The sequence below is a fragment of the Shewanella sp. ENK2 genome (assembly GCF_043568515.1).
GTDB classification, from domain to species: domain Bacteria; phylum Pseudomonadota; class Gammaproteobacteria; order Enterobacterales; family Shewanellaceae; genus Shewanella; species Shewanella japonica.
Window position 1 is genome coordinate 2587473 of record NZ_CP171406.1, and the last position, 115343, is coordinate 2702815.

At 42.0% G+C, this 115343-nt stretch carries 79 protein-coding genes and 8 pseudogenes (1 of these 87 only partly in view); 49 read left to right on the forward strand and 38 right to left on the reverse strand.

The window, feature by feature from the left end:
• From ACGEDC_RS11460 to ACGEDC_RS11505, 10 genes and pseudogenes are all read left to right on the forward strand, one after another.
• Positions 1-33, forward strand: partial view of an STAS/SEC14 domain-containing protein gene (locus ACGEDC_RS11460; RefSeq protein ID WP_055022801.1) — the 3' end only. It extends 321 nt beyond the left edge of the window; only the last 33 of its 354 coding nucleotides appear in the window; its start codon lies beyond the left edge, outside the window; it ends in the stop codon at positions 31-33.
• A gap of 72 nt (positions 34-105) precedes the next feature.
• The gene (locus tag ACGEDC_RS11465; RefSeq protein WP_055022800.1) at positions 106-300 is read left to right on the forward strand and encodes a DUF3012 domain-containing protein; all 195 of its coding nucleotides are present in this window, start codon (positions 106-108) and stop codon (positions 298-300) included.
• Positions 301-462: 162 nt separating this feature from the next.
• Positions 463-891 (forward strand): hypothetical protein, encoded by a 429-nt coding sequence (locus ACGEDC_RS11470; protein WP_394493329.1) that lies wholly within the window; start codon positions 463-465, stop codon positions 889-891.
• 226 nt (positions 892-1117) lie between these two features.
• A complete protein-coding gene (locus ACGEDC_RS11475; protein WP_394493331.1) occupies positions 1118-2467 on the forward strand; it encodes a TolC family protein in 1350 nt (449 codons plus the stop codon).
• A gap of 66 nt (positions 2468-2533) precedes the next feature.
• A pseudogene (locus ACGEDC_RS11480) lies at positions 2534-3708 on the forward strand (efflux RND transporter periplasmic adaptor subunit).
• A 9-nt stretch (positions 3709-3717) separates the two neighbouring features.
• Entirely contained in the window at positions 3718-6930 is a 3213-nt protein-coding gene (locus ACGEDC_RS11485) for an efflux RND transporter permease subunit (protein ID WP_394493333.1), read from the forward strand.
• Between the two features lie 197 nt (positions 6931-7127).
• Positions 7128-8066, forward strand: a complete 939-nt coding sequence (locus ACGEDC_RS11490) for a TAXI family TRAP transporter solute-binding subunit (RefSeq protein ID WP_259651253.1) — start codon at positions 7128-7130, stop codon at positions 8064-8066.
• Positions 8067-8196: 130 nt separating this feature from the next.
• Positions 8197-10155 (forward strand): TRAP transporter permease, encoded by a 1959-nt coding sequence (locus ACGEDC_RS11495; protein ID WP_394493335.1) that lies wholly within the window; start codon positions 8197-8199, stop codon positions 10153-10155.
• Positions 10156-10397: 242 nt separating this feature from the next.
• Positions 10398-10772, forward strand: coding sequence for a BlaI/MecI/CopY family transcriptional regulator (locus ACGEDC_RS11500; protein ID WP_394493337.1), 375 nt, complete (start codon positions 10398-10400; stop codon positions 10770-10772).
• Entirely contained in the window at positions 10772-11962 is a 1191-nt protein-coding gene (locus ACGEDC_RS11505) for a M56 family metallopeptidase (protein WP_394493339.1), read from the forward strand. The genes ACGEDC_RS11500 and ACGEDC_RS11505 overlap by 1 nt, the downstream gene beginning before the upstream one ends.
• Positions 11963-12067: 105 nt before the next feature.
• Here ACGEDC_RS11505 and ACGEDC_RS11510 read toward each other — a convergent pair whose 3' ends face one another.
• On the reverse strand, positions 12068-12604 hold the full coding sequence (locus ACGEDC_RS11510) for a prepilin-type N-terminal cleavage/methylation domain-containing protein (RefSeq protein ID WP_394493341.1): 537 nt from the start codon (positions 12602-12604) through the stop codon (positions 12068-12070).
• Positions 12605-13081: 477 nt separating this feature from the next.
• On the opposite strand from ACGEDC_RS11510, the gene ACGEDC_RS11515 reads away from it, so the two are divergent.
• Both ACGEDC_RS11515 and ACGEDC_RS11520 read left to right on the forward strand, forming a co-directional pair.
• Complete coding sequence (locus ACGEDC_RS11515) at positions 13082-15913, forward strand: hypothetical protein (RefSeq protein ID WP_394493343.1); 2832 nt, start codon at positions 13082-13084, stop codon at positions 15911-15913.
• A gap of 208 nt (positions 15914-16121) precedes the next feature.
• Positions 16122-18797 (forward strand): TonB-dependent receptor domain-containing protein, encoded by a 2676-nt coding sequence (locus ACGEDC_RS11520; RefSeq protein ID WP_394493345.1) that lies wholly within the window; start codon positions 16122-16124, stop codon positions 18795-18797.
• A 285-nt stretch (positions 18798-19082) separates the two neighbouring features.
• Here ACGEDC_RS11520 and ACGEDC_RS11525 read toward each other — a convergent pair whose 3' ends face one another.
• The 6 genes from ACGEDC_RS11525 to ACGEDC_RS11550 form a co-directional block, all read right to left on the reverse strand.
• Positions 19083-21017, reverse strand: a complete 1935-nt coding sequence (locus ACGEDC_RS11525; protein WP_055022958.1) for a B12-binding domain-containing radical SAM protein — start codon at positions 21015-21017, stop codon at positions 19083-19085.
• 483 nt (positions 21018-21500) lie between these two features.
• The gene (locus ACGEDC_RS11530; protein WP_065109738.1) at positions 21501-22241 is read right to left on the reverse strand and encodes a cupin domain-containing protein; all 741 of its coding nucleotides are present in this window, start codon (positions 22239-22241) and stop codon (positions 21501-21503) included.
• 266 nt (positions 22242-22507) lie between these two features.
• A complete protein-coding gene (locus ACGEDC_RS11535) occupies positions 22508-23587 on the reverse strand; it encodes a hypothetical protein (RefSeq protein WP_394493347.1) in 1080 nt (359 codons plus the stop codon).
• 170 nt (positions 23588-23757) lie between these two features.
• Complete coding sequence (locus ACGEDC_RS11540; RefSeq protein ID WP_119967721.1) at positions 23758-24888, reverse strand: hypothetical protein; 1131 nt, start codon at positions 24886-24888, stop codon at positions 23758-23760.
• A gap of 42 nt (positions 24889-24930) precedes the next feature.
• Entirely contained in the window at positions 24931-25299 is a 369-nt protein-coding gene (locus ACGEDC_RS11545) for a cytochrome c3 family protein (protein WP_394493349.1), read from the reverse strand.
• 11 nt (positions 25300-25310) lie between these two features.
• Positions 25311-26822, reverse strand: a complete 1512-nt coding sequence (locus ACGEDC_RS11550) for a flavocytochrome c (RefSeq protein WP_055022772.1) — start codon at positions 26820-26822, stop codon at positions 25311-25313.
• Positions 26823-27144: 322 nt separating this feature from the next.
• Between ACGEDC_RS11550 and ACGEDC_RS11555 the strand changes: the two genes are divergently transcribed.
• Positions 27145-27921, forward strand: a complete 777-nt coding sequence (locus ACGEDC_RS11555; protein ID WP_055022771.1) for a TetR/AcrR family transcriptional regulator — start codon at positions 27145-27147, stop codon at positions 27919-27921.
• Between the two features lie 34 nt (positions 27922-27955).
• On the opposite strand, the gene ACGEDC_RS11560 is transcribed toward ACGEDC_RS11555, so the two are convergent.
• Together ACGEDC_RS11560 and ACGEDC_RS11565 are read right to left on the reverse strand one after the other, a co-directional pair.
• The gene (locus tag ACGEDC_RS11560; RefSeq protein WP_394493352.1) at positions 27956-28555 is read right to left on the reverse strand and encodes a protein tyrosine phosphatase family protein; all 600 of its coding nucleotides are present in this window, start codon (positions 28553-28555) and stop codon (positions 27956-27958) included.
• Between the two features lie 8 nt (positions 28556-28563).
• Complete coding sequence (locus ACGEDC_RS11565; RefSeq protein WP_394493354.1) at positions 28564-29580, reverse strand: aldo/keto reductase; 1017 nt, start codon at positions 29578-29580, stop codon at positions 28564-28566.
• Positions 29581-29815: 235 nt separating this feature from the next.
• On the opposite strand from ACGEDC_RS11565, the gene ACGEDC_RS11570 reads away from it, so the two are divergent.
• Positions 29816-31105 carry a glycerophosphodiester phosphodiesterase family protein gene (locus tag ACGEDC_RS11570; RefSeq protein WP_394493356.1) on the forward strand — a complete coding sequence of 430 codons (1290 nt, stop codon included), beginning with the start codon at positions 29816-29818 and terminating at the stop codon, positions 31103-31105.
• 63 nt (positions 31106-31168) lie between these two features.
• Here the strand turns inward: ACGEDC_RS11570 and ACGEDC_RS11575 are convergent, their stop codons facing one another.
• The gene (locus ACGEDC_RS11575; RefSeq protein ID WP_080914845.1) at positions 31169-31516 is read right to left on the reverse strand and encodes a DUF4156 domain-containing protein; all 348 of its coding nucleotides are present in this window, start codon (positions 31514-31516) and stop codon (positions 31169-31171) included.
• Positions 31517-31634: 118 nt separating this feature from the next.
• Here ACGEDC_RS11575 and ACGEDC_RS11580 point away from each other — a divergent pair, with 118 nt between their 5' ends.
• Positions 31635-31955, forward strand: a complete 321-nt coding sequence (locus ACGEDC_RS11580; protein ID WP_065109743.1) for a GRAM domain-containing protein — start codon at positions 31635-31637, stop codon at positions 31953-31955.
• 109 nt (positions 31956-32064) lie between these two features.
• Here the strand turns inward: ACGEDC_RS11580 and ACGEDC_RS11585 are convergent, their stop codons facing one another.
• Complete coding sequence (locus tag ACGEDC_RS11585; RefSeq protein ID WP_055022767.1) at positions 32065-32985, reverse strand: manganese-dependent inorganic pyrophosphatase; 921 nt, start codon at positions 32983-32985, stop codon at positions 32065-32067.
• 352 nt (positions 32986-33337) lie between these two features.
• Positions 33338-35704 carry an aminotransferase class V-fold PLP-dependent enzyme gene (locus tag ACGEDC_RS11590; RefSeq protein ID WP_394493359.1) on the reverse strand — a complete coding sequence of 789 codons (2367 nt, stop codon included), beginning with the start codon at positions 35702-35704 and terminating at the stop codon, positions 33338-33340.
• 245 nt (positions 35705-35949) lie between these two features.
• Here ACGEDC_RS11590 and ACGEDC_RS11595 point away from each other — a divergent pair, with 245 nt between their 5' ends.
• Positions 35950-37356: a sugar porter family MFS transporter gene (locus ACGEDC_RS11595; RefSeq protein ID WP_282166542.1), complete on the forward strand. Its 1407-nt coding sequence runs from the start codon at positions 35950-35952 to the stop codon at positions 37354-37356.
• Positions 37357-37461: 105 nt separating this feature from the next.
• On the opposite strand, the gene ACGEDC_RS11600 is transcribed toward ACGEDC_RS11595, so the two are convergent.
• Positions 37462-37923, reverse strand: a complete 462-nt coding sequence (locus ACGEDC_RS11600) for a YhcH/YjgK/YiaL family protein (RefSeq protein WP_080914849.1) — start codon at positions 37921-37923, stop codon at positions 37462-37464.
• 216 nt (positions 37924-38139) lie between these two features.
• On the opposite strand from ACGEDC_RS11600, the gene ACGEDC_RS11605 reads away from it, so the two are divergent.
• The 5 genes from ACGEDC_RS11605 to ACGEDC_RS11625 all read left to right on the forward strand — a co-directional run bounded on the left by ACGEDC_RS11605 (position 38140) and on the right by ACGEDC_RS11625 (position 44061).
• Positions 38140-39195, forward strand: a complete 1056-nt coding sequence (locus ACGEDC_RS11605) for an alpha/beta hydrolase (protein WP_394493361.1) — start codon at positions 38140-38142, stop codon at positions 39193-39195.
• Positions 39196-39577: 382 nt separating this feature from the next.
• Positions 39578-40156 (forward strand): LON peptidase substrate-binding domain-containing protein, encoded by a 579-nt coding sequence (locus tag ACGEDC_RS11610; RefSeq protein WP_055022760.1) that lies wholly within the window; start codon positions 39578-39580, stop codon positions 40154-40156.
• An 87-nt stretch (positions 40157-40243) separates the two neighbouring features.
• Positions 40244-41188 (forward strand): pseudouridine synthase, encoded by a 945-nt coding sequence (locus ACGEDC_RS11615; RefSeq protein ID WP_119967713.1) that lies wholly within the window; start codon positions 40244-40246, stop codon positions 41186-41188.
• 90 nt (positions 41189-41278) lie between these two features.
• Complete coding sequence (locus tag ACGEDC_RS11620; RefSeq protein ID WP_394493364.1) at positions 41279-42733, forward strand: EAL domain-containing protein; 1455 nt, start codon at positions 41279-41281, stop codon at positions 42731-42733.
• Positions 42734-43056: 323 nt separating this feature from the next.
• Complete coding sequence (locus tag ACGEDC_RS11625; RefSeq protein ID WP_394493366.1) at positions 43057-44061, forward strand: lipid A deacylase LpxR family protein; 1005 nt, start codon at positions 43057-43059, stop codon at positions 44059-44061.
• Positions 44062-44173: 112 nt separating this feature from the next.
• On the opposite strand, the gene ACGEDC_RS11630 is transcribed toward ACGEDC_RS11625, so the two are convergent.
• The 6 genes from ACGEDC_RS11630 to ACGEDC_RS11655 all read right to left on the reverse strand — a co-directional run bounded on the left by ACGEDC_RS11630 (position 44174) and on the right by ACGEDC_RS11655 (position 63797).
• Positions 44174-55858 carry a VCBS domain-containing protein gene (locus tag ACGEDC_RS11630; RefSeq protein WP_394493368.1) on the reverse strand — a complete coding sequence of 3895 codons (11685 nt, stop codon included), beginning with the start codon at positions 55856-55858 and terminating at the stop codon, positions 44174-44176.
• Positions 55859-55902: 44 nt separating this feature from the next.
• The gene (locus ACGEDC_RS11635; protein WP_394493370.1) at positions 55903-57714 is read right to left on the reverse strand and encodes a VCBS domain-containing protein; all 1812 of its coding nucleotides are present in this window, start codon (positions 57712-57714) and stop codon (positions 55903-55905) included.
• Between the two features lie 8 nt (positions 57715-57722).
• Positions 57723-59048 (reverse strand): HlyD family type I secretion periplasmic adaptor subunit, encoded by a 1326-nt coding sequence (locus ACGEDC_RS11640; RefSeq protein ID WP_080914854.1) that lies wholly within the window; start codon positions 59046-59048, stop codon positions 57723-57725.
• Entirely contained in the window at positions 59041-61122 is a 2082-nt protein-coding gene (locus tag ACGEDC_RS11645; protein WP_394493372.1) for an ATP-binding cassette domain-containing protein, read from the reverse strand. Before ACGEDC_RS11645 ends, ACGEDC_RS11640 begins: the two co-directional genes overlap by 8 nt.
• Complete coding sequence (locus tag ACGEDC_RS11650; RefSeq protein ID WP_065109753.1) at positions 61119-62801, reverse strand: ABC transporter transmembrane domain-containing protein; 1683 nt, start codon at positions 62799-62801, stop codon at positions 61119-61121. Before ACGEDC_RS11650 ends, ACGEDC_RS11645 begins: the two co-directional genes overlap by 4 nt.
• A gap of 276 nt (positions 62802-63077) precedes the next feature.
• The gene (locus ACGEDC_RS11655; RefSeq protein WP_065109754.1) at positions 63078-63797 is read right to left on the reverse strand and encodes an SDR family oxidoreductase; all 720 of its coding nucleotides are present in this window, start codon (positions 63795-63797) and stop codon (positions 63078-63080) included.
• Between the two features lie 192 nt (positions 63798-63989).
• On the opposite strand from ACGEDC_RS11655, the gene ACGEDC_RS11660 reads away from it, so the two are divergent.
• Both ACGEDC_RS11660 and ACGEDC_RS11665 read left to right on the forward strand, forming a co-directional pair.
• Entirely contained in the window at positions 63990-64898 is a 909-nt protein-coding gene (locus ACGEDC_RS11660) for a LysR family transcriptional regulator (protein WP_394493375.1), read from the forward strand.
• Positions 64899-65018: 120 nt separating this feature from the next.
• On the forward strand, positions 65019-66245 hold the full coding sequence (locus ACGEDC_RS11665; RefSeq protein WP_394493377.1) for a conjugal transfer protein TraF: 1227 nt from the start codon (positions 65019-65021) through the stop codon (positions 66243-66245).
• Between the two features lie 42 nt (positions 66246-66287).
• Here ACGEDC_RS11665 and ACGEDC_RS11670 read toward each other — a convergent pair whose 3' ends face one another.
• Positions 66288-67028: a sulfite exporter TauE/SafE family protein gene (locus tag ACGEDC_RS11670; RefSeq protein WP_119967703.1), complete on the reverse strand. Its 741-nt coding sequence runs from the start codon at positions 67026-67028 to the stop codon at positions 66288-66290.
• 176 nt (positions 67029-67204) lie between these two features.
• Positions 67205-67455 (reverse strand): annotated as a pseudogene (gene metJ, locus ACGEDC_RS11675) (met regulon transcriptional regulator MetJ); the annotation flags it as partial.
• Positions 67456-67677: 222 nt separating this feature from the next.
• Between metJ and metB the strand changes: the two are divergent.
• From metB to ACGEDC_RS11715, 8 genes and pseudogenes are all read left to right on the forward strand, one after another.
• Positions 67678-68838, forward strand: coding sequence for a cystathionine gamma-synthase (gene metB, locus ACGEDC_RS11680; protein ID WP_394493379.1), 1161 nt, complete (start codon positions 67678-67680; stop codon positions 68836-68838).
• Between the two features lie 53 nt (positions 68839-68891).
• Positions 68892-71285, forward strand: coding sequence for a bifunctional aspartate kinase/homoserine dehydrogenase II (locus tag ACGEDC_RS11685; protein WP_394493381.1), 2394 nt, complete (start codon positions 68892-68894; stop codon positions 71283-71285).
• A 301-nt stretch (positions 71286-71586) separates the two neighbouring features.
• Complete coding sequence (locus ACGEDC_RS11690) at positions 71587-72306, forward strand: c-type cytochrome (protein ID WP_394493383.1); 720 nt, start codon at positions 71587-71589, stop codon at positions 72304-72306.
• Positions 72307-72315: 9 nt separating this feature from the next.
• Positions 72316-73364 (forward strand): annotated as a pseudogene (locus ACGEDC_RS11695) (c-type cytochrome).
• Between the two features lie 287 nt (positions 73365-73651).
• Complete coding sequence (locus ACGEDC_RS11700; protein WP_394493385.1) at positions 73652-73921, forward strand: cysteine-rich CWC family protein; 270 nt, start codon at positions 73652-73654, stop codon at positions 73919-73921.
• 81 nt (positions 73922-74002) lie between these two features.
• Positions 74003-74533 (forward strand): SRPBCC family protein, encoded by a 531-nt coding sequence (locus ACGEDC_RS11705; RefSeq protein ID WP_211030529.1) that lies wholly within the window; start codon positions 74003-74005, stop codon positions 74531-74533.
• 304 nt (positions 74534-74837) lie between these two features.
• Entirely contained in the window at positions 74838-76202 is a 1365-nt protein-coding gene (locus ACGEDC_RS11710; protein ID WP_055022722.1) for an alanine/glycine:cation symporter family protein, read from the forward strand.
• 51 nt (positions 76203-76253) lie between these two features.
• Entirely contained in the window at positions 76254-76649 is a 396-nt protein-coding gene (locus ACGEDC_RS11715; RefSeq protein WP_394493388.1) for a hypothetical protein, read from the forward strand.
• Between the two features lie 30 nt (positions 76650-76679).
• Here ACGEDC_RS11715 and ACGEDC_RS11720 read toward each other — a convergent pair whose 3' ends face one another.
• From ACGEDC_RS11720 to ACGEDC_RS11740, 5 genes are all read right to left on the reverse strand, one after another.
• On the reverse strand, positions 76680-76862 hold the full coding sequence (locus ACGEDC_RS11720; RefSeq protein ID WP_055022720.1) for a hypothetical protein: 183 nt from the start codon (positions 76860-76862) through the stop codon (positions 76680-76682).
• 350 nt (positions 76863-77212) lie between these two features.
• Entirely contained in the window at positions 77213-77905 is a 693-nt protein-coding gene (locus tag ACGEDC_RS11725; protein WP_055022719.1) for a TorF family putative porin, read from the reverse strand.
• A 295-nt stretch (positions 77906-78200) separates the two neighbouring features.
• Positions 78201-78473, reverse strand: a complete 273-nt coding sequence (locus tag ACGEDC_RS11730) for an HU family DNA-binding protein (RefSeq protein ID WP_055022718.1) — start codon at positions 78471-78473, stop codon at positions 78201-78203.
• Between the two features lie 185 nt (positions 78474-78658).
• Positions 78659-79456, reverse strand: a complete 798-nt coding sequence (locus tag ACGEDC_RS11735) for a response regulator (protein WP_055022717.1) — start codon at positions 79454-79456, stop codon at positions 78659-78661.
• A 91-nt stretch (positions 79457-79547) separates the two neighbouring features.
• Positions 79548-79955, reverse strand: a complete 408-nt coding sequence (locus tag ACGEDC_RS11740) for a hypothetical protein (RefSeq protein ID WP_055022716.1) — start codon at positions 79953-79955, stop codon at positions 79548-79550.
• 104 nt (positions 79956-80059) lie between these two features.
• Between ACGEDC_RS11740 and ACGEDC_RS11745 the strand changes: the two genes are divergently transcribed.
• Positions 80060-80569, forward strand: coding sequence for a DUF4240 domain-containing protein (locus ACGEDC_RS11745; RefSeq protein ID WP_055022715.1), 510 nt, complete (start codon positions 80060-80062; stop codon positions 80567-80569).
• Between the two features lie 100 nt (positions 80570-80669).
• Here the strand turns inward: ACGEDC_RS11745 and ACGEDC_RS11750 are convergent, their stop codons facing one another.
• Entirely contained in the window at positions 80670-80954 is a 285-nt protein-coding gene (locus ACGEDC_RS11750) for a hypothetical protein (RefSeq protein WP_394493392.1), read from the reverse strand.
• A gap of 314 nt (positions 80955-81268) precedes the next feature.
• Between ACGEDC_RS11750 and ACGEDC_RS11755 the strand changes: the two are divergent.
• Positions 81269-81798, forward strand: a pseudogene (locus ACGEDC_RS11755) (DUF3016 domain-containing protein).
• Positions 81799-81844: 46 nt separating this feature from the next.
• On the opposite strand, the gene ACGEDC_RS11760 reads toward ACGEDC_RS11755, so the two are convergent.
• Positions 81845-83587, reverse strand: coding sequence for a GGDEF domain-containing protein (locus tag ACGEDC_RS11760; protein ID WP_394493394.1), 1743 nt, complete (start codon positions 83585-83587; stop codon positions 81845-81847).
• A gap of 221 nt (positions 83588-83808) precedes the next feature.
• Positions 83809-84119, reverse strand: a pseudogene (locus ACGEDC_RS11765) (prephenate dehydrogenase).
• Between the two features lie 49 nt (positions 84120-84168).
• On the opposite strand from ACGEDC_RS11765, the gene ACGEDC_RS11770 reads away from it, so the two are divergent.
• Together ACGEDC_RS11770 and ACGEDC_RS11775 are read left to right on the forward strand one after the other, a co-directional pair.
• Positions 84169-85083 carry a TraB/GumN family protein gene (locus ACGEDC_RS11770; protein ID WP_394493396.1) on the forward strand — a complete coding sequence of 305 codons (915 nt, stop codon included), beginning with the start codon at positions 84169-84171 and terminating at the stop codon, positions 85081-85083.
• Between the two features lie 156 nt (positions 85084-85239).
• Positions 85240-86109, forward strand: a complete 870-nt coding sequence (locus tag ACGEDC_RS11775; RefSeq protein ID WP_394493398.1) for a MaoC/PaaZ C-terminal domain-containing protein — start codon at positions 85240-85242, stop codon at positions 86107-86109.
• Between the two features lie 77 nt (positions 86110-86186).
• Here the strand turns inward: ACGEDC_RS11775 and ACGEDC_RS11780 are convergent, their stop codons facing one another.
• Positions 86187-87812, reverse strand: a complete 1626-nt coding sequence (locus ACGEDC_RS11780) for a mechanosensitive ion channel domain-containing protein (protein WP_394493400.1) — start codon at positions 87810-87812, stop codon at positions 86187-86189.
• 107 nt (positions 87813-87919) lie between these two features.
• On the opposite strand from ACGEDC_RS11780, the gene ACGEDC_RS11785 reads away from it, so the two are divergent.
• Positions 87920-88243 (forward strand): hypothetical protein, encoded by a 324-nt coding sequence (locus ACGEDC_RS11785; RefSeq protein WP_394493402.1) that lies wholly within the window; start codon positions 87920-87922, stop codon positions 88241-88243.
• On the opposite strand, the gene ACGEDC_RS11790 is transcribed toward ACGEDC_RS11785, so the two are convergent.
• Positions 88240-88365 carry a hypothetical protein gene (locus tag ACGEDC_RS11790; RefSeq protein WP_259651232.1) on the reverse strand — a complete coding sequence of 42 codons (126 nt, stop codon included), beginning with the start codon at positions 88363-88365 and terminating at the stop codon, positions 88240-88242. The two genes, ACGEDC_RS11785 and ACGEDC_RS11790, sit on opposite strands and share 4 nt — an antisense overlap.
• A 268-nt stretch (positions 88366-88633) precedes the next feature.
• Here ACGEDC_RS11790 and ACGEDC_RS11795 point away from each other — a divergent pair, with 268 nt between their 5' ends.
• The 6 genes from ACGEDC_RS11795 (at position 88634) to rraB (ending at position 93230) form a co-directional block, all read left to right on the forward strand.
• Positions 88634-88873 (forward strand): ABC-type zinc uptake system zinc chaperone, encoded by a 240-nt coding sequence (locus ACGEDC_RS11795; protein WP_240433730.1) that lies wholly within the window; start codon positions 88634-88636, stop codon positions 88871-88873.
• Positions 88874-88963: 90 nt separating this feature from the next.
• Entirely contained in the window at positions 88964-90178 is a 1215-nt protein-coding gene (locus ACGEDC_RS11800) for a hypothetical protein (RefSeq protein ID WP_065109771.1), read from the forward strand.
• On the forward strand, positions 90162-91070 hold the full coding sequence (locus ACGEDC_RS11805; RefSeq protein WP_080914873.1) for a metal ABC transporter solute-binding protein, Zn/Mn family: 909 nt from the start codon (positions 90162-90164) through the stop codon (positions 91068-91070). Before ACGEDC_RS11800 ends, ACGEDC_RS11805 begins: the two co-directional genes overlap by 17 nt.
• A 3-nt stretch (positions 91071-91073) precedes the next feature.
• Positions 91074-91844, forward strand: a complete 771-nt coding sequence (locus tag ACGEDC_RS11810) for a metal ABC transporter permease (RefSeq protein ID WP_055022704.1) — start codon at positions 91074-91076, stop codon at positions 91842-91844.
• A gap of 208 nt (positions 91845-92052) precedes the next feature.
• Positions 92053-92784, forward strand: coding sequence for a 1-acylglycerol-3-phosphate O-acyltransferase (locus ACGEDC_RS11815; protein ID WP_055022703.1), 732 nt, complete (start codon positions 92053-92055; stop codon positions 92782-92784).
• 56 nt (positions 92785-92840) lie between these two features.
• Entirely contained in the window at positions 92841-93230 is a 390-nt protein-coding gene (gene rraB, locus ACGEDC_RS11820; RefSeq protein ID WP_055022702.1) for a ribonuclease E inhibitor RraB, read from the forward strand.
• Between the two features lie 155 nt (positions 93231-93385).
• On the opposite strand, the gene ACGEDC_RS11825 is transcribed toward rraB, so the two are convergent.
• Entirely contained in the window at positions 93386-94351 is a 966-nt protein-coding gene (locus ACGEDC_RS11825; RefSeq protein WP_055022701.1) for a GGDEF domain-containing protein, read from the reverse strand.
• A 62-nt stretch (positions 94352-94413) separates the two neighbouring features.
• Positions 94414-95409: a response regulator gene (locus ACGEDC_RS11830; protein ID WP_055022700.1), complete on the reverse strand. Its 996-nt coding sequence runs from the start codon at positions 95407-95409 to the stop codon at positions 94414-94416.
• Positions 95410-95781: 372 nt separating this feature from the next.
• On the opposite strand from ACGEDC_RS11830, the pseudogene ACGEDC_RS11835 reads away from it, so the two are divergent.
• Together ACGEDC_RS11835 and ACGEDC_RS11840 are read left to right on the forward strand one after the other, a co-directional pair.
• A pseudogene (locus ACGEDC_RS11835) lies at positions 95782-96587 on the forward strand (crotonase/enoyl-CoA hydratase family protein).
• 146 nt (positions 96588-96733) lie between these two features.
• Positions 96734-97234, forward strand: a complete 501-nt coding sequence (locus tag ACGEDC_RS11840; protein WP_055022698.1) for a YqhA family protein — start codon at positions 96734-96736, stop codon at positions 97232-97234.
• 50 nt (positions 97235-97284) lie between these two features.
• Here the strand turns inward: ACGEDC_RS11840 and ACGEDC_RS11845 are convergent, their stop codons facing one another.
• Positions 97285-98151 carry a DUF3530 family protein gene (locus ACGEDC_RS11845; RefSeq protein ID WP_394493407.1) on the reverse strand — a complete coding sequence of 289 codons (867 nt, stop codon included), beginning with the start codon at positions 98149-98151 and terminating at the stop codon, positions 97285-97287.
• Between the two features lie 82 nt (positions 98152-98233).
• Positions 98234-101139: pseudogene (rapA, locus tag ACGEDC_RS11850) on the reverse strand (RNA polymerase-associated protein RapA).
• Between the two features lie 345 nt (positions 101140-101484).
• On the opposite strand from rapA, the gene ACGEDC_RS11855 reads away from it, so the two are divergent.
• From ACGEDC_RS11855 to ACGEDC_RS11865, 3 genes are all read left to right on the forward strand, one after another.
• Positions 101485-102879: a PhoH family protein gene (locus ACGEDC_RS11855; protein ID WP_394493409.1), complete on the forward strand. Its 1395-nt coding sequence runs from the start codon at positions 101485-101487 to the stop codon at positions 102877-102879.
• A gap of 319 nt (positions 102880-103198) precedes the next feature.
• On the forward strand, positions 103199-106909 hold the full coding sequence (locus ACGEDC_RS11860) for a response regulator (protein ID WP_394493411.1): 3711 nt from the start codon (positions 103199-103201) through the stop codon (positions 106907-106909).
• A 59-nt stretch (positions 106910-106968) separates the two neighbouring features.
• On the forward strand, positions 106969-109347 hold the full coding sequence (locus ACGEDC_RS11865) for a zinc-dependent metalloprotease (RefSeq protein ID WP_394493413.1): 2379 nt from the start codon (positions 106969-106971) through the stop codon (positions 109345-109347).
• A gap of 69 nt (positions 109348-109416) precedes the next feature.
• On the opposite strand, the gene ACGEDC_RS11870 is transcribed toward ACGEDC_RS11865, so the two are convergent.
• Positions 109417-111240, reverse strand: coding sequence for a protein kinase domain-containing protein (locus ACGEDC_RS11870; protein WP_065109781.1), 1824 nt, complete (start codon positions 111238-111240; stop codon positions 109417-109419).
• A 304-nt stretch (positions 111241-111544) separates the two neighbouring features.
• Here ACGEDC_RS11870 and ACGEDC_RS11875 point away from each other — a divergent pair.
• Positions 111545-111894 (forward strand): annotated as a pseudogene (locus ACGEDC_RS11875) (hypothetical protein).
• Positions 111895-112030: 136 nt separating this feature from the next.
• The gene (locus ACGEDC_RS11880; protein WP_394498323.1) at positions 112031-112687 is read left to right on the forward strand and encodes a thiopurine S-methyltransferase; all 657 of its coding nucleotides are present in this window, start codon (positions 112031-112033) and stop codon (positions 112685-112687) included.
• Between the two features lie 89 nt (positions 112688-112776).
• On the opposite strand, the gene ACGEDC_RS11885 is transcribed toward ACGEDC_RS11880, so the two are convergent.
• Together ACGEDC_RS11885 and ACGEDC_RS11890 are read right to left on the reverse strand one after the other, a co-directional pair.
• Positions 112777-113808 (reverse strand): porin, encoded by a 1032-nt coding sequence (locus ACGEDC_RS11885; protein ID WP_394493416.1) that lies wholly within the window; start codon positions 113806-113808, stop codon positions 112777-112779.
• A gap of 484 nt (positions 113809-114292) precedes the next feature.
• Positions 114293-115306: a porin gene (locus tag ACGEDC_RS11890; RefSeq protein ID WP_394493418.1), complete on the reverse strand. Its 1014-nt coding sequence runs from the start codon at positions 115304-115306 to the stop codon at positions 114293-114295.
• Between the last annotated feature and the right edge of the window lie 37 nt (positions 115307-115343).

A 115343-nucleotide genomic window follows, 5' to 3' on the forward strand; every position in this document is an offset into this window, starting at 1 on the left:
AAACAACAAGCCATAGCATGGCTTAAGCAGTGATGTCAGTGTCGTGTTGCGCCATAAAACCAATTTAGATATATTTTTGTTATAAATTCAAGGAAGTAAAATTAAATGTTCAATAATAAAACCAACCGTTTAGCGGCTAAATTAACGATTATTTTTGCTGCAGCTGCATTGGTCCTAGGGTTGAGTGCTTGCTCGCCTGAAGTAGGAAGTGAAGCTTGGTGTAAACAAATGAAAGATAAGCCTAGTGGTGATTGGACTGCTAATGAAGCGGCTGATTATGCCAAGCATTGTGTATTCTAAATGATCATAAACCGTGATCGCGTTATTTATTATGACATTCAAGGCTAGCGGGTTTAGCACTTTTAGGTAAACTCATTGTCTTATGACTAGCCAGTACTTTCATTAAGCTATTTAACTTGCTTGTTAAGTGCTTGGCTAGGAGTTATTTATCAGAGGTCATTTGTGTCATTGTCAGCCAGTAAAACATGTGCAAAATTAATGGTCGCCGTTATGTTGCTGCAATTTATCAGCACTAACTTAGGCGAGCATCAGTTGCATCTTGGTGATGGCGAAAACGAGCAAGTGAACCATTCCCACATCGTATTTTCAGCACCAGCTGATGTTTGCGATAAAGCTGATGATTTTACTCACTTATTTAATGCAACCTCGACAGCATCTGAAATCCATAACCATACGTTTAAGGCTGACAACCAAGATTATGAACTGTGTTTAGATTGCCAGTGTCACGGTGGTCATAGCGCAACAATTGATTTTGTCGCTCAGCTTATGCCTGTGGCAATAATTTCTGAAGCGCCAAAAACTGTTATTCAAACTTACATTCCCCCAGAAGCACGCTTAAGTTACCGCCCTCCTATTTTATTAATCAGTTAATGACTTAACTGATTAATCTTGCATAGTCATCGTTTTAACCGACTGGTTCTGTCTAATCCTATTGGGTTTGAGGCAGCCTGTATTGAGGCTTGTTATAAGTCGCCAAAAGGTTAACTCGCTTAGAATTTAACTATTTTTACATCCAGATAATTTCAGGGTGATAACGGCTTTGCACGATTAATCATCAATTAATTTTAGATTTTGACTTAGGTCGAAACGAGAATAAATGATGAATAAATCTATTATTTCTTCGGCGCTTATTGTGCATTTAAGCATGATGGGGGCGAGTATTGCGTCTATACAAACTGTGCATGCCGAAGGGGCGTTAGCGAGCACCTTTAATCGGCCAATGCATAACACTGCTCACTCAGCACTTGAGCGCACTAATGTTACTACAAGTACTCAATCGTGGTTTGACACCTTGATGCTCAGCTTTGAACAGTTGCCACAAATACAGGCCCAAATGTCGTTAAAACGCCAAGCTTTATTGAAGTTATCAGCCGCAGATAATGCGATTTATAACCCAGAGCTTGGCGTCGATTATCAACATGCACCGGAGGACGACACCTTCACTATCGTCTTAAGTCAAACCATTGATTGGAGTGATAAGCGCGGCGCAGCAATTCGACTAGCGCAATTGGAGTCAGAAATCACCTTGTCGGAAGTGGCAGTTGAGCGCAGTCAGATACTGTCAAAACAATTGTTGGCCATAGTGGCGCTGCAACAAAATCAAACCTTGTTCGCTTTTAATCAACAGCAGTTTGATTTAGCAAGGGCGCAACTTGCATTGGCTGAGCAGCGTGTCGAAGTAGGCGATATTGCTATGGTTGAACTGCAACTCATGCGTCTTGATGTCGCCAACAATGCAGCGGCTTTGGCTTTAGCAGAGCAAGCATTACTTGTTGCAGAAACAGAAGTTTACACCTTATTAGGCCATGAGAGTGTACCTAATATAACGCTAAACAGTTTAATAGAGCTGACATTAAGCCAACGAGTCACTCCAGAGTTACCCGCATTAAAAACGGCCTATCAACAAGTCATGCTAGCCAAATTGCAGGTGAATCAGTTGAAGGCTGACTTATCTGCAGATCCCAGTATTAGCCTCAGCGCAGAGCGTGAAGGTAGTGATAATAAATGGGGGCTAGGTGTGTCGATTCCATTAACCGTCCGAAACAACTACCACAACTCCTTTGCTGCAGCGAACGAAAGCATTGCCATTGCTGAACAATCTTATCTAGCGACAGAAAAGGCACTGCATCAACAGTGGCAGCTATTTACTCGTGCAATCCCAAGATTATTAACGCGTTATCAAGACTGGCAGCAATTAGTCGAGCAATCAGGTCAAGAGGCGACAGCTTTGATTTCAGGCCAATGGCAAACAGGTGATATTAGCACCAGTGATTATCTGCAAAGTCAGCGGCAAATGAGCACTAGCTTTGTTGCTGGTGTCAACTTAGAGGCCAATTTGTATCAACACTGGCTAACGTGGATGGGTGACAGCGGGCAGCTTGAACAAGTGCTACAGCAGCATTTTATGACCAGTAAGTCAGCAACTACCGATGCTTTAGCTGATTAACTAACAACAATATTGAGTGGTTATTTGTTGAGTTTATAAAGCGAATAACGACTTAAAAGGAACATTATGAATATTCAACATCTTAATAAAAAACTGAACAAACGCTCGCTAACTGTTATCGCGATACTGGTGTCAATTTGCTATATCCCCCAAGTATTAGCAGGGCCTGGGCATAACCATGCCGAGAAACCACAACAAAACGAGCGCATTACTCAGCAGAATGAAATCACTGATGAGCATAGTAATGCGTTAGTGCTTACTGACCGTCAGCAGCAAATGGCTGGTATCGAAGTGATGAGCTTATCAAGTAGCACATTTAACTTAGATGATGTGGCTACAGCAACCCTCATTGTCGATCGAGATCATACCGTCACCCTAGCGCCCCAGTTGGATGTCAGAGTGCTAAAACGTCATGTGGTGCCAGGCCAGTTAGTCAAAAAAATCAAGTTTTACTGACCTTGGGCGGCGCGGCAGTGGCTCAAGCGCAAGCGGATTATATTACCGCAGCAGCTGAGTGGAATAGAGTGAAACAGATGAGTAAAAACACCGTCAGTGAAAGTCGACGATTAGTGGCAAAAGTACAAGCTGAGCTGACTCGTGCCAACCTCGAAGCGCTCAGTATGACGGCATTGCAAATCAATCAATTGATTACCAAGCCAGAGTCCATTGGTCGTTATCAATTATTGGCACCGATCAATGGCCGGGTGCAGCAAGATGTGGCCATGATAGGTCAGGTTTCTGCTGGTGGAAGCCCGTTAATGCAGCTAACGGACGAGTCACACTTATGGGTCGAAGCTCAGCTTTCTGCTCATCAGGCTGCGGGGATACATAATGGCGATAAAGCATTAGTCAGAGTCAATGAGATATCCATTGAGGGGACGATTATTGGCCGTTCCCATGAATTGGACTTGGTGACGCGCACAGAGCAAGTATTAGTGAGCATCGATAATAGTGAATACGGTTTACATGCAGGACAATTTGCGGAGTTGTATCTACCAAATAGTCTCGATGGGGGTGTCGTGTTGCCTGATTCAGCGTTAACCCGCAGTAACGATGGTCATTGGCAAGTGTTTATTCAAGATGATGATGGGTTTGAGGCAGTTGAAGTTGAAGTGATTGAAAGTCAGCGTGGAATGAATATGGTCAAGGGCATTGAGCCTCGCGTTCATGTGGTGATCAGTGGTGCGTTTTTGTTGGCGTCTGAACTTGCAAAAGCAGGTTTTGATATTCACAACCACTAGGAGCTGAGCATGTTATATAAATTAATCGAAACAGCGGTTAAACACCGATTTGTAGTGGGTTTGGGTTTGCTCGCTATTGTTATAGCTAGTGTATTCATGTTGCCAAAGCTGAATTTAGATGCGTTTCCTGACGTGACAAATGTGCAAGTTACTGTGAATACGGAGGCGGAAGGCTTAGCAGCAGAAGAGGTAGAAAAGCTCATTAGTTACCCTGTTGAATCTGCCATGTATGCCTTGCCTGACGTCACGGAGGTTCGCTCGTTGTCACGTACTGGCTTGTCGATTGTGACAGTGGTTTTTGCTGAAGGTACAGATATTTATTTTGCTCGCCAGCAAGTGTTTGAGCAGCTGCAAGCCGCTAAAGAGATGATCCCAGATGGTGTCGGCGTGCCTGAGATTGGGCCGAATACCTCAGGGCTAGGGCAGATTTATCAATATATCTTGCGGGCAACACCTGAATCAGGTGTTGATGCCGCTGAGCTTCGTAGCCTAAATGACTATCTCGTTAAATTGATTTTGATGCCAGTAGGCGGCGTCACCGAAGTATTGTCATTTGGCGGTGATGTACGTCAATACCAAGTGAACATCGACCCCAACAAGCTACTCAGTTACCGCCTAACAATGGCACAAGTGACAGAGGCTCTGGAGAGTAATAATCGTAATGCTGGTGGCTGGTTTATGCCCCAAGGACAGGAGCAGCTTGTTGTTCGTGGTTATGGGTTACTGCCTTCAGGTGATGCCGGATTACGGGCAATAGCACAAATTCCATTAACAGAGGTGGCAGGCACCCCAGTTAGAGTTGCTGATATTGCGCAAGTTGAATATGGCCGTGAAATTCGTGTGGGCGCAGTAACCTTTACCCGTAAAGAGCTAAACCCTGTGAATGGCAAAATCGAAGTTAATGCCATGGGCGAAGTGGTTGCAGGGGTCATTTTAAAACGAATGGGAGCAAATACTAAGGCCACGATTGATGACATTAACGAGCGGGTGAGTTTGATTGAACAGTCACTGCCCACCGGCGTCTCATTTGAGGTGTTTTACGATCAATCAGACTTGGTTAAGCAAGCTGTCACAACGGTTGTCGATGCCTTACTGATGGCATTTGTGTTCATCGTCATTATTCTCGCTTTATTCTTGGTGAATTTGCGGGCGACATTACTGGTGTTGTTATCAATCCCTATTTCAATAGGGTTGGCATTGATGGTGATGTCCTATTACGGTATGTCAGCAAACCTAATGTCACTGGGAGGCTTGGCGGTGGCTATAGGGATGTTAGTTGATGGCTCAGTGGTGATGGTTGAAAACATTTTCAAGCGTTTAACTGAGCATTTTCCTAATAAGCAGACTCAAGATCAACACGCAAAGCATCATGAAAATGGAAACCAAGCTGCTGCTACCCAACAAACAGCGTCGACGGTTACCCAAGTCATTATCGCGGCTAAAGAAGTATGTAGCCCCATCTTCTTTGCGACCGCAATCATCATTGTGGTATTTGCGCCTTTATTTGCTTTAGAAGGCGTTGAGGGAAAAATGTTTCAGCCGATGGCGGTGAGTATTATTCTGGCGATGATGTCAGCTTTATTCGTCGCGCTGATTGCTGTGCCTGCTATGGCTGTGTTTTTATTTAATCGAGGCGTTAGCCTCAAGCACAGCCCAATACTTGCGCCTATTGAGCGGGTCTATCGTCAGCTGCTTGCAAGCACCATAAAGCAACCCGCAATCGTGATGGTGAGTGCTGTGACGTTATTCATAGTCAGTATGATGCTAGTGCCCAAGCTAGGCACAGAGTTTGTGCCAGAACTTGAAGAAGGCACGATTAACTTACGAGTGACTTTAGCGCCAACCGCAAGCTTACAAACTTCATTAGATATCGCCCCAAAAATCGAAGCAATACTGATGGATTTTCCAGAGGTGGAATATGCATTAAGCCGCATTGGCGCACCAGAACTTGGTGGCGATCCTGAGCCTGTGAGTAATATTGAAATCTACATTGGTTTAAAACCAGTTGATGAATGGCAAAGCGCTGATAATCGGTATGAATTACAACATTTAATGGAAGATGAGTTGAACATACTTCCTGGCTTGTTATTCACTTTCTCACAGCCAATTGCCACCCGCGTTGATGAACTTCTTTCAGGGGTAAAAGCCCAGTTAGCAATTAAAATATTCGGCCCTGATCTCACGGTACTATCAACCAAAGGCGAGCAACTAACTCAATTGGTTAGCGGTATTGAAGGCGCAGTGGATGTATCGCTTGAGCAAGTGACTGGTGAAGCTCAGTTGGTTATTAGGCCGATGCGCGATCAACTGGCTCGCTATGGGATCAGTGTCGATCAAGTGATGAGCTTAGTGAGCCAAGGTATTGGCGGAGCCAGTGCTGGTCAAGTGATTGATGGCAATGCCAGATACGATATAAATGTGCGACTTGCGCAGCAATTCCGCAACTCACCAGACGTATTACAAGACCTTATTTTACGTGGGGTTAGTGGTGCGCAAGTAAGGTTGGGAGAAGTGGCACAAGTGGCCATTGAAATGGCGCCTCCGAACATTCGCCGCGATGATGTGCAGCGTCGAGTGGTGGTGCAAGCTAATGTATCGGGCCGCGATATGGGCTCAGTGGTTGCTGATATTTATGCCATTGTTCCACAAGCTGAATTGCCAGCAGGTTATACCGTAGTGGTCGGCGGGCAATACGAAAACCAGCAACGAGCGCAGCACAAGCTGATGCTAGTGGTGCCGGTTTCAATTGGATTAATCGCCTTGTTATTGTTTTTCTCATTCGGCTCACTAAAACAAGTGGGACTCATTATGGCGAATGTGCCGTTAGCGTTAATCGGCGGAGTAGTCGCGCTTTACGTTACAGGGACATACTTGTCAGTGCCAAGCGCTATTGGCTTTATCACTTTATTTGGCGTGGCGGTGCTTAACGGTGTGGTGCTGGTAGATGCCATTAATCAGCGGCGAGAAGAACACAATCAATCTGAATCACTGCAAACCAGCGTGTTTGAAGGCACTATCGGCCGATTGCGCCCTGTGTTGATGACGGCATTAACTTCAGCATTAGGAGTCATCCCAATACTACTGTCATCGGGTGTCGGCAGTGAAATCCAGCAACCATTAGCGATAGTGATTATTGGCGGTTTATTTAGCTCGACTGCATTAACGCTGTTGGTATTACCGACTATGTATTTGTGGTTGTATAAGGCAAAACACAAAAAGTAGTTTCTTGATTCTAGACTTCAAAAAGTAACCCAACTTTTTAGTTGGGTTACAGTTCATATCTTCTAGTGCCGTCACACTCTGATTTCTACGACTATCCGATATCTTGACTTTAACTAGCCCTTTAGAGACTATCGAGTCGAAAAAATGTATAAATATTTAAAGGCTTTGTTAAGTAAAGTCTAATAAAATTAATAAAAATGAAGGAGAAGGCTATGTTTTATCGTGCGTTGATACTGTCTTTGTTACTAGTATTGCCAACTGCGGTTAAAGCCGAGAACTATTCAATTGGTACTGGTGGTCAAAGCGGTATTTATTATCCATTTGGCGGAGCGTTAGCCAAAGTGTGGTCAGATGAAGTCCCACAAGTAAACGTTAAGGCTGAAGTGACAGCTGCATCAGTTGAGAACACAATTAAAGTGGTACGTGGCGATATGATTGCCGGTATCGCGATGGGCAATGTTGTCCTTGATGCTTATAAAGGCGAAGGTAAGTTCAGAAGTGCAATGCCAGTGAATACACTGTTTGCCTTATATCCAAACCTTGTGCATGCCATTAGTCTTGAAAAGTCAGGCATCACTTCGCTTGCAGATCTTAAAGGTAAGCGTATTTCTTTAGGCGCTCCTGCCAGTGGCACAGCGGTAACGTCTGCTGCATTACTTGAGTCTATTGGCATAGATGTGAAAAAAGACATCACTGCTGTGTACCTAAATTATTCAGAAACAACCAATGCATTAGCTAATGGTCAAATTGATGCTGGCTTTATTGTGGGTGGTCAAGGTGTAGGTGCGGTGACTCAAGTGGCATTAACCCATAAGGTTAATATTATTCCTGTTTCTGCTGAAGAAAGTGCAGCGTTTATTAAGCAAAACCCTGCTTATAGCAATTACACCATTCCTGCCGATGTATACAACAATGTGGGCGCTGTGCCGACATTAAGTGTGTGGAATGTGATTGTGGTTAGCGCCAAAATGAGTGACGAGATGGCGTTTAATTTAACTAAAGCAGCTTTTGAGAATATGTCAGAAGTACAAAAAGTGGTTAAAGTTGCTGAAGCGACTACCCCTGAAAATGCTGACCGCTTACAAGGTGTGCCATTACACCCTGGTGCGCAAAAGTATTTAGATAGTATTAAGTAGAACGCTGGATTTTCTACACGACAAAACACCTGTAGGTGAATGCAAGAACACAAAGGCAACGTAAGGTTGCCTTTGTATATTTAGGTCACTGATTGTGCTTAGGTGCAATCTTTGGCATAGAGGAAAAAATATGACCCAAGAACAAGGCAAAAAAGCCGAGCAATATGTGAGTGGGGATAATGCGCATCAAACAGGCCATAACCCTGATGTTGCCAACACACTTCCTTATGAAAAAACCATTAAAGTTATAGGCTACACAACACTTATTGTCGCAGTGTTATTGTCTTCATTTCAAATTTGGCAAGGTATTACCTCCACCATATCGGCCACTTATTTTCGACCAGTGCATTTGTGCTGGGTATTAATTCTGATTTTTTTACATTATCCGCTGATTAAAAATCGCCGTAAAAAAGGCTATTTAGCGGGGCGTGTGTTCGATCTTGCATTGTGTGGTATCACCCTCTTTGCTGGCTATAGAATGTCCATTTTTGACTACAATGATATCGACCATATGCTTTATGGTTTAGGTACTGTGGATTTAGTAGCAGGTAGTGCATTGCTGGTTTTATTGTTGGAAGGCTGTCGGCGTACAGTGGGGTGGGTGATGGTGCTGATTGCAGGAATGTTTTTAGCCTATAGCGCATTTGGCGACTTACTCCCTGGCGCAATGGCCACCAAAGCTTATTCACTGCAAGAGTTGATTCAGTTCCAAATATATTCAGCCAATGGTGTATTTGGCTCTGCCTTGGGTATTGCGGCCACAACTGTGTTTATTTTTGTATTGTTTGGTGCTTTTTTAGAAGTCACTGGGGCAGGTAAATTCTTTATCGACTTAGCTTTTTCAATTGCGGGTAAGTATCGTGGCGGCCCAGCCAAAGCTGCAGTATTGGCATCTGCTGGACTTGGGTCTATTTCAGGCTCGGCGATAGCAAACACGGTGACCACGGGCGCTGTGACCATCCCGATGATGAAAAAGCTGGGTTATACCCCAGAACAATCTGCAGGGATTGAAGCCTCTGCTTCAACCGGTGGGCAAATTATGCCACCGATTATGGGCGCAGGTGCGTTCGTAATGGCGCAGTTTACTGGGGTGCCGTATAGCGAGATCATGCTGGCCTCGATTGCGCCCGCTATTTTGTATTTCTTCTGTACTTTACTTTACGTCCACTTAATGGCTTGTAAGCTAAACCTTAAAGCGGCGAGCCGCACTGAGGCGGTGATAAAAGTGATGAAGGATGGCGCGCATCATCTTATTCCGTTAGTGATTATTACCGTACTATTGATGATGGCTTATTCGCCCTTACTGGTAGGTGTAGCGGGCTGTGCGGCGATTTTAGTCACTGCTGCGCTGCGTAAACACAGTCGAATCGGGCTTAAAAAGTTCATCGAAGGCATGAAAAACGGCGCGCTATTAGCCTTACCTATTTCGGTTGCTTGTGGCGCCGCTGGGATTATTGTAGGTGTCGTTGGTCAAACCGGAATTGGACTGCAGTTTACTCAGTTCGTGATGGATTTCTCTGGCGGCTATATGTTGGTCGCGCTGGGACTTATCAGTATTGTGGCACTGGTTTTAGGGATGGGCTTACCAGTTACCGCAGCTTATATTGTGCTTGCGGTTATGGCTGTGCCAATGCTGGGTGACTTTGGTTTACCATTATTAACGGCGCACTTAATTGTGTTCTGGTTATCGCAAACCTCCAATGTAACCCCACCGATTGCGCTGGCGGCATTTGCAGGTGCAGGGGTTGCCAATGCGAATCCAATGAAGTCTTCTGTTGAAGCGTTTAAGTTAGCTGGTGGCTTGTTCATCATTCCAATTATGATGGCTTACACTGACTTACTTAACCCAGAAGCTAGCATGCTGGCCTTTACATTCGCTATTGTTCAAACTGCGAGCATCATAGTCGCGATAGCAATTTCGATTGAAGGGTATTTATTACGTTCGCTTTCAACGGTAGAAAGGGTAGTAGCAATTTCGACTGTGCCATGGGTGTTATTTAATCCATTTGGAACTGGCTTTATAGGCGTGGCGGTTGTGCTAGGTTTATTGGCAGTACAATGGAAGACACAAGATAAAGCAGTAGTGTAACTTTAAATAAAATCGGGTTTACAATTTTTGTTAGCCCTAAGCGCTTAGCTATCGATATGTTAAAGCCCAATCTCATGATTGGGCTTTTTTGTACTTATTTTATTGCTTGTTAAAACATCAAATTAATACTTGCTAATTTAAGATTACAGTTGTAATTTAAATAAAGGGATTACAATTGTAATCTAATCGGTGATATCACTCGATGAATTTACTTAGCATTAAAAACTAACGAAGTGGCGCATATGAAAGAGATCAGTAATAGCGAATTATTAGTATTGAAACAGCTCTGGTTCAAGGCGCCTTTAACGTCGAGTGAAGTCGTTGACGCATTAGCTAAAGCTCATGATATGCATGAGAAAACCGTTAAAACTTTATTGAATCGTTTAGTGAAAAAGCAAGCAATTAGTTTTGAAAAACAAGGCCGTGTTTATCATTATTCGCCGTTAATAGCTGAGCAAGAATATACAGCGAAAGAATCTGAAAGCTTTGTTGAACGGATGTTTTCGGGCAAGTTAACTCCCTTAGTTGCAGGTTTTGCCAAGAATAATAAGTTATCAGCAGAGGATGTGGCGGAGCTTAAAACTTTGTTGGATGACTGGCAGCAGGAGCAAAAGTAATGATGAACTGGTTTATGGAACAAACCACTATCACCACAATATTATGCATGGTGTTATTGTTATCACATCGACAATTATTAGCAGCTATAGGTGCGCATTATACTTATCTTATGTGGGGGCTTATACCGTTAAATTTACTGGTTTCTTTACTGATATGGTTATTTCCAGACAACTTAATATGGTTTTCAGAGCCCGCTATTTCCTTGATTGAACATTATCAGGTCATCGCCAGTGATACCTTAAAATTGTCCACTGATTTAGTCAGTTTCCTCTTTCTTGAATACATATATTTCGCGGTCATTTTTTTGTTTATAACTGTTTTGACTTACCAGCAGCGTCAACTGGTTGAGTTAAGTTTAGCGGCTACAGAGCTGGATTATTATGATAGTAAACTTAAGGTACTAGCGCATAGTGATGCCACTTCTCCTATGTTAGTTGGTCTGATAAAGCCATGTATTCTAGTGCCTAAAAACTTCAGTAAATTAGAAGTAAAACAGCAGCAAGCCATTATCGAACATGAGTCATATCATTATCAGCGTGGCGACTTATGGTGCAACCTCATTGGTATCAGTATTTGCGCGCTGTTTTGGTTTAACCCTCTGGTATGGATGGCATACAGGCGCTTTAGATTAGATCAGGAGCTTAGCTGTGATGCTAAGGTCACTGAGTCGATGTCCACTGAGAATAAAATTGCTTATAGCCATGCGTTATTAGCATACTCGCAGCATGCTCCTTCAAGCATGCTACACACACACTACGGAGATAAAAACATCTTAAAAGAGAGGATTTTACAGATGAAAAAACAACATGGAAAAAACACCTTAGTCATGATGGGATTGACTCTAGCATTGGGTTTGGGGGCTATATCGGTTAACCAGCAGGTTCATGCAGGTTCGCAGAAAAAAGCACAGCAAAAAGTCGCTCATGTTATGCCTATTAAACGAATTGACCCCATATACCCAGTTGCGGCAGCTAAAGAGGGCCAAAATGGTTATGTGCAACTCGAGTTTGATATTAATCCTAAGGGTAAAGTCTCAAATGTTGTCGTTATCAAAGCATCCCCTCGAGGAGTATTTGATAAGGCTGCAATAGATGCACTTAATCAGTGGGTTTATCAATCATCATCTCAGGGAGTAAAAGCTTCACAGGTTCAATTAGACTTTGTTATTGATGAACCCGCAAAAAATTAAGGTAAAATAAACAGACGTTTATTATTCGTTACTGCGATATTTTTCAGTCACAGGTTTAGCTTGATCACCTAAACCTATTTATGAGTAATAAGGCCAAATCGGTGGTTAACAACCACTAATATCAACCGTTAACGTATAGGTGGTGTCTGAGCCGTTTGTGCCAGTTGGTTCAATATAACGTACATGGCAGTTAATTGTCTCATCATCTAAATCATAGCCGTAGCGCACATTTGACGAGCCTACTTCTACGTTTGGTGTACAACTTCCACTACCAAAACAAAAGTCTATTTCAGAGCCGATTTCGAGCATTTGCGGTAACCCGCCGCCATCATTTTCGCCAAAGGCTTCTGGGTAGCCCAGTTTCATCTCTATTACTTCGCCGTTGTAATCAATCAAACTGCGGTCATCTTTTTCGACGCCATCAATAGCAGCGCGTGAATAGGCTAAATCAAGTGAAGATTGAATCGCGGCTTTTACCCCTTGTACGGTCGCGATTTTTGCATCACTTTGAAGGTTAATAAATTTAGGTGCAGCAATAACAGCGAGGATCCCTAAAATAATGATAACAATCACTAATTCAATTAACGTAAAGCCTTTAGTGCTTGTGAGTTTAATTGAGCCTGAGGTTGAGTTAATCGCCATCTTTTGTCCTTTAAAGTGAATTAACAGCTTGTTTATTAGGGTTTACTTATGTCTTGTATGTTAAAACACATTGACTAAGATGCATAAGAAAAACTTCAATTAACCTATTTAGGGTAGTAAATCCTCCCCTATTTTGATTGCTAATCTGTGACTTTTTATTGTCATATTGCTTCAATATTTCGTGTAAATAGAGTTAAAAAAGCGTGCTGTTTTTTGGTTTTTTGGTCCAATTATAGTTTGCTCACCCCTCCTAAATAATTACTTTTGGCGATCTTGGTGAAATATTTGTTAAATACGTGACCAATTAATATCAAATGTTTCTCTGTGTAAGTTATTGTTTTTTAATGATTTTAATATTCCCTTCATTATTCTGAAATCTTGTTGTCACTTAGGCGAAGTCTTTTTGTCATTTTTGCAGGTTAATTTGTCGACCAGCCAAATTACTTAACACGCTTAATTCCGTCCTCGGAGATGACAATGGAACTGAAAAACATTTTTAAACTTAACGCTGTATCTGCTGCACTTTCTGCAACCTTATTACTTGCAGGTTGTGGTGGTGATATCAATATCGATACAGGTTCAGACACTGAAACGCCAACAACTCCAGATACGCCAACGACTCCTGACGTATCAGATCAAGAAGCGGCTTACGGTGGATTTGCTGAGAAGAGTGCAACAATTGCTGCAATCGACGGTAAAGAAGTTTGGGTATTATCTGGCACACTTGCTCCTTCAACAGGGGCGTCAACGGTTAACGTTGGTGGGCAAGACGGTGACAAGATTATCCTAGGCAATGATGTTGTTTGGATGCTTGATGGCGCAGTTATCGCTGGTGGTGATAAAGCAGATTCAGTTGAGCTATCTGTCATGGCGGGCACTAAAATTGTAGGTGGAAGCGAGTCTTACCTAGTGATTAGCCGTGACTCTAAAATTATGGCAGAAGGTACTGCTGAAGCGCCTATCGTGTTTACATCATTGGAATCTGCACTGGGTCAAGAAGGCCAAGCGGGTCAGTGGGGCGGTTTAGTATTACTTGGTAACGCACCGGTGAACTCTTGTCCTGATTTAACAAGTTGTGATGCCGCTTTTGAAGTTGGCAGCCACAGTTACGGTGGCGATGACACTGAAGATAACTCGGGTGTTATCCAGTATGTTCGTGTTGAGTTTGGTGGCTTTAAAATCAACGACACACAAGAAATGAATGGTATCAGTTTTGCTGCAGTTGGTGCGGGCACCACAGTTGACCATATTCAAATTCATAAAAATAACGATGATGGTGTTGAATTTTGGGGCGGTAACGTTTCGCTTTCACACGTAGTGTTAACTGAAAACTTTGATGATTCGTTAGATTGGACTAACGGTTGGCAAGGTAGTGCACAACACGTTTATATTCGCCAAGAAGATAATGGCTCTAACCGTGGTATTGAAGCTGACAGTAACAGCAGTGCAGAAGCTGAACCACAATCTCGTCCTGCGTTAGCTAACTTTACTATTCAAGTGGCTAACGGTACTAACAGTGGCGGTGACGATGCTGAAGGTATTTTATTCCGTAAAGGTACAGCAGTAGATGCTTACAACATGCTTGTAAAAGGTGATGTTGATTCTGGTGAATGTTTAGAAGTTAACGATGACAACACAGTAACCACTGCTGAAGTGGGTAACTTAAACATGCAACACAGCTTAATTGATTGTGTTGAGCCGTTTAAAGATGCCAAACCTGATGCGGATGAAGGTCGTGAGTTAGCACTTGATGTTGAGCAATGGTTCCTAGAGCAAGATGGTAACTTAGCTGGTGCATCTGATTTATCAGGTTATATGCCTAATTCATCATCAGTCGCACTGACTGGTGGCGCTGCAGATTTAGCTAATATGGATGACCGTTTAGTTGATGCGCAGTACATTGGTGCTTTCGATGGCACAACTGACTGGACTACAGGTTGGACGACAGCTATTCACGAAGATGCTGCGCCTGCACCGACTGAACTGCCAGTATTAACATCTTGTCCTGTTGGCACAACGTCAGAAGAAGTGGTAGCTGGGCTTTATAAAGATGCTAGCGTCACTTTAGTGTGTTCAATTCAAGGCAATATCACTTCAAATACCACGCTACTTGCTGGTCAAAACGTGATGTACAAAGTGGATGGTGGCGCGGTCGTTGTAGGTGGTGATAACACTGATTCTGCAACGTTAGCCATTCAAGCTGGTACGCAAATTTTTGCTACAGATAACAGCTACATTGCGATTAGTCGTGGCTCAAAAATCATGGCGCAAGGCAGTGCAGAACACCCAATCGTGATGACTTCACAGCAAGATGTGATTGCTGGTGCTGAAGGTGAGCGTGGTCAATGGGGTGGTTTAGTGTTACTGGGTAACGGCGAAACCAATACTTGTCCTGATAAAAATGCATGTGACGCTTCATTCGAAGTTGGCGATTTCCCATACGGCGGTAACGACAACACAGATAACAGTGGTCAAATTAGCTATGTGGTTGTTAAGTATGCTGGCTTTAAAGTAAATGATACCCAAGAAATGAACGGCATCTCGTTCGCAGCAGTGGGCAGTGGCACGCAAGTAGACCACATTCAAGTTCATGCGAATGGCGATGATGGTGTCGAGTTCTGGGGTGGTGCGGTCAATCTTAAATATGTTTACCTAACCGACAACTTCGATGACAGCTTAGATTGGACTAATGGCTGGCAGGGTAAAGCACAATACGTGTATATCACTCATGAAGATGGTCAAGCTAACCGTGGTTTTGAAGGCGATAGCCACAAAGGCGCTGACGATACGCCGGTTTCAAATCCTACTATTTCTAACGTAACGATTCTGCCTGGTACCGATATTGAAAATGCCAGTGGTGACAAAGGTGAAGGCATTATCCTTCGTGTTGCAACGGCAGCTTCAATTCACAACTTATTGATTCAAGGTCGTAAAGGGTCAACTTCTGATACTGAGTCGGGTGAGTGTCTAGAGCTAGACGGGACTTATGCAGGTCTTGTGGACAATGTTAACGATGGGTCATTAATGATTTCTCACTCAGTTATCGATTGTAACGAGCCATTCAAGTACAGCTCTGATAATGCAGCCACAACGGATGCTGTTGATACAGAAGCATGGTTCCTTGCTCAAACGGGTAACTCAGCACAAGCAGTAACATTAACAGATGGCATGCCAGCAGGTACTGACACAGTATTACTGGGTACTGGTTTGGATATGAGTACTGAAGACAGCTTCTTCGAATCAACTGACTACATCGGTGCATTCGACGGTCAAACTGACTGGCGTGAAGGTTGGGCATTTATTAAGTAACTAAAGAGGTTACTTGCTAAGCCCTAAACATCAGGGAGCACCTCCCTGATGTTGCATAAGCGCTCAGTAAGACTCAATTACTGAGCGCTTTTTAAAGTTTGACCAATGAATTAATAAGTTTCTTATCTGCCATTGATACCGTAGACATAAGAGTCAAAGCGATATCGAGATGGCGCTACCTGAACTGTGGACAGGATTGAAAAACGCTATGAAAACCAAGCCGAGTTTTATCGCTAACAAGCTAAGCCTAGCTGTTGTAACTGCTATTTCAGCAGCTTCACTTTTTACAACATTGCCTGCTTACTCGGAAGAAACACCTGAAGTTGATGCAGGTGAAGATTTCCCAATTGAAGTTATTGCTGTTACTGGTCGTTTACGTACCTCTGCGTCAGCTGCTGTTGAAGAACGCCGTGAACAGCCAACGGTTGTGGACATCATGGGATCTGAACAAATTTCCCGTACTGGTGACAGTGACGCCGCAGCGGCGCTTCGTCGTGTAACAGGATTAACCCTAAAAGATGGCAAGTTTATTTATGTACGTGGTTTAGGTGAACGTTATTCAAGTACTTCTTTAAATGGTGCGGTTGTACCATCACCAGACCCTACTCGTAACGTAGTTCCGCTGGATATGTTCCCAGCGTCGATTATTGAATCTCTGTCGGTTCAAAAAGCGAGTACCGCAAGTACGCCAGCTGCTTTTGGTGGTGGACATGTTGATATTCGAACTAAATCTATCCCGGCTGATTTTTTCTTCAAAGCATCAATCGGTGGTCGTTACAACACTAATGATTCAGATGACACATATACCTATAACGGTGGCGGCGATGATTGGTTGGGTCAAGACGACGGCACACGCGCCATGCCAAATAGCATTAATGATGTCACTAATATGTATGGCGGCATTAGTCCAATTGATATCGTGACCGGCTCAAATGGCACCGTTACCTTTCCTGAAGCGCAAGCGATTAACCGTGGTTTAGCCAGTGATATGTACCGTGATATGACGGTATACACAGAAGGTACAGATCCTGGGTTACGCGGAAACATCGCCATTGGTGATCGCTGGGATATCACTGACGATATTATTTTTGGTGCCATGACTGCTGTGTCTTATAAAGAACAAGCAGAAAACTACACCAAAACCGAAGTTGAACTAGCGGGTGATGCTGATAACGTTCAAATCGAAAACGCTAAAGATGTGATGGGAACTGACTCAATTGTGCAGATGTCAGGCATGTTGAATTTAGGTTTAGAAATTGGCTACGACCATAAAATTGAAACCTTCTCAACTTACTTACGTGATACCTCAGATGACGTGTCAGTGGCCATCGAAGAAACCATCGATACCATTTCAGAGCCTAACGCACTGCAGGTTTATGATGTGTCTTATGAAGAGCGTAACCTTATCAGTAATCAAATTAAAGGGACGCACTTCTTTGAGTACCTGTGGGATTTAGAAGCCAATTGGATGTATTCCAATGCCAGCTCAAAGCGTTATGCACCTAACGAGCTGTCTTACACTTACAACGTTGTTTTTGACGACGCTAACAACATGACAAGTCGTAACTTGAATACACAAGATGCGCCAAAGTATGTCTATAGTCGTCTTGATGATAATACTGAAAATTACAAAATCGACTTAGCATTGCCGATTGAATTTGGTGATGCAAATATTCTTAAAATTAGCGGTGGTTACGAATACTTTGAACGTACTCGTGAAAGCTATGCGACCCGTTTAGGTTTCGATGTGGGCTTAAGCCCAACAGATCCTAATGGCGACATTTTATCGAGTGATTTTGACAAGATTTTCTCAGATGAAAACATCGCTAACGATACATTAGATTTAGAATTAAAAGACGCATCGACCGATACCGAAGACTATGTCGCAGCAGAAATGATTGATGCTGGTTTCGTTAACTTTGATTTTGATTTTGATGATGTATGGCGCTTTGTTGCGGGTGTGCGTTATGAAGACTTCCGTCGTGTCACTCTACCTTTAACTCCAGATGGCGAAATCTCTGATGAAAGCGGTCGTTATGACATTGAAGATTATGCGATAGCAGAAGATGGATGGTTCCCGTCGATGTCGTTAACGTGGAAGTCATCAGATCAAAGCCAGTGGCGTCTCGGGGCGAGTAAAACATTGGTTCGTCCTGACTTACGTGAAGTGGCGCCAGTTCGATTCCAAGATCCTGTGACTGGATTCGATTTCTTTGGTAACCCAGAGCTAGAAAGTTCAGATATCTACAACTTAGATTTACGTTGGGAATACTACTCAGATGACGGTGCTAACTTAAGTGTTGGTGGTTTCTATAAAGACGTTGATGCGCCGATTGAAGCGATTCAACGCATTTCAGAAGCGGGTCGTCAGCTTAAGTTTTATAACGCAGAATCGGGTGTCATATACGGTATTGAAACAGAGTTCTTACATGACCTTGGCTTTATTGGTCGTGAAGGTGGATTCTGGGAAGACTTCTTTGTGGCTGGTAACGTGACCTTAAGTGATTCAGAAATTGAAATTCTAGGTAATGGTGAAATTGACCCAACCAACAATAAGCGCCGTATGACAGGCCATTCAGAGTGGGTTGCTAACATGCAGTTAAGCTTTGATTCTCCTGATGAATCTCACAGTGCCACACTGGTTTATAACGTATTTGGAGAGCGTATTGCCTATGGTGGTCGTGGTGGATTAGACGATGTCTACGAGCAACCTTTTCACAGCTTAGATTTTACTTACAGCTTCTTACCAACAGAAAGTTTTGGAGTGAAATTTAAAGTGAAGAATATCCTTGGTGAAACAACAGAGTACGATCAGCAAGATGTGGTGGTATATGCAAAAGAGCCAGGAACAGAATTTACCTTAGAGTTTAATTACGAGTATTAATGGGTAATTAGCAAGGTAAACCAAGTACGGGCTATTGGCATTTTTACTCATCCTTTAAATGCCAATAGCTGTGTACATAGTGTGAGGTGCAATATGACTTCTGGAACAAGTTAAATTGGTTATGCCGAACACGTTTATTTAAGACAAATGTAAGACCAGTGCAATTGTTAACGGTATTACTTCATCCTTTTACTTTTATCAATGCGCGAGGCCACTTTCTTCTGGAACAAGAAAGTGGCCATTTTTATTGTTAGCTTTGGTAAATTAACTGCGCTTTAGTAGCAGTTAAGCTTGGTTGCTGTCAATAAAGTTACTGATAGCCTTTGATATTAAATCTTTTTTCATTTGAGTTTTTGCCACAGGTTGATCAAACCAAAAACTCATTGGCTGATCAAAACCAATACCATGCATGTAGTTGTAAATAGCCTTTCGTAAGCCTTCACCTAGCATTTCATGATCGGTATTGGTTGGGTCTGTAAACTCAACATCATTTTCGGCAAACAAAATTTCAGGCCGTTCGGCCAATGTAATTCCAAATTGGTCTGGGTTCATACCGATAGGGCTGTGGACTGTTGCGACAAAACGATGCCAGTACGCCGATTGAAAACAACCTTGGGCCATCATTTGACGAACCATTTCGAGCGAATCAACGGTTTCTTGTTCGGTTTGTGTAGGAAAGCCATACATGAGATAGGCGTGCACCATAATGCCTGCATCACTAAATGCTTTAGTGACTTGTGCAACTCGTTCAACACTGACACCTTTTTTCATGAGTTTTAGTAGTCTGTCTGATGCTACCTCTAAGCCGCCGCTCACAGCAATACAACCAGAGTCGGCAAGTAATTGGCAGCGAGCTTGGCTAAAGGTTCTTTCAAAACGAATATTACCCCACCAACTGATCACTACATTTCGCTCAATAAGGCGTTTGGCAAATGCAAATAAGGTTTTTGGTGGCAGGGCTTCATCAACAAAGTGAAATCCTGTTTGGCCTGTTTCTTCAATTAACTGTTCGATGCGATCCACTAAAATATCAGCGCCTGCAGTATCGTAGCGATCGATGTAGTCGAGGCTAACATCGCAAAAACTACATTTACGCCAGTAGCAACCGTGGGCAATGGTTAACTTGTTCCAACGTCCATCACTCCAAATTCGGTGCATCGGGTTAAGCATTTCGCACAATGACAAGTATTCATCTAAGGGGAGGCCATCATAAATTGGCGCGCCCACATCGACTTGTGGAATATCGTGCAAGGCAGTATTTTCGTTAAAATGCACATACGGATGACCATGCTCATCTTCTGCTAGAAAATACGTTCGGACTAAATCGTCGACTTCTCGCTGACCTTGAAAATATTCAAGTAAGGTCAGAAAAGGGCGCTCGCCATCATCAAGACAAATAAAATCTACAAATTCAAATACACGAGGATCTTTCAGAGCACGTAGCTCTGTATTAATAAAGCCGCCACCAAGTACGACTGGTAACTCAGGGTTAATGGCTTTACAGGTTTGCGCAATACGCAGTGCGCCAAGCATATTGCCAGGAAACGGTACCGTTAATGCAACCACACTTGGCTGAGTATCTTCAAGATAATGCTCAACCAGTTGTTCTAGAATCTCTGAGCTGAAAGTGGGCTCATCCATTAAGGTGTCGTAGAGGTTATCAAAGCTTGGATTCGCTGCAGCAAGTTGCTCACCATAGCGGCTGACTTCAAAGTAAGGATCAACCCCTTGAGTAATGACATTGGAAAGATCATTTATAAATAACGTGGCTAAATACTTGGCTTTATCTTGTACGCCTAAGTTACCAAAGGCTGCTTGGAGAACATCGCCAGAAACGGCTTCCATCTGCGCAATGGCATCAAAAGCTGGGCCTTCAGGTAAAAATCGTCGTGAGTTGATCCGTAGCGCTAAACTAGGATCTTTGCCTTGTAAAAAACGGATCGCAGCTTCAACACACTGATGATAACGTTCAAATTCTGCTAAAAATGCATGTACTGCAGGTGGGAGTTCATCGTCTTCAAAATGCTCGAAATTTGCTTCTACATGTTGACGAATAATTTCCAGCGCAGGGGCGGTCATCATTTCTAAAAACAGCTCAATGGCAGGATCTCGTTGCACCGCTTCATAGCCCTGAGAGCGAAGGAACCCGGTTAAATAGGCCGTCGCTGGATAAGGCGTATTTAGCTGAGTCATGGGTGGGGTCATTAGAAGTACGGTCATAGCCTGCCTTTGAATAATAAAACTTTGCTGCTTTTCTAGCATAGTCATAACACAAGCCCTTAGTATGCTTTTGAGTTATACATAGCCGCAAAGTCAGGCAGCCGATACAGTTGCCATCAATAATCGATGGATTCTAGCAAATGCGCTAAAGGGGTTCTACTTCAAGATGAAAGTGGGGGCGAGTTAATGGGAGTTTACTGATTTAAAAGTGGATTAGCTGACATAAACCAATTGCTAGTAAGTATATTATTAATAGTGATTACAGATACTTTAATTTTAAAGCTGAATGCTTTTATTTAATAACAAGGGGTAAAGTTAAGTCTTGTTGAATTTATATTTAAGGTGCTTGGTTTTTAGGCAGTTAAATATTATTTGGGTGACAAGTTGTTGAACGAGTTTTATATAAGAGAATGTAACGGCCAAATATAAATAATAGACCAACTTAGGATATATAAGCTGGCCTATTTTATATTGACGATTTAATTATTTTTTAAAGAATGCTTCGTTAGTGCCATATGGGCCTAAGTTAAGATCGCGCTTACGAATTTCATCAACACGATCAAATGCTTCTTCTGCAGCGTGAAGGTTTTTCACATCACGACGCCAGTAATATTTGAAACCATTAAAGTTAGCATTGTTTGGGTACCAGTAGAATACACCAAGCCCTTCATCATCAAGGATTGGAGTGTTATGGATGGCATTACCCGGAATATAGAAGTACTGTCCTTTCTTTAATGGTTGGAACGTATTTTGAGCTAATGTTTTACTGCCGCCGTTGACCACGTAGTAACATTCAGGTTGTCCGTGGAAGTGAGGCTCATGATCAGATTTACCACCATTAGTAATACCAATAACCATTGGCGAGTCTGCTAGATCTTTCCAGATGTAACCTACTGGAGAGTTCGCTACGTCGCAGTTTTTTGCTTCAAGTACGTTGCCTTCATCATCCAATGTTTTACAAAAACGTTGATCTTTAGCGATGCTGTCATTTGCTTGAATAGTATTAAAGTCAATTTTACCCGCTTCCCAATCGGCAATGTATGCTTCAATTTCTGGGTTACTACATTGCACTGGCATCGTGTCTTGTGGTGCATGCACACTGCTGTCAAATGGGACAGGTGTCATTTGTTGGTAAGGGAGCTGTGCATGGTTACATTGAGGACCTTGTGCAACAGCAGCTGTTGATGCTAGCGCAGCAATACCAAAAATCATCTTTAATTTCATTGTTAATCCTATTTAGAACTGTGATATTTGAATGTTAAATTCGTTTTTTATTAATATGTTTTTACTATAAATACAAAAAGGTAAATTAAAGGTGAAATAGATCACGTACCTTTTTCAGTGACAATTTTATTCGTGACAGCTATCGCGATTTTTTATTAATTGAGAATATCTTCAAATAATCTATTTAATTGGGTTTTATGTTTACAAATAATAAAAACACACGTTGATGCTTTTATTATTTTGTTAATTGCAGCAAGACTTAATCATTATTGAAAAGAAAATTGCATGCTGAGTTGCAAGTATTGCGATTGACCGTTATCAACAAGCTCAGTGCTTTCTAACCTAGTTTTGTCATTGATGGCATATTGGCCCACCTCGACACCGACACTGAGTTCGGGTGTTAGGTTAGTGAATAAATTCACGCCCACATGGGTCCGTCGACTGCGTTGTACTTCGGTAGCGGTATGACCGATAAACAGGCTAGTGCGCCAGTTGTGATCCCAAAAGTGACGATAAGCTGCCATGGCTGACAAGGTGGTTTCTAATTCGCCTTCGATTATGTCTTTTGCAGCATCGGTACCCACATAGCGGCCTAAGTTGCCATAGTGCAATTGAATACGTAAATCGTCTTTGCCGAATGTACGCAGTTTGCCTGCAACTGACATTCCAGTGCTGAGTTGCTGGGTCTGATCTGGGTCTAAGTAGCGAATAACACCAGAGGCTGAAACATTACCCCAATCGCCTTTCGTGTTATAACGCACAATAAAATCAGGTACATAATCATTGCGAGTGTCAATCCAGTCTGGCTCATCATTAAGCGATGAACCTGGATTAGTGCCATAGGTATAAGGGTTTTCAAGTGCAAACTGCCAATTATTAAAGGTATAACGTACTAAAGCCTGGCGCACCATGGCTTGACCAACGAGTGGGCCACCAAGATCTGCGGTTTCTGCAAAAGCTGACGTATTGACTAATGTCGACCAAGTTTGTCCTGCAACGACATCTTGGTATTCAATAAAAGCATGCCTTAATCTCGGGCTGTATGAGTTAGAGATAATGGCATTACCTTGAGATGAGCCTACAAAGTCAATCTCAATAAAGCCACGAACATCATTAGACGACACGCCAAGGTTTAAGCGACTTTCTTGGGCGCTAAATTGTGTGCGTTGAGTCGGTTCAGATACCGAGCCGCCTCCGGTCCAGCTGTCTTGGAACGCAATATCACCGTTAACATGGCGTGCATTCATTTTAAGAAAACCACCCAGTTCAACTTCCATTGCCTCTGAAAATGGTGCGCAAAAAGCTAAACAGGCACACAAAGGTGTGACAATAATCCGTTTATTCATAGTTAGCGTGTCGGAACGAAATGAGCCCAGTAAAAAGTGATGACAACAAGTGGTCACTTAAAACGGTTGGTTAATAGAAAGAGCACCAGCAAAACGTGGGAGTATGAAAGTGTTTTGCTGATACTCAGTATATTGTCGTTACACTGGCGTTAATGGCCAGAAGTCATGACTTAGAAGTAATAACCAAAGTTAATGTTGATACGTTTGTCCCAGTCATCTCCGATTTCTGGTAAACCAACATGGTCATTATTTGCCGTTGAGAAGGTCATGTTTTTACCTAAGATGAAGTCAACCATAGTGTAGGTGGCTCCAGCTGCGATAGCACAACCTGTCACGTTTTGCATGCTGTTGTCATAGCTGTCGTCAGCAACGTCAGGGGTCATTAAACCGAAGTCGTTGTAACACTTCACGCTACCAAAGTCAGTGGCGAAAGTTTTAGCTATGTTAGCGCTGTATGCTTGGCCTTTTGAGGCAATTTCGTATTGCCAGCTAACCACTGCTATACCGATTTTATTGTCATCAGCCGAATCGGCAGCATCATACTCGTATTGCATGGCTTGTAACTGTAGGTTCCATCCTTTATAGGTGCTGTCTAAATGCAGTGCTACAGCATAACGGTCGCCCATGTTGCCTGTTTCACTGTTATAGATCTGACCATATTGAGCTGAACCGCCAAATGTTGTCGAACCACCTTCGTACTCTGCGGTATAGGTTTGTCTGAAGTTAAAGCCGTTAGTTTCTTCGTTATGGTATTCAGTGCCATTAATTTCGCCACTGAATAACGAAGCTGAATAACGTTTGTTTTCAGTTGCGCTATAAACCGGGTTTTTGTAGAACGCGATATCAGTATTCCAGCCATTATTGTCGTAAGACGCTTTAATACCCACATCATGGTTGTCTTCAAAACCTAGGTAGTATGGTAGGCCAAACCACCAGCTGTTAGAGATAAACTCTGGGTTACCAAAAGGCACTTTGTTGATACCAAACTGCAGTTGCCAATTTGGGTCAATATCATAAAAGCCGTAACCGTATTTGATGTAGTTGCTACCTGATGTAAAACGGTATTCCGCGGCTAAGCCCCAATCCCCTTTTTTACCATCAAACTTAATTGCAGCCATATCAAAATCAAGTTCACCTAACTTGTCTTTATTTGATTCATCGTAGTCTCTGTAAGCGTAATTAACGCGCACAGCACCTCCGATGTTAATACCGTCTTCTTGCTCTTCAGCCATGACATTTACAGAAGACATTGCTACTGCTGTGGCCACCATCGACAACATAAACTTGGCGGTTTTTTTCATTCTCATTTCCCTTTATATACGTAAATTTTTTATATTTTTTATTTACATTTCTTCAAACCAAGTGCGATGACAATCAGCACAAATCGGTGCTTTTTTAGTGTGCTCGCTATGGCAGGCTAAACAGCTTGCCCCTTCGTTGTAATGTAAAGATTTATGCGGATGTGCTTCAGGTACTGCCAAAATTGACTCATCAATTTCAATTGTTTCAACAGTGCCGTGGCATTCCACACAGGCCGCATCTGTGGTATTCGCTTTTGGTGAACCTTGATGACAGGTATTACAGCCATCTTGGTACAACATTTCATGGTTCACTCTGCCTTGGGTTTTCCCTTTGACGGTATAAAGCTCTCCCGCCTGGGCGGTGGCTAAAAACGCTGACGATACAAAAGCGAGTAATAATAATTTTTTCATGTTGATTCAGCCTACAGATCAGATTTAATGGTTTCAGAAACGATGATGCCCATCGCTAAGCACTCAAGACATGACGTTGAGCTCAAGCGGGCTTCACCATGAATACCGCCAGTGGCTTCACCGATGGCATACATTTTTCTGATAGGTTCCATAGTGCGGCCATCTATCACGCGGCCACCTAAATCTGTTTTTAATCCGCCCATGCAGTAATGCACTTTTGGCCAAATTCGCGAGACAACAAATGGACCTGTCAGTACTTCAGCGGTATCCATTTTGCGGTTAAACAATGGATCTTTTCTGTCAGTAACATGCTGGTTGTATTCTTTTATTGTCTTTTTCAATTCCGCTGCAGGAATATTAAATTGCTTAGCAACGTCATCAAGTGTGTCGAGTTTCCACGCCATTTTGTCGCGTAGTGAACGCACTACACGGTCATCTTCGGCGTAGTTTTCGTAGTTAAACAATACAATCGGGTAGGCTGGACTGTTGTCTGCATAACGATTTTTCATAATGGCTTCTGAACACGTTTTACGGTCAGCACGCTCGTCCATAAAGCGTTTACCATTTAGCACACTGATTGCTGCGCCTTGATGCCAACCAATCGACAACAGGGCATTTGACCAGCCGAAACCACCCTCATCAGGAGAACCCCAATGACCTGTTTGAATAAGATTCATATGCACGGGTAGCGCACCATTGGCCATAGCGGTTAATGTGACTTCGCCTGTCGCGCCATGGGCATTAGTACAATCGAGTGTTGGATCAAGTGAAGGATCGACTGCTTCACGCAGTTTCATGTTTTGGGCAAATCCACCGTGCGCGAGAATAACGGCTTTGTTGGCTTTGATATAGATTGTTGTTCCAGTATTGAGATCTGGGAAGCGATAATTTTTTCTTACCTTAACGCCTACAATTTCTTGACCGTCCATAATGAAGTCTTCGATGTAGTGTTGTAAGCGGTATTCAACGCCTTCTTTTTTACCTGCTTCAAACAACTTAGTGGTGATATCACCGCCTGTACCATGTTGGGTTCTAATTGCACGGGCTTTGTTATGTCCGCCCACTTGGATATTAAATCCTTCACGGAATTTGACGCCCGTTTCGATACATAAATCGTAAGAATCAAGAGCACGATCGGCGATCACCTTTAGCATTTCAACATTTTGCATGCCGCGACCTGAGATGATTTGGTCGTTGACTAACTCTTCTGGTGAGTCATCGTTAATGCCTTGTGCTAATTGGATTGGGTTTTTAGGAATTGCTAACCAGCCACCATTAATGGCTGAGTTACCACCAATAACCTGCATTTTTTCGAGTACAAGTACGCTGCCGACTTGTTGTCTTTTTGCATTAATCGCTGCTGATAGACCAGCAAAACCAGAGCCGACGACGAGTACATCTACTGACTCATCCCAGTTAATTTCATTGCATTGGCGTTGCTGTGCACTTGCTGGCATCGCTGCTGTCAGGCCGCCGATTGCTGCGCCTGCACTTAATTTCAAAAAGTTACGTCTGTTGTGCATTTATCTTTCCTCGCATTTAGATGCGATTAAGATAAACAAATTGAACTAGGCCAAATTTGAATGGCATCACGCTTTTTTTGGGGGGCAATATTATTCGTGAACTGGCTCAAGAACATTGTTCATGAGCTGCTGGCTTATCAGCCCTATTTAGCGGGCGAACTTTAGAGGGAGATATCAAAAGTCAGTTAAGTTATGAACTGAATCACAAAGCCTAATAAAACCGGCCCATCAGCGTGAAGTGAATCCCGATTATCTACTGAGTTTATACCTATAAAGTGCAGTAAAGATGATAATTGCGATATTCAAATATTAGGTATTTATTATGAAATGTCCTTCAGAAACCTTGACTCAATTACGATGTGATCAAATTTTAGATGTCGCAGAATTATTGATCGAATCTCAAGGTATAGTGTCATTTAAGTTTTCACAAATTGCTAAGGACGTGGGCTGCTCAACAGGGACACTTTATAAGTTATTTGAGCGCAAAGAAGATGTATTAGTGTGCTTGTTTTTACGCAGTGCAACATCCAATTATATGCCATTATTTGTACAGAAGAACCCAGAACTGACGGCGCAAGAAAGATTGCTCATGCCGATATTATTTACCTTCGAGACCATTAAAAGAAGCCGCAGCTTTTTTACCTTACGCTCTGTGTCGGTCAATGCGATGATTTGGAAACTGGCCAGTGATGAAAAGGTTAAATTGTTTAAACAACGGATTAATTCATTTTGGCAGTGGATGGCTGATGCGGTTCAACTGGCGATTGATAATGGCGAGTTAGTTGCTACTCCTTTGCAAGCCAAAGAGTTGGTTCAAGGCATTGCATTTTATTTGACGGGGTCATTGACACAATTTGAAAGTAAACTGATTTCACCTGAGTTTCTGTCCGATCAATCCACAACCTGTTATCGGCATTTATCGAGATTAATGGCGCAATATCAATGGAAAACGCCACTGAATCATGAGCTATTTACTTGTCTTGAAACTCGCACGGCAGATTTTTTTGAAGCAAATTTTAAAAAGCATCTTAGTTGCAGTTCATGTAAAGCATTATCGATGTCATTGAATGCAAAACAAAGTGGCTGTAACGGCTGTTAATACAACACCTAGCCACTTTGTATTCGAGTACGGGTTATTGTGGGCTGTACTTGTGTTTTACATCTTCAATAAGTTGTTGCCACTGAGGGTATTTGACAAAGCTTTGTTGTAAGTCTCCCCATGGAGACAGGGTGTCGTCTAACATTTGCCCTGATACATCGATACCTTGTGTGGCAAGATACAAGTAATAGAATGCTGATGCGCGGTAATTTGCCGCACAGTGCACTAAAATAGATTTATCGTTATGGCTGTCCATCACCATAAAGAATTGCTCAACATCCTCGATGGTGGGCTGTTGCCAGTCTACTTCAATATTTTCGTACTTCATTCCTAGATCTGTGACCAATTGAGATTCTTGCGCTAAATAATTGGGATTATTCTTAGGGATTAAATTGATGACAACTTCTACTCCCGCTTGTTGCAAGGTTTTAAATTCCTCAGCCTTAGGTAATCCGGCAGTGATAACTTGCGTATTATTAATTTTAATTGCTTTAATATCATCTAGCTGGGTTGGATCTATCTCAGCCGCAACGGGATTAATTAATGCCAGCGAAACCATAGCTATTAGCGTTGTCATTTTTAAGGCATTAACTCCAAATTTTCTGAGTGTAGCTTGCGATATAAACTGATACATAGTGATTCCTATTCCTTTAGGATGTGGTTGATGGTGGTGATTTCTTGTGGGGTAAAATGGAGGTTATTGAGTGCATTTACCGAGTCAACAATTTGCGCTGAACGACTCGCGCCAATAAGACAGCTTGTTACCGCATCATTATGTAAGGTCCAAGCTATGGCCATTTGTGCTAACGATTGCTGACGATTTTCTGCCAATGTATTTAATGCCGATACTTTGGATAATTTAGCCGGTGTAAGGTCTTTATCTGCTAAGTAAACTTGATGCTCAAGTGCTGCTCTTGAGTTCTTAGGGATCCCATTTAAATACTTATTGGTTAATACGCCCTGAGCTAATGGTGAGAATACGATTGAACCCACACCTTCATTTTTAAGTACGTCAGTCAGACCATTTTCAATCCAACGATCAAACAGGTTATATCGAGGCTGGTGGATTAATAATGGCGTGCCAAGTTGCCTTAATATCTCAATTGCTTGTTGAGTTTGTTGGGGTTGGTAGTTAGATATTCCCACATACAAAGCACGCCCTGAACGGACGATATAGTCAAGCGCTTGCATGGTTTCTTCTAAGGGGGTGTCAGGATCCATACAGTGGTGATAAAAGATGTCAAAGTAATCTAATCCTGTGCGTTTAAGGCTTTGATCACAGCTGGAAATTAAATACTTACGAGATCCTCCTACACCATATGGCCCTGGCCACATGTCATATCCTGCTTTACTCGATATTAATAATTCATCACGATAATGCTTAAAATCTTGTTGGTAAATGCTGCCAAAACATGACTCGGCAGCACCATAATGAGGGCCATAGTTATTGGCAAGATCAAAGTGAGTTATACCATGATCAAATGCAGTATTAAGCATATGACGGGCGTTACTTTGTGAGTCATTAGCGCCGAAGTTTTGCCATAACCCTAACGACAATTGTGGCAAGCGGATACCGCTACGACCACAAGCTGAGTATGTCATCTTGCTATAGCGCTCTGGCGCAGCAACGTAGAGTGGGTTAGGTTCGTGAGTAATCATTTCTCTTCCTACAAATGAAATGGAGCAGCAGTATTATTTTTAAGCTAATACATTATTACAGTTAGTCTAAAACGTCACCTTAAACAAAAATGTTTATATTGATAAAAACTAATATTGTCATATTTCATTGATTTTATGGTCACACTTCATCTTTAGCTTAAGCGATTGTTGATTCAGTCATCGACTGAGTTTGTCATTCATATCGATATTAAGTTGTCAGAAGATGGAGCTAAAAATGATTAAGGAAGGGATGCACTTGCATGTGCTAACAAGTTTGTTGATAAGCCTGCTACTTATAACAGGTTGTAATGATGATAATGATACGAATACGTCTGCTACAGACGAACAGCAAGTCATAGCGGAACCCATTGTTGTCAGCGTTGGACCTAGGCCGTCATATCTAGTCGGACAAATGCAAGACAGCGATTTAAAAACACAGCTTGCTCAATGCACGAATAAAACCATGTATCGTCATGATTTTTCTATCGGTCATCGCGGCGCTGCGATGCAATTTCCTGAACATACTAAAGAGTCATATCAAGCGGCGATTGATTCTGGCGCTGGTATCGTAGAATGCGATGTCACTTTTACCCAAGATAAAGAGTTAGTCTGTCGTCATTCGCAATGTGATTTAGCCACTACAACTAATATCTTAGCGATTCCAGAACTGGCAGAAAAATGCTCCGTTCCTTTTAGTCCTGCCGATCTGGTAAATGGTGTGATGGCAACAGCCCAATGTTGTACCAGTGATATTACCTTGGCGGAGTTTAAAACCCTTAAGGGGAAAATGGATGGTGCCAATCCAGCAGCAACAACAGTGGAAGCGTTTATGGATGGCACTGCGAATTGGCGAACAGACTTATACTCGTACCATGGCACATTAATGACTCATGCAGAAAGCATTGAGCTATTTAAAACAGCAGGCGTGCAGATGACGCCTGAACTTAAATCTGCAAGTGTAACCATGCCGTTTGATGGTTTTAGTCAGCAAGATTATGCTCAAAAAATGCTCGATGAGTACGTTGCCGCTGGAGTTAGCCCTGCATTAGTGTATCCGCAATCATTTAACCTTGAAGATGTGAAATATTGGATTGCGAATACGCCAGACTTTGCCGATCAAGCAGTATATCTTGATGATCGCTATGACCTTGCTGATTTTGATCCTCAAAACAGCATGACTTGGTCACCGACTATGGATGAGCTTGCTAATGATGGAGTCAAGATTGTTGCTCCGCCATTATGGGTTTTGGTGACATTAGATGCTGACAATAACATTGTACCATCTGCATATGCATTAGCCGCTAAAGCTGCTGGATTAGATATCATCACTTGGACACTTGAGCGTTCAGGCGTGTTATCTGACGGTGCTGGTGGTTGGTATTATCAGTCAATCACGGATGCGATTGATAATGAAGGCGATGCATTTGAGCTGCTGGACGTGTTAGCCAAAGACGTTGGTGTGATTGGTGTGTTCTCTGATTGGCCTGCGACAGTGACTTACTATGCTAACTGCATGGCGCTGTAAATATGACGCTTAACCATAGCGGCTAAATTAGGGCTTAGTAAGGTCTGTATTTGTTAACGAAAACTAATTAGGACAGTCATAAGCATTTGCTACAAAAGTCACTGATGTGGCAAATGCTTTTGGCTTATATAGATAAACAGTATTCGCACCGAGTGTGATGGCTTCATTTCGTAACTGATTAAGCGCACCTTGGGTGAGATCTTTATTTGAAATAAATAAGTAATCGTACCAATGGCCTTGGGATCCTACTAAGGTTCCTTTTAATTCGCAAACGTCCATATCCCCTTGTTCAGACCATAAAATCGCAATAGCTTCAGTTTGAGGGTTTGGGGTCGTTATACAGCCTGTTAGTCCGATAATCATTACCAGTAATAGCGATTTTGTATAGCTAAACGATGGGATATATTTCATTATTTTCTCATTCAATGGCTGTTCAGCTGGAGGAAGCTATACTTATAACGTTAACGCACTGATTAAATTATTCAAGTTGGTTTAGTGGTGATAATAGCTAAATAATATGGAGTGGCAAATGAGCACGCTAGATTTTGGTAATGAAACTATTATTAAATCCACCTTTGCGACAGTGCAAAGTGGTGCTTTTAGCGGTGATGGTCAGCTATCACTGACAGCAACACGTTTGTGTTTCGAAGCGTCGAATAAGATTTTTGAAATGGGCCCTTACGAAATCGACTTAGCCGACATTCATAAAGTTGAAAAGTGCTGGGGCACTGGTGGCGGTGTATTACCCGTGACTGCTGATGCCATTAAAATAGAGCTTAACAATGATAAACATTACAAATTCATGGTGGCAGACTCAGAAGCCTGGATAAACTTGTTATTGCCTAAGTAGAAAAGTGGACAGTATTGTTTGCGATTGAATTCATTGCGAAATAGGCAATAAAAAAGCTGAATCTAGGATTCAGCTTTTTTGGTTTTACCTGCTTAAGGCAACATATCAATTAAGCAAATGCATCTTGTAACGGCGGTACAACTTGTTTTTTACGGCTTAGTACGCCATCTAACCAAACTTTGTTGTCTGCTAAAGTTTTACCGTAAGCTTTTTCAACAATGCTAGTGTCATCTGACACGACTAACATTTCAGAGCCTTCTTTCATGATATCGGTTAGCAGTAGTAATACGCTATGACGGTTGCCTTCAGCTTTAAGTGCAGCAATATCGGCTTCTAACTCGGCTTTGATATCATCAAATACTGATAAATCGATGACTTCTAATTGGCCAATACCAACAAGATTACCGTTCATGTTGAAGTCTTTAAAGTCACGCATAACAAGGTCGCGCGCTGGAGTACCATCGACTGCTGATTTCACTTTGAACATTTCCATGCCCACAGCTTTGTAATCTTCAATACCCGCAATTTCCGCTAATGCTTCAACACAGCGGATGTCTGCCGTGGTGCAAGTTGGTGATTTAAAGATAACAGTGTCGCTTAAAATTGCGCACATCATGATGCCAGCGATATTGGCTGGAATCTCAACTTGATAGAAGTCATACATCATCTTGATGACCGTGTTTGAACAGCCCACTGGGCGGATCCAACATTCAAGCGGTGTTGATGTGGTTAAGTCACCTAATTTGTGATGATCAACAATACCGACAATGGTCGCTTCGGCGATATCATCTGGTGCTTGGGTAAGCTCAGAGTGATCAACGATGTAAACTTCTTCACCTGCATAGCTTTCTTTGAACTCTGGCGCTTCAAAGCCAAATCTATCAAGGATGTAAGCCGTTTCAGGTGAAAGCTCACCAAGACGGGCTGCAATTGCAGGCTCATCGATTTGATTTTTTAAGTAAGCTAGTGCGATTGCACCGCAGATTGAATCTGAATCTGGGATCTTGTGACCCACTACATACATTGCCATTTGAAACGCTCCTATAAATTTGCAGCGATTTTAACAAGAAATAACCAAGTGACCAATAACTAAAAAGCTGGAAGTATACACCTTGGGAGATATTTGAAGGTGAACACGGTATTTGGGCTGATATTAAACGGAATTCGATTGAGTGATGAATCAGTAATTAGGCCCTTGAGATTGGCCAACAACGAAGACCCTTTGCAAAAGTGGGTGGTATCACTGCTTGATGTTGAGTGATATTGAACATGACGTTAATAGGTGTTCAAGCTTGAAAAGGGTTAAACGGTAACTACGCTGAGTGAATATACATTAAGGGAAAGCAGGTTTCCCTTAATATCTAGGTTTTAAACTAAAGCTATCAACTGCTTAATGCATAACCCCCTTTTAAATGAGCGACATTATCAAATCCTAAGCGTTTCATTGCCTGTGCCGCGATAAATGAGCGACTGCCACTGCGGCATACCAATACCCATTTATGTTGTTTTTGATCTTGCTGCTGTTGAATAAATTGCACTAAGCGAGTGAGAGGGACGTTTTCGTTAGAGTCGTCAGTATGTTGCAAAGCATATTCATGGGGTTCACGAATATCGATTAAGGTGACATTTTCTTGCTGTAATGCAGCGTTCAAACTCTGATGGTTGTATTCAATAATTGATTGCCCATTTAATTGATCGTCAGTTAGTGCTCCGCACATGATTTCGCTGCCGTTTTGATCGCATAAGTGGCTATCTAATTCGGCTTTAAGGCGTTCAAACTCAGTGACATGTAACTGGCCATTTAAAGTGTTTCTTAATAGTGGATTACGCCCGCATTCTGCAGATAGGTGAGTGGTGAATTCATTGTTGTAGTCATGACTTGCGCAAATTAAGTTATTACTGCCAATCAAGCTGTGTAGTCGTTTTAAGCTTGAAAACATGTCGCTTGCACTGCTTGAGGCAAAGTTAGTTCGCCCTAAACTGCCCATTAAAATCGTGTCGCCGCAAAATGCAAACTGGCATTGGTGCTTTATCTGATTGATGTCGGTAAATGGCTGACACAGTAGTAATGACATACTGTCATCGGTATGGCCTGGCGTTGGCACGTTTACCAGCCATTGTTGACCAATTTTTATGTATTGTAATTGGACATCATCAACTGGATTCATGTCTTTTTGGCTATGTTTTGGGCTATGTTTTGGACTATGTTTTGGACTATTTGGAGAGCTATGTGTCTGGCAATCTTGTGGCCAGCCTAGCAGGTTTGTTTGCTGAGTGGGTAAGTGTTTGTCAGCAAGAAAAGTACGCCCTGATTGGTGGTCTGCGTGACCGTGGGTGTCGATGATGGCGACCAATTCTAACTGTTGGCATTGTAATAGGGTATCTAAACGATCGTTAAGCTCTGGCAGAGGATCGATGATAAAGGCTTGTTTACTCTGCTGATCGGCATAAACCCAAGTGCAATTTGAGCCTGAACGAAGCTGAACTAAGCCGTTAACTGGCTGCTTTTCATCAATCTCACCAGTGTCTAATATCATGCAGCTGTGGGTAAGTGCCTTTGCTGCTGATTGGATACGTGAGCAAGCATCATTCACTTGCTCTTGTGTCATTGCAGGACCAAATGACAATCGAATAGCCGACTCACTTTGCCAAGCTGGTAACCCCATCGCATCAAGAACAAAGCTGCGAGTGACTTTAGATGAGCAAGCTGAGCCAGAGCTTACGCGGATATTGGCGGCGTCAAATAAGTCCATGATTTCTTTGCTGCTAAACCCAGCAATAGCAAAATTAATTGTGGTTGGGACACTGTTTTCAATACTGTGATTAAACACAACGTCAGGGAAGGCGCTTTTAAGCGTATCCATTAATTGTGTTTGGTACCCTCTTAATGTATTGATATCGGCAAATTCACTGTGCTGCTGATTCAATAGCATCTCAAAGATGACATTAATAGCAGCCATGCCTGGTAGGTTCTCGGTACCTGAGCGAAGGCCGCTTTCTTGGCCACCTCCGGCAATAATCGATGTAAAGGGCGCCGATTGACGAATATAAACAAAACCAATGCCTTTAGGTGCATAGAGTTTATGACCACTAAATGGGGCGTAATCGATTGTCGTTTGGGCAAGCTTTAATGGGGTCTTACCTAAGGCTTGTACGCAATCCACCATCCAGAAAATATCGTTATTTGCAGTGCGTATAATCTGCTCAAGTTTGCCTAAGTCCTGATAGACTCCGGTTTCATTATTGACTGCCATCGTGCATATCATGAGTGCATTGGGCGCTTCAGCTGCAATAAATTGGCAGTCCAAATGACCTAAACGATCAACTGGAATAGCTTTTAATTCTGCATTAATACCTAATATTTCATTCCAGTGTTTTAAGGATTCTGGCACGGCTTTATGCTCGGTTGCGCCATACAATAAACTGTATTTTTTGCTTGGCTCATTCTGCTTATCAATATTGAGTCGTTTTTTGGCTTCCACTAACGCTGAAATAATTGCTGTTTGAATCCCTTCTGTTGCACCACTAGTAAAGATGACCTTGCCATCGTCTGCACCGATAACTTTTTTAGCGTTGTTGCGCGTTGTTTCCATGACATCTTTGGCTTTTAAGCCAGTGATATGGCTACTGCTTGGATTACCAAATAACACTCTCATGCTATTTAAAGCGGCTTCAGCAGCTTGGGGTAATACAGGGGTAGTTGCATTGGCATCAAGGTAGATCTGGCTTAGCGGCGAATGATTTTTCATGGATAGCGGCTCATCTGTTGATTAGTTGTTATATAGCTTTTAGTTATAACTAATTTCATGGGGTTATATTAGCAGTTTGTGATTATTGATCAAGATCACATTTTTATTTTGCTGAAAAATCCACGCTGATATTGTCTGCTGGTACAAAAAGACATTCTTATTTCTAAATGTTACCGATAACAGTGTTTTCTAGTAAGGTGATAAAAATCAGAAAGACATGGCGTTATTCGAGAGGGAGAAAGTCATTGAAAACAGCAGAACAACAAGAAGAAAATACCCTGTTTGTGATTCTAGTCAGTTGTGTGGCTACCATAGGTGGTTTCCTGTTTGGATTTGATAGTGGCGTGATTAATGGCACTGTTGATGGGTTAAGGTCGGCGTTTGACTCAGACAGTATGGGAACAGGCTTTAATGTGGCGTCAATGCTATTGGGCTGCGCGGTAGGGGCATTTTTTGCCGCGCGTTTAGCGGATAAATATGGACGACGAGCCACACTGATTACAGCTGCAATCTTATTTATTGTTAGCGCTTGGGGATCAGGTATTGCTGACAGCTCTATGGCATTTATTGTCTACCGTATCTTGGGTGGTTTAGCTGTTGGCGCAGCCTCGGTTATGACACCTGCATATATTGCTGAAGTTGCCCCTGCACGTTATCGTGGGGCACTGGCGACTGTGCAACAAATTGCCATCATCACAGGGTTATTTGCTGCGTTTGTTAGTAATTACTTTTTAGCACAAACCGCTGGTTCGTCGACGGACAGTTTTTGGCTGGGATATGATGCGTGGCGATGGATGTTTTGGATAGAGTTGGTGCCAGCAGGTGTGTTTTTTGTGGCATTATTTTTTATTCCTGAAAGCCCACGTTTTTTAGTGACAGTTGGACGTAAAGAGCAAGCGATGACGGTCTTAACTAAGCTATACGGTAGCACTGTCGCTAAAACCAAATTCATGGAGATTCAACAGTCTTTAGACTCTGATCATCAACCTAAACTGGCAGATCTTATTGATAAGCATTCTGGCAAAGTGCGAAGTATTGTTTGGGTAGGGATTGGATTAGCCACTTTTCAACAGTTAGTGGGCATTAATGTGGTGTTTTATTATGGCGCTGTGTTGTGGCAAGCGGTTGGTTTTTCGGAATCTGATGCGTTGTTGATTAATATTATTAGCGGTGCGGTCAGTATTGCAGCCTGCGTGATAACGATAAGTTTGATCGATAAAGTGGGTCGTAAACCATTTTTAATGATTGGTTCTATTGGAATGGCTGTGACTTTAGCCTTGATGGTCTTTGCTTTCGCATCGGCACAGGTCGATATCAATGGCGATTTGGACCTCGGTGAATTAGGCACATTGGCGTTAATTGCCGCAAATGGTTACGTGTTCTTTTTCAACTTGTCTTGGGGCCCTGTAATGTGGGTGATGTTAGGGGAAATGTTCCCAAATCAAATCCGAGGCTCGGGTCTTGCGGTTGCTGGGCTTGCGCAGTGGGGCACTAACTTTGCTATTACCATGACCTTCCCGATTATGCTGGCATCAGTGGGCTTAGTGGGCGCTTATGGTTTCTACTGTATTTGTGCTGTGCTATCGATTGTGTTTGTTGCGAAGTATGTATACGAAACAAAAGGTCGAGAATTAGAGCAAATGCAGGGATAAAAGGTAAGCACGCATAGTGAAGGGCGTGAGTGTCGTAATCAGAATGATTTACCCTTAAACATATAAGGCCACGATGATGTGGCCTTTTTGTTTGAGAAAGTCCGTTTATATTTTAACTTTAATGACGACTTTTCTTACTGGTACTTCTGTGTCCAGAGTGCCTGGCATATGCATATCACCAGGAAAGAATAAGGCAAACATGCCAGCTTTTAAGGGAATGAAAGCGGCGTCTTCTTTATTTGATTCATAATCAAACTCAGTAAAGTCATGCTCTTGATGGTAAGGCGCCAACGGTGTTTGATTGGCAAGGGGCAAATAGCCAAACTCTTCTTCACCACTCACAACAAACTGCACATCAATATATTGTTGATGAACTTCAAAAGGTTCAGTTTCTTTCGGTTGAGTAAGGTAGTCGTTAACAATCACAAAAATATCTTTTCCATCAAGCGGGTAGGTGCCGACTTCAATTTGAGTAAAGTCTGTTTCTGCTAAATGGGTTAAGGCTTTTGCTAATCTTGGGCTTAAGCCGTGATATAGCGAGTGATGAGCAAGGCTGTCGACAACCATAGTGAACTCTCTGAAAATGAATGAGTCATGATTATCGCTCATTCATTTTGTCGGCGCTATGATTTATCTACAACCAGTAGGGTTACGGAAATAAATTCAACCATGAGGTGGTTTAACCTGCTGACAAACTTAGTTAAGATGCAATGGAGCGTGAAACTCTGCATGGGTTTCATCCTTAAAAACCGATGGAAAATGGATTGATTCATAGGACGCTACGTGACTGCATTACGATTACTCGCCGGTAAAACAGCTTACCAACAAATTGAACAAAATGGTTTGTCTGCATCTATGTTTAGCCAGCTATTTGCTGCGTCAGGTGGCCCCAAATGGATTGGGGTTGCTGGGCTTGATAAATATTTATTCGGTGAGTTTTTTGCTAATAGACAAGCGCCACTTTATACCATGGGAGCTTCCTCTGGGGCTTGGCGGCTGGCTTGTTTAGCGCAGCAAGATCCATTAGCAGCCTATGCACGCCTCGAAGATCATTATATTGGTCAGCGATATGATCATGTTCCTAGCCGACAAGAAGTGACCGAGCAAGTTGAACGTATTATTGGTGGTATTTTGGGGGAACATGGTGCCCTTGATATTGTTAATAATAGAATGATTCAAAGTCACTTTGTGGTGTGTAAAGCCAAGCACTTAAATGCGAGCCGTTCAAAGGGGAAGTTAGCATTAGGTTTGGCGGCGACAGCGCTAAGTAATGTAGTGAGCCGTCGCAGTTTAGGTTGGCATTTTGAACGGGTGGTTTTCAGCCATCAGCAGGTAAAATCGCCTTTTTCTCAGTTGTCTGATCTCCCTACCGAGCATGCGCAGCTGACACGCAATAATATTAATCAAGTACTGTTAGCAACAGGCTCTATACCTATGCTATTAGCACCAGTGAATAAAATTAATGGTGTGTCAGATGGAGCATATTATGATGGTGGCATTACCGATTATCATTTTGATATGCCAACCAATGAGCCGGAAGGATTAAGTTTATACCCACATTTTTATCCTCATATGAGTCCTGGGTGGTTTGATAAATCCTTTAAATGGCGAAGAGCACGTCAGCATTATCACAATGCGTTGGTATTAACGCCTTCTCAGGAGTTTATCTCGTCGCTACCTTATTCAAAGATCCCAGACCGTGAAGATTTTAAGCAGCTAAGCAGTGATAGTCGAATTGCCTATTGGCGTGAAGCATTGAAACGCAGTGAGCAGCTAGGAGAGATCTTTGCCTCAATTGTAGATAAGCAATCAATAATGGATGTGATTGAGCCGCTTTAGTACGTGTTAACTTGTTAAACCTTCCATTACGATCCCGATCATTAAATTGTGATCATCTAATGAAACTATTTCGTAAAATCTTCTGTCTAATTATTAACCATGTTGTGAATCTTGTGATGAGTTTTGCGATTGCCTTGATGGTGGTATTTACACAGTAACCTCAAGCAATACAAGGCGGTATTACAACTAATCATAAAGTGTGATAACCACTTAGTTGGCTGGAAAACTCTATTTTGCCTGCTACACTTTATTATCACGATATGAATGACAACTTGTTGATTTTTATTGGTCCTTGATAGCAGAAAGCTATCGAATCTGCAGCATTCTGTGGCTTAAACAGCCTTATAGGGAATTGGTGAAACGCTGTAGTTTGGAGGTTGCAATGCAAACGATAGAAATGGCGTTACTCATCCAAGATACTGTGCTTCTGCCAGGTGGTCGTCAAGAGCTACGGATGGTCACTCCTAATCAATTATTGATGGTGGCCAATGTGCTCAAAGGCCATTATCGATTAGCGCTAGCTGCGTCAAAAAGCAACAGTTTTCCTCCATGCTACGAAACTGCAACCGAATGTGAAATCATCGATTTTCATCAACTTGAAGACAATTCTCTCAGTATTGTTGTCGAGGGACGTCAACGAGTAAAAGTGCTTTCGGGCGCGCAATTACGCGATCAAAGTTGGATAGCCAGAACCTTACCTTGTCAAAATTGGCAGCATGAACCCATTGCTGAAGAGTTCGAAATCATCAGTGCTGCACTTGAGCAATTTTATGAAGTGAATCCAGATTTACTGGAGCTATACAGTCAAACTCATCTTGAAGATGCTGCATGGGTCAGTCAGCGTTGGTTAGAAGTCTTACCTATGTACAATAAAGATAAGCTGCTGTTAGTTGAGCAGCCAGATTGTCATAAGACCATGGATTTTGTACTGCAATTATTAAAATCTCATGTGGATGTGTAATGCGGATAAGCTAAAACATGTTTTTTCTTTAGCTGATAAGGCTTTGTTGGGTATACTGTATCAAAATGTAGCTATATAGTATTTTACATGTCTGCTGAACATGCTGCCAAAGCCGCACAACCTTCATATATTGTTTTACCGCAATCTCAAACAACGCCGGAAACAGTGCTGGCTTTTTTAGTTTCTCATTTTAAGCAAATTCCAGAATCAGTGTGGATAAAACGTGTTGTTGAAGGAAAGGTTCACTGGGCAGATGGCGAACCTGTAACGCAAACAACAAAGTACCGCCCAGCGACTCGAGTGTATTACTACCGCGAGGTTGAGAGCGAAACAAAAATACCGTTTCAGCAGCAGATATTGCATCAAGATGAGCACTGTATTTTAGTTTTTAAGCCTCATTTTTTGCCTGTCACACCCAGCGGTAATTTTGTCAATGAGTGCCTAATCCATCGCTTAAGAATTGCAACGGGTATTGATACGATTTCTCCTGCGCATCGGCTTGATAGGCCAACAGCTGGGGTAATGTTAATGACTGTCAATCCAGAATCTCGACATGCTTACCATGCTCTGTTTACTGATGGAAAAATTAATAAACAGTACCAAGCAATTGCAAAGCTCACCCCCGAGCTTTTAACGCGACATGAGCAAGGGAAGTTAAGTTTACCCCTTAAATGGACTGTGAAAAATCGTATGGTGCGATCAACGCCGAGCTTTTTGATGAAAATCACCGAAGGGGAAGCAAATACGCATTCTGAGATCAGATTAATCGCTGTTAATGGCTCAAGAGGCTTGTTTGAGCTGAGTCCAATAACGGGAAAAATGCATCAACTTAGAGTACACATGATGTCATTGGGAATGCCGTTAGAAAACGATACCAATTACCCAAGGCTGCAGCCCAAAGCCGCTGATGATTTTACTAAGCCGCTGCGCTTAATCGCCAAGTCACTGACATTTGAAGATCCATTCAGTCAACAAATGATGTCTGTCAATTGTGAAGGCTATGATGCTGAATTCGGCTTAGGTAAAAATTGATAAATGGTTTGTTGATGAATTGACAAGCGTGGCTCATTTACAAAGGACTAATTGCACATGGAAAGAGTGAAATGTTGCGCAATATTTATAGTGAGTTTTTTCGTTTTAATCTTTAGTTTTAAAGCGTTAGATGAGCTAGTTGCTGAAATGCTTATTAAGCGTGACGCTCAAATACTGTCTGAAAAATTGACCATGTATATTGAAGATACTGCAATAGAACTCAAAAGTTTACCGGCAATTAATGATACCTATGTTTGTGACAGCCAAAATGAAGACTTGCTGATTAAGTCGGTATTTAACTCCACGTTTATTCGTTGGCTTGCTGTGATGGATCAATTAAAAGTGATTTGTCGTTCGCAGATTATTCCCCGCCACGTAGAGAAGTTAGTCAGACACCGAATTGGCCCTGATGTAAAACTGGCTGTACTGAATCAGCCAGACTCAGATGTGCACGAGTTATTCTTATCATACGAATCTGGTAAAAAGCAGTATGTGGCGAGTATTGTACCAATGAATCCTCGTTATTTTATCCCTGTAAATTGTGAAGATTGCCTAGAGTACACCATCACTATTGATGGCATTTATGACTCGTTAGCAGCAGTGCCTGTAATGGAGTTTGGCTTTGAACAGTTTGAAGGTGACCATGTCATTTTAGAAGAAGTGGTTCATAAAAATGAATATTACATTGCCAAGTTTAGCCTGTCTGGCAATGACGACTTTTTTGCTCAGTATAAATCGTTAAATTGGCTGTATAGTGCGTTGGTTAGTTTTGTGGTGGCGTTGGCATTATCAATTGGCTATTGGTCTTGGAAACAGTCTTATGGTTCAACTCGAGCTCACATAAAAAGTGCTATCAAACATAAAGAGTTTATCCCTTTTTATCAGCCTGTTATTGATACGCAAACAAATGAAATCGTTGGTGTTGAAGTATTAATGCGCTGGCGTCAATCAAGTGGAGAGTTGATCCCACCAAACCAATTTATTCCCTTTGCTGAATCTGATGGGTTAATTGTAGATATGACCTATTCGATGCTTGATGTTATGGCTGACGATATTGAACAAGCTGGCGAACAAGTTAAGCCGTTATTTATCAGTATTAATATTGTTCCTGAGCATTTAGAAAGCGATCAACTTTACTTGTATATTAAGGCGCTTAAAGAGTCTGGGAAGCTAGGTAAACATCGGATTTCGCTAGAAATCACTGAGCGGCAACCCATTACAGACTTAGCTAAAGCCCGCGCTATGCTAGATAAATTTTATGCCATTGACGTTGATTTAAAGCTTGATGATGCCGGAATGGGATATGGCGGTTTTAGTTATGTGCAAAACCTAGGTATCAGTACCCTTAAAATAGATAAAGCTTTTATCGATACCATTGGTGTAAAAGATAACTTTAATGAAAAAACCTTAGATGCAATTATTTCTTTTGCCAAAAAGTCGGGCTTGAGCGTCATTGCTGAAGGGGTGGAAACTGAGTCTCAAATTAGTTATTTGAAAGTGCAGGGCGTGGATTTAGTCCAAGGTTATTTTTCTCTAAACCACTAGAGGCAAAAGACTTTTTTAATGCCTATCAGAATGTATGATGATTGGGTTTTATTTTAGTTAGATGCCTTTTGATAGATACGATAATTGATGTATTCCCAGCGTTAGTGATTAATGTTGGGATACATTTTAAGAGGTTTGCTAGTGTTAAGTTACTGGTGTCGAATGAGATAAGCAAAAGTGCCTATTTGTAATTTGCAGGTAGCGAGTAAGTAATGGCTATTATTTGAATTAAGTCTTTATTTCAAAGGACGTTGTGTGATGCTGATGTTCGGTTAAACTGAATTATCTGGTGCTATTCACATACTGAACTGAAAGAGGTTAATTTGAGTCAACATCACTTAAAGGGATTACCTGTTCCATTATCAGTATTGGCTGTCATGTCATTAATCTGTGTAGCCTCGCAAGCCTCAGCTGAGCAGATTTATTTTAGTTTTGATAATGATGTGATTATTGGCTCAGATGGTGATTACTCTAGTGGTATTTTACTGGGGTGGCATGCAACACCTGAGCAAGATTTCTCCTCTGCTTCTACAGCTTTTCAATGGCAATCAGCTTTATTATTTCCGCAACAAAGCCAGCAAGTTCACCGTGGGGCAAAGCTTTTTAGCCGAATGTGGACGCCTACTGAAATCGCTTATGACTTTCCTCAACCTGAAGAAAGGCCTTATGCTGGCTTTTTAGAGTTAGAAAGTTATACCGGTGTGTTTAGTTCAAGCCTTGCACAAAAAAACTGGCTGAGTTTGGGCGTTGTTGGCCCTGCATCTGGCGCAGAGTACATGCAATCTTTTGTACATAAAATTACCTCATCGACGACGCCTGAAGGCTGGGATTACCAGATTGAAAATCAGTTGACGTTGCAAGTTGCTTACGAGGTGGAGGCATTGTTGTTTCGTCAGCAAGCATTCGAAAATAGCCAATGGGATGTGAGTGTATTTAACCATACCATGGCAGGTAACTTTCGTTCTCAATCTAGCCTTGGGTTAACTGTCCGTTGGGGCGATGAGCTAAGCCAGACATTTGGTCAGCTATCTAGCCAAGCAGGACACTTTGGCGATTTTACTTCTTCAGCTAATCAATATGGAAGCTGGATGGCTTATGCCAGAATGCAGGCTGGATACCGCTTTAATGACTTAACGATTGAAGGTGATCTTCCCTATGAATCGTCGCTTGAAATTAACAACCAGCAAGCTCAAGCAAGCCTAGGTGTCATTTGGGCTTTTCCCACTTGGTCAGTGCGCTGGAGCTTTGACTTTTACAGCAAAGAGTACAAATCTGATGTGGACGACTGGCACGGCTATGGCGTGATTAGTTATAGCAAGGTGTTGTAAAGAAAATACAATTATAAATGCCCTTAACACAATGCACAGAAATACAAGGTGTTAAAGGCTTCTATGCATTAAAGTCACTTCCATGTTTACCGTATTAGATTTTTTGCCACACCTAAAACTGATTATGCATATCGTTTAACGCTTGGTGTAGCATGTCATCATCGTTATCTTGATTAATGTCACTTTGCTCTGTTGGCGCATCAATTATGCTGGCAGCATCATGATCTGCATGTTGCGGGTGTTCTTTATGCTCGTCATCTAATGGGTTTTCAAATGCATCGACTTCAACAGTATCAAGCATATCTGCTTGTGGATCAGCAGTGTTAAGTTCATGCATTGTTGGCAACCCCGCTAGGTCTGGAATGCCAGTATCAGGTTTAATCTCATCATGGCTTAATCCAACCATCTGTAAGTAATGATCGATAGGTGCTTGTGCGGCAAGACTATCGGTACTGTCAATGACTAAACTAACGTCGATATCATCACTTTGATTTAACATATCTGGTTCATCGCTTTGTGATACTGGTGTGGGAGTAGATATCGGTGCAGGGATAACTTCCACTGCAATCACTTGGCTTGCAGAGTTGCTTGAGCTGCCATCATGGGACGTGGCGCTAATCGTCAAATCAAAATGACCATGAAAGTCAGCTTCAGGAATAACTTTGAGGTTAGTTAATTCACTTTGTTGTAGTGTCCATATACCGTTATTTTCAGTCCCCGCAGATAGCGAAGCCCCTGGTGGAACGCCTGTGATTTCAACTGTGAGTGTCTCATTTATATCAGGACTGGATACGTTAATATTAAGCGCTAAATCAGTATTTTCATTACCCGAAATCGCCATAGTATCGAGTGGCGAAGTTAAATCTCCGACATGCTTAGTAAATATCATGGTAGGAGTATCGGCATCAGGCGACACATGAATCGCCATCGTGTTATCTATCGCGACATGACCATCGGTCACCGTATAATTTAAGCGTAATTCCCCATTATAATTTGCCCCTGGATTAATAACCCAATGGTCACCTTGTTGGGTGATAGTACCACCACCGACTATTGATAAATGGCTTACATCAAGCACATCTTTAGCGTCTGTATCGTGAACGTTAGCAAGTAAATCAGCTTTACTCAGAGTGAGCAGATGATCTTCAACAACCGTATTAGCAAGGGCATGACCAACAACAGGTACATCATTGGTACCGATGATCACTAACTTCATTGCTTGGTCTACGCTGTGACCAAGAGAGTCGGTAGCGGTCACCATTATTGTTTCTTCAAGTCGCTCACCCTGAGCCAAGGCCTGCACACGAGCCGAATCGTTGTGGGCCTGATATTGCCAACTGCCATCGCTACTTAAGGTTAGGTCACCGTATTGCGGACGTGTTCCGGCTTGCAATGCCCAGGTGACACCGCTGGCGACTTTGACATCACCAACTAATAAATCGAGTAAACCGTGCGAGCGTGTGACTTTATCTTCGGTGACGACAGACTCAGAAGCGCCGAAAATTTGCGGCCCGGTTTTACCGTCACCAATGTGTACTGTTAAGTGTTCTTCTCGGCTTTGACCATTGCCATCGGTAACTTTGAGGGTAACGGTTTCGGTATGAATTTTACCTGCAGCCACCTCCTGATTGAGTTTGTCTCGCTCCGGACCACTTTGGCTAAAGGTAAAGTCCCAGCGACCGTCAGCATCAATATTAAAGTGACCAATGCCCTGTACATCAATTTTATTGCGGTTGCCTGGGGTAAAATCCAATTGATGGTGACCACCTTGATTATCAATGTACTCGACGTTGAGGTTGTCAGCGTTATCAATGTCATCAATATTGATATAGCCGTATGAGTGAGTGTTGGTCATTGAGCCCGTGGTAATTGAACGGGATATTTCAAAGGTGCCTGTTAATAGAGGAGCGTCGTTGGTGCCATGAATACCAATATTGACCACGGCATGCTTGGTGTCACCATGGTTATTGGTGTAACTGATGAAAAAGTTATCTGCATGGCTATCGGTTTGCCCCATTTGCTGAATCGCTGCTGTGTTATTGTCCAATGTGTAGTGATAGCTACCATCGGCGTTCATGTGTAAGGTGCCATAGTTGCCTTGTAGCACTCCGGTAGTTGTCACGGTTTCACTGGCGCCAACAGCAAATAACGTTCCCGTCGCAGTCGTCTTACTGTCTTCCTCGACGGCTTGAGTTTGTACCAGAGTGCTTAAATCGGCAGATACCACTAGCTGGCGTTGAACTTGAGCTGTGTCGCCAGTTGCTGTCGCGATAACCTCAGCATGAACTTGATAGGCGTTGTCGCCAATATTGGCAACTTGGTTGGCAGGAATGGTCAATTGCCAATGGCTATTATTAACGCTGGCGCTATAGTGCGTACCTGCGACAATCACATCAACGGAATTGCCATCTGCTACATGGGTTGTGGCGCCTGTTATGGTTAAATCCTGCTGGTGGTCATGATGGTTGACCCAATCATCATTAGATATAGGGTCGATAGACAGCGTGGGTTTAGCAGTATCTATAGTGATTTGATGATGGGCCTGGGCATAGCTGCCGTCAGCTTTTACTTCAATTACGGTTAGCGTATAAGTGCCATCGGCGCGATCTGTTGCGCTAACATCCAATTTCCAATGACCATTTGCATCGACAATTGCTTTCGAGTGGCTGAGAAGCCCACTTCCCATGATAGTGCTACCGGGCTCGCCAGTTCCGTATAAGATTATGTGGCCGTCGCTAGTAACAAAGTCACTGTCACTGACACCGGTATCATATTCTAATCTGGTAATTGCCAGAGGCGGCGTGACATCAATTATTGCGTTGGCATCAATCGTGTTATGACCATCGCTGATTTTGAAACTAATGGCTAAATCGTTACCAACAAAGCCTGGGGTTGCAGTAAAGCTATAGCTGCCGTCAGGATTGGTTACTACCGTTCCATGGGGAGAGAGCAGTGAACCTGCCACAATCGATAATCCCGCGGTGCTGGTATCAACATCGGTAACATTCGCAAGTAAATCAGTTGCTTGAAAGTCGTGTGTGTGGCCAGATTCAACCTTGCCTAAATCGGTGGTGACGGTGGTTGGCGCGGTGTCGCTACCAGTGAGGTCGACGCTGATTTGATGTTGGGTGCCATCGGCAGTCTTAACTATAACGATATCGGTGGCACTTTGGCCCTGTGACAGCGCTTGTGCGGCTTTGTTAGGCGTATATTGCCAATGACCAGTGGTATCGATACTAAATTCCCCGTGGCTGCTAGGCAGCACTTGAGCGATGAAGTGATCTTGGTTGGTATCGGGGTCGGTCACCGTAAGTTGACCCGAAACGACATGGGTTTCGTCGGTAGTTAGCTTGCTATCGCCTGTGATGCTGGCATTCCCTACTTGAACTGTAAGGTGCGCAGGTAGTGTTTCTTGCCCATCGGTCACGTCGACTTCGATTTTCAATTCACCGCGATAGTTGGATTGAGGGGTAACGGTCCAAGTGCCATCACCATTATCGTGAATCGTGCCGTGATTCCCAGCAATGGATACGTGGGATACCGATAAGGTGTCACCATCAATATCAGTGGCTTGGTTTAAAATATCATCTTGATTGATGGTAAAGCTTTGATTGACGTTAACTGTTGCGTGAAATTGGTCGTGGTCTATTTGATCGTACTTATGTAGCAGATCATTCAAGTTACTTGCTGACGCAAGTGCTTTAATTTGTGCAGGAGAAATGACCTGATCAAACACCGCAAAATTATCAAAAGCACCATGCAGGTTACCATCTTGTGCCCAGTGGCTCTTACCAATGAAATTTTGACTTCTAGCGGTAGCCGGAAGCTCTGCACCGCTATCGGTTTCCCCTAATAACTGGCCATTATTATACAGTGCCATATGACCATCATGACTAATGGTCGCAGTCAGTTTCATCCATTGGCCTGGGGTGACCCCATGAGGCACCATTAGGTCATGCTTTTGACCCGCAGCGTCGATGAATTCGAGCTGTAGTGTATCGGTGGTGCCACTATGGGTGAGCAAAATGTTGTCTTTGGCTTGGCCATTACCAAAATCAAACACTCTGGAATAACTGTCAGCTATTGAGTCAAACTTTACCGTGGCGGATACAGTAATGCCTTGGCCATATTGTAAATCAGGGACTTCGATTTTTGCGCCGCTATCACCATGAAACTGCACTGCTGAATTTGGCGTGCCATCAGCACCTGTGGTGGCTGTGATGGTGCCACTTAGCATGGCATGATTATTTCGGCCTGATAGATCGGTGCCTTGATTACCCGAAAATTCGTAAGCCGCCGAGATGGGCAGTGATGCAAATTGCCCACCTGCTAAGAAAGTTGGCGCATCGTTATCTGCTGAAATGTGGATTGCGCCAGTGTACTCTTTCGAGTCTAGGCTGCCATCGCTTACTGAGTACTTAAACGCAGATTCGCCATTAAAATCTGTTACTGGCGTAAAGACCAATTTATCAATGTTATCAGCATCAATTTGCTGGCCAGCAACCACTGCTCGACCATCTAATAACAAACTACCGTGTGCAGGGTTGGGCAGGTGAGTAATGGTAATGTGCTGCAATGTATCGCCCGTATCAACATCAGCAAAACTGAATTCATTTTTACTGAAAGTATGGCTATGGTCTTCAACATCCCTAACACTTAGATGAACTGAGGTCGGTGCATCATTTCTGGCTGCAATATCAATTTCAGCCGTTGCTACCGATGAGTTGTCATGGCCATCATTAACTGAGTACTTAAAGTTAACTCTACCGTTTACGTCTTGTTCAGGGGTAAATATCAGGTTAGCAATATCCGTTTGGCTAATGACTTGGTTAACCGTTACGGCAGCACCATTTAGATGCAGCACACCTAAACTGGCAGCGGGTAATTCCGTAATGGTGATACTGCTTAAACTGCCGCCATCGCTGTCAGTAAAACCAAAGTCAACATCAGTAAAGTGATAACTAACATCTTCAATAGCATGGATGACTTGTGTCGCAATAGTTGGTGCTTCATTGCTACCTTGAACGTCAAAGTGCATGGTGTGAGTTGTTTGACCACCTTCATTATCGGTAACGACTACATTAAATGTTTCGGTAACGTGTTGCCCTTCGGTTAAGGCTTGAGTTGCAGGTAAAGCATTATCAAGTTCATAATGCCAGCCGCCATTCGCCGCAATTGAAAAATGTCCATAGGTGCCTAATACATCGGTTTGTTCAGTAATGCTATGGGTGTCGCCTGTATCTGGATCGCTAATACTTAGCATGCCTGAAGTGCGAACGTGGTCGTGTCCGCCGTCTTCAATAACGGTTTTAGGTGCTGCGAGTTCAGTAACGATTGGGTTATCGTCACGGCCATCAATGTTGATGGTGATTTGGTGTTGGGTGCCATCAATACTAGAAACGGTATAGGTTTCGTGTACCTGATCATTTTTGGTTAACGCATCAGCGGTGGCATTTGGAGTAAAGGTCCACTGGCCAGCTGAATTAATAGCTAAGTGTCCATAGGTGCCACTAATATCGTTGGCTGCAAAGTGTGCTTGGCTCGCGTCATTGTCGATGACCGTAAGCTGTCCGCTTACTGAGTGGTCTTCATCGGTATTACCGGTTGAATCACCAGTGATTGTTGCATCTGGAATGGGCTTGTTAGGATCAAGTTGTAATCCTTCATGTTCAATTGAAATCGCTTCTTTTCCATCAGGAGCTTGGGTTGTTGCAGTAAGGGCTACGTTCATGTTTGTTGCGGCATCATGGGGCAACTGCGCAGTTAACGATGCGGTATTCCAGCCATGGATATCCACCTTATCATTGAGGCTGGCTATTGTGTGCTGATGCCCGTGACCATCCGATAAGAGTGTGCCTTTAATTAAGCCGCTAATTTCGAGTTTAGTGACAACATCGTCAGGGGCATTGACAGCTGCGTTAGGGTGTAGATGCAATAACGCACCTCTAGGGACAGTGCCTGCGTTACTATCAACAGGCACAACTACGGTATGAGCACCTGGGCCACTTGTTACAGTATGATGGCCCGTGGTATCAATAAAGTTACCTTTACCATCGGCCATAATATTGGTTAGAACGCCACTAGGCTCATGGGCTATGGTACCTAAAGCAACAGATGCAGGCGTCACGGCATGATCGACCATGGTTGCGGAAAACACTCGGCCCCCTGCTGAAAGGCTAGCGGTATAATCTGTTGGATTATCAGCACCCGCGGAATTGTCTCGTGTGCCAGCGATAAAAGTACCGCCGTTAGGGAATGTACCGCCTTGATTAACCGTTTGTTGTTTTATTATGTGGCCGTTATCAAAAACCACTAAATGACCACTACCTGAATCCCATGTCATCGTTAAGCGATGTGTATTGCCATCAAGTAAGTTCACTCCCGTATCTACTGTCGGCCCCATAAAGGCAAACTGCAGATTACTGGCATTCCAAAAAGTAATAGTATTTTGTTGATCATGGCCACCGGGTACAGAGTAGTTCAATAGCACCGCCGCATTGCTTGGCGGATGGCCATTGTCGAGCACGAAGGTGATCTCGGCTGACATTGCATGCATGGGGCCACCGGCATCGATACCATCTACTTTGGCATAAGCTGTTTTATCACCAGAACCAAAGCTCATGACTTGTTGTTCTGCAGAAATATGTAGACTTACCGTAGCAGGATCGGTCACTGAGGTAATATCAATACTTGCATGGGCAGTGCTTTGGTTAGTGCCATCGGTAACTTGATAAATAATATCGACATTGTCGCCATGAAAGTTGGCAGTAGGCGTAAATGTGTAGCCGTGAATTGCGTCGCCACTAAAGGTTCCGTGGGGTGAAGTTGGGGTACCAACAACCTGCAGTGACCCGTCAGGGTCCGACAAATGTTCAAGCAATTGTGCCGTGGAAATATGGCGGCTACTGTCTTCGTTGAGAGTTGCTAATGTTCTAGTGCCACTATCAACTAATGGATCGTTAACGGGGTTAATAGACAATGTTGCACTTGCAGGGGCTGAATCGACATGGCCATCATTTACGGTATAACTGAAATGAACATCACCATTAAAGTCTTTCACTGGAACAAATTGCAGCTTACTGATATCTCCGGCATCGATAATCTGATTTACAGACACATCATGTCCATCTAAAACAAATTTACCTTCAGCTAAGCTTGGCAGATTGGTTAAACTTATAGAATGAAGTGTGTCGCCTGAATCAACATCACTAAAACCAAACTGGCTTGCCTGCATTTGGTAACTGACATCTTCAGTACCATGGTTAAGAGTTTGCATGGTGACAGTAGGGGCGTCATTGCTCCCCGTCACTGTTAAGGTGGTGGTTTGTTGTACGCTGCCGCCTTTGCCATCTGATATGTTATAAGAGACAACTATGTTTTGTGTTTGTCCTTGAGCTAAATGTTGAAAGCTTTGGCTTGTGGCATCGATATTGAGTGTATGGCCATCAGCACCAAGGTATAAGCCGTTTGGTGCCAGAGCTGTCTTTGATTGTCCTTCAATTTGATACTCGATATGAGTCAGGGTTAGGCTATCACCATCAGGATCGCTAGCTCCAGCGAGTAAATTTATTTGGTGGACGTTAAGCTGATCTTCTGTAACCGAATCAGTAATAGCAGAAGCGACAATTGGGGCATCGTTTACTGGTGCAAAATGCAGATTATTGGTTGATTCTGTTGAACTCGTAATGCCATCGTTAACAATAAATTTAAATTGCACGTCACCGTTAAAATCTTTAGCGGGAATAAATTGAAGCTTACTGATATCTCCAACATCGATAATCTGATTTACTGATACATCATGTCCATCAAGTACAAATTTACCTTCCGCTAAACTCGGCAAATTGGTTAAGCTTATAGAATGAAGTGTATCGCCTGAATCAACATCGCTAAAACCAAAATGGCTTGCCTGCATTTGGTAACTGACATCTTCAGTACCATTGGTTAAATGCACTTGATTTACAGTGGGTGCATCATTAGTCCCCGTGACATTAATATGAAGATCGTAGGGTGTACCATCTTTACTATGTACGCGATATATAACAACTTCAGTTTGACCTTCAGCTAGGTATTGTAGCTTTGCGTTATCAACATGATAAGTCCAAGTACCAGCGCTATCGATACGTAATAACCCATCATAAGGGTCATGAATTTTTGTTTCACCGAACTGGCTAAACTGGAATGAGTTTTCACCAGTGTCAGGGTCAACGACAGTAAGAGAGCCCGTTGCCAACTCCGTTACTGTTCCTCCATTACTGCTTCTGTGAGACCCATCTTCAGTAATGCTCCCTGTGCTGACTTCTGTGATTATTGCGCTATCTTGAACTGCCGTTAATACTGTCGTCGCGCCAGTGTGGGTGATACCAGCATGAGCATCTTTTACGTCATAGGTGAAATGAACTTGACCGTTATAGTCTTTTTCTGGTGTGAATGAAAAGCTACCGTCAGGATTAATGGCTATTGAGCCGTGATCTGCATGTAAGTTTTCAATGGTAAGCAAACCAGTATCATTAGCATCAACATCAACTGTATTGGTAAGTAACTGTGCTACGGTAATCGTCTGGCGAGTATCTTCAGTGCCAGCATTGAGAGTCACCTCTGATGAGCAGTAAGGACGATCATTACTACCATGAATAGTGATGACAATATCGTGTGGAGTGCCATCTTTAGCGTATACAGTAATGGTATCAGTTAACGTTTGATGCTCACCTAATTTATCAATGACAGTGCCGATGGTAGTCTTACGATTTCCGACCCAATCAACATTCCCTACGGTAACATCGTAATGCCAAGTACCATCTGGGTTTAATAGTAAGTGTCCATATTGTCCATGGTAAGAGTTATTCCAGGCACCGCCTTTAGGATCAAACTGAGATTCTCCTGTATCGGGGTCAACAATATCTAACTTGCCATCAGCTGTTAATGCTGCTTGACCTAACTTAGCCATGCCTGGCTGAGCATAGTCTGGCGACATATCAAGCCCTGCGGTGCCTTCGGTGACATCACCAGTATCAACGCCACCAATAATCGCTTTATCATCACTGCCATTAATAGTAACTGTTATGGATTTTTCTGTGCCATCTACAGTGCGGACGATGATGGTATCTTTGAGCGTATCTTTGCTGGTGAGCCCCTGAATATTAGGGCTATTATTATCAACAACGTATTGCCAATGGCCGTCATTATTTATTGAAAATTGACCGTAAGCTGCGTGATTAACATCCACAATAAATTGGGATTCACCGTGATCGATATCAGTGGCGACTAGCTGGCCTTGTGCGACTAGATTTCCTTGGTGGCTATGAATGTCTTCTTGAAGCACTGCAGAGGTATCGCCGGTGATCTTAGCGATGTCATTACTGCCATGTATATTGACTTCAATTTTGTGGCCGGTGCCATCAATTGAGTGGACTACAAATACTTCTTTAAGCGCTTCAGTTTGAGACAGTTGCTGTATCTGAGGTTGATTGTTGTTAGCAATGTACTGCCATTGGCCATTATTACTGATAACAAGTTGACCGTAATGCCCTTGTTGTAGTCCTGAAGGGAATAAATCTTGGCCGCTATCTATATCGGTAATGGTCAATTGACCTTTGGTTATCAGTAGGCCTGAACTCAGTTTGTCCTCAACGACAACACCCGCATCTACCCCATTTATATTGGCTAAGTCATTGGTCCCAAGTATTTGTATTTGAATACCATGTGGAGTGCCATCGTGACCTTTAATAAAGAACAAGTCATCAACGGTTTCGCCACTTTTAAGACTTTGAACTGCTACACCTTGATTATTGAGCGCATAATGCCATAGCCCTTTGTCGTCGATATGTAATTCGCCATATTTGCCTTGTAGCGTTTCAGGCTTGAAATGCTCATCGCCAGTATTAGGGTCGAGAATGTTCAATTGTCCTGTCGCTGTTTGTTTGGTGCCGTCTTCTTTAAATAGCGCGACATCAGTACCTGTGATGATAGCTGGCGTGTTATCACCGACAATGGTGGTTGAGATAGTATGCTCGGTACCGTCAATGGATTTTACGGTAAAGCTTTCGGTTAGCTGCTGCCCATGGGGTAACTTGATCACATTAGCATTGTAATGATCGACTGCATATTGCCATTCACCATTTGGCTTAATCGTTAAAAAGCTCCCATAAGCACCTGCTATTACTTGTGATTGAAAATGCGCTTCTCCTGTATCAACATCAGTGATGTGAAGTTGACCATTAGCGTACAAAATATTTGGCGCGCCAGAAGCATTTGAAATCACTCCAGTATTTGTGCCTGAAATAACAGCATTATCATTGGTGCCATGAATATGAACACAAAGAGTTTGTTCAGTGCCATCAGCAGTTTTGATTATCACCGTATCGGTAATTTCATGCCCTGCATTAAGAGATTGTATTGCCGTTTGTTTGTTGTCTGAGGTGTATGTCCAAGCGCCAGAAGGGTCGATAGTAAAATGGCCATACTGACCAGTGAGAGTTCCAGCGATAAATTGGGCTTCACCTAAGTCGGGATCTGAAACATTGAGCTGACCATCTGCTCTCAACTGTCCTTGGAAAAGGTTTTTATCTTCAGTGACATCTAATGTGGAAGAACCTGAGATAACTGCTTTATCATCTTGACCATTGATGATGACTCTTATTTGATGTTCGCTGCCATCGATAGATTTAACAACTATCGTATCAATTAACGACTCACCTGTTTTGAGTTGATTAATTGCGGGTTGATTATTATCAGCGGTATAAGTCCAGTGACCATTATTATTGATGGTTAATTCGCCAAATAAACCTTGTGAAGCATTGGCCTGAAACTGGTTATCTCCAATATCAGCATCTTTTACTGCCAACATACCGTCTGCATGTAAAAAGCCCGCGTGTAGGTTTTTATCCTCAACAAGTGAAACGCTTGATACACCGCTAATGAGGGCTTTATCTTCGGTTCCATTAATATTTATCTTGAGAACTTTCTCTGTGCCATCAATCGCATGCACATATAATGTTTCAGTTAGCGTGGCCCCAGCTTTTAAGCCTTGAATGGCGGCGCTGTTATTATTAGCAGTGTAGACCCAGTGGCCAAGCTGATTAATCGATAAGTAGCCGTAATTACCTTGATAGCTATCGGCAACAAATTGGTTTTGGCCGTTATCACTATCAGTAACAGTCAATGCACCATCGACCCTTAATAATCCCGAGTGAACGTCTTTATCTTCAGTGAGTGTTGCAGTTGAAGTGCCTGCAATCACTGCTTTATCTTCACTGCCGTTAATGGTGACGGTGACTTTTTGTGATGTACCATCAACGCTGTGAACGATTAAGGTATCGGTGAGTGACTCACCAGCATTCAGACTTTGAACAGCCTGTTGGCTATTATCAGCAGTATAAATCCAATGACCTAAGTCATTGATTGATAGAGTACCAAACTGACCTTGCAGTGTTTCAGCGTTGAACTGAGCTTGGCCGTTATCACTATCAGTAACAGTCAACGCACCATCGACCCTTAATAATCCCGAGTGAACGTCTTTATCTTCAATGAGTGAGGCCGTTGCTGTACCAGAGATAATAGCTTTGTCATCAGTGCCACTAATAGACACAATAATTTTATGGTCGGTACCGTCTGCGGAGTGAACGATCAAAGTGTCAGTTAATGATTCACCCGTTTTCAACCCTTGAATCACAGTTTGGGAATTATCGGCTGCATAGGCCCAGTGACCTTGCTCGTTAATTGATAATGTACCAAACTGACCTTGCACAGTATTGCCTATGAAGTGAGCTTGATTTTTATCTAAGTCAGCAACAGAAAGCATCCCCTCGACGTGTAAATCACCTTGATTGACGTCGTAATCTTCTTTCAGGAAAGCGAAAGTCTCTCCCCCGGTGTTGGTGCTGTTAACGTATTGGCATTACCTGAAGAGTAGATGACGTTTGCGATTACAGCTTTGTCATCAGTACCATTAATCGTGATGGTAACCTGTTGCTCGGTACCGTCTATTGTTCGAACGAATAAGGTATCAGTCAGTGACTCGCCTGTTTTTAGCTCTTGAATTGCCGTCTGTAAATTGTCAGCAGTGTATGTCCAATAGCCACTGGAATCGATACTGAGCTGACCAAATTGTCCTTGTAGCATACTCGCCGTAAATTGGTTTTCACCTGAGTCAGGGTCGGTAACAGTAAGCTGCCCTTGGGTATGCAGCATACCTTGGCTATCTTGGTGGCGATCTTCAGTGAGACTGGCACTGTCTACCCCTTGAATTTGCGCAATCTGGTTGCTGCCATGGATATCAATAGTGACTTGCTGGCTAACCGTTTGACCAGAGCTGTCGGTGACATTGACGATGAATTGTTCTGTCGCTTTGTCGCCTTGATTCAATGCTTGGGTGCTGGCTGACTGGTTGTCTAATCGATATAGCCATTGGCCTGTGTTTGGATTAATCGTTAATTGTCCGAATTGACCTTGTCCATTTAAAATTGACCAGCTTGCATTGTCATTATGGTCAACGTCGGTGGCCACCAATTGACCTACGACAGAGTCAAGAGTGCCTTGTTCATTGAGCGAGCCGTGATGGTTACCGGTTACGGTTGGGAGATCATTAGTACCTTCTACATTGATGATTACCAGACTATCGACTTGATGACCTTCATTGTCTGTTGCAGTCACGACAAATTGTTCAGTGTGCCTTTCGCCCTCACTCAATGAGTTGGTATTAACTGACGTGTTATCGAGATGGTATTGCCATTGCCCAGTGGCAGCATTGATTTGCAAACTGCCAAATTGACCTTGGTTTTTTGCTGATGACCAAGTCACTGTTTGGCTATTATCACCATGAGCACTCAACATACCTTGAGCCGTATCTTTAGAGCCATCTTCTTTGACTTGTTGAATTTGCTGTTGACCATCTACCGTAAGCGGCTTTTCATGAGTGCCAGTGCCAGTGCCAGTGCCAGTGCCAGTGCCAGTGCCAGTGCCAGTGCCAGTGCCAGTGCCGGTAATTGGTGGTTGGCCTTGGGTACTTGGAGTTTGTGGTCCTGGATGGAGTGGCGTTGGCTGAGTGACTTGGGCGTACGTTGTAGGATTGGGAGTCGTCGAATCTTGATCGGGCTGCTGATCATTCTTCTGAGTAATATTCGCTTGGGCTGCTCGAAATTGACTGATATCTTCTGTTGCAGTATTGCCTGATTTAAACGGCTCAGCATTGCCAATTCCTGTTGTTTCGGTTGAACCTGTCTCTTTGATTAGTTTATTTTCAGGCGTTGCTTGAGTAACCTCTAAAGCGTCATCTGACTGTTCTGCCGATGCAATTTGGCGAGTGGCAGTGTTAGTCTCTGTCGCTTCGGTGGTTTGATTGGTTACTAGTGATTCAACACTCTGTGGGATTTGCTCAGAGGGTAAGTTTGGTTTTGTTTTACCATGCGCCAGTGAAGAGCTAACCGATTTATCGGCAACAAGATCCTGATTAATACCGACAGTTGTTTGTGGGGTATCTCGAGCTTCTTTTGCTAGGAGTTTTTTGGCTTCAACGTCAATTTTATTGGCCGCAACCTTTGCTTTTTTATCTCGTTTAACTTGTTCAGTTTGCGTAGCTGTGTTGGGTTTATTGACCTGTTTAGTATCCGTTTCTTGCTCACTATTAGGTGGAGTCTTGCCTTGGTTGTCTTGAGTCATGCTAACCTCTACCTCTCACCGAATGCTTCATTAATATTAGTAAACACGGGTTTCCATAAATATTGGAAAACACTTTTATCCCCAGTCACTATGTCTGCTTCTCCTGTCATGCCTGGGATTAATTCAAATTGACCAGGCGTGTCAAAAAAGTAGGGCTTTTCGATGGACAGTTGCACCTTGTAAAAAACGCCGCCTTTTTCATCTGAGTCAGTGCTGGGTGAGATGCGTTTGACGATGCCATCAAGCGCGCCGTATCGACTGTAATCAAAGGCATCAATTTTAATACGAGCACTTTGACCCACTCGAACAAAGCCGATATCTCGTGGGGACAGTTTAATTTCCATTAACCCGGTTTTAGTCATAGGAACTATCACTGCAACAGTGCCTCCTGGTTGAATTACACTACCAGTAGAACTTGTAGGAATGGATTGGATAATACCGTCAACAGGCGCTGTCACTGTATTTTGAGACACCAAAGAATCAGAAGATTTAAGCCTTGCGATAACCCCCAATAACTCTGCTTGAGTGTCTGTTCGTTTTTCTCCGACATCTTTAAACAGTGAGGCTTGTTTTTGCTTGAGTTGACGTTCTAAGTTAACTAGATTTTTGGAGAGTACTTGCTGTTTACTTTCCATTGATTTTAGCTCACGCATGTAGGAATCAAGCTTTTGTTGTGACTCTAAAATACGCAACTTAGATACCGCTTGTTCAGCAGTAACGGACAGCATCATTTTAAGGGTTTGTTCAGCTGTTTGTATTTGATCACTCAATGGCGGGATTTCTGCTTTAAGACCGTCAAGTTCAGCTTGGGTTTTGGCAATATCGGATTCTGATAATTGTTCCATTGCAACACGCTCTTCATTCATACGTCTTAAAGCGGAAGTATGAAGTCGCAGTAACTCAGGGTACTCGATAGCAAATTCGCTAAAGTCGGCCTCTCTTTGCTCCGTAAAGGCATCATAACGCTCAATTCGCATGATTAAATTGGCACGTTTACTGGTGAGTTCTTCTTCTGCTGATAAGCTATCAATAGAGACAAAGCTTGCTAAAATATCGCCTTTTTTGACGACATCACCCTCTTCAACAACGACTGAGGCAATGGTGCCACCAGTACGGCTTTGGATCACTTGTCGATGACCTAGTGGCACGACTTGTCCTTTAGACTTTGATATTTCTTCAACATCAGTAAAAACAGACCAAATAAGCATACATAATATTGATCCTGTGATGATTAAAATGACATTGCGGATCATTTTTCGTTCAGCAGGTGCTTCAATCGCTTCAGCAAATTCATGCTTAGGCCATATTCGATTAGCTAATTGACGATTATCCATTGATTGAAGACTCCTGTTCGGCACTTGATGTGGGCTGCTCTTGGGGCGTTTTATCTGGAATAGGGCCCGCGTAAACCACCGCGCCTTTATCTAAAATGATGACTTTATCTGCTTGTTGAATTAAGTCTTGATCGTGGCTAGTAAATAAGACGGTTGAATGTCCCTTTAGGTTTGTTAACGTATTAATCAGGGTGGCTTTTGATGTCGGATTTCGGTGTGGTAATGGTTCATCAAGCAGCAAAAGTGGAGATTGTTTCACTAGCGCTCTAGCGAGATTAATATAGCTGCCTTCAATGGCCGAAAGCATGGCATTGTTTTCACCCAAAAGGTCGACAGATAAATCATTATTGATGCTGTTAAAAAAGCTTTGTCCGCCAGCATCAATTAGAGCTTGAATAATTTCTTGGTCTGTAGCGTTAGGTTTAGCAATACGAATATTTTCGGCCAAGGTGCCAGGGAAAATATCCGGTTGTGAGGGACTATAACCAGCCCATTGTCTAAAAATGGCAGTATCATATTGTTTTAAATTTTTACCGTTGATGGTTACAAAGCCTGCTTGGGCATCTAACACGCCTAATGCACTCAGTAGTAAAGTGGATTTACCACAAGCGTTTGGTCCAATAATGGCCACTAATTCACCCGGTTCAATCTCTACATTTACCCCTGCTAGTGCAGGTTCACCTTCTGCGCTGTATCGAAGCGTGACATGCTGAAAAGCAACTGCTGGTGGCTTGCTATTATCTGGTGTATCCAACCTAAGTTCTGACTGCTCGGTATTGGCCTGCATGAACCGATCAAACTGTTTGACCGCAATATCCATCATGGTGAATTTTTGTTTAGAGGAAAATGCTAATTGAGCAGGACCGGTAATACGCCAAATCATCATCACGCAGGCAATTAATGCCCCCGGAGAGATGCTCTGATCTAACACTAAAAATATGCCAGTAAATACCGTAATTAATGCGGTAAAAAGACTAAGTGAATGAGCAACTGCTGCATTTAAGCCATTTCGTTTAGCGTATAAAAAATTCTGTCGGCTATTTTCTCTTGCTTGGCGAATAAACTTTGTTTGCCAGCCTTCGGTGTCACCAGCGGCCTTTAATTGCAGTAAGTTTTTAGATAATTCGCTCATGGCATTTTGATATTCGCCACTGATTGTCGGAGAAGCTGCCTGAACATAACGAGTGAATAGTTTCATCACAAGGTAATAGAGCAGCAACATACCAATAGGCACTAAAACTAACCAACCGCTTAAAAACATGATGGCGAGTAAGGCGATGAGGGTGAATGGTAAATCCACCAAGCCTCCACCGCCGGGGCCTGACAGTAACATCCTGACCTTTTCAGCATTTCGCATTCGGGCAATATGATTGGAAATACCGACTCGTGATAGCACCATAAGAGGCATATGCAACAAACGATAAAAGGTTATTTCAGATAAGTCCCTGGCAAAGCGGTTGCTGGTTGCAGCCAGTATTTGTGCCCGTACTAAACGAGTGCTGACTAAAACACCAATTGCCAAGACACTGCCTAGTGCGATGCTAGGTAGTATTGACGGTGTTTGCCCGCCAATGACTCGATCATATACGGCCATGGTAAATAATGGCACGGCCAGACCTGTAATACTTGAAAGTAAACTGAGCCAAAATACAGGTCGGTACCATTTTGTCCGTTTACTCATTTGCGCGGCAAAAGCTTGCACATTTTTCTTACTGCTCGGTAATGATTCAACCAGAAAAACATGAGCTTTGTCATTGAGTTGGGTTAAGTCTATTGGTTGCCATGTATTCTCACCCTGCAGTTTCTCGAAAACATTTCCTTGGCGCCTGACAATGAATCCAGCTTCATTTTCTGGAATCACAAGAAATGGATGAATCGCAAGGTGAAGATTTTTAGCTGAAGGGTGAATGACTGAAAAGCTAATTTGGTGCTTTTTAAGCAAGCGAGAGACTTCAAGAGTGTTAAAGTCATTGTGGCTATTATCACTGGCGATATTACTGGCCTGTGTATATAAGCCAAGCTGCTTGAACAGGGTGATAATGAGTGGTTTTAATTCTAATGATGCTTGGCTCATGAGCGGTTCTCCTTATTAGCTTGGCTAACCGCTTGGGAAGGCGTTTGCTCTGAAGAAGGCTCGCTATGGCCGATGATATCAATGTTTTGATCGCATATTTGGCTAAGCGCTACATAATGTGATGCGGTCACTATAGTCATGTGCTGTTTTAGCTCTTTGAGTAAAGCTATTAAACGATTTTGCGCATCGGCATCTAATGAAATCATGGGCTCATCTAGAAGCAGTATTGAAGGTTGCTGAACCACGGCTCGCACTATGGCGATAAGTTTTATCGCCCCTTTGTTGAGCATTTGGCTATCACTGTCTGCGACGAGCGTTTGATAACCGTTAGGCAGTTGGGCAATGGCATTAGTTAAACCTAGACTATCAGCAACAGCCATGGCCTGCGGTTCATACTCAGCCCGAAACATGGTCATGTTTTCTAATAAGCTTCCCGCAAATAGTGTCGGCCAAGGCGCAACGTAAGTGACTGATTGTCTAAATTCGGTGGCACTATGCTGATAGATTGGTGTGCCATCAATAGTCACCGCACCTGAAGTAATCTGCTGAAATCCTGCAATCATGCTTAAAATATGGCTTGCATGACTTAGCGGATTAGATTGAAGATTCACCAAGCTATTAGGTTCAATTTTCGTAGTAAAATTATCAATTACAGTCCCGAGGTTTTGACTACACACGGTCGTAAATTGAATGGGGCCAAAAGGAAGCTTTTGATGATACAGGGTTTCGCCTGTAAAAGGCTCTGCGGGAATTTCAGTTAAGTCATTAACGTGTGACATCGCCGTTTGAGCACTAACAAGTCTTGAGCGTAAACTAATGATGGCACTTAATGGGGCAATAGCTCTACCTGCTAAAATCGAACAAGCAGCAAGCCCACCCGTTGTGAGAGAGCCATTTAACACTTCCAGACAACCAAGCATGACCAGTATCAACGTGGTTCCCTGAGATGCACCTTGAATAACTTCTTGGAGTTTTGCTGATAGCCAGTCTACCCGTTGTTGGTTATCTAATCGTTGATAATTGATATTGTTATAAATACCAGACAGTCGGTCTTCAAGTGATAAAGCTTTGGCTGTAGTTAAGCCTGACAGCACTAAAATCAGCATTCGAGTTCGCTCAGCATCTGACAGTGCTAAATCATGGGTGGCTAAGGCTAATTGCTTGCCTATGTAATAAACTAATGCGCCTACAACAACCCATACGGCTATTGGAATAAAGACTAAAGGGCCGCCTATATAGGCGACTAAGGCAAGGAAAATCAGGACGAAAGGGAAGTCCATCAAAGCAACAATAGCTTGTCCTGAGTAGAGTTCTCGCATACTAGAAATACTGGCGAGGCCGTTGGCAATACGACCAGTACCCATGGCTTCAACATGGCGATAATTAGCTTTCATGAGCTTATCAACGACATCAGATGTTGTTGATAACTCGAAGTTGGCTGCTGATGCCGCAAGAATCCAACTACGACCATACCTAAGTAACAGTTCAAGCAAAATAGCGACGGCGACTCCAGATACTAAAATAGTCGCGGTCCCGTAACCTTGATTAGGTAAAATTCGGTCATAAATTTGTAGCATGGTGAAAGGCAAGGCGAGCGACAATAAATTAATAAATGTCGAAGAAAGAAAAAGCTCGGGAAATGCCTTGTTCTTAGAAAGTAAACTGAAGTTTTCCTGCATCTATTCAACATCCTTATAAACACTAATTTCAATCAATTAAGCGTAGTTCACTTTGTGCGAATTACCTTTTAAATTAGTCTTGTGCGGTTAATTTTTCAACAGGAAATATTTTGTATTGGTGGTTTTTTGCTTGTTTTAGACTAAAGGCTGAGTCTAAAAATATAAAATGAATGCTAAGCGCTTGGCTAAAAAGGTAAAACAAATATAGAAGTGTATAAAAAAGCCATTCGCTGATTGGAATGGCTTTGGTTAGTCATGAGTTAACTCATCATAGCGTTAAGGCTGCTGACGTGTTGCGGCAAGCGCGATTTCACGAACACAAACGCTTTGTGGCATTTCGTAGGCAAATACAGCCGTTTCAGCAATGACTTCTGGTGCGACTACGCCGCCCATGTCTTCTTTCCAGTCTGCGTAGCCATCTTTAATCGCTTGATCTGTTGTGTGGCTTAATAACTCAGTTTCTACCGCTCCTGGTGCAATGGTCACCATGCGAACATCGTCCATAGCAACTTCTTCACGGATATTTTCCGTTAATGCATGTACAGCAAATTTAGTTGCACAATAAGCCGCATGGTTTGGAAAGGTTTTACGGCCAGCAATTGAACTTACGTTGATGATAGTACCTGTTTTACGGGCTTTCATACTGGCTAAAACAGCATGAATACCATTCAGTACGCCCATTACGTTGATGTTGAGCATCTTGGTCCATTCTTGTGGATCTTGCACATCTGCTTGACCTAGTAACATCACACCAGCGTTATTGATTAAACAGCCAACAGGGCCGTATTGTGTTTCAGCTTCAGTAATGGCTGCTTTCATCGCTTCAGTATCTGTCACATCAACGCTAATTGCTAAGCTATTTTCAAGTTGCAATGCCTGCATAGGTTCAAGACGGCGAGCCAATAATAGTAATGGATGTCCCTTAGCGCTGAATGCTTTGGCCATTGCTGCACCAATACCTGAAGATGCACCAGTAATTACGATAAGTTCTTTCATGATTTCGACCTCTCTTTGTTAATGAGAGAATTATAGAGCGCGATTTATTGTTGATATATAATCGATAAAGAACATAATTGTTTACGTATGACTTCTAATGAGCCAGCGTTAGCGATGACTCATTGACGTATATAGGCGGTGGTTACTGCAGAACTGTTACCATCTTATCTGCAAATGGATATTGAGAGTTAAATGAATACAGAAATAAATTTAGTGGATATCCGTGCTTTTGTGGTGATTGCAGAACAAGGTAACTTTACTCAAGCTGCGGAAGTATTGGGCTGTTCACGCTCGCACTTATCTAAACAATTATTGAGTTTAGAAACATTTCTAGGTGTCAGTTTGATTATTCGCACCACCAGGACGCAGCGCTTGACAGATCAGGGCGAGCTATTTTTACAACAATGCCAGCAAGCGTTACATCAAATTGAGCAAGCTGTGGCTACCACAGTAGATAGTGCGGAAAAATTATCAGGTAATATTTATATCAATTGTGTGGGTGGTTTTTTAGGGGAAGACATTATCGTTCCCTTAGTGAATGACTTTATCCAACTATATCCCGATATCACTATAGATCTTGATTTCAGTAGCCAACGAGTCGACTTAATTGAAGATCATTTTGATGTGGTATTTAGAATGGGCGATTTATCGGATTCAGGATTAATAGCACGAAAGCTTATTGATATTAAAAACTGTACCTTGGCGTCACCTGCCTATCTTGAAAGATATGGACAGCCGACACATCCGAGCCAACTCAATAAGTATGCTTGTATCGTTGGTTCGATTAATCATTGGCGTTTTAGTCAACAGGGAGCTGTGAAAGAGCATATTGATGTTGCGATTAAAGGTAAGTTTCGGTGTAAAAATGGCCGAGCAATGAAGATTAGCGCATTAGCTGGTAATGGTATCGTCAGGTTGCCATATTTATATTGCCATCAAGAGATACAAACTGAGAAATTAGTCGAAGTATTTACAGATTGGCAAATACCCGACACACCGTTTTATGTGCTTTATCACAAGGACAAATTTCAACCTGAGCGCCTGAAAAAATTTATACAGTTTACCCATGAACGTTTCAAATCTTATCTGCCTGATTTATAAAAATTTAGTCAATGCAGTTAGTTGAAACAAGGTAAAAATGAAAATTTAGTTTGCTGATTTGACATCCTTTTTTGATTATTTCTACTATCTTTATTAAACAATAAAAATAGGAAAACTGGGATGCTATCAAGACTAGCGCTACCTTTCTGTTTACTCTTGCTTGCCAATAATGTGCAAGCTAGCGGGCTTTATTTTGAAGCTCGCAGCGACAGTATGGGCGGTACTGGTGTTGCTGCCTCTAATCGAGTTGGCGCCAGTTTCATTAATCCTGCTTTATTGGCCATTCTTACTCCACATAACACCTATACCAATGATGAAATCAACAAGACCCAAGCATTTTCTTTATTACTGCCAACAGTTGGCGCCGAAGGCTCTGATAGCGATGATATGATTGATAAGTTTGATTCGTTACAGGACTCTTATGATGGCCTTGAAACGGCAATCAATAACGGTGACTCCGCCGAGGTTGAAGCCTTTCGAGACGACTTGGTGTTAGATTTAGAATCACTCAAAGGCAATGTGGCGAATGTATCAGCAGGAATTGGTGCAGCCTTGGTGATACCAAATCAACGTATGCCGATGGCGGTTTTTTATAAAAGTTATATTGACGCAGTGGGTGTGGCCGATATTGCCCAGTCGGACATTGATACTTTGAACGTGCTTGACCCTAATAACCCGCCAACTGAAATCACTGACCTTGATTCTCAAGGTGTCGTGCTAGCTGGTAGTGTGACTGATTTTGGTGTGGCACTCAGCTTTCCTTTGTCGATTGTAAATATGCCTGTCAGGGTAGGGGTTTCACCGAAGTTTCAACGAATTGATACTTACCATTACTCAGTTAATGCTAACAATTTCGACGCCGATGATTTTGATGACGACAAATATCGTAACGATGAAAATCTCTTTAATTTGGACGTTGGTGTCGCATTTGAACCTATTGAAAAATTAACTATTGGGCTATCTGCCCGAAATTTATTCAGTCAAACCGTCAAAACGGTTGAAGCGCAAGGACGAGAGTTTCATTACCAAGTGGAACCATTAATTACCGCAGGCGCTGCCTACGATTGGTCATCGGTAACCTTGACCACAGATATTGATTTAGTCGACCAAACCCGATTTAAAGAGTTTGATCCAGTGCAGTATTGGCGTGTAGGCGGTGAGCTAAAAGCCACTGATTGGCTCTCGTTGAGAATGGGTTATCGACATGACTTAAAAGACAACAGTGTTGATATATATTCATTTGGTACAGGTTTTGCGATTGGGCAAGCATTTAAGTTAGACATGAGTGGTAGCTATGGTGAAGATGACGCTGTAGGGGCAGTATTACAAACCTCTTACCACTTCTGAGTGCTGACCTAACGATCGTCAGCGACTTTAATTATGGCGTGATTAACTGATAGATAAAGCTAACGTTGACTTAATTGTTAGCACGATAGCACTCAGGCCACACAACACTAATGTTGCCATTCTGGTTTTTTCTTTGTCGACTTTATTGGTTAGCTTTCCTGCCACTAGGCTACCCAAAAACACCGACGGCAATAACATCAATGAAAGCCAAATATGTTTTAGCTCAACGAGTCCCGCCACAATGAGTATTAACATCGCAATCATAGAACTAAAGACAAAAAATATAGATAAGGCTGCACGAAACTGTGGTGCGTCTTTTCCGGCAAGTAATATTGCTAGAGGTGGGCCACCAATTGCAGCGATATTGCCAAATACTCCTGATAAAACCCCTGCTATAAACAAAGTGATCTTATTTACTGGTGCGGTAATTTTATAGATGCTAAGAATGACTGCAGCAGCCACAATAAAGGCTATCGCTAGCCCTAATACTGCTTGTGGGGCAAAAATTAATAATCCAGCACCAAGAAAACCACCAGGGACTCGACCGAGCAAGGCGTATTGTAAGCCATTAAACTTGAGCGGGGTTCGTTCTCGCAATAACGTTATTAATGCAATGGAAAATCCACATGCAATAACTGGAGCAGGAACAAGTTGAGGGTCAATAATGTAAAGCAGTGGGCTGGCGACCACAGCTAAGCCAAAACCTATTAGTCCTTGAGTTAGTGCGCCCAGAAATATGATAACCGATGCAAGCATCAAGGTTTGCGGATCGATAAATGCCATTCTGTGCTCGTTGACTTAATTAAGGTCGGTGCAAATTTGGTACGACAAATTTTATGCGAATAGAAATGCAGAATAAAATTGAGCTTACATAAAAGTAAGCTCAATAGTGATTATTCGTCTAAATCTTCCCACTCGATGCCCATTTTATCCATGAGAGCTTTAGCCTCACTTGGAATGCTATCTGGGCCTTCTTTAGATAAATCTTCATCGTTAGGGAGTGGCTGACCAGTATATGCGTGCAAAAATGCTTCACATAATAGTTCACTGTTAGTGGCATGGCGCAAGTTATTCACCTGACGACGAGTACGCTCATCAGTTAGTACTTTAAGCACTTTTAACGGAATGGATACCGTAATTTTTTTAACTTGTTCGTTTTTTTGCCATGTTCGGCATATGGGCTGATATAGTCGCCATTCCATTCAGTCATTAACTCACCTTTATACGATAGATTCGTGGCAGATTTTAACTGCTTATTTATTACAGTCAAATTATTGCTGCTATTCTATAACGAATGCAAATAGATTTCTTTATGTTTAGACGTCTAAACGTCTAATATGTGTTGACGATCTAACTTTGCTTAGGTACATTTAGCCATCTAGACATCTCTACGGTGTGTACTCTATAGTGTGTCAATCTTGAGGAGCTTACAATGAAAAAACATCGCGCAGCTACATTAGCAGTTCGCCAAGGTATCGAATCTGATACTCAGTATGGCGCGGTAGTCCCGCCGATTTACCTTTCAACAAATTATTCATTTGATGGACACACCAACCCTAGGGAATTCGACTATAGCCGCTCAGGTAATCCGACTCGTTGTGTACTAGGAGAGGCAATCGCTAAACTAGAAAATGGCGCGACAGGGATTGTAACTTGTACAGGAATGGCCGCGATTACCTTAGTGACCAGTTTACTTGGGCCTGATGACTTAATCGTGGTACCGCATGACTGTTATGGTGGTAGTTACCGACTGTTCACAAATCTTGCCAACAAAGGCCAATTTAAATTATTGGTTGTTGATCAAACTGACGAAAAAGCACTCACTGAAGCGATAGCGAAAAAGCCTAAAATGGTCTGGTTAGAAACACCTTCAAACCCACTTTTGCGGGTTGTGGATATTAAAGCTATCGTTGAAGCAAGCCATGCTGTTGATGCACTTGTTGTTGTCGACAATACTTTTTTATCTCCAATTTTACAGCAGCCATTAGAACTTGGTGCTGATATCGTGATGCACTCAACGACTAAATACATTAATGGTCACAGTGATGTTGTTGGCGGTGCCGTTGTCGCTAAAGATGCAGAGCTTGGTGAGCTATTACATTGGTGGTCAAATACCTTAGGGCTAACAGGTTCTGCATTTGACAGTTACTTAACACTGCGTGGTATTAGAACTTTAGCCGTGCGGATCCGTGAGCATCAAACTAATGCTCAGCGTGTGATTGACGTGCTGCAATCTAGTGATGTCGTTGAAAAAGTGTACTATCCCGGTTTAAAAGACCATCCAGGTCACGATATTGCTGCCAAACAGCAAAAAGGCTTTGGTGCTATGTTAAGTTTTGAGCTTAAAGGTGGCGAAGCGGAAGTGGTTGCCTTTTTAAATGCATTATCGATTTTCAGTGTTGCTGAAAGCTTAGGCGGAGTGGAAAGCTTAGTTGCCGTCCCAGCAACAATGACCCACAGAGCAATGGTGCCTGAAGCACGTTATGAAGCTGGTATTAAAGATACATTACTGAGACTATCTGTCGGGATTGAAGACGCAGAAGATTTAGTGAATGACATCAATGCCGGGCTCGCTGCAGTTGCCGCATTATAGTTCTGTGTCAGTCAGCGTTTTGCACAAAAGTTTAGTGGTTTAAGGAGTACAAAATGACCCGCAGTCATTTACATAAGTTTGGTGGTTCAAGTCTTGCTGATGCAGATTGTTATCGCCGTGTCGCCCATATTTTGTTGACTCATGGAAACTGCGACGATCTTGTCGTCGTGTCAGCTGCGGGAAAAAGCACTAACTTTTTATACAAGCTGTTGTCGCTTCGGGAAACGGGCGAATTATGGCAAGAAGAATTACAAGTTCTCATCAGCTACCAGCAAAACTTAATTGAGCAGCTGCTCTCTAACGAACAAGCCCGAGATTTACGTGAGCGTCTATCAACGGATAAGGCGCAACTCATCAGCCTGTTATCACTTGAGCAGCGCAATGAATTCGAATTAAACCAAGTGCTCAGCTTTGGTGAACGTTGGTCTGCGCGCTTAATGGCTGCGCTTTTACGTGAATCAGGTGTTGCTGCAATCAATGTTGATGCTTGTTCAATTCTCGTTGCTGACGAAGGCTTAGTTCCTAATATTCGATTAGCGCAATCACGTGAAAAAGTGCAAGCACTGCTTGAAGCGCACCCCAATGAGCGATTAGTCATTACTGGTTTTATTTGCGCTAACCAGCAAGGTGATACTCTGTTACTTGGACGAAATGGCTCTGATTACAGCGCAACCTTAATTGCGAGCTTAGCAGATATAGAACGAGTAACTATTTGGACTGATGTTGAAGGGGTGTTTAATGCAGACCCGAATAAAATCAATGATGCCAAGTTACTCAATTGTATGTCATTAGCGGAAGCGGATAGATTGGCTCATTTAGGTTCTCCTGTCCTTCACAGCAGGACATTACAACCTTTATTTGATACCAATGTCAGTTTGGCTGTTCGTTCTAGCTATGCATCTCATACTGATTTTACCTTGATTGCGCCGCAAAGCTCTTCGGCAAGTGCGCCGGTTGTAACGAGTTTAAATGAGGTCGTACTGTTTAAAATTAAGCTGCAATCACCAACAGAAAACCTGATTGAATTATTAGCGCAACAGGGGATCCTTCCTTTAGCTCATTGGACATCTGCCCACCATAAAGTTGAACTTGCTTTTACTGTTGAAAATCAAAAGCAAGTGCACACCTTACTTGAATTACACGCCCAAGCGCTTAATGTCAGTGATATTCATGTGAGCGATGAGCTTGGATTAGTCGCCTTGGTTAGCGCTGATGCCGAGCACTATCGTCGCAGTTTTGCTCGCTTACTCAGTCGTGATGCAAAACCGCTTTATCAAGATGATTTAAGCTTAGTGACCTTAGTGCCAAAATCTCAGGTGAGCTTACTTACTCAAAAAGTACATCGCCGCTGTGCAGGTCCACGCATGCGTATTGGCGTGCTGTTGTTGGGAGTCGGTAATATCGGTGAAGCTTGGATTGATTTATTCCAACGATCTTCAACAGCACTTAATCGTGAGCTTGAAGCCACTGTGCAATTAGTGGGATTACTGAGCTCTAAAGAAGCACTTATCTGCCCTGACGGAATTGATCTTACTCAATGGCAAGATAAGTTTGATACGACTGCTAAACCTTGGGATTATACGAGTCTATTCGAGCAACTAGAGCATCTCGATTGTGATGAGTTAGTTGTGCTAGACATCAGTGCCAGCGCCAGCTTAACTTTACAATACCCTGAATTATTTGCCCGTGGAATTCATGTTGTTAGTGCTAATAAACTTGCAGGTTCAGGGCCATTACCATTTTACCGAGAGCTGAAACAACAGCTGAGTAACCGCAGACTATTTTGGCGTTATAACGCAAGTTGTGGTGCAGGTTTACCAATACAACACGCCCTGAATGATTTACGTAATAGTGGTGATAATATTGAGGCGGTTGGCGGTATTTTCTCAGGCACTTTGTGTTGGTTGTTTGAGCATTATGATGGTCAAAAATCTTTTTCAGAATTGGTGATTGAGGCAAGAGGGTTAGGAATTACCGAGCCCGATCCACGTGACGATCTTTCTGGTCGTGACATGCAACGTAAGCTATTGATTTTAGCTCGTGAGATTGGCTTTGAAATTGAATTAGAGGATATTGTCTTAAACTCACTGGTGCCTGCTGCATTGGCAGACTTACCTTTAGATGATTTTTTAGCACGTATCACGGAACTTGATCAGAGTATGTTGCAGCAGTTCACTACAGCGGCAGAGCAAAATAAAGTGCTTCGTTATGTGGCCTCTTTGGACAAGGTTGATGGCAAAATGCATGCTGAAGTAGGTATCCAACGGGTCGATGCAAATCATCCTTATGCCAATTTAACCCCTGGTGATAACGTTTTTGTTATACGAAGTGCGTTTTATCAAGGTAATCCTCTAATTATTCGTGGTCCTGGTGCAGGCAGAGAAGTCACAGCGGCAGCCGTTCAATCCGATCTGGTACAGATTTGTAAGGATTTACTGCAAGAGTAACTTTTAATTGCTTGTTCACCTTATGGTTAGTGTAAATGAAAGGCTTACTTCTAAATGAAGTAAGCCTTTTTTGTTGGGGACAGTAATGCAGTGGTTGAACCTTGTGCTACCCAAGTGCGTAATTTTCTTTAATGTTTTGAGATATCGCAGTAAACCAAGTCATTATTAATGAAAAAATTCAGCAGTATGAACTTAATTATCTGCATCTTGCTTTTGTATAAAAAACATCCTACCTAACTGTTCTTTTATTGACTATATTGAGTAAAGCATAGGAAATGGATTATTCACAAAAGGCTGATATATGAATAAAAATCTCTGGTTTTCCAAAGTTCACTCATGGCGTTCCACCAATACAGTTACTTCGCAATGGGGACAAAGTGCAAACTTTAGTGTATCTAGGCTTTGGACGGCGCTAATTGGCAGTACGTTAAGCCTTAGTGTTTCAGCCAGTATTCCTGAAGCTTCACCTAAAGAGCTCCTTGAAACCGTACCAGCAGCGGCTCAAGTATGCCTAAGTTGTCATGGCGTAAACGGTGAAGGTTTGGGGGTAGCAGGCCCTAGATTAGCAGGCCTTTCTAGTGACTATATCGCCCAGCAACTTTCTCATTTTCAGTCTGGTAAACGTCAAAATCCGACGATGATGGCAATGGCTATGACGGTGCAGGGCGATACCATTAAATTAGTATCAGATTATTTTGCTGCAAAACCAGTCGCAGCAATTAGTTTGCAGTATCGAGGCGATAAAGTTGTCATTAGCGATATAGGCGAGAAACTGGCTTTTCAAGGTGATTGGGAGCGGGAGATCCCAGCATGTACCAGTTGCCACGGTCCGTCAGGTATTGGTGCAGGTCAATTTCCGCGGTTAGCTGGCCAAGAAGCCACCTACTTTAAAAATCAATTATTGGCATGGCAAAAAGGCACCCGTACAGGGGATGTTGACAACATGATGGGCAATATTGCTAAAAAGCTCACCGCTGCAGAAATTGATGCATTAACTCAATACTTTTCGGCTCAGAAATAAGGACATACTATGAAGCTATATTACTTTTCGGTGGCTGGTGTGTTGCTCAGTATGGGATTATCAGCGACGGAGTTACCCGATAGACAAGCTCAACTTCCTTCTGTTCCAAAAGATGCTAATGCCCAATATTTAACACCGAGTGCGTTATCTACGATTCCTAAAGGGGAGTTTGGCGACAAAGTCACAAAGGGGTATCAGTTGTTTGTGATTAGTCAGCAAATGCGCAATCAGTATGTTGGCAATGAATTGAACTGTGTAAATTGCCATATGAACGCCGGAAATAAAGCGAATGCTTCGCCACTTTGGGCGGCTTATATGGCCTATCCTGCCTATCGTAAAAAAATGACAAAGTGAATAGCTATCAGGAGCGTATTCAAGGTTGTTTTACTTACTCAATGAATGGCAAAGCCCCTGAATCAGGTAGCGATGTGTTAGTTGCTCTGTCGGCTTATTCATATTGGTTAGCGATGAGTGGCTTGATGAATCAATTTAATCTTACTGGTGATGTACCAGTATTGTCAGATGCTGAGTTGCTAAAAGGAGGTAATCGTCCTGAGTTTCCATTACCTGAGGTTATTAGCGCGAAGCTTGATCAAAAAGCGTTAACGATGCTGCCTGGTCGCGGCTTTCCTAAGTTAGATAAGCCGGAAAAACCCTACTCAATAGAGCGAGGTAACTCAGTCTATCTTGCACATTGTCAGGCTTGCCATGGTAAAGATGGTCAAGGAGTAAAGATGGCAAAAGTAAGTGCTCTTCCGCCATTATGGGGGCCGCAGAGCTATAACTGGGGAGCAGGTATGCATCGAGTGAATACAGCGGCTAACTTTATTTATGAGAATATGCCATTAGGAAAGAGTATTCAGCTTTCAGTCCAAGATGCTTGGGATGTAGCAGCATACATTAATGCCCAGAAACGACCTCAAGATCCGCGTTTTAAAGGAAAGATAGAGCAAACGAAAGCCAGTTTTCATCAACATGATGGTTATTATGGCAAAAAGCCTCAAAATGTACTTTTAGGCGAAAAGGCTTATCCTAATTTCCCTGAGGCTAGTCAGTAAGCCTGATTGGAAAAGTCATTGGGAAAGTAGAAACGCTGAATAAATGGCAACGCAGTACAGTAGCATAATAAAACGTATTTGGTTGAGGCATCACCTCTACTCAAGGCAGAGGATTATATGAGCTGCATTATTATCTACTGTGCTATTTTTATAGTGTAGTGTCACACTCTATTTTGTCATCAGTCATAAAATGAATATCATAGAAAGTTGTATCGCATTACCCTTGCTTATACATCTAGCGTTGCCTGCGAACCAATCGTTAATATTCCTACTATCGAGTTAATCCTGTGAAGACACAAATTGTTGAAATCTATCATCCTCAAGAACAAGTAACTCAAGAGGGGATATCACTGAGTCAAGCTAATGTTGTTGAACCTTTAATTTGTCCTATCTGCAATAAGCCAAATGCTTGTGCTGTCAGCAAAGGTTTATCTATTGAGGCGTGTTGGTGTCTTTCTTTTTCAGCTCGTGGCACCATTTCTGCTGCTGTTAAAGCGCAATTGAGGGGAAAAGCTTGTGTGTGTCAGTCTTGCTATGAGTCTCTTTGCAAAAAGTAGTGTTGCTATTTTGTTAAAATAAAATTGTGGTGTCAGGAATGATTGATATACTTAATCATTACTTTAATTAGGAAAAACACCATGATAAAAAAAATACTCCTAGTTGTTGCTATCATAATTGCAATCCCATTTATCGCGGCGATCTTTATCAAAAAAGATTACTCAGTTGAGCGAACAATTGTGATTAACCAACCTAAAGCGATTGTGTTTGATTATGTAAAACACCTCAAGAATCAAAATAATTTTAGTAAATGGGCGCAAATGGATCCCGATATGGAAAAAACCTATCGTGGGACAGATGCAACGGTTGGATTTGTGTCAGCTTGGGCAAGTGATAATCCAGATGTTGGCGTCGGTGAACAAGAGATCATGGCGATTGTTGAGGGAGAGAGGATTGATTTCGAACTTAGATTTTTAAGCCCTTTTGAAGCAACTGAGCCTGCATATATGACCACTGAAGCCTTGTCTGACAATCAAACTCGACTTAATTGGGGGTTTAAAGGGCATCTCGATTATCCGATGAATTTGATGTTTTTGTTCATGGATTTTGAAACGATTATAGGCAATGACTTACAGCAAGGCTTAGATAGCTTAAAGTTGATTTTGGATTGAATGGGTTTAAGTTTTATTGCATTGCTTGATATTTCTAGGGCGATATAAATACCAAACTGTGAAGGCACTACAATATTAGTAGTGCCTTTTTTATTTATTTAGCCTAATCAATTGACTGATTTATTGAGATTATTGCATTTAATACCTTTGCTTTTAATGATGATGTTTCCAATTTGTGTGTAATGCAGGTAATCTTAATTTTTCTTTAAATGACTTAGCCCTATTGAGTGAAATAGCGGATGAATCAAAAGAGAAACAGCTAAAAATAATAACAAGAAATAATTAACGCATTATGAGGTTATCAATGGAACAAGTGACGGCATTTGTAAATACAGTTAATGGCATAGTGTGGGGCGTTCCCATGTTAGTGATGATTTTAGGAGTGGGATTATTTCTGTCTATCGGACTGAAATTAATGCCAATCCTAAAATTAGGCACAGGCTTTAAGTTATTGTGGTCTGGTCGAGATTCATCCGACGATAAACATAAAGGTGAAATTAGTCCGTTTAACGCTTTAATGACTTCACTTTCGGCAACCATTGGTACAGGTAATATTGCCGGTGTTGCAACCGCGATATTTCTTGGTGGACCAGGCGCGTTATTTTGGATGTGGTGTACGGCGTTAGTCGGTATGGCTACCAAGTTTGCAGAAGCTGTCTTAGCGGTGAAATTTCGTGAAAAAGATGGAAATGGTAATCATGTGGGCGGTCCCATGTATTACATCAAGAATGGTTTAGGCAGCAAATGGGCTTGGTTAGGCACGTTATTTGCGCTTTTAGGCTCTCTTGCTGGTTTTGGTATAGGTAACACTGTGCAAACCAACTCAGTTGCTGACGCAATGAGCAGCAACTTTGGTGTGCCTAACTGGATTACTGGTTTAGTGCTGATGGTGCTTGTGGGTGCTGTATTGATGGGTGGTATCAAACGCATCGCAGACGTTGCCGGTAAACTTGTCCCTTTAATGACCCTATTTTATATTACAGCTGGCTTAGCCGTGTTAGTTGTTTATGCTGACCAAGTACCAGCCGCATTTCAGTTAATTATTCATAGTGCATTTAACCCGGTTGCTGCCCAAGGTGGTTTTGCTGGTGCCGCTGTGTGGGCTGCTATTCGTTTTGGTGTTGCTCGTGGTGTGTTCTCAAATGAAGCAGGCTTAGGTAGTGCGCCTATTGCCCATGCTGCTGCGCAAACCAATGAGCCTGTTAAACAAGGCTTAGTGGCGATGTTAGGTACGTTTATCGACACGATTATTGTTTGTTCGATTACCGGTTTGGCTATTATTGTATCGGGAGCATGGACTTCGGGTGAAACAGGCGCTGCGTTAACATCCTTTGCGTTTTCACATGCACTGCCTATGGGTAATTATATTGTTGCCGTTGCATTAGCTGTATTTGCTTTTACGACCATCCTAGGTTGGAGCTTTTACAGTGAAAAATGCATGCAGTACTTATTTGGTGATAAAGTCGTTAAGCCATTTAGATTAATTTGGACCTTAGTGGTACCGATTGGTGCTGTGAGTTCGCTTGAGTTTATTTGGTTACTTGCAGATACATTAAATGCCATGATGGCTATTCCAAACTTGATTGCATTAGCATTGTTAAGCCCTGTGGTATTTGCACTAACCCGTGAATACTTTGCTAAACAAAAGCAGTTAAATGCGCAAGGATAAAAAATGGATTAGGCATACACTGGGATGTGTATGCCAACAAAAAGGGATTTTATGAAGATAGATAACATTATAAGCGTATATACAATCTGTTTGCTGATTGTCGTGCTTGCTGGTTGTAATGGCGTTAAATTTCGCACCAATGCAGAAGAGTATGTAGTCGCTAAGGTTGAGGCTTCAACCGTTGATTTGTATTCACCAAGTGAACTTTATAATCACGAAAACGACCCATTAGGTGAAGTTTTTACTTCTTTTTGCAGTGTGTCGGCAGATCATTTGCGTTACCCGATTCCAAGTCTAAGCGCATTGAAAAACGATTTAAGAGGTCAAACGGCTGATAGGGGCGGCAATGCACTGGTTATCACTGAATGTGGTGAGCAGAAGTATCCGACTTGCACAGTATATCTGGAGTGCGCAGGCTTAGCGTATTACCTTAAGTCGTGGGATTAATTTGGCAAGCTGAGTAAGGTTATGTGAAGTTTAAAAATCATCTTCTAAGTCGTCACCTAAACTTTTACGTAATTCTGCTTGTTCAAGATAGTCATCTAAGCGTCGTTTAACTTGACGTTTTCGTTCAATAATTTCAGCTGAACGTTTATTTCTTGGTGATACCATTGCGTCGATTTCTGTATCGTTAGGAATGCTTTCAGTAATATTAGCCATTATTCTACCCTCTATTTCATGCTTATTTGTGGTGTCCCTGTGTGACAAATAAGCTGTAAATATCAAAGGTAGCCTTTAGCTGTGCTTTGATATCATGGGTATTGAGCGCTGAAGCTTACGATATTCCTGTAAAACAACCACGAAGAATATGCATTCAAATTGCACCCAAAGGTTTACTTACTCCTATAAATTCAATGTAGCAGTTATTTATTTTTTTGCTTAACGCAGTTATCAAAAAGTTTCTTTGACACACAAAAACGCCACTCATTAGAGTGGCGTTTGAGGTGTAACAATTGGCACGATGCCGACCTAAGCTAGTTCGCATTGGTGCCAGATTGAATGACTATGGCTTATAAACCAAAGCTGTACGAGTAGCCTAGTACAATTTTTGCGTCGTCATCATCTAAATCTGTATCAGATGCAGTAAATGAAACAGTACCGTAATCAGTATCAGAGCTTAACGATACATTGTATTCTGAGTAGCTATCAGTACCATACCAGCTAGTAATGATATCGCCATCTGAATAACCGTAATGCACGCCTAAAGACAGTGATTCAGTTAGTGGGAATGTGAGGTTAGCTTGTGCATACATCATGTCTTTTGAATCAAGTGGATCAGAAGCAATATCATCGCCGCCATTGACAGTGTGTGAATAAGAAACATCTAACCATTTCCATGCTAAACCAACAGTGACTTCACCAAAATCAACACTACCAGGAGAATCTGGGTAGGCATAGTAAAGGTAGTTAATATCGTAGCTTAAATCTTCAGTGATATTACCGCCGTAACCTGCGTAAATATCTAACTCGTAACTTGTGCCATCACCAAAATCAACGTTTGAAGCCCAACCACCGACATAAAAGCCAGAATCAGCGGCATAATCAATACCACCCTGTACAGCTGCACCGTTATCAGTTTGGCTTACACCACGCCACAGGTAGTTTGACGTCGCACCGATATTACCGGTGACTTCTGCTAATGCAGAACCAGATAATAATAAGCCTGTAGATAGCGCAATAGCTTTATATAAGGTTTTTTTCATTTTCATTCCCTCAAAGTTTTTATTATTCATTTCACCTGTTGCTTGATTATCGGGCAGCAAGGTTCAATGTTGATTTCATCTGTATGAGTTATTGCTAATGATGTGCCATGTTTATAAATGCTTTACTATTAATGGTTTATGCTCTCTCGCACTATGATGTAGCAAAAATGTTGCATAGTATTGAGGCAGAGGCGCACTTTTTTTGTGCAGTTATGAGGCGAGTTTCTAATAGAAAGGTGATCAATAGACATAAAAAAACCTCCGAAGTGGAGGTTTTATTTTCAAGCAGTTAATCTTAGTTAACGCTATCTTTTAATGTTTTACCCGCTTTGAACTTTGGTACAGTTGCTTCAGCAATTTGAATTTCTTTGCCAGTCTGTGGGTTGCGGCCAGTACGAGCTGCGCGTACAGAGGTTTCAAAAGAACCAAAACCTACGATAGAAATTTTGTCACCATTTTTCATGGCTTCAGTAACAGCTTCTTCAAAAGACTTTAGTGCGCGGCCAGCTTCTGCTTTAGTTAACTCAGCATTTTCTGCAATTTTTGCAATTAATTCACTTTTGTTCATGTTGATATTCTCTGCTTTCCATAGATGTGTTTATTTAAAACTAGATTAACATGCCATAAGCCATGGGGCTTTGAAAGCATTTTATCTGATAATTGTGTAGCAATAGGGCATTTTGGTGACATTTACGACGTAAATGACCCCTTTGCCCAGCTTTTGGGGCGAAAATGACGAGTGCCACAGTAAAATTAATCTTCTAATAGTTGATACAGCAGCTGCTTAACCAGTTTAGGCTCAAAAGGTTTATCGCAAAGTGCATTCACTCCCGCACTTGATACATTACTAAGATGTGTATCATTGGCTTCAGATGAGACCATTAATATTGGGATATGGGATTGCTGACTTTCATTGCGAATATATTGGGTCAGTGCTAGACCGTCGACACTCGGCATGTTGTAGTCTGTGATGACTAGGTCAAACATCTGTTGCTGCATGAGTTCTATTGCTTGCGCCCCATCTTCAGCTTCACTAATGATTCTAATGCCTAAGTTGCCAATGGTTCGCTTAATGACATTACGTGCCATTCGGCTATCATCGACCACCAATGTACGAATATCTTGTACATCAAAATGACTTAAATCCAGTTCATCGTTGCTGATTAAATCGATGGTTGAATTGAGCGCAGTCGCTAGGTGATCGGCATCGAATGGTTTCGGTAGAATGGCGACGACCCCTGATTGCCTGAACACTTCAAGTTGTTCGCGTCGACACTCACTAGAAACCAACATAAATTGAATGTCATTAAATTGAGTGCTTTGCTTGATGAAACTGAGCAAGTCGGTCGCTTCGCCATCTGAAAAGTGCAAAGCGCTGATGACTAAATCTGGAGTGTGTCTTGAGATAATGTCTTTTGCATCAGTGATACTTGATGCAGTTTGAATGCTATTTACACCTTCTTGTTGTAGGCGTGCGGTGATAATTTTACGCTGAGTATCTGAAGGCTCTAGCAATAAAATTGATAGTTCACTGGGGGATAGGTGGCCCATAAATGACTTCTTCTTATTTATTATAAATGCGTCTTATGGGCGCATTTTACCTTAAGCTTCTACGTGAATATAGCTATTCTTGCACAAGACATTAACAATCAGGTTTCAAATACTGCGTGGTTTTTTGGCTAAACGCGACCCAATATTGGTACCCCAAAATGAGCACAGCGCTCAGTGCAATAGCGGGTACAGGTATACTCACTCCGTTGAATTCGACTTTTACATCTTCAGGGGTGATTTGATAGGCAATAATAGCTGTTGTGGATAAAGCCAACATCGCCAATGTTTGGATTGCGAGGTATATTTTTAACACTAAACTGGCCCAGTGAGTGCGTTTAACGAGTCCAAATAGCACTGGTATTACGCCAATCGTAAACAGATCGATTCCTTGAATGGCGTATGAACGTAGCAAAGCCAGAATAGACAATAAGACGTAAAATGCCATCAATATGATAAGTCTGCGAGGGAGCGGATTGTTAACGGTACTGAATTTATTCATGAGGTATTGTTATTGATAGTAAAGCAATGAGTTCGTTGTGGTGTAGAATAACGCGAGTTGAGATATTTTGGTGAATAGTTTCCAAAAAGATTAGGAAAAGTGACATGACAGAAGCTGAATTTTGGGACTTAGTGACGCGTACTGAGCCGCAACAGTCAGAGCAGCAGTGCCACAGTGAACTGACGGCTAAGCTAACCGAGCTTGATGATGACGCATTAGCCGCATTTGATAAAATGTTCGGACAGCAGATGCGCCGTAGTTATCATTGGAATATATGGGGAGCGGCGTACATTATCACAGGTTGTGATTCTGATTATGCTTTCGCAGAGTTTAGAGGCTTTTTACTTTCTCTGGGTGAAGACTGGTATAACAAGGTGATTGCTGATCCCGATTGTTTAGGAGAGCTGACTTTGTGGCCAACAAAAGATGATTATGCATACCCTTTTATTGAGGACTTTGACTTGATAGCAGGGCAACTCTATGAAGACAGAACAGGTAATGAATTACCTTTTGTTCCTTCCGGGCAGCATACTCCCCAGGGTAAAAAGTTTAGTACCAAGAAGAAAGATCTTAAAAAGAACTATCCAAAACTCAGTGCATTATTTCCATTTTAACGTTCAGAAAACCTAAAATGCAGCCATTAGGCTGCATTTTCATATCGGTAACTAACCTTTAAGGTTTAGCCTTCACACACTTCAGATTCGTCATCAAAGTCTAATCCACGATTAGCGCATTTTTTTCCATGAAGTTATGCTCTGCAGTTTCAAGCTGCTGATTAAATTCTTGTTCAAGTTCAGCGGTATACTCTTGTTCTGCCGAAGCCATGTGCTGGTTCATTAACTGGTGATGTTCTTGAATCGCTTGTTGGCCTTCTGCATCGACATCAAATTGATGAGCAAAGCTTGAAGAAGATAATGCCATTGTGACGAAAAAGGTCGCAGCAAGGGTTATTTTCTTAGTCATAGTTACTTTAGCGTTGTTCATAGTGATGTTGTTCATAGTATTACTCCAGTTAAAACTCGTAGGTTTATTGTTGCGCTAATTCCTTGAGCGTTAATGGCAGTGACGCAATCATCTAATGGGGTTGATATGATGCAGTACGTTTGCTTGGGATGTATATTAGCAATCACTGACTGAACAAAAGCTGAACAAAAAAGCAGCTAATAATATTTATCCCTTTTTACTTGCTTGTATAAAGGTGAATGTCTTACAGCAAAGGAAGTCGCTTTGCGTTAAGCTTATATACAGGTTGGGCTTATTATATTGAGATGCAATGAATACATTGCGACAAATTCACTGCCAGGAGACTATATATGAAAGTTAAACATTTACTTATTGCAGGCGCACTAATGTGTAATGTTGCTATCGCTGATGAAGAAGTGATTGAAAATCCAGTCACAGAAGAGGGCATCGTTAAAGTTGAATGGCAAGAGCCTAAAAATTATCGTGATTTAAAAACGGCTACAGAAGTTAAGTCGCGCTTTGAACAACGCTTTTTGATACCATGACTAAAAATATCAATAAAGAAGCTGAGAAGATACTCAAGCCAAATCAGAAACTCGAAATGATAGTTTCAGATGTGGACTTAGCAGGCGACTTAAGACCAACGTTCGGGGCTACGTCTGCTAATGAATTACGAATCGTTAAAGATTTGTACCCACCTAGAATGACGTTTACTTACCGTATCACTGAAGGCGATAACGTTGTTATTGCCGGAGATGAAAAGCTAGTTGACATGAACTTCATGTACGGTGCTAATTCTACAAGAAATCAACGACCATTTGAGTATGAAACTCGTATGTTGAAAGATTGGTTAAAGAAAACCGTAGAGCCAGTGCTATAAATCGCGCCATTGAGATAGCTTCAATCAATACAATAAAAACGGCTTATTAAGCCGTTTTTTGTTGCCTATCATCTAAGATGAAAACCTTACTTTGTACATATTTAGCCTGTTTTTTGGCTTCAGCACTGAGCATTGATAATTTATGATCCGTTGTATCATGGGTCATAGCAGGTGGTAGTACACCAACACATAGTGAAATTAAAGGGTGGTCGACCATATTACCTTGGCGATCTTTGGCATGCATAGTTTGAGTTTGCCAATGTTCTGCTGAATAAAAAGTGCGTTTATTTTGTTCAAAGTGTTCTACGATGGCTTTACCGTGAGTGAGTGCATCTTGGCAAGTGCAAATCATCACGAAGTCATCTCCGCCTATGTGGCCGACAAAGCAGCGTTCATTTTGATGATGACTTAGTAAGTTAGCCACTTGCATGATGACTTCATCACCTCGTGAGAAACCATAAATATCGTTATAAGGTTTAAAGTGGCATAAATCAAAATATGCTAAATAAAATGGTTTTTTCTGGGATCGTAAGCGTTTTAACTCTTCTTGAATAGGAACATTTCCAGGTAAGTTGCTAAGTGGGTTAGCATGTCTAGCGACTTTAATTCTATGTTCGGTTATGCGTTGTAATAGATCTTTGGTGTGGCCAATCCCGATTAATTTATCATGTCGTAATATAATAAATTGTTGTGCAACGGTAGTGGCGGTTTCAGAAGTTAGCTGTTGGCTCACCGCTGACAAAGGTTCACTTGCATCAATCTGCAATACTTGTCTGTCCATTACTGCACTCGCCGGATGGTTTTCATGAAGGGCTCGGCCATAGGGTGTGCTAAATAATTCCAGAATATGATTGCGACTGACGATGCCTTCAGGATGGCCATTTTGAGCGATGACAATTGCTTGCAGTGCTGGTTGAGCAATAAATTGCTCACTGAGTTGCTTCAGTTTTGTCTCAGGGGGCGCGATATTGGCTGATGAGCATAAACTTTCTGCTGTTTCGCAATAACGTGTTTGCGGTGGCAAAGGCATGCTCACCAAGTTTGAGTCCATGTGCGTATTGGGTTTAATGTTGGGTCTACCCAATAAATAACCTTGGCAATAAGTCACCCCTAACTGCTTTAACATGGTTAACTCTTCTGGGGTTTCGATTCCCTCTGCAATGACTTTGCAAGTCAGATTTTGGCATAGCTCCACAATCGAGCGCACAAATTCTTGCTTTACTGCCGTGCTGTCTATTTGATGAATAAAATGGCGATCGATTTTGACATAATCAGGAGACAGTTCAGACCATAAGCGTAACCCTGAGTATCCTGCGCCTAAGTCATCAATTGCTGTGAGAAAGCCCTGATTGCGATAGTGGTTCAAACAGTCTTTTAATAAATCAATATCATCGGCTGGGTATTGCTCTGATAGTTCGATAACCACATCTTCAGGCTTTAGCCCCATTTGTTTAATCAGCTGCAGGGTTAGCCCTTTAGGATGGTCAGGATCGAGTAGCGCTTTTGGCGAGATGTTGATAAACAACTTACCTTTAAGCTGACACGCTTTAAAAGCATTAATAGAAATACTGCGGCAGAGTGTTTCTAATTCACTGAGTTTATTAAGATGTTCTGCAGTTTTAAATAAAGGTACTGGAGAATAAAGCGGGCTATGTTCTGGCCCTCGGCTTAACGCTTCAAAACCATGAACCTTTTGAGTTGATATGTTGAAAATAGGCTGAAAGATAGCATTGATAGATTGTTTATATATTATTTTTTCGAGTTCTTTTTCTAAATCTATAACACTCATTACATCAGTTCCATTGCATTTTTTTCCATCAGTCTATGGCAGAAAAATGACAAAAATATGTCTTTGATAACAAATGTATGCACAAAACTAACAGATAAACTTGAAATCGATTCAAGCTCATTTTTCAAAGGAGTGGATTATTTAAATGTGAAAATACCAAAGCGGAGTTGATTGATACTAAAACGCAGCCCGTGGGCTGCGTTTTTAACAAGTGGTAGGTGCTACTTAGTATTTTGTTTAAACAAATGCAAAGTTTGCAGTAATGCCCCAATTTTTTTACATGAGCTTCTAACATTTCTGGAGGTATATGGCTGAGACCTTGAAGCTCTTCAAGTTCATTTGCGAGCTCTTGAACATAAGGTAAAAAGCGATTACTTTTTTGGGTAAAGCCTTGTTCTTCAGTGAAGATTGCAACAAACTTACCATGGCCAGCTTGACGCAGTTCGTCGAGTCTTTTATCGGCATCAATGGCTTGACGATATCCTGTTTGCAGACTTTCTTTTAATTGCTGGATAACTTGGGTATACGGCATGATAGCCTCATTACATCATAAAAATTAAGTTAAATTATAAGGGGCTGGCATGGGACTAACAAGTGAATTACCGTTAAAAATCACCGCAACATTATTAACGAGGCTTAGATTCATTTTCGTTGGGGTTGTACTTGCATTAGCTTTAGCTGTTAATGCGAGTGCAGCTGAAACTGATAAACCACCTTTCTTCAAAGCCAGTTATCAAAATAAACAAATATACTTATTGGGCTCTATTCATATTGGCAAAGCCGACTTTTATCCTTTACCTTTGCAAATAGAACAAAGTTTTGTTGAGTCAGATGCATTAGTGATTGAAGCGGATGTGACTAAAGCCAATATACAACACCTATTGCAGCAGTATGGTTTTGCGAAAGGAAAACAAGCCGACATTGCGAGTTTATATCCGGCTTTTTGCGGTAAAAACCAAACCATGTGCGACGGTTTAAAGCCGCTTGCTACTTGGCTTCAGGCAAACCAAATCGGTGTTGGGCGCTTTGCTGAATTGGGGTTTTCACCTGAAGCAGGCGTCGATGTGACATTTGTGGCTCGTGATCCGGCTAAGCCATTACTTGAGCTTGAAAGTGTTGAATTTCAGTTCGACCTCATTTCTTCTTTTTCAGATAAAACTCAAGCGCAATTATTGGATGAAGCGATTAACGCAACCGATGGCGAGATGCTTGAGCTGATATCAGCATGGCGTTCGGGCGATCATCAAGCACTCGCAGATATTATGGAGCATCAAGCAGAAGAATCAGATGAGCTATTAACTAAATTGCTTTGGCAAAGAAACCACACGATGACGCAAAGAATCATCGAGATTTTACAAGATAGTCATTATCAACGCTTGTTCGTCATTGTTGGCGCTGGGCATGTCGTAGGCCAACAAGCCTTGCCCGAGTTGTTACGAAATGCAGGTGCCGATGTGATCGATTGTTGGAAAATGACCTGTAATGAGTATCGATAATGTAATGTTGTTTTCCATTTGAAGAGTAAAAATTGGCATTTTTTGACTGATGTTATCAATCTAGATGTATAATAGCAGCATTGAAACATTTAATGACGCAGTGTTTAGGTTTGCTAAATACTGCGTTTTTCAGTTAATAAACAAAAGGTAACTCTCTTGAGTCACGACTACTCTATAGAATTAGCTTCGATGCCATCGTTGCTGTCTCTGTATCGAAAGATATTATTATCGCGCAAGCCTGGTTGGGATCAGCAACCGTTGCCAAACATCAATGTGCAGGTTAGTAATATTCACCTCAATGATAAAAAAATTCAGCAATATGCTGATGTTTGCCAATTTGGTTTTGATGGCAAAGTGTTACCTCCTACGTTTTTATACGTGTTAGCTTTTAGACTTCATGCCAGCATTTTTACCCATAAAGCGATCACCTTTCCATTGCTAGGTATGATCCACCTTAAGAACAGCATTAGTTTATACAGGCCCATTAATGCCGATGAAACGTTTGATGTGCAATGTGAGCTGACAAGCAGTCAGACCACAGATGCAGGCCTTGAGTTTGAGCTTGTGTCAAAGGTGTATGTTGGACAGGAACTGGTGTGGGAAGCATTATCAACTTACTTATATCGCATTGAGTCCAAAGGACGCAGAGCAAGACCGCCTAGAGCTTCAGATATGACATGGGAAGATGTGCAAACTTGGGCATTACCTGAAGATTTAGGGCGTAAATATGCTAAAGCCTCTGGCGATTATAATCTGATTCACCTTCATCCTATCGTGTCTAAACGTTTCGGTTTTGAGCGCGTATTAGCTCACGGCATGTGGTCAAAAGCTCGTTCATTAGCGGCATTAATGCAGTTTATTGGTGAGAGACCGTTTAAAGTCGATGTTGAATTCAAGTTACCTGTCTTTATGCCATCAGAAGTCACTTTTGCTTTTGAAAGTATGGAAAATGGTAAACGATTTGAAATGCGTGATATTAAAGGTCGACGTCCGCATTTGCTTGGTAATATGACTTACCTAGATTAATGCTTGTGGTACACCTGTAAATGCGCAAAGAAAAGCCCGAGTTATTCACTCGGGTTTTTTGTATCAATTAAATAGGCTTAATCAACCGCTTTTTCATGGTAAATATGTACATCCCGTTGTGGGAATGGAATGCTAACCCCTTGAGCGTCAAACTGCATTTTCACTTCACGGGTAATATCCCAGTATACATCCCAGTAGTCGATAGGATCTGCCCAAGGGCGCACCACAAAGTCGACTGATGATTCACCTAAGGTATGAAGCTTAATCGTAGGCTCAGGAAATTGCTTGACCTTTGGGTGAGCCATAACAATGTCGGTAAGGATTTTTTCAGCTTTAGGGATATCATCGCCATAGCCAATACCAAACGTCATATCTACACGGCGTTCTTGTTCAACAGTAATATTGTTAATGGTGTCACCCCAAATTTTATTATTTGGAATGATTAATCGTTGGTTATCTAGGGTTTTAACCGTTGTTGATACCAAGCTCATATGACTAACACGACCTGTTACTCCTGCTGCATTGATCAAGTCACCAACATCATACGGACGGTAGATTAAGATCATCATACCCGATGCAAAGTTAGATAATGTGTCTTGCAAAGCAAAACCAATAATCACACCCGCAATACCAAAACCTGCCAATAATGGTGCCAATTCAAAGCCAAGTTGTGACAGTGCAATTAATAAACCTAAGGCAAAAATCACATTACCTGAAATGGATGTGAAGAAGTCTTGCAACAGCATGCTGAAGTTAAGTTTTGATGAGTTAACGGCTTTGCGCACCACTTTTCGAACGAGCTTAGCAACTAAGCTTGTTAGGAATAAAATGATCAAGAAAATAATCACTTTAAATGTTACGCCTGCACCGTTTTCCAAAGCTTGGTTTTTCGCAATCGTCATCCATTCTTCAATGAGACTAGAAGCCACATCAAAATTCAGAACATCTTGAGTAATATCGCCAGAGACACTGAATAATGTTTGTTTAATCTGTGTGGTGTCTTGGCCGAGTGATTCAAGCATTTCGATGGCAATATTCAAGCTTGCGGTGTGCATTGCCAAACGATCTTTTAAAGATGACACTTTGCTCTTTTGCTCAGCAGTAATGTCAGCGCCAGCATCAGAAGCTTCAGCAACCGCTTCTTGAAGCTGTACTTGAGTATAGGTAACTAAGCTTTCGAAATAATCAGCTCTTAGTAAGACTTCTGCAGTTAACGCAGCTTCGGCATTATCAACGTTAATGTTAAGCGTCTTACCCCAGTTAATTGTTTCTAATTCTGCTTGCAAGTAATGGTCACGATCTTCTTCACGTTTGATAATATCACGCATGATTTCTACATCATTATCACCACCTAAAGCGAGCTTTAACTCACCCGTTCTTGCATCTAGGTATTGACCGACTTTATCTAGAAACACCAGCTGCTTATTCACTTGTGGAACCAAGTAAGCTAAATCAGGGTCTGGTTGATTGATTAGCGTTGCTAACTCTTCTCTTAATAAGTTGGTTTTATTGCGGATGCGATATTCGCTGACATCTTTAAGTTCACCTTTAGCAGTTTTAAGCCAAATAATGTCGGTATCGATGGTTTTTTGTAGTTGTTGAATTTTTTTGTCAGTCTCAGGGCTAACTTGCGCCGCATAACTGGTACCAGAAAAGCAAATTACACTGAGTAAACAGCAAATAATAAACAGAATTCTTGGCATGGTAAAACTTCCTGTCAGTATAGTAGAAAGCTAATGATAAGTTATTGCGGGAAGTTTGACGATAATTTGATAGACTTACGCACTTTTTATTTTCAGGTAAATTTAATATGGCAAGAATAGCCTGCCCACATTGTCATCAACCTATTTCGTTGGCGAAAGTGACTGCTAGCCGTGGCAATGGGTTTTCAGCGCAAATACAATGCTACCATTGTCGAGCATGGTTAGGCCGTCATGTGATATTAACTGTACTGAAAGTATTGGGATTTTATGCAGCAGTAATAGCGGGTTTCGTTGGGTATTTTGTCGATGGTGTTGCTAATATCGTTACCCCTATCATCATGATTTCACTGATTATTACAGGGGTAACGCATTTAATGGATCATCTCATTGTGATTGATGCGCCAGATGATGACTCAACAATAGAAGATTAATCGACAACTTGAACTTGATTTTCTAATGCTGCTTCAACGTAATAAATACCGCCAAGCACGACGACACCAATAATGACCATAGTTAATATAATACCGATGTTATCTTTGAGTAAATTCATCATAGTTAAATCCTCTGTCTTGGCTGACTTTGCAGCAATATATGACTAATATTTTAGCTTTGACAGCTTAAGCTAATCTTAAATAGCTTAACGAGGATTTGTATAAGTTGCTATGTTAAGTCACAAAAATTTAGAAAAAGTGATTTGTAACATTCTTCTGGTTGCTTTTTTCAAATTTTTTTAAGATAGTCGCGATTTTTGTTAAACAGAGAACACTTCTTTGCCTCATTCAATGCGAACAAGACAATTAATATCGATCTGGCTGTCAGCCATGCTCGTGTTATTGTCGTTTGCGGCTTCTGCACATAATTCTGTGCATTTGCATGATGGAGCAAGTACACAATGTACGCTTTGTTTTCATCAACACCAATTGCAAAAAACGCTTCCAAGCACGGATGTCAATATTGCCGTAGTTCGTCAAACTTTCGAACCGGCTATTGAATCCATTGTTGCTTCATATTTTGCCCATCAAACGGTTTACCATAGCCGAGCACCACCCGTTTTCTCCTAGTTCTATACATACCCAACAAATTTTTACGGATAAATTATTTTTCGACTATTCAAGATGATGGTCGACTACTTGTTGTATTTTGGAGAAAAAATGTCTTACTCAAACAAACGTCTTTCATTGGTTGCAGCTGCTTGTGCCTTGGTTTCTACTCATGCTTTTGCTGAAGATTCTAGCCTAACAAATCCTAATATAAGTGCCGTTTTAGATGGTTTTTATCAAACAGGCGATCGTGGCTTAGGTGGCCGCAGTGAAGGGTTTGGTTTAGGCGAAACAGAGCTTGCTATCAGTGCCAACATCGATGACATGTTCTACGGTAAAGTGACTGCCATTTTAGAGTCTCATGACGGTGAAACTGAAATTGAACTAGAAGAAGCCTTCATTCAAACCATGGGATTACCGGGTGGTCTAGGGATTCGTGCTGGTCGCTTTTTATCTGATGTCGGTTACTTAAATAACCAACATTTACACACAGATGCATTCGTTGATCGTCCAGGTGCTTATCGTGCATTTATGGGCGGTCATTATTTTGATGATGGTGTTCGTTTAACGTATGTAGCACCAACTGATCTATATTGGACAATGGGTGTTGAAGCATTCAAAGGTGACAAAATGCGCGCCGAAGATGAGCATGGCGAGCGCGATTTCGACACGGTAGGGGTGTATTCAGCCTTCACTAAATTTGGTGGTGATATTGGCTTATCAAGTTCATGGCAGGTGGGCTTAAGCTATTTACGTAACTCAAATGGTCAAGGTGTTGTAGAAGGTGAAGATGAGCACGAACACGATGTGATTGCTGATGACGATCATGATCATGAAGGTCACACTCATAGTGCATCTTACACGGGCGAAAACACTTATATCGCCGACTTCGTCTACAAATGGGCTCCAAACGGCAACTATAAATATCAACACTTAACAGTGAGCGGTGAGTACTTCCGTGTGAATGATATCTTCTCATTTGAAGAGGAACATGATCATGAAGAGCATGATGATCACGGTGAAGAAAGTCATAACGATTATCATGAAGGTTGGTACTTAAGCAGTGTTTACCAGTTCTCTCCTAACTGGTCAGCGGGTTTACGTTACGGTGAGGTTGATACATTCGAAGCTCATGGCGATCATTTAGATGCGCAAAAGCTAAAAGAAACCGAGCTTAGTTTAGCGTGGCATCACAGTCACTTCTCGACAGTGCGTCTACAATATACTAATCAGAAGGGTACCAACTTTGATGGTTTTGAAGACGATAATATCGTAACCCTACAGTATGTCATGACATTAGGAGCTCACGGTGCGCATCAATTCTAAAACGCTAATTGCCATAGGTGCTTTATTTAGTTCCTTTTTGGCGGGTTCAGCAAACGCACAATTGAATGTGTTTGCTTGTGAGCCTGAATATGCAGCCTTAAGCCAAGAGCTAGCACCTGATGCGAAAGTGTATTCGGCGACGAGTGCTTTACAAGACCCGCATCAAGTACAAGCTAGACCAAGCCTAATTGCCAAAATGCGTCAAGCAGACTTAGTGGTTTGTGCTGGTGCTGACCTTGAAATAGGTTGGCTGCCTATGCTGCAAATGAAAGCATCGAACAATAAGGTGCGTTCAACAGATAATGGTTTGTTTTATGCGGCTGAACATATTGAGACGCTAGATCAACTTGAGAATGTTGACCGCTCAATGGGAGATGTTCACGCCAAAGGTAACCCACATTTGCATTTTGACCCTAGCAGGTTGCTACAGGTAGCAGATGCCTTATCTGCCAAAATGACGCAGCTTGATCCTGACTCGGCGACGAGTTACCAAGCAAACCTTGCTGCATTTAGTGAAAAGTGGCAAAAAGCGATTCCTCAATGGGAAGAAAAAGCAGCAGGACTTAAAGGTAAGAAAGTGATTGCTTACCACTCAAGCTTTCGTTACTTGTTCAACTGGCTAGGAATGGAGCAAGTTGCTGATTTAGAGCCAAAGCCAGGGATCCCACCTAGCAGTAGTCATCTTGCTAAGCTGGTTAGTCGCAGCCAAGAAGGCGATGTCATGGCTATATTGTTCACTTCGTATCAGGATGATCGTGGTGCCAATTGGCTAGGAGAAAGAACGGATTTACCAGTGATAATGTTGCCTATGTCTGTTGGTGGTAATGATGATAGCAAGGATTTATTTAGCCTCTATGATAGCGTGATTTCGTTACTCACAGAGGTGCAATAGCCTATGCTTGATCTTGAGCTGCTACCAATACTGCTCCCCGCATTTGTTGCGGGGATATTGGTGCTGTCTACGCATGTGGTCTTAGGTCGTCAGGTACTAAAACGTGGCATCATCTTTATTGATTTAGCCATTGCACAAGTGGCGGCTTTAGGTGCCATTGTGTCGCATATGGATCATAGATTAGAAGAGCTGCCTTTTTCTCATGTATGGATGCCTGCTTTATTTGCGTTAGCGGGAGCGGGTTTTATTGCCTGGCTTTCAAAGCGTTTTGCTGATGAGCTTGAAGCTATTATTGGTTGTTTTTATGTGTTGAGTGCTGTGGCCGCGATGTTGTTATTGTCTAACGATCCTCATGGCGCAGAGCTCTTAAAACAATTAATGTCAGGGCAAATATTATGGGTTAACTGGTCGCAACTCGTATTACCAGGTGTGGTGTCTGCTGCGATATTGTTACTGGTGGTCATTAGGCCACAAGTACTTGATGGTGCAGGGTTCTACTTCTTATTTGCGATAGTGATTACCTTGTCGGTTGAATTAGTTGGCGTTTACTTAGTCTTTAGTACGCTAATTTTGCCCGCCTTAGCACTGAATAAATACCATGGTAAAGGGCAACTTGTGCTGACGTATGTGGTTGGATTTGTTGGCTACTTAGCAGGGCTTATACTCTCTGCCAGTTATGATTTGCCTAGTGGGGCCGCAATAGTGGCAGCCTTAGCGTTCAGTGCTATTACTATGCGTGTTTTATTGTCTTTTAATCAAACTAGCAATGTCTGATTAAAAGCGGTTTTTGAAGCGTATAAGACTAGCGATTGAAGTCACTAAGTACAGAATTAATGGTGCGTTAATGTTAACGCACCATTCTTTTATCTGGGCTAGTGTATAATTATTTTAGCTTACAAATGTAAACTGAAATTAAACAAACCATTGAGTCCAGCTACTGTGCTGGCTATACTGTCGCCACTTTCTTCGCAGGAGTCTGCTTGTGCTGTTAATTGCTCGTTCAATTATTCTTGCAGTGTTATTAACACTGGCGTTTTTTTTCGCAATAATCCTTTGTCTTGTTAGACCTATGCATCGTGACAATGTACATGTTATTGCACGTATTTTTGCTTCAGTTGCTCCTATTTTAGGTATCAAGGTGATCACGCGTCACGCAGCAGAAGAAAACCCTAAAGAGCCTAAAATCTACTTAGCTAATCATCAAAATAACTTTGATTTATTTACCCACACTTCTGCTGTGCCTAAAGCAACGGTGAGTTTAGGTAAGAAAAGTTTGGCTTGGATGCCGCTATTTGGACAAATTTACTGGTTATCAGGCAATATTCTTATTGACCGTAAGAACCGTCATAGTGCATTTGATACTATGGCTAAAACGGTCGAGAAAATGAAAAACAAATTATTATCTGTATGGATTTTCCCTGAGGGAACACGTTCTCGTGGACGTGGCTTGTTACCTTTTAAGGTTGGGGCTTTTCATACTGCTATCGCAGCGAAAGCTTCAATCGTACCGGTCCTTGCCTCTTGTCAAAATCACATTAAATTAAATCGTTGGAACAATGGTGTGGTGATTGTTGAGATGATGGCTCCTATGTCGACTGCAGGTGTTGATAAAGCGGATGTGAAAAAGCTATGTGCTAAGGTACATGAAGCAATGTCGGCTCGATTGGCTGAATTAAATCAGGAAGCATCTGCATTAATGGCTAAACCTCAATAGGTTTATCAAGTATAATTGACCATTAGCCGCATAATTTTTGTTAACGGAGTTACTCCATGTCTATTGAAGGTCTACTAAAAGAGCAGTTTGCTGAGAACCGTGAAATCATTCAAGCATTACTTGATGATGGCTCGCAGGCTGATGCTGAATACACGATTGAGCATCACTTTTCTTCGACTAATTTTGATCGTTTAGAAAAAGCGGCTGTTGATGCATTTAAGCTTGGCTTTGAAGTTAATGATGCTGAAGAAATGCAACTTGAAGATGGTTCGTTAATTTTCTGCTTTGACGCGATTGCAAATCATGCTTTAGAGGCTGACTTACTGGATAAAGCATGTGAGCAGCTTATGATTTTAGCTCAAAAGCAAAAAGTAGATTACGACGGTTGGGGTACATTCTTTATTGGTGATGAAGACGAACTTGATGAAGAGTACGACGAAGAATAACGACGACTATCTTCATCGTTGATTAAATATAAATCGCTGATTAAATATAAAAAACCACTCATTTGAGTGGTTTTTTATTGTCGGCTAGTTATCTAAAGAATGGTTTTATCATTGCTGGTCAATCATTAGCGATTCAATTAATTGCTAGCGAGGTGCTAAGACTCTTCTTTAAACACTGATGTTTGGTTACGGCCATTCTCTTTAGATTGGTACAAAGCTTTATCCGCACCAGCAAGCCAACTAGCACTGTTTTTTGTTTGTTCTGATAACGCGTTTACCCCAATACTAATGGTGACTTTAATAATTTGGTTTTTATACACCACTTGTGATGCTTCAACTTTTTTACGTAATCGCTCCGTAAAGTACTTAGACTCATCAGCATTAGTATTAGTGAGGACAACGGCAAACTCTTCTCCGCCATAGCGGCCTGCAAAGTCTGTTTCACGCAAAGACTGTTTAAGTATATGGGCAATACTTTGAATCACTTTATCGCCCGCAGGGTGGCCGTATTTATCATTGATTTGTTTAAAGTTATCAATGTCTATCATGATCATGCTGCCACTTTCACCGTAGCGCGCATAGCGTTCATACTCTTTTTCAAAACAAGCTTGCCAATGACGACGGTTAAATAACTGGGTTAAACTGTCAGTCTGACTCAGTTTCTCCAACTGTTCGTTAGCAGATTTAAGCTGTAATTTGTTTATAGCGACATCGGTAACATCATAAATAATAATACTAATGTGAGTAATATTCCCTGTGAGTGATGCCAGAGGCAGCAAGGTGATATTTTGGTACATATGATCAGCCCGGCCTGTAATTGGACGGTAGTTTTTAAACTCGAACACATATGGACGCTGTTCCCAGCTGATAAACGAACGATTCTTTAGTAGGAAAACCGATTCCATTTTTTGGGTTAACCACTCTTTTGGCAGGTCGCTAAATGTATCAAAAAGGTTTTTACCTTTGATGCCATTTGGCGAGACTCCACTGTGGTTTTCCATGAAACCATTCCAAAGTTGGATATTGTAATTACGATCTAATACGACTAGCCCAACTTCTATGGTTTGCACCATATCAATGAGCCAGTGAAGTTCGTTCATTGCATTTTGATCAGTAGACATGAGTAACATCCAACATTGTTATTATTTTAATGACTAGCGAATATGAATCGCTAAAATCATGATTAATCAAGTAAATAGCCCAACTTAAAATTAAGTGTTGGGATGGAATCTTCGGTGAAAAGCAACAGCAAATCGCATTGAACATTATGATCTTCAATTTGATAGTTGATTTCCATTGCTAGGGTGCGTTGCCATTTTTCCGAATTATCATGAATCAATTCATTGACTGTGCAATGTCTGCCCAATACCACTGGATGTCCTTGGCTAAATTTCATATCCAGTTGTTCTGAGATGCCATTGAGAAATGCGCCGATCAGAACATTGCCAGTATCGATTAATACTTCGACTTCATTGGCTGCATCCTGAGGATCTTTATGGCCCATGAGTTTGGCCATATCGGTAAAACTAGAGTCATGGAATAACAATAACGCTTCACCAGCCACACCTGCGCCAATAAATCCTTGGCAGAGAGCTGAAATTTTTGAGCTTTCTTCTGTAGCTTTAAGCGCCATAGTGAGCTCACTGACTTCGAGAACATTCACATTTGGAATTGGCAGCATCACGAACACATCCAATAACGTGGCCAGTAGATCCGCAGCTCGGCCCATTGCTACGTTAGCAATTTCTTGGCAGGCATCACGTAAATCAACCTCAAACATCGGTGTGTCATCAGCAGCATCTTTAAGTGCTAAGGTCAAAATGCCGTACTCTTCAAGAATATTACTGATGGCATCAGCACTGACCGGTTTTTGGATGAAATCCAAAGCACCTAATGCTTTGACTCGCTCATGAGCTTTGATTTGGATATCGCCAGATACCACGATGACGAGGGCGGGTAAGTCCTCTCGCTGAATCGCTTCTAATACCTCGTAACCATCCATGACTGGCATATTGAGATCGAGAAAGACAATTTCCCCTTTCCCAGCACGGATAACCTCAAGACCTTCCGCTCCATTAGTGGCATAGCTGATTTCAACATCCCATTCTTTTGGGAGTGTGCGCGCCATTTGCTTTCTAGCTAATCCTGAATCATCGCATATCAAAATAGGAATAGTCATAGAGACAGAGGATCCTTTTACAGGGTTATTATTATTTAAGTGTAGTCGTTGCAAAAAAAGACAGTTTTCATCTCTTTAATTCCTGCAGTTCAACATGGTGATATTGCGTTGCAGTGTCTTTCTACATTGTATTAAACAATATTTTACAACTTATTGTTGAGTATTAGCATTAAAAATCGACAGAATTTTGGCGTTTATCATAAAAATGTATCATTTATGGCATTTTAAAGGCTCTATGGCGTAACGTTTGTTTACTAACGGGTATATTTGGGGGGATGTAAAAATTGTTGCTTTGCTCACCTTGGTTAACTATTCGCCAAATTGCTGGTTTATGATAACTTAAGATCTGGACTGACCAGTAAAGGATGAATCATGGAGAGTAAACTCGTTACGTTAAAGATAGACAATGGCATTGCCTATGTAACGTTAAATCGGCCTGAAAAATACAATGCATTGAATATTGAGTTGTTTCAAGCAATCGATAAAACCATCAAAAAACTACATAAAAACACTGCTGTTAGGGCGGTTATTCTGTCGGGAGCTGGCGGTAATTTCAGTTCTGGTTTGGACGTTAAAAGTGTTTCAAAATCAATGATGCCCGCATTAAAACTTCTTTTAAGTGGTTGCCAGGTAATGCAAATCTAGCTCAGCGAGTTTCTTTAGGTTGGCAGCAGCTTCCTATTCCTGTGATATGTGTCATTGAAGGGTTTTGCTATGGCGGTGGCGTGCAAATCGCATTAGGTGCAGATTTTCGATTTGCCAGTAAAGACGCTCAGCTTTCAATCATGGAATCTAAGTGGGGCTTATTACCTGATATGGCTGGACTTGCAGGGTTAAGGCAAATCATGACTAAAGACAAAGCCATGCAATTGACCTATACCGCAGATATTATCACTGCTGACAAAGCGCTTGAATTTGGTTTAGTCACAGAGGTGCATGATAACCCGCTAGAGATGGCGACACGTTATGCAGAAAAGCTAATGCAGCGTTCGCCAGATACTAATGCGGCTATTAAGCTGAGTATCAATAAGAACTGGTCGGGGACGTTACGCAGTTTATTGAGCCGAGAGTCATTGAGTCAGATTCGATTACTTTTAGGTAAGAATCGTTTGATTGCCAGTCATCGTGAAATTAAGCAGTCAGGTAAACCCTATCAAGATAGGCAGTCGGGTTGGTAAATTCCAAGTCTCATACTGTGTACTAGATTAAGTCGATTATTTACTTCACTATCATAGAGTAACAATTCTCAAATGATGGGTGCCGACGGAACTAAAAGCTTGCTATTATCAGCGCCAAAATTGATTGTGCAACTTGAGATTGTCTTATGCGTGAAACGTTTGAAAAATTGTTATGGAGCAGCCGATTATCAGTGATGGTTGGCGTGCTTGCTTGTGTTGTCGGGGCGCTGGTTATCTTTACTGTAGGGATCAAGGATGTGGTGCATTTATTGGCACTGCTTTGGAGTTACATCGTTTCTGGCAGCCACGAAATAAGAAATGACATTATTATGGTCGTGGTTGAGATTTTAGATACTTTCTTACTCGGCGCTGTCATGCTTATTTTTGCTTTTGGTCTGTATGAATTGTTTATCAGTGATTTAAAAAATGCCGATGACACCAAAAGCGGTGGCCGCATTTTAGTGATTAGCAGCATTGATTCGCTCAAAAGTAAGCTAGGTAAAGTGATTTTGATGATGCTTATCATCAAGGTGTTTTCTTATTTTACTGAAATGAAGCCTCAGTCGATGCTCGACTTGCTCTACATGGGAATTATTGTGGTGTTAGTCGCACTGTCTTTGATGTTGAGTAAAGATAAAAAAGACTAACCTCGCCAAGTGTTAGATTGCTGGTTATTGGTCAATAGTTATTGAAACTGTCAGTAACCAGCAATTTTTCTCGCAAAGCCTTCAATATGATCTAACGCTTCATCCCAGCCACCTTGATGGCTCAAATCTAATTGTAATAAATACTGTCGGTATAAATTTGCTGATTTAACTAAATTACTATTTTTACGCTCTATGCTTTGCGCTAATGCGGCCTTATGTCCGTTAGCCGATTGCAAGTCCAATACGGGAATGTCTAACCCTGCTAGTTGCTTGGCAATACTCAAGCCTCGGTTTTGTTCATTAATCAATTGTTCAAATTCGCGATAAGGATTAATGATAACGAGCAAGTCAGGTTTAGTTAATTTATCTTGATGAAGTAGATTAACGACCATACCCGCACTATCATCTGCTGCGATAATAATCCGTTTCCCAGGGTATTGCGCAGCCACTCCTTCTATCTGAGCAATAGATTCTTCAATCACTTTTTGTTGGAAATTATTGAGCTCTAATAACTGACTGGAGGTGTACTTAGGCGTCATTTGATGCGCATCAAGCGTTAGCTGCTTTTCACCTGCCTTGTTAATTTGATCTGCATCAGTTGCGAAATTAGGACGATATAAGCCTTCGGTTGGCTTGATGCTGATTGTTGCCCAGCCTGAGAGTGGTAATTGCAAGCGCATATAACGGCTGCTTTCCAGTCCTGTAGCGTCTGATTCAGTTGGCCCAAGAATGATAGCGCTGCCACGCTGTTTTCTGCCTTGCCAAGGCTTAACTATGACATCAATGGGTTTATCTTGAACAATGATCTGCTGCTTTTGCTCGTCACTGACGGGGGCGAATAATGACTCGGCAAAGGTATTCGTGCCAATGCTGAAAGTGAGGATGAAGGTAAATAGGATCTGCTTGATGAGTGTCATTGCCGCTTTCTTACAGGTTGGATGAAAATCGCCTACAAAAAAGCCCTGAAGTTCAGGGCTTTTGCTTCATCTCTGCAGTGTATTATACGTGACTGACTAATACCATTCTAATTGCGTCTAGCTGGAATTGGCTGTCGTCAATATAGCTGTTTAACTCAGCCATTTGATTACGGATATAATCGAGTTCAGAGTCGCGAATATTTGGATTCACCGCTTTTAAAGACTCTAAACGGGTGAGCTCGCCATTTAATTGTGTGGTCATTTTTTCACGAGCTTGCTCAACCAAGTTGGCTAATGCTGCCTGTGCTTGCTCTTCCCCTTTTGCTAATAGCGGATGAAGAATAGGCTGAGATGCATTAACGAGCTTGCTGGCAATATGGCGATTAACAGCACTGAGTTGTTTATCAAAGCTGCTGTAGTCGACTTTTTCTGCCAAGTTTTGACCATTTTTGTCCAGTAACACACGGATAGGTGTTGGTGGCATATAGCGGTATAGCTGCGATGATTTAGGGGCTGAAACATCTGCCATATAAATCAATTCTAAGAACAGGGTTCCCGCTGGTAGCGCTTTATTCTTTAACACCGCAACACTGGTAGTGCCGGTTTCTGAATCGGTGATCATATCAAGAGCCGTTTGCACTAATGGATGCTCTTGAGAAATAAACGCAATATCATCACGAGAAAGTGCGGTTTCACGGTCAAATGTCACTGAAATTCCATCTTCAGGTAACCCAGGATATGACGGGAATAACATGTGCTCACTCGGGCGCAATACAATCGAGTTTTCGCCACGATCTTCTTGATCGACACCAATAATGTCCCATAAACGAATTACAGAACCAATTAAGTGAGTATCAGCATCTCGCTCGGCTAAACGCTCCACTAACTGTTTTGATTGTTCGCCGCCATGAGAGTTAATTTCTAATAACTTATCACGTCCTTTTTCCATGGCTTGTTTAAGCTCTTGGTATCTGGCTTGGGTGTGGTTAAGCAGTTGCGTCATTAATTCAGGGTCATCATCATTGAGCACTGCTGTTAATTCATCGGCAAACTCTGAATAAAGAATATGGCCACTTGGGCAAGTCAGCTCAAAAGAATTAAGCCCTTGGTGGTACCAATTCATTAAGCGCTCTTGCGCAGTATCTTGCAAATACGGTAAATGAATTTGGATATCATTTTGCTGGCCGATACGGTCTAAACGACCGATACGCTGCTCCAATAAATCTGGGTTTAGTGGCAAATCAAATAACACTAAGTGGCTAGCAAATTGGAAGTTACGTCCTTCTGAGCCAATTTCTGAACAAATAAGCGCTTGGGCGCCGCCTTCTTCTTGAGCAAAATACGCACCCGCTTTATCACGTTCAATAATCGACATGCCTTCATGGAAAACAGTGGCCTGAATACCTTCACGAGTACGTAATGCTTCCTCAAGGCTCAGCGCCGTTTCTGCTTGGCTGGCAATGATGAGTACTTTTTGCTGCGGTGTTCTTTAAGGAAATCAATTAACCAGTCAACACGAGGATCGAACTTCCACCAACTTGCACTATCAGTTTCAAATGCTTGATAAAGTTTCTCAGGGCTCAATGATTGCTTAGCTTGATCTTGTGGTGATTTTTTCGATCCCATCATTGCATTAACACGTTCAGCAGTAATGTATTCCTGCGGCATGGCTAATGGTTGCGGATTGAAAAAGCGTTTCGGAAATCCGCTGACTGAAGCACGGCTATTGCGGTATAAAATACGGCCAGTACCATGTCGGTCGAGTAATTCTTGTAATAACTCTTCTCGAGCAGATTGTTTAGTATCATCTTCAATATCATCTGCTTGGATAATATTGATGCTTGGCATGATATCTTTTTCACTCAAAAGCTCAGTTAAGCTATTAATGGCGCTATCGGCCAGTTTAGTGTTGGCGGTCAGTGCTTCAGCAGCTTCAGCAACACTTTGATAGCTTTTCTCTTCTTCTAGAAATGCGTTGTAGTCGTAGAAACGATCAGGATCGAGTAAACGTAAACGTGCAAAATGACTTTGGTGACCAAGTTGATCTGGGGTGGCAGTAAGTAGCAGTACGCCTGGCACTTCTTCACTTAAGGCTTCAACGATTTGATAAGCACGGCTTGGGGCTGTTTCGCTCCACTCCAGATGATGTGCCTCATCAACCACCATTAAATCCCAATCGGCATCAATAGCTTGTTCTAAACGACGTTTTTTACGAAGTAACTCAAGTGAGCATATGACTAATTGCTCAGTGTAAAATGGGTTGTCATTATCCGCATAAGCTTCAACACAGCGGTCTTCATCAAAGATTGAAAACTTTAAGTTAAAGCGGCGTAGCATTTCGACCAACCACTGATGGCGTAATGTGTCAGGCACAATCACTAATATACGCTCAGCACGGCCAGTAAGTAGCTGCTGGTGAATAATCAAACCTGCTTCAATGGTTTTACCTAAACCCACTTCATCGGCCAGTAAAACACGTGGAGCATAGCGGCGGCCAACTTCATGAGCAATCCATTGTTGGTGTGGAATTAAGCCTACCCGTGGTCCTTGTTGCCCCAATAAATCTGATGTTGCTAACTTATGGCGCAGTAACTGACTTTGGTAACGCATACCAAAGCGGTCTAAGCGATCAATTTGCCCTGCAAATAAACGGTCTTGAGGTTTATTAAAACGGATATTGTGGTTGAGTAAAGTTTCACGTAATCGTACCGTTTCTTCAGATTCACTGTGGATACCAATATAGGTAACTAGCCCATCTTTTTCTTCGACTTCGCTAACAGTGAGTTTCCAGCCTTCGTGGCTTTCAATTGAGTCACCTGGATTAAAGATTACACGTGTTAATGGTGCTTCATCGCGTGAAAAAAGACGGTTCTCATCGGCGGCAGGAAATAACACTGTTACCATGCGACCTTCAACGGCGACGACAGTACCTAAACCAAGCTCTGACTCGGTATCACTAATCCAACGTTGACCTAAAGCAAACGGCATTTTTGACTCTCATTTGGGGCTGATTAAAACAAAGGGCGCGTATGTTATAACAAACGCTAGTAGATTTAAATTCTAGCAGCGATTTAAATATTCATGATCAGCAATTTTATGTAATCAAGGCTAACTTTGACACAGTTCTGTCATCTCAATGTCATCTTCTTTCTCGTAAACTGACACAGTGAACATCTGATTAACTATTGAGCGTCGATAAATTTACTGGCATAGTTTAATTGTGCAATTTACGAAATTGTTCACCTATAATTATATGTAAGTTTATTTATTTCAGGAGTTTATATTGGATTAATCCCTTAGTTTACCCTTTGCATTGAGCACTCTGGAGGCGCCATGGAACATGACAACAGAAAGTTGTTTGTACTGGATACCAATGTGTTACTGCATGAACCTTTAGCGATATATTCGTTTAAGGAACATGACGTAACAATCCCAATGACAGTGTTAGAAGAGTTAGATAATATTAAGGACAGAAAGCACGAGATCAGCCGCGATGCCCGGGTTGCTATTAGAGCGTTAGAAGATATCCTCGGAGGGAAAACCTCTCCAGAACAAATACTCAATGGTGTCGCTCTACCCAGTAGGGAAGGACACTCTGATGTATCCGGCAGTTTATCTATTTTCCCCGACCATCAAATCGATTTCACCACTGGGACGTTACCTGGCGACAATAACGATAACCGCATTATTAATACCGCACTACATTTACAAAACCTCAATCAAGCTCGCCAAGTTGTGTTGGTCACAAAAGATATCAATATGCGCCTTAAAGCCAAAGGGGCGGGGATTGAACGGGTTGAAGATTATCGAACTGACCAGCTGATTGACGATATTCGCTTTTTGGCAAAAGGTTTTTATCAGTTTGACGGTGACTTTTGGGCGAACGTGGAAAAAGTATCAACTGACCGAGTGGGTGGGAAAACCTTGCATCAAGTGAGCCTTGATGAGGTGGGTAATGAACCTTTTTACAAAAATCAGTACTTAATTGATCAAGAAACTGAGTTTTGTGGCAAGGTCGAAAACCGAACTGATACTCATTTATCAATAATCGATTACGGCCGAGATCGACTAGAGCATCTGCAAGCATGGGGCATTAAGCCAAAGAACATTTATCAAGGCATGGCGCTTAATGCTTTATTAGATCCTGAGATTGATTTAGTGATTCTCACCGGTCCAGCTGGTTGCGGTAAAACCCTAATTGCTATGGCTGCAGCGCTTGAGCTTGTGGTAGAGAAAAAGCAATACGAAAAAGTCATTGTCACTCGAAACACGCCTGAAATAGCTGAATCTATTGGTTTTTTACCTGGCACCGAAGAAGAGAAAATGGCGCCATGGTTAGCGGCAATTACAGATACTTTGGAAGTGCTGCATAAAAATGATGTTAACCCGACAGGGAGCATGAATTACATCATGGAAAAAGCGAATGTGCAGTTTAAGTCAGTCAATTTTATGCGTGGGCGCTCAATTCAAAACTCAGTAGTCTTATTGGATGAATGCCAAAATCTAACGGCATCACAAATTAAAACCATGATCACCCGTATGGGAGAAGGCACTAAGTTGATTTGCTGCGGTAACTTAGCGCAGATTGACTCAACTTATCTGACAGCAGTCACGTCAGGGCTAACCTATATTGTGGAACGCTTTAAGGATTTTGATGGCAGTGCCAACATTTATTTAAATGGTGTCGTGCGCTCAAGGTTAGCTGAATTTGCCGAGGAGCATTTATAGCTTATTGGCTTGATGAAGCATAATTAGGTCTGTTGTAAAAGCTACTGCAAAGTGGCTTTTTTATTGCGCCAATATTGAGCGATAACAATATTGAAAATTCCTTGTCTATTTGACTAAATGACCATGAATCTATGATGATAATTTGCTATGTTTTAGAGGCAGTTAATAAACACGATAAAATGACACAATTTATAACGATTGATGCAGGTTATTTATGTGATAAAGCATACCTTCCTGATAATATGCATCAATGAGCCATCATAGCGTTTCTCCTTATGTCTTTTATTAATCGACGCTATGAGTAAACAAAGGGATTTCAATGAAATCGACAGAGCCAGAATTACACTTAAAATCACTGATTCAAAGAAAATATAACCGAGCCGTTTTTTATACATATATCGGTGTAATTGTGATGGCATTATTGTCGGCTTGGACGTTATTTGAACGCCAAAAAACACAATTGATCAAAGAGCGTGAAGAGCAAGTTCTTCGCCATGTATTGCAGATTGATTTATTACTCGAGTCGAGTATCCGTGCGGTTAAAAGCTTACGTAACGTGGCTGTCGATAATTTACGCTTGGGGGAGCTAGTTCGAAAAGACCGTTTACCTCAGTATGAAAAGTTCAACGAAGATGGTCAGTTTTTTACCCTAGAACCCAGTTATGCTCAAAGTGGTGAACCTTTTACCAATATGGGACGGATCACTGGTATGGGGTCGTTAGATGGTCGAAGTGACACCTTTTATCAAGAATTAGAAATGCTGTTTGAGCTGTCATTATCTTTTCCTGTAGCGAAAGAAGCTGCGCCGAAAGCCTCATCTATTTATTACATTTCAAAGCAAAGGATCATGTCATCGTTTCCATGGTCTAACAACGAAACTCGCTTTAGAGAAGAGCTACTCAATAAAAAACAATTCCAGTTGGCGACGCCAGCAATGAATCCACAGCGAAGTGTATTTTGGCGAGAGGCCTATGTAGACCTTGCTGAACGTGGTCTATTAACCACACTTGGTCTACCAGTGTATTTAGAAGATGACTTTATTGGCTCGATTAACTTGGATATGACCCTTGCGTCTTTAGCCAAGCAAATGCGCATGTATTTTAAGATGCCTGGGACAGTGATTTTATTAGATCAATACAACAATATTTTGTCTCACAGTGACTTTGAAGCTAGCGATATGAATCGGGTTTATCATATTAGCCAACGTATTCCTTCAGAGCTGCATTCCTTACCTGAGTCAGAACTGTTTGACGCACATGATGGTATCTTGCGAAACGGCTATTACATTCACTCAGTGGCATTACAAAACCCACCTTGGCGTTTACTGTACCTGCAAGATGAAGATGTATTGTTCCAAGATGCGTGGGATAAGTTAAAGCTGACTTTCTTGCTAGTGGTTTTGGCTTTATCTGTGTTGGTGACGATTGTGCATTGGCAAACTCGCCGTTCATTCGTCAATCCAGCATCCCGCTTATTAACTCACTTAGAGGAGTGCTCACGCGATCCGATTTCACCGCCAAAGAAAATCACTGAAGGTTGGGAGCCTTGGTTCTTACTCGTAAGCCGTATTTTTGAAGAGAACAAGCAATATACCCGTCATTTGGCAGAGCAAAATAAACGATTGGATAACTTAGTGGCACGACGGACTCAACGTTTGCGTGATACTACAGAGCGACGTGAACGAGAGTTTGCATTATTACGCTCTTTGATTGACTCCATTCCTGAGGCGATCGTTTATAAAGATAAAGAAGGTAAATATTTAGGCTGTAATAAATCTGCTGAGTATATGCTGGGCTGTAAAGAAAGCGAGATGATAGGGCAATACTCTTTAGCCAGTACCCATGAACAAGGGGAGCGGATCAGAGAGGAAGACCAAAAAGTCTTAAGTGATCGCTCACTGTTACGTTACCAAGAGAAAATGGACATTGGCGGGAAAACCGTCTTGCTCGATACCTTAAAACTGCCGTTTTATAACCGCCGTGGTGAGTTACTGGGTTTGATTTCTGTGTGGCGTGATGTCACTCGTGAATATGAATCTGCCGAGCAGTTACGTCTTTCTGAAGAACGCTATCATTTAGCGATGGATGCGGTAGAAGATGGACTGTGGGATTGGTACTTAGATTCTGAACAATTGATTTGTAATCCAGCGTTTTATTCTATGCTAGGTTATAAACCTAATGAATTCCCTGCACTTATTTCATCAACCGATGCACTCATTCATCCAGATGATCGTATGCGAGTTGAAGAGTACCGAAGTGGTTATGCTAAACAGCCAATTGGCACTTATGAAATTGAATATCGTATGCGGGCTAAATCGGGTGAATACCATTGGGTGTTATCACGTGGTCGAGCGGTTGAGTTTGCCGATGACGGCCAATCCAAACGTATGCTCGGTACTCATAAAGATATTACGCGTCAAAAAAGTAATGAAGTTGCTTTGCTAGAAGCTAAGCAAGATGCTGAATTAGCCAATATGTATAAGAGTGAATTCTTGGCCAACATGAGTCACGAAATTCGCACACCGATGAATGCAATTATTGGTATGTTGCAGCTTGCACAGCGCACTCAATTGAATCCGCAGCAACAGGATTATCTTAATAAGGCAGGTTTCTCTGCTCAGTCTTTATTGCGTATTATTAATGATATTTTGGACTTCTCTAAAATTGAGGCGGGTAAGCTAGAACTCGAAAGAGTGTCGTTCCCGTTAGATAAAGTGCTTGATCATGTCATTGATATGAACGCTCAAAAAGCGCAAGAAAAAGGCGTTGAGCTGTTACTTTATGCACCAGTAACAGCAGGACTTATCCTCAATGGTGACCCATTACGTTTAGGCCAAGTTTTGGTGAACTTATTATCCAATGCGGTTAAGTTCACTCAAAATGGTGAAATTGAATTAGGTTGCGAAGATGTGGGTGAGCGAGATCACCGTATAACACTTAAATTCTGGGTGCGTGATACTGGTATTGGGATTAGCCAAGAGCAACAAGCTAAATTGTTTGATGCTTTCTCGCAAGCTGATGGTTCAACCACCCGTAAATATGGCGGCACAGGCTTAGGCTTATCGATCAGTAAACACCTTGTGTCCTTGATGGGCGGTACCATGCAAGTGGAATCAGAGACCAATCAGGGCAGTACCTTTAGTTTTAATATTAGCTTTGAAATCGCTGAAGAGAATGTCGTTGAACCGCTCGTTGTCCCTGAACAATTGAATAACCTAACAACCTTAGTAGTGGATGATAACCCTAGCGCTTTACAGATATATTCAACAGTAATGCGTGACTTTAGCTTTGGTGTCAAAACAGCACAAAGTGGCGCAGAGGCATTAGAAGTATTAGCTCACAGTGACGTCGATTTATTGCTACTTGACTGGATGATGCCAGAAATGGATGGCGCAGATGTTATCGATATTATTGATGAAATGGTTGCTGATGGACGCCTTAAAAAACGTCCGGTGATTATTCTAATGACCGCCTATTCTGCAGAGCCACTTGAGGCTGAGTTTGATGAAAGCCGTGTATTTGCTATTTTGCAAAAGCCGTTTAAAGCGTCAGCCTTATTCGATGAGATTATTGGCGCATTTGCTGCCGAACCTAAATTGAATGTGGCGCCTGTCGTTGAAGAAGATCCTGAGCAAACCAAAGATGCTGGTTTAGTCTTATTAGTTGAAGATAATTTTATTAACCAGCAGGTTGCGACTGAGCTATTAAAAAGTGCAGGTTATGAAGTCGTGATGGCCGATAATGGTCAAATTGCGTTAGATATTATCGACAGTAAACCATTTGATGCCGTATTAATGGATATTCAAATGCCTGTAATGGATGGATTAACTGCGGCGAAAGAGCTGAGAAAACGCTTTAGCACCGAGCAGCTTCCTATTATTGCGATGACGGCTCATGCAATGTCAGGTGATAGAGAGAAGAGTCTACAAGCGGGTATGAACGCTCATATTACTAAACCAATTGTGCTTAATGAGTTGTTTGATACCTTAGAACATTGGATTGATTATAAAAATAAACATAGCGCCTCGTAAGGTTAACGGCTCAAGACGAGCCGTTAAATTTGGCTGACTGACACAATGGAGAATGTTAAATGAACCGCCACAGCATTGCACTTGCATTGGCATTAAGTGCCATCCCCGTTATCGCATATGCGGCAACACCTGCCCAAACTGTGATTAAGCAAAGTGAAAAAGCGACCGGATTTATTAATTTCTATTATCAAAGTCAGTCTGGTGAATTGTATTTAGAGGCCAATAAACTTAACCAGCCATTTTTACTCATCACAAGCTTGCCACATGGTGTGGGTTCTAATGACATTGGCTTAGACCGTGGTCAACTTGGCGAAACTCGTATGGTTCAGTTTGAGCGTCAAAGCCCGTACATTTTATTAAAGCAATTAAATACTTTTTATAGAGCAAGCAGTGATAATCCTGCTGAGCAATTAGCGGTAAAAGAAGCCTTTGCAGAATCTGTATTATGGCGGGGTAAAGTTGTCGAAGGTAAAACGCCACTTGTGGCCGTTAATCAATTAGTGCTAAACGATCTTCATGGTGTGGGCCAGCGGTTAGCTGACACCAAACAAGGTAGCTATAATCTTGATAGTTCACGTTCTGTCATTTTACCTGAAGGGGTGAAGTCCTTCGAAAAAAATGCTGATGTTGATGTGTTACTGACTTTTAATAGTAGCAAGCCAGGCGAGCAAGTGAGACAAGTTACGCCTGATGGCAAATTTGTATCAGTTAGGATGCGCTATTCGTTTGTAGCATTACCAGAGCCGGGCTATCAGCCTCGAGCTTATGAGCCGATGAGTGGTTACCTTTCGGGTGAATATTATGATTACTCAGCCCCAATAGACTCACCTGTCAGTAAACAATATCTACTGAGACATCGTTTAGAAAAGGTCACGCCTGGTATTGAACCAAGTGAAGTGATTAAACCAATAACCTATTATCTTGACCCTGGTGTACCAGAACCTATCCGAACTGCATTATTAGATGGTGCTCGTTGGTGGGAGGATGCATTCACTGCTGCTGGATTTATTGATGGCTTCAAAGTGGAAATGTTACCAGAGGATGCAGATCCTCAAGATATTCGCTATAACATGATCCAATGGGTGCATAGAGCAACAAGAGGCTGGTCTTATGGTGCATCCATTAAAGATCCTCGCACAGGTGAAATTATCAAAGGTCATGTGACCTTAGGTAGTTTGCGAGTAAAACAAGATCATTTAATTGCCAGAGGATTAACCGCAGGCTGGGAAGATAGAGATGCAGCTAAAGAAGCATCGATGAATCTAGCATTGGCACGTATTCGCCAGTTATCAGCTCATGAGATTGGCCATACCATCGGGCTTGACCATAACTTTGCAGCTTCTACGAACGATAATGCCTCTGTCATGGATTACCCTCATCCGAAGGCGACGTTAAATGGCGACAATATTGATATCTCAGCGCCTTATTCTGAAGGAATAGGAGAGTGGGATAAGTTTACCATTGCCTACGGTTACGGCAATGAAGCGAATTTAACAGAGTTGGTTCGCCAAGCTAGAACACAAGGTCTACGTTATATTGGAGAAGCTGATTCCCGTTCACCGGCTTCAAGCCATGCCTATGCGAGTTTATGGGACAATGGTGCATCTGCAGCAGATGAGCTTACTCGCTTAGAGCAAGTTCGTAGAGTGGCTATTGAGCAATTTAATGCTCAAGCACTGCTTAACGAGCAACCTTTAGGTGAACTAAGTGACGTGTTTGTGCCAGTATACTTTATGACTCGATACCAAATTGATGCCGCTGCTAAATGGATTGGCGGCAGTGATTATAGTTATCAACAGCAAGGCTCTGCTGAGCGATGGCATTATTTGTCGCCTAAATTACAACGCAGTGCATTAGATGCTTTATTGAATGTTATCTCAGCCCAAAGTTTGTCTGTACCTTCTGAGATTACCGATATCTTGGTGCCTAAAGCGGGTAACTATCGTAAGACTCGTGAAAGTTTCGATTCTGGTTTAGGTGTGCTGACTGATCCGATAGGTATGGCAGAAGTGTTAAGTCGACAAATTGCTAACCGTTTATTGGCTCCAGAGCGTTTAAATAGAGTTAATCAAGGGTTTATGACTGACTCAGAGCAATTATCAGTGGTGAACTTAGTCGATAAATTATTAGCGAAAACGGTATATCAAGATCTGCAGCGAGGCCAGTTATTAGCGGTACAAATGCGGGTTAATACTGTCGTGTTAGACGAAATTCTTGCTAGCTATCACCATGAAACAACGGCCCCTGAGGTTAAAGCGCAATTGCTTGCAAGGCTGCAATATGTTGAAAAACAGTTGAAACGTCGTAGTAACCGAGCAAGTAATTATCAAGCTGCTCATTTTGACTGGCTTCTACAAGGGGTGGCTAAAGGCATCGCTTCAAACGAGTTTAGGTTTATTGAATCACCGCTTAACATGCCGCCTGGTTCACCTATCTAACATGCGAACGACCAAAAAGCCCAACGAACATCGTTGGGCTTTTAATTTTGCTAAAGTGCTTTATGGCGTCTAATTTTGAGCTGGACTTAACCCTGCTTGTTTTGGGTTTTTAGGATAAAAGTGGTCACTTTTACGATCGATATGTGAAAACTGACGAGTGTTTTTATAAGGCAGCTTCATAAATCCTGATACGCCATGGCCTTGTATCTTAGTGGCGTGATGTAAAATACGATCTAAAGATGCCCTAAATGCAGCTTGCTTACGTGGGTTTAGTAAACGTAAATAGCTATGGATCTTTAAGTGATTGGGTAAGGCTTCAAAAATAATGCAGCCAGTATGATGAATTTGGTTGATCCAGCCCAATTCAGTCATGATTTCGGTTGGCAGTTCTAAGTTTTCTTCAGGGTCTTTACCGTCTTCAAAGTAGGAGTGTAACCGAGAGCGACCTTCTGAGGCAGGAACATCTCCCACTTCGAAGCTTAGCTGGGCATCATTCACCATTTGATAGGGTTCTGATGCATGTTGGCGTTCAAGGTGTAAGGTATCCTTTGCGTTAAAAAAGCAGGCTTTAAACACCCCTATTCGTTTAATTCCCCTCGCCAAAGTCACCATATTATTGACTGCTTTAATGAGCACATCTTTGGTTTCAGGATCATAAATCGCAAGGTTTGAATCAATATACACACCACTCTTTCGCCAATGAATAGCCAGCCCGCCAACAATGGGATATTGAGCTAATTTTCCAACGGCAGCGACAAACCCTTTTTCTGTATCGCCCATGCCAGCGAGGAAGTTACGGTAATATTTTTCAAGCTGCACATCGTCCATTTTAGCGATGGGATCTTGAGTGTTATGTTCTTTAAGGAATGACTTCCTTGAGCTGTAACTTACCGTCTCTACTTGTTTTTGTTTAGGTAATACCCACAACGGAATGTCTTCATGTATCGGGTGGGTGGTAATGTTTGGTAGATGCATACGATGGTTATGCCGCATACTTTTTAAAAAGTAGTCGCCGGCAAGGTTACGTCGCTCAAGATCGTCACTCAACATGCCATCCAAAGTGCGGGCAAGCTCAATGGGTAAACCAAGGCTACTGGCAGGAATCACTTTGCTTCCAAAGCGGCTAATCTGCCCTGATGCCAACGCATAAAGCGTTGCGGCAACACCCTGTTCATCAAAGCGTGGGCTGGAAAGGGCACCATTTAGCTGCTCCTCTCCAATAAAGTACACATCGCCCATTCTGGCGTTCGTGTGCTGTTGGTCGTTGGACATCAAAGACATCACGTTATTTTCAACGGAATTATTGTTCTCATCACGCTGAGCAAAGACAGCAGAGCCCCAATCAATAAGCGATAAATGATCGTTTTTAATGTCATACACTAAATTAGACGGTTTAATGTCGCCGTGAACTAAACATTTTCCGGTGCGAAGGTAATACAAGAGGTTGGCTAATTGACGGGCGATGCTGACAATCATAGCAACCGGTAACACCCCCATTCGGTGACATATTTTATCTAAATCTTCTCCTTGAGCACGCTCCATGACCATGATGCCTTGCTTACCGACTCGTTCAAACTTTATCGCATTAGGCACATTGGGATGCATGAGTTGACTGAGCATGAAGGCTTCTTCTTCAAGTCTATCCTGCACACTACGCGGAAGGGTAATTCGGGAAAACTTAAATACATGCGATTCACCAATATCGTTTGTACCAGCAAACACGAAACCATAAGCTCCTTTCCCGATAAATTCGATATCAGCATAACCAAGTTTACTTAACTGCTGATTACATAATCTTATCCAAGCACGGTGCTTTCGAGCATCTTCTGCTTTTAATAAATAAACCGATTGTTCTTCATTAATATAAAAGTGCTGTAGCTGAGGTGTTTGCAAACGCTGCTCCTATTATTACACCCATTGTTATTCATCGAGTGCTTGCTACATCAACGCATATTTCGAATTGTCAGGCAAGTCTTGTGCTTGCATTTAAGGTGTTTTTTGCTGAGCAAGTTCAATGCAGAAACCAGTTTGATTTCAAATAAAATGCGGTAAATGGCAAGTTGTTCAGCAAAAACGAATGAAACTGCCTAGCTTAAATATTGGGAGTTGTAAACTTTGACGTGAATCAAGTTGTTTTGGGCTATACACAGGTACTATTTAAGTGAATCAACGGATTCGGGTTAATCAAGGAGCGCTTATGCCTAACATTAAAAAAGCTGACTTAATTCCACTGTTTTCTTTTCCACGCCAGCGTATTTTACAGTCAATGGAAGTGACTCACTGTCCTCATGCGGTGTTTTATAATGCCAGCGATGAACAATGTACGACTTGCCATCAAGGAGAAGAGTGCATATGGATGAATCACAATGATGAACTTGTTGCGATTGAAAAAAATCCGTTGATGAACTGAAACAACAGCTACTGATTGCAGTCGATTTTATTGACTCAAATTTAAGTCCACATCATTTATCACGTCGCAACTGTCAATGTGATAACTGTAAATGGCTTAAAAAGGTGCAACAAGTTTTAGATGGTGAAGGGCAGTAAGCTTGCTGTGTTGGCGAGTTGAGTCAATAACATGAGTAAGCGTTTTTACTGATTATCTGTTGTGTCGCTAATCAATTTGCATCCTATGTTCATTGTATTTAGAGTAAAGCTCATTTACATGACATGGACCTTAGATATGGAAGCAAGTTTTTGGCATAGTAAGTGGCAGCAACAGCAAATTGGTTTTCACCAGCCGCAAATAAATGAATTTCTAATTAAATATTGGTCGCAACTGGCTATATCGTCCGCTGCTGAGGTATTTGTTCCATTGTGTGGCAAGTCGTTAGACATGTGTTACCTCGCAGAGAAAGGCCACAATGTTTTAGGTTGCGAGCTAAATCAAATTGCAGTTGAAGACTTTTTTAAAGAAAATACCTTGCCTGTTACACAACAAGCGCAAGGTGAGCATCAAGAGTACACCACAGATCAAATCACGCTTATACAAGGTGATATCTTTACGCTATCAGCGACGACCACACAAAAAATTGGCGCTTTTTATGATCGTGCAGCATTAATTGCTTGGCCAGAGGTAATGCGTCAGCAGTATGCCAAGAAATTAGCAGAGCTGATCCCATCAGGCGTCAAGGGTTTACTCATTACCTTAGATTATGATCAAGACACACTTAATGGCCCCCCATTTGCTGTTAGCCCATCTTGGATAGAGTCATACCTAGCTGAATCTTTTGACGTTGAGTTATTAGAGTGCGCTGATGTGTTGCGTGATAATCCAAGGTTTATTAATAAACAGGTTCCTTGGTTGAATGAAGCTGCGTATATCTTAACTAAAAAGTAATGGCTAAATTTAACGGTAAAAATTGATATAAAAAAAGCGACCATCAGGTCGCTTTTTTATTAACTAAAGACTCTCGAAAGAGGCATTAATTAGAAGTCGTAGCGCATACCAACAGTAAATACGTTGTCATCTTCTAGATCGATGGTTGGGCCACCGTCAAGTTGGTAATCACCTTCGTACATAGCGTAGTGGCCATATACTAGAGTCGATTTAGAGATGCGGTAGTCAGCACCTACAGTGATTTGTGTAATGCTAGCATCAGTTACAACACCATCTGCTGCTTTTTGTTTAGTTAGGTAACGACCGAAACCACCTTCATCAACACCGTACTCAGCTTTTAAGTTAACGCCGTTTAAGTTGTAAACCACGTTTAAGAAGTAAGAATCACCTTCTTGATCAGTTGTTTGGCTTTCAGTGTTTTGGTATAAACCACCTACTTTAAAATCACCTAGTTTAACTTGAGCAACGCCACGGTAAGCATCGATGCCACCGATTGTGTTGTAAGCAGCTGCTACATAGTAGTTTTGCGCTTTAAGTTTTTTATCACCAATCGTTGCACTTAATGCATATTGATCTTCATAAGACTCGTTGTCATCAGCATCGGTGTAATTATCTTCCATTAAGTAAGTCGCGTTTAACGTGATTAAATCAGCGATTTTTGGAGAGTAGTACCAGATACCGTCAGCAGAACGAGTTTGACCTGCTACTAAACGATCGATATCAGCATTGCTGTTACCGAAAACGTCAACGCCGCCTTCAGATTGCTTGAATACTGTGTCGTTACGGCCCACTAATACAGTACCGAAGTTAGTTTTTAGACCTAGGTAAGTATTACGTGCTTTGAACACATCAGAGCTAGATGAAGTGTTTTCAACTTGGAATTCCATTTGGTAAAGCACTTCAAAAGCATCAGAAATCTTTTCGCTGCCTTTAACACCTAAGTGAGAGAAGTTGTTTTCGAATACAGTGCCTTCTTTACCTTCTTGGGTAGTCACACCTAGATCTGAGTTAGTTACCGCTAGGTCTAAGCGACCGTAGAAGTTAGGACCATCGGCTGCTGCGCCGAAAGAAGTTAATGCAATCACAGAGGCCACAGATGCTGAAATTAGCGTCTTTTTCATCTTCATACTCCCTTTAGAACCTAAGGTTCTATTCCCATTTTATGGGTTGTTTTAGTGAATTTCAGTCACAGCGGCAATGGGTTTACATAGCACTGTGATATGAACTTGACGGAATTTTTGCAGGTTTGAGCTGCTTAAGTTGTGGGCTATGTCAAACTTTTTGGGATAACGTAATGATTTGATGAAAAAATGTGACAAGTTCGAGACTTTTGGCTATTAGTTAACAGTGATTTAGCAAACTACCCCTTTGTGGAGGTTCACATAATTGGCGATATGGTGTAAGTGCCGCTGTAATAGGGTTTAAGCATAGTTAAGGTGTTGCTTAATTGTTAACTCTTTGGCGATATTTGCATATGCGTTATGCATTTTTGCATAGGAAAAAGTGCGTTTGATATATTGAGCCCAAAAAAAGCGACCTATTGAGGTCGCTTTAGCATTTGCTTAACAATTCGCTGTTAATTAATTCAACAGCTTATCAGTGTATTTAGAAATCTAAACGGACACCAACAGTGAAGATATCATCACTTAAATCTTCAACAACACCATTTAGCTTCATGTCGCCGTCGTATTTCGTGTAGTGACCGTATACTAAAGTGTTGTTGCTTAAACGGTAATCAGCACCGATGCTGAATTGTTGAATTTCAACGTCAGATACATCTTTACGTGCGTCTAATACGTTTGCACCTTCGTCATTTTCAAGCTGACCAGTACGACGGTCTACAATTTTACCTAGACCTGAATCATCGTAACCGTACATTGCTTTAATTTTAAGGTTACCCATCACGTATGCAGCGTTGATGAAGTAACTGTCACCTTCAAGGTGTGCTAATTCGCTTTTTAGGCTTTCAGTGTTTTGGTATAAACCGCCAACAATGAAGTTGCCAAATTTAGCTTGAACCACACCACGGTATGCTTCGATGTCTGTAATACCGTCTTGGTAAGCGGCAGCTGCATAGAAGTTGTGAGATTTAAGTGCTCTATCACCAATCGTTGCACTTAATGCGTACATAGAGTCACTTTGTGATTCGTAGTTATCATCCATTAAGTAAGTCGCGTTAAGTGTTAGCATGTCAGCTAACTTTGGTGAGTAATAGCTAATGCCGTCACCAGAACGAGTTTGACCAGCTGCTAATAAGTCGATGTCTGAGTTGCTGTTACCGAATAAGTCAAAGCCGCCTTCAGATTGCTTAAATACAGTGTCATTACGACCAACTAATGCAGTACCAGCGTTGGTTTTAAGACCGATGAAGGTGTTACGAGCAGCGAATGTGTTACCTGAATTATCAAAGTTGCTTACGCCGAATTCCATTTGGTAAAGAATTTCGAAGTCATCGTTGATTTTCTCTGTGCCTTTCACACCTAACCAAGAGAAATTGTTTTCAATGACTGTACCGTCTTTTTGGTTTTGAGTTGCGACACCTAAGTCAGAGTTCGTAAGTGCAAGATCAGCACGACCGTAGAAATTTGGACCATCAGCTAAAGCAGTAAATGAAGTCATAGCAGTACAAGATAAAATAGCTGCAGTGATCAGGTTT

What these genes read in the sequence shown, in the direction of transcription:
- ACGEDC_RS11465 (WP_055022800.1), top strand. Translation starts at nt 106, where the DNA reads ATGTTCAATAATAAAACCAACCGTTTAGCGGCTAAATTAACGATTATT.
- ACGEDC_RS11475 (WP_394493331.1), top strand. Translation starts at nt 1,118, where the DNA reads ATGATGAATAAATCTATTATTTCTTCGGCGCTTATTGTGCATTTAAGC.
- ACGEDC_RS11485 (WP_394493333.1), top strand. Translation starts at nt 3,718, where the DNA reads ATGTTATATAAATTAATCGAAACAGCGGTTAAACACCGATTTGTAGTG.
- ACGEDC_RS11490 (WP_259651253.1), top strand. Translation starts at nt 7,128, where the DNA reads ATGAAGGAGAAGGCTATGTTTTATCGTGCGTTGATACTGTCTTTGTTA.
- ACGEDC_RS11495 (WP_394493335.1), top strand. Translation starts at nt 8,197, where the DNA reads ATGACCCAAGAACAAGGCAAAAAAGCCGAGCAATATGTGAGTGGGGAT.
- ACGEDC_RS11500 (WP_394493337.1), top strand. Translation starts at nt 10,398, where the DNA reads ATGAAAGAGATCAGTAATAGCGAATTATTAGTATTGAAACAGCTCTGG.
- ACGEDC_RS11505 (WP_394493339.1), top strand. Translation starts at nt 10,772, where the DNA reads ATGATGAACTGGTTTATGGAACAAACCACTATCACCACAATATTATGC.
- ACGEDC_RS11510 (WP_394493341.1), bottom strand. Translation starts at nt 12,604, where the DNA reads ATGGCGATTAACTCAACCTCAGGCTCAATTAAACTCACAAGCACTAAA.
- ACGEDC_RS11515 (WP_394493343.1), top strand. Translation starts at nt 13,082, where the DNA reads ATGGAACTGAAAAACATTTTTAAACTTAACGCTGTATCTGCTGCACTT.
- ACGEDC_RS11520 (WP_394493345.1), top strand. Translation starts at nt 16,122, where the DNA reads ATGAAAACCAAGCCGAGTTTTATCGCTAACAAGCTAAGCCTAGCTGTT.
- ACGEDC_RS11525 (WP_055022958.1), bottom strand. Translation starts at nt 21,017, where the DNA reads ATGACCGTACTTCTAATGACCCCACCCATGACTCAGCTAAATACGCCT.
- ACGEDC_RS11530 (WP_065109738.1), bottom strand. Translation starts at nt 22,241, where the DNA reads ATGAAATTAAAGATGATTTTTGGTATTGCTGCGCTAGCATCAACAGCT.
- ACGEDC_RS11535 (WP_394493347.1), bottom strand. Translation starts at nt 23,587, where the DNA reads ATGAATAAACGGATTATTGTCACACCTTTGTGTGCCTGTTTAGCTTTT.
- ACGEDC_RS11540 (WP_119967721.1), bottom strand. Translation starts at nt 24,888, where the DNA reads ATGAAAAAAACCGCCAAGTTTATGTTGTCGATGGTGGCCACAGCAGTA.
- ACGEDC_RS11545 (WP_394493349.1), bottom strand. Translation starts at nt 25,299, where the DNA reads ATGAAAAAATTATTATTACTCGCTTTTGTATCGTCAGCGTTTTTAGCC.
- ACGEDC_RS11550 (WP_055022772.1), bottom strand. Translation starts at nt 26,822, where the DNA reads ATGCACAACAGACGTAACTTTTTGAAATTAAGTGCAGGCGCAGCAATC.
- ACGEDC_RS11555 (WP_055022771.1), top strand. Translation starts at nt 27,145, where the DNA reads ATGAAATGTCCTTCAGAAACCTTGACTCAATTACGATGTGATCAAATT.
- ACGEDC_RS11560 (WP_394493352.1), bottom strand. Translation starts at nt 28,555, where the DNA reads ATGTATCAGTTTATATCGCAAGCTACACTCAGAAAATTTGGAGTTAAT.
- ACGEDC_RS11565 (WP_394493354.1), bottom strand. Translation starts at nt 29,580, where the DNA reads ATGATTACTCACGAACCTAACCCACTCTACGTTGCTGCGCCAGAGCGC.
- ACGEDC_RS11570 (WP_394493356.1), top strand. Translation starts at nt 29,816, where the DNA reads ATGATTAAGGAAGGGATGCACTTGCATGTGCTAACAAGTTTGTTGATA.
- ACGEDC_RS11575 (WP_080914845.1), bottom strand. Translation starts at nt 31,516, where the DNA reads ATGAAATATATCCCATCGTTTAGCTATACAAAATCGCTATTACTGGTA.
- ACGEDC_RS11580 (WP_065109743.1), top strand. Translation starts at nt 31,635, where the DNA reads ATGAGCACGCTAGATTTTGGTAATGAAACTATTATTAAATCCACCTTT.
- ACGEDC_RS11585 (WP_055022767.1), bottom strand. Translation starts at nt 32,985, where the DNA reads ATGGCAATGTATGTAGTGGGTCACAAGATCCCAGATTCAGATTCAATC.
- ACGEDC_RS11590 (WP_394493359.1), bottom strand. Translation starts at nt 35,704, where the DNA reads ATGAAAAATCATTCGCCGCTAAGCCAGATCTACCTTGATGCCAATGCA.
- ACGEDC_RS11600 (WP_080914849.1), bottom strand. Translation starts at nt 37,923, where the DNA reads ATGGTTGTCGACAGCCTTGCTCATCACTCGCTATATCACGGCTTAAGC.
- ACGEDC_RS11610 (WP_055022760.1), top strand. Translation starts at nt 39,578, where the DNA reads ATGCAAACGATAGAAATGGCGTTACTCATCCAAGATACTGTGCTTCTG.
- ACGEDC_RS11615 (WP_119967713.1), top strand. Translation starts at nt 40,244, where the DNA reads ATGTCTGCTGAACATGCTGCCAAAGCCGCACAACCTTCATATATTGTT.
- ACGEDC_RS11630 (WP_394493368.1), bottom strand. Translation starts at nt 55,858, where the DNA reads ATGCTTTCTGTTGCTGACTTAGATAAAAATCAAGCTCACTTCATAGGC.
- ACGEDC_RS11635 (WP_394493370.1), bottom strand. Translation starts at nt 57,714, where the DNA reads ATGACTCAAGACAACCAAGGCAAGACTCCACCTAATAGTGAGCAAGAA.
- ACGEDC_RS11640 (WP_080914854.1), bottom strand. Translation starts at nt 59,048, where the DNA reads ATGGATAATCGTCAATTAGCTAATCGAATATGGCCTAAGCATGAATTT.
- ACGEDC_RS11645 (WP_394493372.1), bottom strand. Translation starts at nt 61,122, where the DNA reads ATGAGCCAAGCATCATTAGAATTAAAACCACTCATTATCACCCTGTTC.
- ACGEDC_RS11650 (WP_065109753.1), bottom strand. Translation starts at nt 62,801, where the DNA reads ATGCAGGAAAACTTCAGTTTACTTTCTAAGAACAAGGCATTTCCCGAG.
- ACGEDC_RS11655 (WP_065109754.1), bottom strand. Translation starts at nt 63,797, where the DNA reads ATGAAAGAACTTATCGTAATTACTGGTGCATCTTCAGGTATTGGTGCA.
- ACGEDC_RS11660 (WP_394493375.1), top strand. Translation starts at nt 63,990, where the DNA reads ATGAATACAGAAATAAATTTAGTGGATATCCGTGCTTTTGTGGTGATT.
- ACGEDC_RS11665 (WP_394493377.1), top strand. Translation starts at nt 65,019, where the DNA reads ATGCTATCAAGACTAGCGCTACCTTTCTGTTTACTCTTGCTTGCCAAT.
- ACGEDC_RS11670 (WP_119967703.1), bottom strand. Translation starts at nt 67,028, where the DNA reads ATGGCATTTATCGATCCGCAAACCTTGATGCTTGCATCGGTTATCATA.
- metB (WP_394493379.1), top strand. Translation starts at nt 67,678, where the DNA reads ATGAAAAAACATCGCGCAGCTACATTAGCAGTTCGCCAAGGTATCGAA.
- ACGEDC_RS11685 (WP_394493381.1), top strand. Translation starts at nt 68,892, where the DNA reads ATGACCCGCAGTCATTTACATAAGTTTGGTGGTTCAAGTCTTGCTGAT.
- ACGEDC_RS11690 (WP_394493383.1), top strand. Translation starts at nt 71,587, where the DNA reads ATGAATAAAAATCTCTGGTTTTCCAAAGTTCACTCATGGCGTTCCACC.
- ACGEDC_RS11705 (WP_211030529.1), top strand. Translation starts at nt 74,003, where the DNA reads ATGATAAAAAAAATACTCCTAGTTGTTGCTATCATAATTGCAATCCCA.
- ACGEDC_RS11710 (WP_055022722.1), top strand. Translation starts at nt 74,838, where the DNA reads ATGGAACAAGTGACGGCATTTGTAAATACAGTTAATGGCATAGTGTGG.
- ACGEDC_RS11715 (WP_394493388.1), top strand. Translation starts at nt 76,254, where the DNA reads ATGAAGATAGATAACATTATAAGCGTATATACAATCTGTTTGCTGATT.
- ACGEDC_RS11720 (WP_055022720.1), bottom strand. Translation starts at nt 76,862, where the DNA reads ATGGCTAATATTACTGAAAGCATTCCTAACGATACAGAAATCGACGCA.
- ACGEDC_RS11725 (WP_055022719.1), bottom strand. Translation starts at nt 77,905, where the DNA reads ATGAAAAAAACCTTATATAAAGCTATTGCGCTATCTACAGGCTTATTA.
- ACGEDC_RS11730 (WP_055022718.1), bottom strand. Translation starts at nt 78,473, where the DNA reads ATGAACAAAAGTGAATTAATTGCAAAAATTGCAGAAAATGCTGAGTTA.
- ACGEDC_RS11735 (WP_055022717.1), bottom strand. Translation starts at nt 79,456, where the DNA reads ATGGGCCACCTATCCCCCAGTGAACTATCAATTTTATTGCTAGAGCCT.
- ACGEDC_RS11740 (WP_055022716.1), bottom strand. Translation starts at nt 79,955, where the DNA reads ATGAATAAATTCAGTACCGTTAACAATCCGCTCCCTCGCAGACTTATC.
- ACGEDC_RS11745 (WP_055022715.1), top strand. Translation starts at nt 80,060, where the DNA reads ATGACAGAAGCTGAATTTTGGGACTTAGTGACGCGTACTGAGCCGCAA.
- ACGEDC_RS11750 (WP_394493392.1), bottom strand. Translation starts at nt 80,954, where the DNA reads ATGAACAACATCACTATGAACAACGCTAAAGTAACTATGACTAAGAAA.
- ACGEDC_RS11760 (WP_394493394.1), bottom strand. Translation starts at nt 83,587, where the DNA reads ATGAGTGTTATAGATTTAGAAAAAGAACTCGAAAAAATAATATATAAA.
- ACGEDC_RS11770 (WP_394493396.1), top strand. Translation starts at nt 84,169, where the DNA reads ATGGGACTAACAAGTGAATTACCGTTAAAAATCACCGCAACATTATTA.
- ACGEDC_RS11780 (WP_394493400.1), bottom strand. Translation starts at nt 87,812, where the DNA reads ATGCCAAGAATTCTGTTTATTATTTGCTGTTTACTCAGTGTAATTTGC.
- ACGEDC_RS11785 (WP_394493402.1), top strand. Translation starts at nt 87,920, where the DNA reads ATGGCAAGAATAGCCTGCCCACATTGTCATCAACCTATTTCGTTGGCG.
- ACGEDC_RS11790 (WP_259651232.1), bottom strand. Translation starts at nt 88,365, where the DNA reads ATGATGAATTTACTCAAAGATAACATCGGTATTATATTAACTATGGTC.
- ACGEDC_RS11795 (WP_240433730.1), top strand. Translation starts at nt 88,634, where the DNA reads ATGCTCGTGTTATTGTCGTTTGCGGCTTCTGCACATAATTCTGTGCAT.
- ACGEDC_RS11800 (WP_065109771.1), top strand. Translation starts at nt 88,964, where the DNA reads ATGTCTTACTCAAACAAACGTCTTTCATTGGTTGCAGCTGCTTGTGCC.
- ACGEDC_RS11810 (WP_055022704.1), top strand. Translation starts at nt 91,074, where the DNA reads ATGCTTGATCTTGAGCTGCTACCAATACTGCTCCCCGCATTTGTTGCG.
- rraB (WP_055022702.1), top strand. Translation starts at nt 92,841, where the DNA reads ATGTCTATTGAAGGTCTACTAAAAGAGCAGTTTGCTGAGAACCGTGAA.
- ACGEDC_RS11825 (WP_055022701.1), bottom strand. Translation starts at nt 94,351, where the DNA reads ATGTCTACTGATCAAAATGCAATGAACGAACTTCACTGGCTCATTGAT.
- ACGEDC_RS11830 (WP_055022700.1), bottom strand. Translation starts at nt 95,409, where the DNA reads ATGACTATTCCTATTTTGATATGCGATGATTCAGGATTAGCTAGAAAG.
- ACGEDC_RS11840 (WP_055022698.1), top strand. Translation starts at nt 96,734, where the DNA reads ATGCGTGAAACGTTTGAAAAATTGTTATGGAGCAGCCGATTATCAGTG.
- ACGEDC_RS11845 (WP_394493407.1), bottom strand. Translation starts at nt 98,151, where the DNA reads ATGACACTCATCAAGCAGATCCTATTTACCTTCATCCTCACTTTCAGC.
- ACGEDC_RS11855 (WP_394493409.1), top strand. Translation starts at nt 101,485, where the DNA reads ATGGAACATGACAACAGAAAGTTGTTTGTACTGGATACCAATGTGTTA.
- ACGEDC_RS11860 (WP_394493411.1), top strand. Translation starts at nt 103,199, where the DNA reads ATGAAATCGACAGAGCCAGAATTACACTTAAAATCACTGATTCAAAGA.
- ACGEDC_RS11865 (WP_394493413.1), top strand. Translation starts at nt 106,969, where the DNA reads ATGAACCGCCACAGCATTGCACTTGCATTGGCATTAAGTGCCATCCCC.
- ACGEDC_RS11880 (WP_394498323.1), top strand. Translation starts at nt 112,031, where the DNA reads ATGGAAGCAAGTTTTTGGCATAGTAAGTGGCAGCAACAGCAAATTGGT.
- ACGEDC_RS11885 (WP_394493416.1), bottom strand. Translation starts at nt 113,808, where the DNA reads ATGAAAAAGACGCTAATTTCAGCATCTGTGGCCTCTGTGATTGCATTA.
- ACGEDC_RS11890 (WP_394493418.1), bottom strand. Translation starts at nt 115,306, where the DNA reads ATGACTTCATTTACTGCTTTAGCTGATGGTCCAAATTTCTACGGTCGT.